This is a genomic window from Microvirga yunnanensis, assembly GCF_025460875.1.
The window spans coordinates 1-90,450 of record NZ_JAMXFI010000022.1; the positions used below are offsets into that span (position 1 = coordinate 1).

Here is a 90,450-nt window from a genome sequence, read left to right on the forward strand (position 1 = left end):
CTGGCCGGTGGAGAAGAAGGCGCTGTTGACCGCGCATTCCACGGCGACCTTCAGGTCGGCATCGTCGAGAACCACCATCGGGTTCTTGCCGCCCATCTCGAGCTGAACCTTCTTCATCGGGTCGGCCATGATGCAGGTCTGGGCCACCTTGCGGCCCGTCGGCACCGAGCCGGTGAACGAAATGGCCGACACCTTGGGGCTCTGGAGCATGGCTTCGCCCACCACCGAGCCGCGCCCCATCACCAGATTGAACACGCCCGCCGGCACGCCGGCGCGAATGATGATCTCGGAGAGAGCGTGCGCCGAGCCGGGCACGAGATCGGCCGGCTTGAACACCACGGTGTTGCCGTAGGCGAGCGCCGGGGCGATCTTCCAGGCAGGAATCGCGATGGGGAAGTTCCACGGCGTGATCAGGCCGACGACACCGACCGGCTCGCGGGTGATCTCCACATCGATGAGGGGCCGCACGGACGGCACCTTCTCACCGGCCATGCGCAGGCATTCGCCGGAGAAGAACAGGAAGATCTGAGCGGCGCGGGTGACCTCGCCGATGCCTTCCGGCAAGGTCTTGCCCTCCTCGCGTGAGAGCAGGCGGCCAAGCTCGTCCTTGCGGGCGAGGATCTCATCGCCAACGGCCTTGAGGATGTCATGACGCTGCTGGATCGAGGAGCGCGACCAGGCCGGGAAGGCATCGTACGCCGCCGCAATCGCGCGCTCGGCCTCCGCCACAGAGGCGCGGGCATACTCGCCGACCACATCGTTCGTGTTCGACGGATTGACGTTGGCTGAAGCTTCCGTCGCCGAGACCCACTCGCCCGCAATATAGTTCTTGGTCATGATCAGCCCAACTCCTAGGTCTTGTTTTTCGTGTTCTTTGATTAAGTTGCTTTGCTGTGTTCTTCGATATAGTTCCGGAGCGACTTGCCAACGCCTTCGATATGCGCCTTCAAGAGTGTGCAGGCCGCAGAGATCTTGCCGCTCGCGCAGAGGCGTACAAGTTCAGCATGCTCGATTTCGGCGCGCTCCATGCCACCTGTGAGTGAAAGCTGAAGCCGGGTGTGCCGGTCACATTCCTGAAGAAGGCCACTAACAATTGCCTGAGAGCGCGGTTGCCCGGCATGTTGGTACAACAGGTTATGAAACTCAGTGTTCAGCTCACCCCAGCGTCGTACGTGTTTAGCGCGAAGTTCTGAGCTGTACTCCTGAAGGATTTGGCTTAACCGGTCATAATCCGTTGCCGTGAGATGTTTGGCAGAGGCTTTGAGGAGCCGTGGTTCAAGTAGCGCCCGGAGCCCGAAGAGTTCTTGGACTTCCTCCATCGACAACTCTGAGACGATTGCGCCGCGATGTGGAAGGATCTTTACCAGCCCTTCGGCTTCGAGCTGCATCAGGGCCTCACGTACCGGAATGCGGCTGACACCGAACTCCGTAGCAAGTGCATCTTGGCGAAGCTGGAAGCCAGATTTGAACTCGCCATCCACGATCCTGCGCCGCAGTTCTTCTGCAACGGCCGAGGCGATTGTCCTGTGCTGAAGGGATTTTTGAGCTAGTCTGGCAGTCGTCATGGCTTTCACTGTTGTTCGTTACAGATCCCATGGAAGAACGGATCCTATAACCCTATAGCAGACTGATAACACATTAGGTTATTGCGACTTATTTTATACAATCTACACTAGGACGTTCAATGCCAGAGTGCAAGGATTGAAGCTTGGTGCTAGACAAGAGAAATTGTGCTCTGTAGAGGGGCGGATACCTTTGCTCAAGACCGACCTTACCATTCCGAATTCCCTTGCAGCCCACAGCCGAGCATACAACTGAGTCAGAGCCGGAGCAGGCGGAACCGACCTCCAGCGCGCCAGCACCTGCTGCCATCGCCAAATCGACCGATCGGCGAAGCGCCGACGACTAGAGTAACCGAGAGCATCTTGAACCCTGTCATTGCAGGTTCCGCAACCCAGGCGATTCACATACGGCCTTTTAGCGGTCGAGTGCGACTGGAAAAGCGCTCTGACATTACGACTGCTCGTCCCGAACGGAGTCCACAAAACCGGCAGACCCAGGGTAGCGGGGACCTTCTATAGAGATGCCCGCTCTGCATGGTCAGGAAGCGTAGTCCAGCTCGACCTTCTTCAAAAGCCGAAGGACACTTGGCGGGCTACTCGCGCTGGTTGGCAGGGGGCACGGCAGCGCTCCGACGGCACCTGGGCTTGGCATTAAGGTCAGTGTCGAGAAACTGGGGATCCCCTGTTCAGTGTGAACTGATCGAGATGCGGCCTGCCTAATTGGAACACTGGTTATTCTTGGGGAGCCCGCATGTTGACTTGATGGCTCACCTTGTCGCTGATGCTCGGAGGCTGTCAGTGACAAGCCAGAGAATGGGAAAGGGCGCTGAGAACCCTCACCTTTCAGCCTGCTGATGAGCCTCTTCCACGCGAATGCATGATAACCACTGCCCGTAATTCAAACGTCTTCAAAGCCCCTCAATCTGCTCCATTCCCTCGTGAATGGCTGGTCTCTCTGAATACCAAGCTTTTTCCATAAAAGCTGCTCAAACTGTGTTTATTCTCGCGCCAGTCTTATCGAGATTGCAAATTGGCTGACGACGATGTCAGATCACAAGCCAACTCAGGATGCGATTAGTCAGAGGCGCAGCGCTCAGCCACCGCAACTTGCCCGACATCATCACGGATCACATTATCGAACTGATCGCGGAGGGGCAGCTCGGCGGGAAAAACGACCTCAACGAAGCGGATCTCGGTGCCAAGCTGAATGTCAGTTGTGTCCCGCTACGGGATTCCTTGCGCATCCTTTAGGCTCAAGTCTTCGTCAACGGTACCCCAGATTGCGGCACATCCATTTCCGGAATGGGTACTAACGACATCGAGATAGCCGCGTCGCTCCGTTTCGCCGTTGAGATCACGGCTGTGAAGATCGTTCTGGCGAACGAAACCCGACTGAAAGCGCTTCGGGGCCGATTTGAGGAGTGCATCCGAGAAATGCGACGCGCTCCAGCCGTGGATGACAACCTCGCATTCTGGCGCGCAAACCTGAGGCACCACGGAGCTGTCGTGGCCAGTGCTGAAGTCGACACCCTGATGTCGATCTAGACTATCTTCTCCAAATCGGCTTTCGTCTACATCATGCGCAACACAAGATGCTGGATTACCAGTCCGTCATCGAAGAGCATGAGATCCTGACAGCTCGCTTTGCGGCGGACGAGTTCCGGAAGCTTAGGATGATTTTGAGGGCCCAATTGGGGATCAAGTACGCCCCGGATGTCCTGTCAGAAGACTCTCCGTTCAATGAGGATGGCTAACCGTCTCGAAAGAATTGAAGGCCAGCACGCTATAGCTGTCTACGCCTGCGGGTGTTGGCGTCCATGCAACCGTTCATCGTCAGGCGAGCCAGTCTGGAAGTCTTGGCTTCGCACGCCCGGTCACTGCGGCTTCCACGCATTCTGCGAAGCTTCCCAGCCTGACGTGTCGGTTGGAGAGTCCAGGCCCGTAATGAGCGTACTTGCCCGAGTTGGTCAGGACGGCGCGTGTCCGCGTCGGGAACACAGGTTCCGAGATAGAACACCAGCAGATGTCCGGAATGACCTGAATCTGGGCTTGCGTGAGACTCTCAAGGATTCCGTTCGACCGAATTTCTTCGATCACGTGGTGTCCCGCGGTGACGATCACTGCCACGTCGGGTGAACGTGGGTTCCCGTCGAGCACCTTGGTGACCGCGTCAGAAATCTCACGACATTCCTTGGCAGATGCGTGTGGACTGCCGATCGCCACCAACTGTACCTCGTCTGGACCGTCGTTGAGCTGTCGCCAAGCCTGTGCGAGATCCAGTCGGCTGATCTTCACTGTGTCCGCATTAGCGGCCGGTTCGAGAGATGCCTCAGGCGTGACACCAGCGATGTGCAGCATCGGAGAGGCTGATGTCGTTCCGAAAGCCGCGCACAAGGCTTTGAGGTCGTCCCGCGAAGGCTGCTTGTCCTCGATCCCTCGAAGCAACGGAATCCGGTCAGGCGAGGCCCTTCCTGCTACGTAGCCGATCAGAGGCCAAAATGCATCGCTAACTTCGTCCAGAGCGTCGATCTCGACGATTCGCTGGGGGCGTCGATTGTCATCGAGGTAGACACCTGCCCTTGGCGCGCGCGCCGTCAACGCGATGCAAAGGTCAAGGAAGTCGGGATGTTTCGCCGTCCTAGCGCCAATAACCGTATTTGCGAAGATCACCGCGTTCGACTCGGCCCAGGCAATTGACTGGCCGTTGGTGGGGGCGGTGGGTAGTAGGTAGGGCGAACAGGTATAGGTCGGAGCGCAGCCCATTCGGACATAAGCCTCAGCAAGTCTGGCCGCCGGCTCTCCCAAGGACTTCGGAGTCCCCTGCGTCTTCCAGTTGGCCATATCCACTGAGATGGCATTCATGGTGCTCGGCACCCGGACCCGGGCACCCATGTCCGCCATCGTCTCTGCAAAAGTGAGGTTCGCGGGACTGGCGTATATGCACCCATCGATGTGGGCCTGGGATACGTCGACCAACGTCGTGGCGCCCTGTTGGGCTGCCATCGCGACAATGATCTTCATGGCTTGCTGAGCAGCCTGGCCATCACGTCCTTCAAGGATGGCGATATCGTCGGGCGTCAGCTTCAGTTCGCCTGTCGCTGGCGGGCGCAGAATGACGTTTCCAGCATCGGTCGTGAGCTGGCTGTTCGAGATCCTGCAGTAGCGGGCACCGGAGAGCCGAGCAAATGCACCAGGTTCAAGCCGGACGATTGGCGTCAGCTTGGCGAACATCTCCGCGGCGATCAACGCGCCGAGCGTAAGGACGTCTTCCGCCTCGGAGAACACGATGGCCGCAGGGCCCCGGCCCGACAGGATGAGGTCGAGGAGCACGCCCGAGCCCGTGCACGACCCCCGGCTCGTAGGCATGAAAAGGATCTGCCCTGTCAGGTTTCGACCGCAGAGTGGGTGATGCACGTCGATGACGTTGCCCGTCGCCGGATCCACGCCGCCCCAGAAGCTGAGGGGCTCGTCAGTGGCTATGATGGAACCTTGGGCGTCGCCTGTAAGAAGTGTTCTCGAGTACGACATGGGTGTCGTCCGTTTCTGAACTGTCTCGGCGTTTGTTCAGCCGTCATTTCGCGTATCGATCCAAGCTTGCCTCTACAGGGGTCGGCTGCTGGGGAGTTGATCTTGGGTTTGCAGAACCACCCTAATGTATAAAATATTCGATATCAAGATGGAACTCGGTACTGACGGGTCGCCTAATTGCGGAACACTTTGCAAGCTTTTTCTCAACAGCTTGTCATTCGGCTCCGAACTGGCACCCCCGCGTTGATCGGGGGCAACCTCATGAGAGGATTAGTATTGTGGTCAGAACAGGAGGGTCACAATAGGCGCCGATCGTGACCCCTTCACCACTGCCATTTGTCGTGCCTATTCAATAGTTTGCACATGTTCTGGAAGGGGGCAGGAGTTTCACGCCGATTTACACCCATCTGCAGGACGGTGATGTCCGTGCTCTCCAGCACCAAGCCCCGCGCCACACGTGCGATCTCGTCAATCTGGTCCATTCCCTTTATCTCGGGGAGCTCACAGAGCGGGGACAACGGGGCTAACGCGAGGGAAGTTCAGGACACAGCAGTCAAGGCAGCCCCTTATCCGGCAACAGCCGGCATTGTCCCGATCCGGGCATAATGGCGAGCGAGAACCGCCCCCACGAGGATCTGGATCTGGTTGTAGAACACAATCGGCAGCACGATCATCCCGAAGCCTGGCGCGGCCGCGAACAGAACCTGGGCCAGTGGCAGGCCGGATGCCAGGCTCTTCTTCGAGCCACAGAACACTGCGGCGATCTCATCTCCTCGGGAGAACCCAAAGCGGCGAGCAATGAAGGCGGTGACAGCCAACACAGCGGTCAGCAGCACCAGGCACAGCACTGCGGTCAGTGCCACAGAGGTGGGTGGGAGCCGGGACCACAGGCCGTCGACCACCGACTGCGAGAATGCCGTGTAGACGATCAGCAGGATAATTCCTTGATCGAGCTGTCCGATCCGGCGCTCGTGCTTGGCCATGATTCCCGCTAACCCCGAACGGGCAATCTGGCCCGCCACGAACGGAATCAGAAGCTGGAGAACCACATCGCCGAGGGCCGTTGTGAGGTCAAAGCCACCCTCGACCGAGGTCTTGGTCATCAGCGACAGCAGCACCGGCGTCAGCAGCAGGCCGAAGACATTCGAGGCAGCCGAGCTACAGATGGCGGCCGGCACGTTGCCCTTGGCTATGGCGGTGAACGCAATGGAGGACGACACCGCCGACGGCAGCGCCGCCAGGTAAAGGAAGCCCAGCAGCAGGTCCGCCGGCATCCACGCCGAAGGTAGGACGCCGAAGGGCATGACGGCCAACGGGAAGACCACGAAGGTGATCGCGAAGATGAAGAGGTGCAGCCGCCATTGAACCAAGCCTTCGATCACCACCTCCCGCGGCAGGGCCGCGCCATGGACGAAAAACAAGAGCGCGATGCCCAGGACGCCCAAGATATCGAGGATTTCGGCGCTAGCTCCCTGAGCCGGAAGAATGCTGGCCACCGCGACGGCCGCCGTGATCAGCAGAAGAAACGGATCGATCTTGCGCATGGTCGGTTCCTGGCCGGTGACTCACAGAACCCGGAAGAGGCCGTCGATGACGATCCAAACGAAGATCGGGTACAGCGCGACCCCAAGGACGGTACCGACAAGGCGGCCCAGGCGGATCGCCGGATCGCCTACGGGCTCATCTCCGAAGAAGCGCTCAAGCACGGTGGTTCTCATCAATCGTTCCTCCCTCTCCTGCCCCGGTCGTGACTTCCACGTTCGGGCCGGATCTGCTACATACCTCCATCCGGGATTGGTCTAGCAATTGGTCTGGAGAGATGCTCAAGACGCGCTTGGCGAAGCACGACGCCACCCGACGTCTCCGCGCCCATCTGCGGCGGCAGACGTACGGTCCGCAGGATCGGCTGGAGCCGGAGCGGGTTCTGGCGCCTAAGATCGGCTGCAGCCGCGAGACGCTGCGGGCGGCGCTTGACGTGCTGGAGAAGGAAGGCCTGATCTGGCGGCATGTGGGCCAGGGCACCTTCGTCGGGCCGCGTCCGGCCCATGAGCCGATCCGCCCGTCGGTCCTGGCCGAGATGGCCTCGCCGGCTGACGTGCTCGACGCGCGACTCCTGATCGAACCGCCCATTGCGGGCGAGGCGGCAGTGCGTGCGACCCCCGACGAGATCGCCCTCCTCCGTGGCCACGCACTACGAAGCAGCGAGGCACCCGACTGGCAGGCCTACGAGCAGGCGGACGACGCCTTTCACAAAGGGATCGCCCGGATCACTGGCAACCCATTGCTGATCGCCTTTCTGGACGTGCTGTCATCGGTGCGCGGCCGCGCCCGCTGGCAGCGGCAGCACGACCTTGCCTTCCGGCGGGCCCGCAAGAAGGAGTATGCGGCGCAGCAGGGGCGCATGCATCTCGCCATCGTCGAAGCCTTCGCAGCACGGGATCCGGAGGGGGCCCGGCAGGCCATGTTCGCCCACCTGAGCGCCATCCGGGCGATCATGGTTCATGAAGGCGTTGGTTAAGTCAGGATGGTTCCCCGCGCAGGTACGACCGAACCAAGCCGGCACTTGCGCGTCTTCCCTGGAGAGCGGGATCGAACGCGATGCCGACCGGACACGGCAACAAGGCTTGGGCGGGATTTCTGATCACCAATGGGATGATTGGGGTTGTGGCCGGTCTCGCGCTGGCCACGACTCTCGTCCTTGGGAACCTCTCGGGACTGGCGGATCTGATGCGGGCCTCTATCGGCATTCCTGCTGGGTGGAGCCTGCTCGGGCTCGTGTTCGGGACGAGCTATGGGTTTCTGGCGGCCGCGACCGCTGTCATGCTGCTGCCCGGAACGGAGGTTCCCGGCAGGGGCCTTGATGCGCGGACCCGGCCGCTGTGCGGATCGCCCCGGAGCGTGCCCGTAACCCTCTCGCTCCGGGATTGCAGGATCCTCCGTTTCGCGCTGCGACGCTTGATCGAGCGGGTCGGCAATCCAACCATCGCCACGGCGGAAGCTCAGGCAGGCCTCGCACCTGACCACAGTGAGGAGAGGAGATCATGATGAAAGCTGGCGACGTGATGACGACGGGAGCCGCAACGGCCAAGCCGAGCGCGTCGCTCGCCGAGGCGGCCCGCCTCATGATCGAGCACCGCATCAGCGGCCTTCCCGTCGTGGGTGAGGACGGAAAGCTGGTCGGCATCGTGTCGGAAGGCGATTTCCTGCGGCACAAGGGAGGCGATCGCATGCGTTGGATTGAGGCCTTCCTCGACGGTGGATCCAACCTCGGCGACCTGAGCAGCCGCCGTGTCGAAGACATCATGTCGAAGGATCCCGTTTCGGCCGGCGTCGAAACGCCCCTCACCGAGATCGTCGATGCGATGGAGCGGCGCAACGTGAAGCGGATTCCGATTGTCGACAATGGCCATGTCGTCGGCATCGTGAGCCGAGCGAACCTGCTCCTGGCCCTCCTGCGCAGGGCGGACAATCCTCAAGGGACCGCACGCTAGAGCGCGGAAACCCTTCCCGGCAGGCGGGCGTCGCGGTTGCCGGCCTCCGGCGGGAACGGAGCGGCCTCAGCCGCCCGCCGGCGTTTGATCGCGGCTGATCTCCGCGTAGAGGCGGTCCACATCGGCTCGCCGGCACAGTTCCGTTCCCGCTGTCAGAACGGCGGCGGTCCCGGCGGCCATGCCCAAGGTGAAGGCCTCCTCCACCGGCCTGCCTTGGGCGAGACCGAGCGTCATCGCGCCGAGGAAGCTGTCGCCGGCGCCGACGGCGCTCTTCGGCGTGACCTTCACCCCCTCGATTCGCAGGAGCGTGTCGCCGGTTGCCAGCACGGCCCCATCGCGCCCCAGGGTCAGGGCGATGATCTCTGCGGCGCCGGCCGCGATGAGGCCCCGCAGGGCGGAGTCCTGGTCCTGGGGCGTGGGGAGCGTGCGGCCGACCAGATCCTCCAACTCGCCGAGGCTCGGCTTGATCAGGTGAAGCCCCTTGCCGGCCGCCTGCCGGAGCGCCTCGCCCGACGTGTCGAGCACGAACTTCATGCCCCGACGGACTGCAACGGTTGCGACCTGTACGTAGAAGTCGCTCGGAACACTGCGTGGGAGACTGCCGCTCGCGAGCAGGTAGTCGCCCTCGATGTCTTCGAGCGCCGCCAGGCAGGCCTGCCACTCCTCCCGCGTCACGCTCGGTCCTCCGGGAACGAAGCGGAACTCCAGCCCTGACGAGGTCTCGTGGACGGTATGGCTGATGCGGGTGTGGCCGCCGATGGGAATCCGTCGGCTCTCGATGCCGGAGGCCCGGACCAACTCGTCGAGGATCGGGCCCGTGATGCCGCCGGATAGGTAGATCGCGAGCGCCGATCCTCCCAATTCCTCGATCACTCGTGCCGCATTGATGCCGCCGCCGCCGGGATCATAGCGCTCGGCCCAGGTCCGAATCTTGCGGATGGGCCGGACCTGCTCGGCTTCCTCGGCTCCGTCGATGGCAGGGTTGAGGGTCAGCGTCACAATCCGTTTCATTCTTCCTCCCTCGAGCTCTCAGAGACTCCGCAGTCGCAGTCGTCGGTAGAGGTGGGCACTACAAGGTCGCCCGGCTACGCCTATCACGGACGCAGAGCGGCCATAGGGAAGACGTCAGTCGCGGCGCTCGAACAGAATGTCCTGGGCGCCTTCCCAGAGGGTCTTCGTGCCGAGGGCAAGGAGATGTTCCTGCCCCTTGCTGATCGTCAGGAAATGATTGCCCGCGAGCTGGCCCATCTTGCTTGCGAAACGGACCCCGCCATAGGCCAGAAGCAGTTCGGTTTCGCTGTAGCCGCCGGGGTAGAGGACAAACTGACCGGGTGCCGGATAGCTGGTCGCGTTCTCGAAGGCGAGGCCGAAGTCGGTGCTGCCGAGAGGGATCCAACAGGCCTCCCCGCTCCAGCGCACGTGGATGATCCGCTGCTTGTAGGGCAGCAGGCTCAGGAACCGTTCGCAGGTCTTCGGCGCGGCTTCCTGCTCAAGCCTTGCTTCGAAATCGAACGGTCCGGCCTTGATGTGGATGAGCGGCATCGGTGCGTCTCCGTCAGGATGTTGCGAGAGCAAGGTCGCAGGCCCTACTCCTCCGCTCCTTCAATATCCCTCCAATCCCGGGCACAGACGCCGTTCCGAGTATGGGGCTGTCAAAGAGGTGCCCCGAGGATTGAAGCAAACCACGCTGCGGGTTTCGGAGTTAGAGGAATCCATCTTGCTGGGAACATCATGCCCGAGCCGAACATCAGCACACCCGAACCCGTCAAGGGAGCGTCCGACCATCGGACGAAAGCTGTGCCGCGCGGATCCGTCCAGCCGCTGATTGGCCCTCATGTGCAAGTTGGCGTGGGTGTCGTGCTGATCGCCATCGCAGGATACGTCGACGCCATCGGCTACATCGAACTCGGCGGCCTGTTTGCCTCGTTCATGAGTGGCGCCAGCATTTCGCTCGGGGTTGGCATCAGCGAGGGTCACTGGGACGCCGTGTACAAGGGGGCTGTTCTGATCGCCGTCTTTCTCGCCGGCACGACGACGGCAACCATCCTGGCGGATGTCACGGGGATTTGGGCGTTGCCGGCCGTGCTGCTGCTGGAAGGGAGTTGTCTTGCCGGCACGGCTGTTCTGGCCGGGACCGGATGGGGTGCCGCCGTCGCCATTCTTCCCGTCGTGGCAGCCATGGGCGTTCAGAATACGGTCTTGCGCCCCGTCGACGGCGTGCGCCTGGGCGTGACCTTCATGACCGGAACCCTCGTCAGCCTCGGTCAGGGCCTCGGCAAGTCCCTTCTCGGACGGGGCGGGCTCCGGGGCTGGTCGCCGCATGCCCTGCTGTGGTGTGCCTTTTCCGCTGGCGCCGCAGCGGGGGCCTCCCTCTACGTTGCCTTCGGCTTCATGGCGGTGTCGGGGGCAGCCGCTCTGGTCGCGGCTATCGCAGGGCTTCTTGCGGCCATGGTGCTCCCCAGAAGACGCAATTTTCCGTCAGGCGAGGCAGATAAATCGACGTAGGAGTGCCGGGGCGAGGCGTCACCATCGGAGCGCCCTCGCCTGCTCCGCTGGCGACCGCTCAGTCCCCCTCGATGATGCTCCTGATCCGGGCCGCCAATGCCTCGACCGCGAACGGCTTGGTCACAACCTCCATACCCGGTTTCAGGAAGCCGCTCACCAACGCCGCGTTCTCGGCATATCCGGTGATGAACAGCACCTTCAGGCCGGGGCGGGCGTCCCGTGCTTCGTCGGCGAGATCACGCCCGTTAATCCCGGGCAGGCCCAAGTCCGTGACCAGCAGGTCGATGCGTCCCTGCTGGGATCGCAGGACACTGAGGCCCGTTGGCCCATCCACGGCGGCCAGCGTCCGGTAGCCGAGGTCCTGGAGCACCTCGATGATCAGATCCCGGATCACCGGCTCGTCCTCGACGATCAGCACGGTCTCCCCGGCCCCGGCCCGCGGCGCCGCGGCAAGGGTTGTGTCCGGAACCTCCACAATGGCGGCGCCATGGTATCGCGGCAGGTAGATTCTGATCGTCGTACCCTGGCCGACCTCCGACTCGATCTTCAGGTGCCCCTCGCTCTGCTGGGCAAAGCCGTACACCATCGGCAGCCCCAGCCCGGTCCCTTGCCCTTCGGGCTTGGTGGTGAAGAACGGCTCGAACACATGGGCGATCACGTCCGGCGGCATGCCGGTTCCGGTGTCGGCGACGGAAACCGCCACGTACTGCCCTAGGGTGATCCCGAGCCGCTCCGCCTCGGAGGCGTCCGCCAGGTCCGCGTTCGCGGTCTCGATTGTCAGCCGGCCGCCATCGGGCATGGCGTCCCGGGCATTGATGGCGAGGTTGAGGATCGCGGTTTCGAGCTGGTTGGCATCGCACCGGGTCGTCCAGAGCCCATCCGCCCTGACCATCTCCAGGGCATGGAGCGGGCCGAGGGTCCGGCGCAGCAGATCCTCCATCGACCCAACGAGTTCGTTGGCATCGACCGGCTTCGGGTCGAGCGGCTGGCGGCGCGAGAACGCGAGCAGGCGGTGGGTCAGCGCCGCAGCGCGCCGGGCGGAGTCCATCGCCGCATTCGCATAGCGCCCGACCGTCTCCATGCGGCCCTGGCCGATGCGGGTCTGCATCAGGTCGAGCGCTCCGATGATCCCGGTGAGCAGGTTGTTGAAGTCGTGGGCGATGCCGCCGGTGAGCTGGCCTACCGCCTCCATCTTCTGCGCCTGGCGCAGGGCATCCTCGGCTTGGCGCAGGGCCTCAGCCTGGGCCGCCTCGGCCCGCTTGCGGTCACAGATGTCGCGGTAGAAGGCGGCGCTGCCGCCCGGGACCGGATAGATCCGCAGCGCCAGCCAAAGATCCTGCCCGCCTGCGTCGTCCACGTAGCGATGCTCGAGCTCGACCGGCACGCGTTCGCTCATCACGCGGCGGTAGGCGGCCTCGACCGGAGTGCCAACCACGGCAGGGAAGACCTCCCAGTGGGTGCGCCCGAGGATCTCGCGGGCGGGGCGGCCGTCGAGCCGCAACCCTTCGGCGTTGATCTCGGTGATGCGGAAGTCCTGGTCGAGGATGACGAAGCCCTCGCTCATGGCCGCCAGCACGCTGGTGTAGCGGGCGTTGCTCGCCGCGAGAGCGGCCTGGGCCTGATGCGTTTCGGTGACGTCATGGCCCTGGACAAAGATGCCGGTTACCCGGCCGGCCTCGTCGGTCACCGGTTCGTAGATGAAGTTGAGGAACCGCACCTCCGGCATCGCGCCGGCTGAGCGGTGCAGGCGGACCGGGACATCGTGGGCCACAACCCGCTCGCCACTCGCATAGACCTGGTCGAGCCATTCGAGAAAGGCCTGGCCCGTCGCCTCTGGAAAGGCCTCCAGGGCAGTCCTGCCGACAAGCTCACGATCGCCGGACAGGCGCATATAAGCCTGGTTGGCGAACTCGAACACATGCTCGGGCCCGCTTAGGATCGCGATGAAGCCCGGCGCCTGCTCGAACAGGCGCCGCTGCCGCTCGGTCTCGGACTTAAGCCGCTGCTCGGCCATGACCTGGCCGGTGATCTCGGTGCAGAGGCAGGAGAACCCGGAGACGGCCCCGGTCTCGTCACGCACGGGTGCGTAGGAGAACGAAAAGTGCGTTTCCTCCGGGTAGCCCCGCCGCTCCAGAACAAGGGCGAGATCCTCGATATGAACCGGCTCGCCTGCATAAGCCCGTTCGATGAGCGGCAGGAGGTCGTCCCGGATCTCGGACCATGCCTCCAGGATCGGTCGGCCCAGGGCGGAGGGATGCTTTCGTGCGAGAATCTCGGCAAAGCCGTCGTTGTAGAGCAGGGTACGCTCGGGTCCCCAGACGATGTACATGGGCTGCCTGGAGCCCAACACGACTCCAACAAGCGCCCTGAGCTCTCGCGGCCATCCGGCGGGATTTCCGAGCGGCGTTGCCGACCAGTCGTGGTCCCGCATGAGGGCGCCCATCGCTCCGCCCGCGGCGAGGAAGCTCGGTGCATCGCCTTTATCCTGGCTGTGGTGCATTTCGCCCTTTCTTGCTGTTTGGTGGTTGGCGCCTCCGCCCGCCTGCCGATCCATGCCATCCATCACATGCTGACGTCTTCATTCGGCCGCCCAGGCCCTGCCAGTCAAGACCACGCTCAGGAGGGTACCCGGTCTGCGTCAGGCCGTCGATCTGGTCCCTGGAGACCCGGGACGGTTGACGGCCTCGCGATCGGTTCAGGGGAGCGGCCAGAGAATGGTCTTGCCCGGCATAGACCGGCCCCTACCGCCTGACGGGAGGGCCAGCATTCACATAGATCAACCGTATTAAGGATGGACGCCGCAGCCTGGATGGCATGGGTGTCGACCTGCGCCCAAAGGTCAGCCCATCCCCAATCCCGATTGAAACCCAGGGGCGCGGCTCCATGTTATCAGGATCATGTTCGGACCTTTGTCGCAGAAACGGTACCTGACCCGCGCCGGGAGCCTCCAAACGGGCTCATAGCCCGGCTGGGGAGGTGTGCCTCATAGGCCCCTCCCAGTCGGGCGGACATGCTCTCCCCAATCCCGTGATCAATCCAGTGCCTGCCCGCAGGCCTACGGCACCCCTGCCATTTTATCCGGCCGGGCTCGCCGTCGGCCGTGACGCGGGCGGCCATGTGAGAGTCAGATGGATCTGCGACACAATGAACTGGCCTCATTGGCCAGCGACAGCGCGCGTGCGAGCGCCCCGGACCGGAACTCCAAGGCTGAGGGCGCACGTCGACAATCCGGCGAAGAACCTCGCTCGATCGAAGTTGACGAGGACATGGCTTGGCAGCGCCGGACATGGACCATCCAGAGGGTGGGCTGGTTTGCCATGGGCGCCGTCGTCCTGACAGCTCTGTCCGGCGTCTTCGGATATGGGCCTGTGAGCTGGCGGCACACGAGCGACCCGGCTGGTTTGGTGCGGGTGGAATACGAGCGCTTTCAGCGTCAGGGCTCCGAATTCACCTTGCGAGTGGACATCGCGCCTGAGGCGATCACCGGTGACACCGTCCCGCTTCGTGTGAACGGGGGTTTTCTGGAGGCCGTCGAGGTGAAGGGTATCGTGCCTGGACCCCAGGAGGCCAGGAGTGCTGGATCAGACGTCGAGTACGTCGTCCCGGTGGCGCAGGCGGGTCAGCCGGCCACAATCCGCTTCGCGCTGAAGCTGCGGGAGACCGGCTCCCACACGGCCGAGATCGGCCTCGTCGGACGCGAGCCGGCCCGCTTCACTCAGTTCGTCTATCCTTAAGCCCTGGAGCCACAGATCATGGATTCGGTGCTCAGAGCCGCCTTCATCTATTTCTTCCTGCTGATCGTGTTCCGCATCGCCGGACGGCGCACGCTGTCGGAGATGACGACGTTCGACTTCGTCCTCCTGCTGATCATCGGCGAAGCGACCGAGCCGGTGCTGCTCGGCGACGATCCGTCGGTCGTCCATGCAGCCCTCGTGATCATCACGCTGCTGTTCATCAACATCGCCATGCCGCTGATCAAGAGCCGCTCCAAGACCATGGAGAAGCTCATGGACGGCGTGCCGACAATCATCGTCGAGCATGGCCGGCTCATGCAGGAGCGCATGAGCACGGCCCGCGTGAGCCGGGACGATGTGATGGAAGCCGCGCGCCGCATGCACGGCATCGAGCGGCTGGAGCAGATCAAGTACGCCATCGTCGAGGTCAGCGGCGGCATCACCGTCGTTCCGCAAACGAACGCCTAGGTCTGGCACGGCCTGCCTGCGTCCTCTCGACCCCCTGGAAACCTGCCATGAAACCGATGTACCGGATCCTCTACCGGCCACTCCCCCGAGCTTTGCGACGACGACCCCGGACAACTGCGGAGGACGTCAGAACGGCGGTGCGATGGCACGCCGGTCTGGCGATCGGTGTCGCCCTTCTGGCGTGGGCGCTCCACTTCTACTACCGCTAGCGGAACAACAACTGGATTTCCGTGACCGGTTCCGACAAGACGCTCCGGTAACGAAAATGGCGGTGCCTGGGCGACGCCGGAGGCTCATCGCAGGCCGCTCTGCAACTCTTCGGCGCTGTTGAGCACGCTGGCGGCACCGAAATGGTGCTTCCACAGCTTCGCGCCCAGGTTGGCCGATCGGTCCAGGGACGAACCAACGGTCAGCCACTTCAGCATCGTTGGATGAAGTCCGGCGTCGAACAGCATGAAGCCGGCCGCAAGGCAGCAGGTCTCGGCCTGGATGCCGCAGACCAGGACGCGCTCGAACTTCATGGATTTGAGATAGCCGATGAGCTCGGGTGGCGGGAGATAGCCATGCTTGACGAACACCTTGTGGGTTTGGACCATCGGGTCGTCGGCGGGTGCGGGCTTCCATCCAAGCTGCCGCTCGAACGGCGTCACCGACTCGTCGTGCCTCTCGACCGTCGCCACCGAGTGCATGGTTCGAACGAGCCGGGCAATCCCTTCCACCTGCCACTCGGGCGGATGGAAGCAGGGTTGGACGTCGATCACGAGGAGTGCCTGTCTCATGAGGTGTGTTAGCGGGAATTTCGCTCCCGCGCCACCCAAAGCCTTTCGACGAGTCCGTTCCCATGACGATATGCCCGGCAACCGACAATGCCGGTTGCTGGGCATATCACGCCTTGGCCGGGTGGCGTTGCGGCTGTCAGGAAACCAGGACGTTCCGGAACTGCCACGGATCGGAGGCGTCGATGTCCTCCGGGAAGAAGCCCGGACGGTCGGTAAGCGGGGTCCAATCCGTGTAGACCCCGACGACCGGGCCGAGATAGGGCATCTGCACCTCAAGGCAGCGGCGGAAGTCGATGTCGTCGGCTTCCACGATGCCCGCATTCGGGTTTTCCAGCGCCCACACCATGCCGGCGAGCACGGCGGAGGTTACCTGAAGGCCGGTGGCGTTCTGGTAGGGCGCGAGCTTGCGGGTCTCCTCGATGGAGAGCTGCGAGCCGTACCAGTAAGCGTTCCTGGCATGGCCGTAGAGCAGCACGCCGAGTTCATCGACGCCGTCGACAATCTCGTCCTCGGTGAGGATGTGGAATGTATCCTGCGCTTGGCCGGCCTTTCCGAACATCTCGTGCAGCGAAAGCACGGCGTCGTTGGGCGGGTGGTACGCATAGTGGCAGGTCGGTCGGTACACGACCGTCTCCCCCTCACGGACCGTGAAGTAGTCGGAAATCGAGATCGCCTCGTTGTGCGTCACCAGGAAGGCGTGCTGGGCCTGAGCCGTCGGCGTCCAGGAGCGGACGCGGGTGTTGGCGCCGGGCTGGAGCAGGTAGATCGCGGCACCGCAGCCCTTGTCATGGGAGCGGCCGTTCTCCGGCATCCAGGTCTCATGTGTACCCCAACCGAGCTCGGCCGGCTGCAGGCCTTCCGACACGAAGCCCTCCACGGACCAGGTGTTCACGAACACGCCCATGGGCTTGGGCTTCTCGGCACGCTGGGTGTCACGCTCAGCGATGTGAATCCCCTTGACACCGACGCGGCTCATCAGACCTGCCCAGCCCTCGCGGGATTTTGGCACCTCGTGCTCGATCTTCATGTCATTGGCGAGATTGAGCAGGGCCTGCTTCACGAGCCAGGACACCATGCCGGGATTGGCGCCGCAGCAGTTCACTGCGGTGGGGCCGCCAGGGCTCCGGCGCCGGGCGTCGAGGATGATCTCACGCAAGGCGTAGTTGGTGCGGGCCTCGGGGCCAGCGTTTTTGTCGAAATAGAAGCCGGCCCAGGGCTCGGCCACAGTGTCGATGTAGAGGGCACCGATCTCGCGGCACAACTCCATGATGTCCCGCGAGGAGGTGTCCACCGACAGGTTCACGCAGAAGCCCTGCCCACCGCCTTCCGTCAGGAGCGGCGTGAGGATGTCGCGGTAGTTCTCGGGCGCCAGCGCCTTGTTGACGAAGGCAATGCCACGCACGTCGAGCATGCTACGGTCCTTGTCGTTGGGATCGATGACCGTGACGCGGTTCTTGTCGAACTCGAAATGCCGCTCGATCAGGGGCAGCATGCCTTTTCCGATCGAGCCAAAGCCGATCATCACGATCGGGCCGGTGATGCGACCGTGAACCGGCCAAGTGTTGTTCGTCATTTCAGATGGATCCATTCGCAATGAGTGCAGCCTCGTTGGAGGCGGCAAGAGGATTTCACCCGGGAGAGCTGTGTCTGGACGTCCGGGCATGGTTTGTTGGGATTGCAATTTCGGCAGACGCCACCGGATCCCTCGTTTAAGGCTGCTGCAGCACCGGGCGCTCTTGAATCGACCGTCAGCTCGGTCGTGGGACGCAGACGGCCACCTCGGCGACCGATGGTGCCGGACAGGCAGGAGGATCAGGTTATCTTTGGCCCCCGAGCTCGGGATGCAACGGCGTGTTGAGCTCGGGGCTAATTGCCCGCGATCAGATTCCCTGCTCGGTGCAGGCCACGACGAAAGGTTGCAAAGCTCAGCATGATGGCTGGTTCATGATTCACTTCAGCCCGAATGTCAAATGGCTGAACCTGGTCGGTGATAGATCTACCGATTGCAGAAAATCCAGACCTCGATGACGGGCGACCCGGGCGGCCGATCAGTTCCGTCCAGGAAAAGCGATTGTGACGGACGTTCTCGGTCTGGAGCAGCATAGCAGAAGCTCTCCCGGCCCAGGGTGAGTTAACGGTTCTTCGAAGTACTCGACCTCCCCGCTGATAAGGCGGCTCGTGCACGTACTGCAGACGCCGGCGCGGCAACTGAAAGGCGGCTCAAGCCCCACGGATTCCGCAAGGTCCAGGAGGGAACGTGCGTCGTCCGGCCACGGTATGGGTGCGGCAGAACCGTTGAAGCTGACGGTCACTCCGGCATGATCATCCTGCCCAACGGGCCCAAGCGTCGGAAGGGGCGGAGCCTCGCGGATGATGGTTTTGGCTGTGACCGGACGTTCATCGTCGGTGACCAGAACTGTGGCGGGCCCGAAGAACTCATAGTGAATACGGTGCTTTGGAATGCCGAGACTCCGCAGCAGAGCGTAGTTCGCCTGCATGAACCCGGTTGGGCCGCACAGGTAGATGTCATAGTCGTCCAGCGGAAGGAGTGTCTGGAGCGTTTCCCTCGTGATTAGCCCCTTGCTGTCGTACACCCGGGCGTCCTCATCCGCGTCTGTTGGCACGCGATAGCAGAAGTGGGTTGTAATCCCCGGGCGGCTCGACGCGAAGGTGAGCACCTCGTCCCGAAGAGCGTGAACCCTGCCGTTTTCGCAGGCATGAACGAAGAACACGCGTCTCTCGGTGCCATGTGCAAGCTCGTCCAGCATGCTGACCAGAGGCGTCAGGCCGACGCCCCCGCTCAGCAGGAGCACCGGCCGAGGGCTCGTGCGGTCGAGGCAGAATTCGCCACGGGGTCCATGGACCGACAGGACCGTTCCGACTTCTGCCTTGTGAAGATAGCTGGATCCTGCTCCCTCAGGAACGTCCGGCAGATGCGGCGGCGGCATCTCACGCTTGACGCTGATCCGGAGGCTTTGCGTGAGGCTGGGGCTGCTGGAGATGCTGTAATGACGAAGCAGGGTCCCGGCGCCGTCTGGGTCGGGTAGGCGCACGATGATGAACTGACCCGGGATGAACGGTCTGATCGCCGACCCGCACGCAGGCGCGAGTTCAAGCGACATGATCGTTTCGCTTTCGCGGCGTTTGGCAACGATTTTGTAATTGGAAAAGGACGTTTCTGCCGGGTCAGGAATCATCGGATCAGTCAGGTGCGGAGGAACGATCAGGCCGAGTGACCACGGAAAGCGCGCGTGCGCCCGCCGTGGCCAGGACGCTGGTGGATTTACTCAGCAGCCATGGGTTGCTCCGCCTCGGCATTGATGAGCTGATCGAGGCGCTTGCGGAAGCGCAGCGGCCCTGCATCGATCTTGAGATCGAGGTTGGGGGTCCGTTTGTTCGTCATGCCTTCGTGAACGGCGGTCAACACGGCCCGATCCTCCTCGAAAGCGCCACGCACCGACTCGGCGAACGCCCGTGACGTTTCCTCGTTGTCGGCGTCGAAGTTTCGCATCTGGAACCAGAAGTACCGCGTCCGATTCTCGTCGACCGGGGTCATGAAGTTGTACGAGTCCATCAGGAACACGTCGTCGTGCAGCGGCCCATCGGGGCCACCCGTCCCCGCCGGCGTGAAGATTGCCCTGATGATGGCGTTGCTCGGGTGTCTGACCTCATAATGCTGCTTGCGGTCGCAGTTGCCTTTGAACTTGACGAACTTGGCGTAAAAGGGGGCGACCTCGACATCCATCATCCAACGGGAGACGATCACGCCGTCATTGGTCACTTCCGTCTGGAGTGGTGTCTCCTCGCAGGCGGAGCTTCCGAACGATGACTGGTGGACCCAGGCGACATGGGACGGATCCAGAAGATTGTCAGTCATGTAGAGATAGTGGCAGTTGATGACCATGGAGTCGCCGCGGTTCACCCCCCAGGCGGGATCGCCCCAATGGTCGACCTGGAAGATTGTCGCCGGATCCGCGAGCTCCGGCCGGCCCATCCAAACCCAGAGCAAGCCGTAGCGCTCGACAATCGGGTAGCTGCGGACCCGGGCAACGTGAGGGACACGCTCCGCGCCCGGCACCCGGGTGCAGGTGCCGGTGCCATCGAAGGTGAGCCCGTGATACCCGCACTCGACCTGATCGCCTTTCAGGCGCCCCATCGAGAGCGGAAGCTTCCGGTGGGGGCAGGCATCCTCGAGCGCGACCGGCTCCCCGTTCTCCTTGCGGTAGAGAACGATCTTCTCGCCAAGCATCTCGACCTGCTGCAGAGAGCGGGTGACCTCATGATCCCAGGCGGCCACGTACCAGGAATTCTTAAGAAACATCACCGGTCATCCCTTTGCGCTGAACCCTTGCTGCATCACGGAGAATGAACGTGCGAGGACCTGTCAACAATTGCGTGTCCACTGCGATTGTTTTTAGAAAAACTAAATACTAATCTGGAGCGTATCGTGCCGGTCGGCACTCTGATCGGATTGTGGAATGGCTGACTTGCCCCCTCTTCGCGCGCTCCAGGCTTTCGAGGCTGTCGGCCGTTGCGGGAGCATGACCAAAGCGTCACGCGAGTTGAGCGTGTCTCCCGGCGCGATCAGCCAGCACATCCGGCTCCTGGAGGAAAGGCTCGGTCTCCAACTGATCGTTCGGAGCACCACCAGTCTGGCGCTGACCGACATCGGGAAGCGGTATCATAATACTATAACGAAAGGTTTCGAGGAGTTCCGCCGGGCCCAGGCCGAGATCGAACGGGCCCGCTGGTCGAGCGGGCTGGTCATCAGTGCCCTGCCTTCGCTGACCAGCAAATGGTTGGCGACCCTTATTTTTGAATGGCAGCATGATCATCCAGACCTGAGCATTCACCTCGAGGGAACTCACCTCGAACCCCGGCTGGAAGACGATTGTACGGATTTCCGCGTCACCTACGGGGATCGGGTGAGGAATTACGACAGCTCGGTCATGCTGTTCACCGACAGCGTCATTCCGGTCTGCAGCCCGAAACTGCTGGAGTCCGGCCCGCCGCTGAAGGCTCCGGCGGATCTCCTAGCCTATCCTCTTTTGAGCATCGATTGGCAACCTCAGTTCCCATCGCCGCCGACGTGGCGGGACTGGCTGCAGCAGTTCGGCATCGATTGCAGCAGCCTGCGCCATTCGTTCGTGTTCTCCCTGTCCAGCGTGGCTATCGAGGCGGCTATAGAGGGGCGCGGCTTCACCTTGGGTCAGTGTGCAATGGTTGCCGAGGATCTCCGCGTTGGACGTCTTGTCGCTCCCTTCTCCCATAAACTCCGGCTGTCCTCCCCTTACTTCCTCGCCTGGAACGGCCCCGTGTTCAGCAAGAACGGGGCTCGGGAATTTCATCGTTGGATCATCGGAAGGGCGCGGCGTCAGGAATTGCTGAATGAAATCGTCGGCCAGCCGGACCCATGATCTCTCGCGTGCCAGGTGCCTCTCGCTCTGCCTTGACCCATCCAGCCAAGCACTATGGGCGGCCACGCCCCCCTCTTCTTCGCTGAACCATTCTGGCGGTGCCGGCCTGTACCAATTCAGGATTACAATCGTCGGCGGCACTGGGGGCCAGCCCACGATCCTGCGCATGCCCTGATGACCGGGACACGTCCGTCAGCCAGAGTGCCCTCAGGGCGGGCGGTGAAGCAGACGAATGGGAGCAGGTCATGGCTAACATCGGCACGACGCGCGAGGCCGATCCTGCGGCCCTTGCGGCCGACATGGAGCTGCAACACGTGGCCGACATCGTCGAGACCTTGAATCGGACGCCGCTGCCGGTCGCATCCCGCATTCTGGCTCACCTGCCCCTCGAGCAGGCGGCGGAGATCCTCGATGAGCCACAGCTGCGTGCCTCGGCTGAGCTCGTCAAATCGCTGCCCGCCCCGAAGGCTGTGGCGCTGCTCCAAGCCCTATCGGCCGACCGCGCCGCCGCGATCCTGCGTGTCCTGGAGGCGTCGGCACGCCTGCACTGGCTGGATCAGCTTGACCCGGCGGCCAAGGCTTTGCTCGAGCAACTCCTGGCCTACCCACCGGATACGGCAGGCAGCCTGATGACGAGCGCGTTCGTGAGCGTCCCCGCAACCTTCACCGTTGAAGAAACGCTTCAGCACATCCGCGCGGTGGAGCCGACCCGCGAGACGGTCTACGCCACCTATGTTCTGGATCCTGACACCGAGAAGCTGCTGCGGGTCGCGAGCCTGCGCGAGCTGATCGCCGGCGAGCCGCAGGCCCCGATCCTCTCCGTCGCCCCCGCTCGCAGCCCGATCGTGGCCGATCCGATGATGGACCGCGAGGATGTGGCCTGCCTTATTGCCAAATACAACTTGATCGCGATCCCCGTCGTGGATGAGGCCGGCCACGTGCTCGGCATCATGACCGTCGACGACGTCATCGACGCCATGATCGCAGAGGGCACCGAGGACGTGCAGAAGCTCGGTGGCATGCAGGCCATGCCACAGCCGTACCTGGATATCGGGTTTGCCGAGATGATCCGAAAACGCGGGGGCTGGCTCATCGCTCTCTTTCTCGGTGAGATGCTGACCGCCAGCGCCATGCAGTACTATGAGGCCGACCTCGCCAGGGCTGTTGTCCTGACGTTGTTCATTCCTCTGATCATGAGCTCCGGAGGCAATTCCGGGTCACAGGCCACCTCGCTGATCATTCGCGCGCTGGCGGTCCAGGCATTGCGGCTGCCCGACTGGTGGCGCGTCGCCCTGCGCGAGTTGCCGACGGGCCTCATTCTCGGGGCGCTGCTCGGCCTCATCGGCATGGGCCGGATCGCCTTGTGGCAGGTTGCGGGCTTCTACGACTACGGCGAGCATTGGCCGCTCGTGGCGCTCACCGTCGGTGCAGCCCTGGTCGGAATCGTGACGTTTGGTTCCCTTGTCGGCTCGCTGCTCCCCTTCCTGATGCAGGCCATCAGGCTCGATCCAGCGACCTCCTCCGCTCCGTTTGTCGCGACCCTCGTCGACGTCATGGGCATCGTGATTTACTTCAGCATCGCGATTTTTATCCTGCGAGGCACGCTCCTCTAACGTAAGTCGTCCCTACCCTGGCGGCGCTGCGGGTCATCTTCGACTTCTTTCGAGCACGGCTCCGCACCGAGGAGGAACCTGAACGACCGCGAGCATCCTTTTCACTTCCTTCTCGGCACGACTGAGATTTTGCCGTCCCCTTCGATGTGGGCGGATTTTACCTCTCTAACATCGTCAATGCCTTCCTCGCGGAGGCGGGTCATAAGCTCGTCCTCCGTTAGGAACTCACGGCGCATGTTGCGCCGAAGAAGCTTGCCATCCTGGATCACTTGCAGGGGCGACGAGGAAACCAGCCGCTCGATGAAGGGCACGCGATAGCTGAGAGCATTGATGAGGTAGTTCCAGCCCATCAACGTGGCGATCATGACGATCCCGTCGGCGACGGAGCTGTATTCCCCCAAGGCGTGGGCGGCCGCCTCCGCGATCAGGAGGACGAAGATCAGGTCCATCATCGCCAGCTCGCCGCCGGCCCGTCGCGGCATCAGGCGCGTGATGACCAGGATCACGAAATACAAAACGGATCCTCGCCCAACGAGCTCCAGAAGCGGCGTGTCGGGCGCAACAATACCGAGCCAGTCCTCGGGAAGGATTTCCATAGCTTAGGGTGCGCCGGCGCACGGAGCAGGTGCGTGTCCCATGAGCAGAAGGAGAACTCCCGTGATCACCAGTGCGGGACTTTTCCGCATACCTTCTCTCCACGAAAGTCCTGCACAACCGCATGAACTGCCCCATCCAAGGGGAAGTTCCAGCGATCTTAGATAGGATCGCCGTTGCCAAAGCATGCCGGCTCATGGAGTCGAGCCGCAGGCAGATCGTCATCATCCGATCTGGTCGATGACGAGCTTGCGAATTTCCGCAGGGGTCAGCGGGTTTGGTTGCGGGGCCCACACAGGCACCGCGACCACCTTCGAATCCGTCGGCCCAAACGCCTTTGATTTCTTGGTTGAGACGATTTTTCTTTCAGTCTTCATTGTAGTCTCCAGTCCTGCTTTCAGCGTGCTTCTGTGGCTGTTGCGGATCTCAGGCGCTGAGGCCGGCCATGCGCTCGGGCTGGAAGTGCACCCGCGGCACGGTCAGCCCACGCCATCCGCCTATTGGACCCTGCCACTCGATCGACTGTCCCTCCCGCAGGCCGATGAGCGCCGCACCGATGTAGGTCAGGACCGAAACCTGGTCCGCATCCAGATCCTCCTCATCCGGATACACCAGGGTGATGCGGCGGATCTGACCGGTCACGTCGTCCTGGTATTCGACTTCCGAATGCATGGTGACGACGTCCGGCCGGATGGCCTCGGGAGCCACGATTTCCGCGCGCCCGAGTTCGTCCGTCAGCATTCCAGCGGCCTTGTAGCGTTGGCTTTGAACACCCGCGTTCGCGATCCACGACAGCCGGTCATAATCGATCGCAGAGATGGCGATGAGAGGTCGGTTCACCTGTTCCATTGTCTCCTCCAAGATATCACTGCGTCCCGCCGCACGAAGGCGGCGATTGTGTTGGTTCTTCGTGTCAGGACCGCCGGCAGATGATGACCGAGATCGGGTCGCTGGCCGGAAACGTCTCCATCAGGGCATCATCAAGCCGGCGCTCCAGGTCGTCCCGCGAGTTGTCGTGCTCGTTACCTGATTGATCGGCGGTCGTTCGGGTAGGCTCCTCTTCATCCGGCAGAAGCCTGAACTGAACATCCTCCACCACGACCTCGTGCACGGGCCCGTTCGGGCCCGTCCGGAACGGCATGCGGTCGCCTACCCGCAGACCGAGGAGGGCTGTGCCCAAGGGCGTCAAGACAGACAGTTCCGCGCCCGGCCAGAGCAGGTCCTCTGGATAGACCAGAACGTGTGACATCGGCGTGCCGCGGCCGTTGATCCGGTACGTGATCTTCGCGTTGGTCGAGACCACATCGTCAGGCAACGCGTCGGGATGGCAGAGCGACGCCCGCCGCAACTCCGACATCAGGAAGTCGTGGTGCGGTCCGCGGTGGCGGCGCTTCAGGGCGGTAGCCGAGATGAGGCGGTTGTAGTCGTCCGTCGCGATGGTGATCTGCGGCAATGGCATGTGGGTGTGCATAAGTTCCTCCTATGCAATGCCGATCAGGGCCTGAGAGCGGGCCGAATGGGAGCAAACGGCGGCGCTCGCCCGTGATCAGGCGTGTTGAATGTGAATGTTGGAAAAGTCTGTCATGACCCGAACGACGGCGGCGCAAGGCGCCCGGCCGATCTCGGGATCAGCGGCCTGCGAAGAGGCAGCCTCCATAGAGGCGAGAAATTTGACGCGACGTAATCATGACAGTTTCAATATAGATACAAAAAACTATCAGTCAATACTTTATAGGCACCATTATTTGAGTTATCAGAACTTTCGGCCATGTCGCGGGCATCGAACATAACAATATTCCTTAACTCATGCTATCACAACAATTGGTGATCATTGCTCAACTTCGTTCTGATCGATGTTCTCTTGTCGGTCCCACCCTTTAAGGGCGGTGGATACGCATGATCTTTCTAGCGCGTCCTTGATTTCTTGACGATCATTTGGCCCGCTTTCGACCAACAGACGCTATGGTCAGGTTCCCTGCCAAGTCGCGACTGTGGCGGTTCCGTTCTTGCTCTCCCCTTCTCGTCCCTGCCCCGCTCATCACCGGGTGGGCGGGACGGTGAGGATATCGACGTCGAGCGATCGCAACACTTCTTCGGCCACGCTCCCCAGGAACATTTTGGCGATACCGGATCGCCCATGCGTCCCGATCACAAGAAGGTCGGGGCTCAACCGCTTCACGGTGCTGGAAATCACCTCGAACGGAGCGCCTTCCTCAATGTGCTTGGACTGCCCGACATCGCTGAGGCCATTCGCGTCCAGGAACGTGATCAGCTCCTGGGTCGCTCGGAGCCGTTCGCCCACAACGTACTCATCGATGTTGTCCTGGCTGACCCCGGCATAGGACAGTTTACCCTTTGCCAGCGGGAAGAACGCATGGACCAGCGTGAGCCTGAGGGTCCCGAGTAATCCCAGGGTCATGCTGGTTTTGATGGCAGTTGCGGACGGCTCCGACAGGTCGACGGCCGCCAGGGCCGTTCGGTAGGGCCTCTCCACCTCGTCGTTGACCATCAGAACCGGGTGAGGTCCGCTCCGGATCACGCGCTCGATCGTCGTCCCAATGAAGACATCCCGAAGAAGCTGCTTGCGGTGCGCCCCCATAACGATCAGGTCTGCCTGAAGCGTCGTCGCCGTTCGCAGGATCCCGTCGAATGGATCGCCGGCAACCACCATCGGACGGCATCGGAGGCTCTGAAGCTCGGCCGTTGCACCGATCTGCTCGGCGAGGATGCGTTCGGCCTCGCGTGTCTCGATCGCGGCCAGATCCGGCGGCTGGTCGTCGTCGACGACATGGACGAGGGAGAGCTCGGCGCCGCAAGCCTTTGCCAGCAAGCCGGCTCGCCGCAATGCCCGGTATGATCGGGTCGAGAAATCGGTCGCTGCGAGAATTTGCATCCGCTCATCTCCTGGTCTGGAAGCGCCCGGGGAGCCTGTGGCCGGAAGAGCCGACCTCTCAAGGGAAATAGAGCCTATGGCGTCAGAGGCCAAAACAACGGAATCAGGATGCAGGCCGCAATCCACATGATCACGCTCAGGGGAACGCCGATGCGGAGGAAGTCCGTGAACTTGTAGCCGCCCGCACCGTAGACAAACGTGTTGGTCTGATACCCGATTGGCGTCGCGAAGCTGGCGCTCGCCGCAAAAACCACCGCCATGACGAATGGCCGTGGATCGACTCCGAGTTGCTCGGCCAGGGCGATTGCGATGGGCGTGACCAGGAGAGCCGTCGCGTTGTTGCTCATGAACTCTGTCAGAATCGAGGTGAACAGGTAAAGAAGGGCGAGAATGGCGACGGGGCTCAATCCGGAGGCCACGGTCGCGACTTCCCGAACCAGCACGTCCGCGGCTCCCGTCTTCTCGAATGCGATGCCGAGCCCGAGCATGCCGAAGATGAGGAAGAGGATGCGCCACTGGATGGCCTCGTACGCCTCATCGGGCCTCAGGCAGCCAAGCGCCACCACCGCGGTCGCGCCGATGAGCGCCAGCATCTCAATCGGCAAGACGTCGAACGCGCCGAGAGCCGCGACCGCCGCCACTGCACTGATGGCGACCGGAGCCTTGTCCGGGCGCAGCGGACGGTCGCTCGGCTCCGTCAGGTTGACCAGCTCTCCGCGGTCGAAGAGGCGCCGCAGGCCGTCCATCGTCCCCTCCAACAGAAGGATGTCTCCGGAGGCGAGCGTCAACTCGTCGAAGTTGCCGTGGAGCTCAGCGCCCCGACGGTGGACGGCGAGAATGTAGACGCCATACAGCCGGAGGTTCAGGTCGGCAATCGGATGGCCGATCATCCGGGAGTGAGGGCCGACGACCCCCTCCATCAGCACCCCCGGTTCCTCTCGGACCGGCTCCATGAGGTGCCGATCGCGGGCGCCGAAATTCAGCCTCCCGGTCTCGTGCAGTCCCAACAGCCCGCCGGCATGGGTTTCGAGGACGACCCGGGAGCCGGGCTCGAGGACAACTTCGTCGACGGCGTATCGGAAGGATCGATCACCCTTGACCACCTCAAGAACCCGCACAGCTTCACCGCTCCGCAGCCCAGCTTGCGCCAGGGTGCGACCGACGAGCGGGGACTCTGACGGGATGAGGACCTCCGACAGGAATAACCGCTCCGGCTGCTCAATAACGGGCGACCCGCGATCCGGCAGCAGCCACCGCCCGACGACAGCCAGGTAGGTGATGCCGAGCAAGGCCATGACGATGCCCGGCGCTGTGATCTCGAACATCGAGATCGCCGGGAGCCCATGGCTGACGGCCACGCCGCTCACCAGAAGGTTGGTCGAGCTGCCAAGCAGGGTTGTCGTGCCGCCAAAAATGCTGGCGTACGAGAGGGGGATCAGCAGCCTGGAGGGTGCCACCTGAAGCGCTCCAGCCATGAGAATGGCCACGGGGGTCAGGATCACCACGACCGGCGTATTGTTGATGAACGCGGAGATCGACACGACCACGACGCCCATCCCGATGAGCGCGAGGCGCGGCGACCGACCGGCCGCCTTGATGGCGATCCCGCCCAGCCGATCCACGACCCCCGTTCTTTCCAAGGCGGCGCTGAGGACGAACATACAACCCACCGTGATCGGGCCGCTGTTGCTGAACACGCTCAATGCCTCATCGCGGGTCAGGATGCCGGTCGCGATCAGGGCGCTGAACGCCAGCATCGCAACCACATCTGGGGCGAGGCGCTCGCGAACAAAGCCGACAAGAACCAGCGCCATCAGCATCAGAACGATGGGGATCTGAAACGACTCCCAGGGCATCTCCGCTCCTCGGTCAAGGTCGCGGCGACTCGGGCGTCAAAGCATTGCTTTGATCCAGAGCCTGAGCGGCTGGAATCTCATTAGCCTCCCGTGCTCCCGGTGTACGAGGCCGGATCGCTTGCCGGGAAGGACTGGATCGAGCCCTCGTCCACCGTCCCGTCAGGGTCGCCGATCGGAAGCGGATGGGGCTTCGGGGCGGGCGCAGCAACATGTTCCGAGCGCTCTCCCAGGAGCTGGCGCAGAACGTATTGCAGGATGCCCCCGTGGCGAACGTAGAGCACCTCTTGCGGCGTTTCGATGCGGGCGCTCACCTCGAATTCGGTCGCACTGCCGTCCTCCCGCCGTGCCCGCACGGTAAGCCGGCGCGACTGTGCAAAACCGCTCGCCACCCCGGCGGTGATCCCAGTGATGTCGAACACCTCGCGTCCGGTCAGGCCAAGGCTTTGAACCGAGGCGCCGTCCACGAATTGCAGCGGTAAGATACCCATGCCGACGAGGTTCGACCGGTGAATCCGCTCGAAGCTTTCGGCGATCACCGCGCGCACGCCCTGCAGGTATGGGCCCTTGGCGGCCCAGTCCCGGCTGGAGCCGGATCCATAATCCTTTCCGGCGAGGACAAGCAGCGGCACACCGTCCTGCAGATAACGCTGGCTTGCCTCATAGATGGTGGTGACATCGCCAGTCGGCAGATGGCTGGTGTATCCGCCTTCGGTACCGGGCGCGAGCTGGTTGCGGATGCGCACATTGGCGAAGGTGCCCCGCACCATCACCTCGTGATTACCGCGCCGCGCCCCATACGAGTTGAAGTCCCTGGGCGCGACGCCCTGCGTCATGAGATACTCTCCAGCGGGGGATTTTTCCTGGATCGTTCCGGCCGGCGAGATGTGGTCGGTGGTGATGCTGTCGCCAAACACCGCAATGACGCGCGCTCCCTTGATCTCCGGGACTGCCGCCGGGGTCTCGCGCGTCATTGCCGAGAAGAAGGGCGGGCTGCGCACGTAGGTGGAGTGTGGGTCCCAATGATAGATGTGCCCGGAGGGCGCCTCGAGCGCCCGCCATTCCTCGTCACCGGCGAAGATCTCGCGGTAGTTCTCGAGGTAGAGCTCCGAACCCGTCGCCTCGCGTATGGTCCGCTGGATCTCGTCCTGGCTCGGCCAGAGATCGCGCAGAAAGACGGGGGTTCCGTGCGGATCGTCCGCGAGCGGCTCGCTTTCAAGATTGATCGTGATGCGTCCGGCGAGCGCGAAGGCCACGACGAGCGGCGGGGACATCAGGTAATTCGCGCGGACCTCCGAGTGAATGCGTCCCTCGAAGTTGCGGTTTCCCGACAGCGCCGCCGCGACCACGAGTCCCCTGCGGTGGATCTCCTGGGAGATCTCCGCCGGAAGCGGCCCGGAATTGCCGATGCAGGTGGTGCAGCCGTAGCCGACGAGGTTGAAGCCCAGTCGTTCGAGATAGGGCGTGAGGCCGGCCCGCTCGTAATACGCCGTGACCACGCGCGATCCGGGTGCGAGGGTGGTCTTCACCCAGGGCCGGCGATCGAGCCCGCGTTCCACCGCGCGCTTGGCGAGAAGCCCCGCCGCCAGCATGACGGAGGGGTTCGACGTGTTGGTGCAGCTGGTGATTGCCGCGATCACGACGGAGCCGTGGTCCAGGGCTTCGGCCCCGTCTGTGGGCGGCCCGGAAGAAGGATCGTCGCTGGCCGATTCACCCCAGACGTTGAGGCGCTCGTCTGGCGAGGTGCGGGCATCCGCCCCCTTCTGCGACCGGCGTGGCTCGGGCGGGAGAAGCAATGGCAGAGAGGCCGCGAAGGCCTCCTTGACGCGGGGCAGCGGAATGCGATCCTGCGGCCGGCCAGGACCGGCGATGCTTGGTTCGACGTCGCCTAGGTCAAGCTCGAGCGTGTCGCTGAACACCGGCTCCGGCGCGTCACTGTGGTGGAACAAGCCCTGCTCCTTCATGTAGGCCTCGACAAGGGCGATCTGCGCCTCCGGGCGGCCGGTCAGGCGCAGATAGTCGAGGGTGAGGTGATCGACCGGGAAGATCGCACAGGTCGATCCGTATTCAGGTGACATGTTGCCGATCGTGGCGCGGTCCACGACGGGCACGTTCTCGATGCCCGGGCCGTAGAACTCCACGAACTTGCCGACAACGCCCTTCTTGCGCAGCATCTGCGTCACGGTGAGGACAAGATCGGTGGCGGTCACGCCCTCGCGCAAATGACCGGTGAGCTTGAACCCCACCACCTCCGGGATGAGCATGGAGACCGGCTGGCCGAGCATCGCGGCCTCGGCCTCGATACCGCCGACCCCCCAGCCGAGCACACCGAGCCCGTTCACCATCGGCGTATGCGAGTCCGTTCCCACCAGCGTGTCCGGATAGGCCAGCGGGAGCGTACGGCTGTTTCCACGGTCGTTTGAGCCCTCTTCCGCCCCGAAGACCACACGGGCGAGGTATTCGATGTTGACCTGGTGGCAGATGCCACTGTTGGGCGGCGCGACGCGGAACTTCTCGAAGGCTTGCTGGCCCCATTTGAGGAAGGCATAGCGCTCGCCGTTGCGGCGGTAGTCGAGCCGCTGGTTGATCCGCATGGCCTCCGGAACCCCGAAGGCGTCGGCCTGGATCGAATGGTCGATCACCAGTTCCACCGGCTGCAGCGGATTGATTTTGGACGGATCGCCACCGAGCCGGACCATGGCGTCGCGCATCGCCGCGAGATCGACGATTGCGGGAACCCCCGTGAAATCCTGCAGCAGAACGCGGGCGGGCTGAAACGCGATCTCGGTGCGGTCGGTCGAACCCGGTTTCCACCCCGCAAGCGCCTCGATGTCGTCCCGGGTCACCGAGGAGCCGTTCTCGTTCCTGAGCAGGTTCTCGAGCAGGATCCGAAGGGAGTAAGGCAGGCGCTGGATATCGATCCCATGCTGTTGTAACGCGTCGAGGCGGTGGATCGCATAGGTGAGATCTCCCACCTTCAATTCTGACGCGGCTCCGAAGCTGTCCATGTGGCCCTCCGATCCATCCGGCCGCCTGCCATCTTCGCCGCAGCCGATCGCAAGCGTTTTGAGCTTTGGATCAGTTTTTCGTCACTCTCCAGATCGTATTCGACAGGTCGTCAGCGACGATCAGGGCGCCGCGGGGATCCACCGTCACCCCGACCGGCCGTCCCCGCGTGTTGCCGTCGTTGACCAGGAACCCGGACACGAAGTCGATCGGTTCTCCGGCGGGTTTCCCGTCGCGGAACGGCACGAAGATGACCCGGTAGCCGACCGGCACGCTGCGGTTCCAGCTGCCGTGCTCGCCCACAAACACCCCGTCGGCGAAGTCCGCGCCCATGGCCGGGTTCGAGAAGGACACGCCGAGCGCCGCCACATGCGATCCCAAGCCATAATCGGGGTGGATCGCGGCGGCGACCTTCTCCGGATCCTGCGGCTGGGCCCGCGGGTCGACGTTCTGACCCCAATAGCTGTAGGGCCACCCGTAGAAGGCGCCCTCCCGCACGGAGGTGAGATAGTCCGGCACGAGATTGGGGCCGATCTCGTCCCGCTCGTTCACCACGGCCCAAAGCTGGCCCGTGCCCGGCTGGATGGTCAGCGCCGTGGGGTTGCGAAGGCCGGTCGCGTAGGGCTTGTGGGCTCCCGTCTGGGCATCGATTTGCCAGACCATCGCCCTGTCCTCCTCGGCGTCCATCCCGCGCTCGGTGATGTTGCTGTTGGAGCCGATGCCCACATAGAGGAAGCGCCCGTCGCTACTGGCGGTCATCGCCTTCGTCCAGTGGTGGTTGATCACCGCAGGCAGGTCCGTGACCTTCGTCGGCGGGCCGCTCGCCTGGGCTTGGCCGTCGCGGTAGTCAAAGCGCACCAGTGCATCCTGATTGGCCACATAGATGGCGCCGTTGACGAGCGCGAGGCCATAGGGCGCGTTGAGATTGTCAGCGAAGACGCCCTGCATCTCGTAGGTGCCGTCGCCATCGGCGTCACGCAGCAGGGTCAGCCGGTTGCCGCCCTTGACCGAGCTCTTGCCGAGGCTCTTGATGAAGCCTGCGATCAGGTCCTTGGGGCGCAGGGTCGGCGCATAGCCGCCGGATCCTTCAGCCACCAGGATGTCGCCATTGGGCAGGACCAGGGTCTGGCGCGGGATCTTAAGGTCCGTGGCGATCGCTTGGATCTTGTAGCCCTGGGGCACCTTCGGGAGATCATTGCCCCAATTGGCCGGCCGTGGGATCTTCATGGAGGGCAACAGGCCACGCTGCGGCTCGGGCAGGTTCGGGTCGGGGCCATATTGCACCGGCTCGGGCTCGCCGTTGCAGGCGGAGAGGGCCACTGCCAGGGTGCCGATCATGAGGGCTGAGCGGATCATTTCGCCTCTCCTGCGCCAAAGCCAGAATAGCCGATCCAGGCGGCCACGAGGGCCAGGAGCGTCGCGATCACCGAAAGATAAAGGCTCTCTGGCATGGTCGCCCAAGCGTCCTTCGCGTGGACGAGGGCGTTGACGAAGCCGAGCACCCACATGGCCAGCAGCACGACGAAATAGACGAGCAACCGCCCCTTGCGGGCCGGTCCCCGGCGAAACAGGTTGATCAGCGCCCAAAGCAGGGCGAAGCCACCACCAACGAGTCCGCCGGCAATGAGCCAGGACGAGAAGTTGGCCCACTGCACATGGAAGGTCGACCGGTAAGCGAGATCGCTAAGCAGTGCGCCCATGAACAAGGGGAGCGGAAAGGCGAGAAGGATGGCGTGAAGGGGGTGAAGTGGCCTCAAAACCCCTGGACTGGATAGGGCAACCACAGCGTCTCCTCTCGTTCCAGAACCATCGGTGATCGGCATCGGGCGAAGGGGCCGATCGATCAATGCATCAGCGGTCGGTAAGTTTCGGACACAACCCAGTACCTGATCGAATAATATTACATCACCTCTCTGCTCTAGTGGTGGGTATCCACGATCCTCGGCAGCGTGTTGAACTGATGGAACGGCGGCGGCGAGGACAGGGTCCATTCCAGCGTTGTCGCGCCCTCGCCCCAAGGGTTATCCGCCGCCCGTTCCTTGCGCCGGAAGGCGTCAATCACGCCATATAGGAACACAAACAGGCCTATGAAGAAGATGTAGGCCCCGATCGAGGACACCAGGTTCCAGCCCGCGAAGGCATCCGGATAATCCGCGTAGCGGCGCGGCATGCCCGAGAGGCCGAGGAAATGCTGCGGGAAGAACAGCACGTTGGCGCCGATGAACGCGATCCAGAAGTGCAGCTTGCCGACCTGCTCCGAGTACACATAGCCGGTAATCTTCGGGAACCAGTAGTAGATGCCGGCGAAGATCCCAAAGACTGCGCCGAGCGAGAGCACGTAGTGGAAGTGGGCCACCACGTAGTAGGTGTCATGCATGTAGCGGTCGACGGGAGCATTCGCCAGCACGACGCCGGTGACGCCGCCGACCGTGAACACGAAGATGAAGCCGATCGCCCACTGCATGGCTGCCGTGAACCGGATGGAGCCACCCCACATGGTGGCGATCCAGGAAAACACCTTCACGCCCGTGGGCACCGCGATGACCATGGTGGCGAACACGAAATAGGCCTGCGTCTGCAGCGACAGGCCGACCGTGTACATGTGGTGGGCCCAGACCACGCTCCCGACCACGCCGATGGCCGCCATGGCGTAGGCCATGCCGAGATAGCCGAAGATCGGCTTCTTCGAGAACGTCGAGACGATGTGGCTGATGATGCCGAAGGCCGGCAGGACCATGATGTATACTTCGGGGTGGCCGAAGAACCAGAACAGGTGCTGGTAGAGCACCGGATCGCCACCGCCCGACGGCTCGAAGAAGGTCGTGCCGAAGTTGCGGTCGGTCAGCAGCATCGTGATCGCGCCCGCAAGCACGGGAAGGGTGATCAGGAGCAGGAAGGCGGTGACCAGCATGGACCAGGCAAACAGCGGCATCTTGTGCAGCGTCATGCCCGGGGCCCGCATGTTGAGGATCGTCGTGATGAAGTTGATCGCACCCAGGATCGAGGAGGCGCCGGCAAGGTGCAGGGCCAGGATGCCGAAGTCGAAGGCCGGGCCGGGATGGCCGATGGTCGAGAGCGGCGGATAGGCTGTCCAGCCGCCGCCGAAGCCGAGTGAGCCCGGAGCACCTTCGGAGAACAGGGACAGAATCATCAGGCAGAAGGCCGCGACGATGAGCCAGAACGAGATATTGTTGAGGCGCGGGAAGGCCATGTCGGGGGCCCCGATCATCAGCGGCACGAACCAGTTGCCGAAACCACCGATCAAGGTCGGCATGATGACGAAGAACACCATGATCAGGCCGTGGCCGGTCACGAAGACGTTGTAGGCCTGCGGATTGGAGAAGAACTGCAGGCCCGGCTCCTGCAGCTCCAGGCGCATTCCGATGGACAGAAGGCCGCCGACGATGCCGGCCGTGAAGCCGAACATCAGGTAGAGGCTGCCGATGTCCTTGTGGTTCGTGGAGTAGAACCACCGGCGCCAGAATGAAGGAACGTCGTGGCTCTCCGCATGATCTGCGAGCGGGTGAACTCTGTCGGGCATGAAGAGGCACTCTCGAAACATGACCACGTTCCAGCACCCGGATCGTTCTCGCAAACGAATTATCTTGCCGAATAAGTGCAACAATTTTGTTGGGTGCCGGATCACCTCGGGATTGCTGTTCAGCCGATAAACCATTCCTTGAGGATGCAGAAATTCCGCTCGGAACATTCAAAAGAATTCGTTTGCCACATAGGCTCGTTGGGACGAGCTTTGCTGATGTTGTCGAAGGGACCAAGTCGCATCTTAGGCCCACCGGCTGGTCCACCCTCGCGCTTGGAGGGCGTCGCGACAACGGGAGGTTGGCCATGCGAACCTACAACCTGTTCTGCCGCGCGGATCGGGATGAGCTCATCTGCGCTGTTCCGGAAGATCGACCGGTGCCATCGTTTATCATCGGTCCGCCATGGGAGTTCGTCGGACGGGTCAACGAGAGTGCCATCGGCCCCTTGAGCTTCAACCACGAAGCGGCGGAAGAAAGTGTTCAGTGGAACGGCTTCTATCTCTTCCAACTCGTCAACGCGGCAAACCTTCACCTGAAGGGCCGCCGAGGCACTGCGGCAGCGGCTGCCGAAGGCTCTCCCGCCAGCGACAAGGATTCTCGCCGAAAGGCGCCGGTGCACCCGTCCGAGATCCGACTTACCCCCGTTCAGGTGAAACTGGAGCTTGAGATCGGAACACCTCATGGCCAGGCATCGCCCCTGTCCATCTTGGTCGACGACGCCGACTCCCGTTTCGCGAGGAAATGACCATGACCGCCACACTATACCCGCAGCCGTCTCCTGAGGCAGCCCGCAAACGCCGGGATCTCGCGCCCCATGTCCAGGCCGAGTTCGAGGCCTTCGGACGCCAGGTGTTCGCGGATGGTGCTCTGGATGCCAAGACAAAGCAGTTGATTGCCGTCGCTGTCGCACACGTCACCCAATGTCCCTACTGCATCGTGGGGCACACCAAGGCGGCCCAGCGGGCGGGCGCGACCGCGCAGGAGCTGATGGAGGCGGTCTGGGTTGCCGCGGAGATGCGGGCCGGAGGGGCCTACGCCCATGCCGCCATCATGATCGCCGAGTTGTCAGAAGATCTGTAGGCCAGACCCGGCGCGACACCCCATGATGGGTTATCGGGCACGAGGCAATCGGGCGCTCGTCGATCACAGTTCAAGACAGTCATTGGTCTGGGGCTTCGTAAACCGTACAGGTGGCCGGTGATGGCGACCGCCCATTTTGATCGGCGCGTGGAGCATCACGATGAGCACAAAGGTTCCGGACGACAATGTCCGGCTGAAGCGGGCTTACGAGCCGCCTGCTGCCGATGACGGCATTCGCATTCTCGTTGACCGACTCTGGCCCCGCGCGGTGTCCAAGCAAGCCCTTGCTCTCGACGAATGGATGAAGGACATCGCACCCAGCAGCGAGCTGCGCCGCTGGTTTGGGCACGACCCTGGCCGATGGAACGAGTTCTGCCGCCGGTACGCCGCCGAGGTGCATGAACACCAAGATCTGCTGGAAGAGTTGCGAGCCCGGGCTCGCAAGGGCCGGATCACTCTCGTGTTTTCCGCCCGCGACGAGAGGCACAACGACGCGGTCGCCCTCAGGAGCCTTATTCTGCATGGCCAAGCAGGCCGAGAAACAACCAAGGAGCAAAAAAAGTGATTTGAAGTGGCAAAGCTATTCGTTTGTCACATACCCTGTCCAAGCGTACCCTTCTCTCATCTGCTGCTAGCGCCGACGGCCGGCATCCCTTCACAAGCCCCTCGTCAGCGCTCACCCAGAGGAGGCAGGGATGCTCACCGCCGCGGATGTCATGACGCCTGGGGTCATCACAGTCAGTCCCAAGACCTCAATCCACGAGATCGCCAAGTTGCTCTGCGACCATCATATCAGCGGGGTCCCGGTGGTGGAGGACGAGGGGCGGCTGCTCGGCATCGTCAGCGAAGGCGATCTGATCGGGCATGCCCAATTGGCCGGTGAACGGCGCCGGTCCTGGTGGCACACGTTTCTCAATGGCCCCACGGTGCTGGCTCAGCACTACGCCAAATCACACGGTCGAACAGCCAGCGACGTCATGACGACTGACGTGGTCACGGTCCTGGAGACCACGTCAGTCGCCGACACGGCCCGCACTCTGGAGCAACATCGGATCAAGCGCGTTCCCGTGTTGCGGGATGGGAGGCTCGTCGGCATCGTGACCAGAAGCAACCTGCTTCGGGTGCTGGCAACAACCGACGTGTCGAAGCCGATGAACGTTGCCGACCGTATCATTCGGGAGCGGCTGAACGAGGAGCTCGGAGACCAGCCCTGGGCGCATCTCCTGGCGAAAAACATCGTCGTCGAGAATGGCGTCGTTCACCTGTTCGGAATCGTCCAGTCGGACGAGGAACGACATGCGCTCCGCCTGGCTGCGGAGAACCAATCCGGAGTGAAGGCTGTCGAGGATCACCTCTCGAGTGTACCGCCCGCCTCCTACGTCTTCTGAGCGCGCGAAGGTTTGTCCTACCCCGCTGCTCGACACAATCGGGTTCGTCCCAAGGGCTTCCGTGCGGCGGGAACCTTTTGATGGACCCGCCGTCCAATGCGTTGCGTAACCCGCGCCGTCAGCCGCACCCATGGAGGATTTCATGCTCGCCCGCTTTGCCGCCGTCGCTCTCACCGCTGTATTTGCCATGCCGGCCACGGCCGCCGATCAGGTCGAAAAGGCTCCGCCAAGCGGCGCCTATAAAAAGGTCAGCGACCTCGTGAAGCTGCCTGAGTTCCTGCCGGGCCTCGGCCAGCTCTATGTCGATCCGAAGACACTGCCGGCCGGGCCGTTCCTGGCTTACGACCGCGAGGGACGGCTCGTCAGCACAGTCTACATGCTTCCCATCGAAGATCTCACCAACAAGGACAAGCGCTTCGACGATCTCGCAGCACCCGGCGGAAAGGTCGATCATGTGGACGTCTACTTCAACGCCGGGCATCCGGGCGTCGAGAAGCCTCATGCTCACGTCGTCCTGTGGCACGTGCCCAAGGTCGACGAGACACGGGTGGCCGGAAAGTGACCATCTCGCGCAGAACCATCCTGCGGATCGGCGGGGGTGTCCTCGCCGGTCTGGCGCTGCCCCGGCTCCTGCTCGCTGCAGATGCAGTCGAGATCCGGATGAAGGGCAATGCGGACGGCTCGCATGTCTGGTTCGATCCGATGGGCCTGCGCATCGAGCCGGGTCAGACGGTTCGCTGGATCAATCTCGATCCCGGCAACTCCCACACGGCCACGGCCTATCACCCGAAAATCTTCGAGCGCCCGCTGCGCATCCCTGAAGGGGCGGAACCCTGGAACTCGGACTACCTGCTGCCGAACGAGAGCTTCTCGGTCACACTCACGCAAGAGGGCGTCTACGACTTCTACTGCGTCCCGCATGAGCATGCCGGCATGGTCGGACGCATCGTCGTCGGTCAGCCCGGGCGGCCTCCAGCTGCCAGCGTGTCGGCGCAGGCGGCGGGCGGGGAGCCCATCCCTGACATCGCGCTCCAAGCCTTCCCTCCCGTCGACGAGATCATGCGCCGCGGCATCGTCAGGCGCACGTAAGGGCTGATCCAGCACCGACGGGAACCTTCCGGGCTCCCGCCCATCCAATGACCAGCCACTGAGGTCCTGCCAGACATACACGAGGGCACCATGATCCGCTCGGTAGCCTACGCGAAGGCGGTTTTCGCCGGCATGGCGGGAGCCATCGCTTGGGAGATCGCTGCCCGGCTGCTGATCTGGGCAGGCGTACCGTTCTTTGACCTTGTCATGACGCTCGGGACTTTGGTCCTCCCCAATGCGCCGGCATGGGAAGCCTGGCTGGCCGGTATGACGATTCACCTGCTCGTCGGCGCGATCTGGGCTGTGTTCTACGCCTACTTCTTCTGGTCCGTTCTGCCGCTGCGCCCTGCCCTGCAGGGCCTGGTGTTCGCCTTCGTGCCCATGCCGCTGGCGATCTTCATCATGCATCCGCAGTTCGACCTCATGCACCCGCTCGTCCAAAGCGGCCAGTTCTCTTCGTCCGGGCTGTTCGGGCTGAGCGGCGGCGTGCACGAACCGCTCTCCATCGCTGTCGGCCACCTGATCTGGGGCACGGTGCTGGGCCTGCTCTACACCCGGCCAGTTGGCTTTCCGGCGAACCGGCCGCCACTCCTGGTCCGCCAGCTTGGCAAATCGCGTCCGTCCTCCAATGTGGCTCCGGAGATGGCTGATCACCGGTTCATGTTCGCGACCGGCATCGAGTGCAGCTATCCCACCCTTGAGGGCGGGCGCTGGCGCATGGACCAGATGGCGGCTTGCGGCCATTACCGCCACTGGCGCACCGACCTGCAGCTCGTGCGGGACCTCGGCCTGGGATACTTACGTTACGGCCCTCCCCTCCACCTCATCCATCGTGGCCCCGGGCAATATGACTGGGCTTTCGTGGACGACGTCTCGGCCGAGATGCAGCGGATCGGCATCGTTCCGATCATGGATCTGTGCCACTTCGGCCTGCCCGACTGGCTGCAGAACTTCCAGAACCCCGAGGTGCCGCAGGCGCTCGCCGACTACGCTCGGGCGTTCGCCCGGCGCTATCCGTGGGTGCAGTTCTACACGCCCGTCAACGAGATGTATGTGTGCGCCAAACTCAGCACGTTGGATGGCCTCTGGAACGAGCAATGCCGGGACGAGCGCGCCTTTGTCACCGCCGTCCGCCACCTCGCCAAGGCCAACGTCCTGATGATGCAGGCGATTGCAGAAGAACGCCCCGATGCCGTGTTCGTCAACAGCGAGAGCGGCGAGTTCTATCAGCCGTGCTGCCCCGATCCCGAGATCCGCCGCATCGCCGCCTTCGAGAACGAACGACGCTTTCTGCCGTTGGATCTCCTCTACGCCCGTCCGGTGCACGAGAACACACGCGCCTATCTCCTCCAGCACGGCATGCCGTCTGAGGAGTATGCGTGGTTCATGCAGCAGGACGTGCGCCAGCGGGCCATTCTCGGTGTCGACTACTACGAATGGAACGAGAAGCTCATCGACAGCACGGGGCAGGCGCAGGCGTTGGGTGAGCTGTTCGGGTGGTATGCCGTCGCCGGCCAGTACTACGAGCGCTACCGGCGCCCGATGATGCACACCGAGACCAACCGCATGGACGCACGAGACGGGCCGCGCTGGCTCTGGCGCCAGTGGCACAACGTGCAGCTCATCCGTCAGGCTGGCGTGCCGGTCGTCGGCTTCACCTGGTACTCGCTCACGGATCAGGTCGACTGGGACATCGCCCTGCGGGAGCCGCTCGGCAACGTCAACCCGGTCGGCCTGTTCGACCTCAACCGCGACCCACGGATGGTCGGCCTTGCTTACCAGCACCTCGTATGCCTCTTTGGCGCCGATCTCGCCAGGGCCCCAACCATCGGGACCGTGCTGGAAGAGGCCGCGGACGCCGCAACTTGGGAGGCAAGAAGAATCCATGCTTAGGATGCTCCAAGCCCATGGCCTCGATGCCGGCCCGACGCAGCGACCACTCCTGACCGGCGCTATCGCAGGCGTGACGGCGACTGTTCCAGCGTTAGCGGTCCTCGCCGGGTTCCAGGCACTCGACGCGCCTGCTCGGGCAGCCGGCACATCGGTGTTCGCGGCCGCTCTCGCCTACGTTGCCCTGATGCTCCTCGGCGGGATCCTGTACGGTTGGCTGTTCCAGCGCGCTGCCAACGACCTGCGGGGCGGCTGGCTCTTCGGCCTGGCGTTTGGCTTTGTGCTCTGGATGCTCGGGCCGATACCGCTGCTGCAATGGCTGCCCGACCGACCCATCCTGCAGGGCTACCCCGCTGCGGGGTTGCTGTTGGCCCAATTGCTTTGGGGTTTGGTAATGGGTGTGGTGTTCCCACCCATCCACCGGCATCTCCGTGCGAGCTTGGAGAGCCAATCAGGCTCCGCATCAAAACGCACGGGACCGGAGGCGGTGGCTCAATCTCAGATGCTTCGCCCGCTGCCGTCATCGAAGGGCTCATCACCGTGAACGGACGCTCCAGCCCAGCAGGCCGTTCCAAGTACCGGACCATCATGCTGTGCAGTGTTGTTCCTGACGAGCCGCCGGTTCGGGAACCTTTGTCAGCAGGCCCCATCAAATGGGCAGCAACAGGAGCCCAGTCATGCAAACGCTAGCGGTCGCGGCAACAGGATCGGACGGGATCGATGATCTGGCGCTGGTGGAACAAGCCCGCAATCGGCATGGGGCCGCGGTCCGGCTCATCATAAAGAGGCACAATCGGCAGCTCTACCGCGTGGCCCGCAGCGTACTCAACGACGATGCCGAGGCGGAGGACGTGGTGCAGGAGGCCTATGGTCATGCCTTCACTCATCCTGCGACGCCGTCCGATCAAAGGAACCACTTTGAAACTTCCCGCTGAATGAGAAGAGCGCCATGAGAGCCGAGAACACCGTACGAGACCGCAATCCCCAGAGCACGGCGCAGATCGCCGGACACCCGCTGCACCCGATGCTGATCCCGTTCCCCGTCGCGTTCTTAGTGTCTACCCTGGTGTGTGACCTGCTTTTCTGGAACGCGGGCAACAGCGCCTGGAGCACGGCCTCGCTCTATCTCTTGGGCGCCGCGCTCGTCATGGCAGCCCTCGCGGCCGTTGCCGGCCTGACCGATTTCCTCGGCGACCGGCGGATCCGCAGCCTGTCGGCGGCCTGGCACCACATGGTGGGCAACGTGATCGTGGTCCTTCTCTCCTTGTGGAACTGGTACCGCCGCTACGAGGCCGGCGATGCCGCCGTGCTGCCGACCGGGCTTCTCATCTCGCTCGTCGTCGTTCTCCTCCTGCTCTACACAGGTTGGCGCGGGTGGGAGATGGTCTACCGTCACCGGGTCGCCGTCTCGGATCAAGGAACCTGATCCGAATGCTCACATCGCCGTGCTGCCAGCTGACGGCCGCCGAGGTGCCGGCCATGCAGTCCGCGAGTAATGACACGCGGCGGCCTCGAACTGCTGGCGACCTATGCAAATGAGGTGCGATCCCTCGTCCTCTATAGATGAACAAGGGCAGCACCGCTCGAGCTGGCAACATTGGATTGCGGTCCGCTCAGACCTCTTCCGCGATAGCCACCAATAATACTGCTTCAAAGTGGCAAACAAATTCGTTTGTCACCTGAAGTGAACAGGTCGATGGTGATCATCCGGTACAATGCGCAGCTGTCGTAGACCACGTTGGGTCGATTGACACCCGCGCCGGACTTCGCCGAGGGCAGGAAGAGCCTGCCTAACGAAAGTTAATCTGATGAGCGGCGCCAATTTTCTTACAGGTGCCTGCACGCTGATAACCGAGTGCATGCTCGCGCTTTGGGTGTACGCCCGAGAGTTCGGGAGATCGATCATGGGAACTTATAGCGTGGTTGACCAAGTGAAAACCAAGCCCGCAAGCTCCAGTAATCCGGATCTTGCCCAAGGTGTTGCATTCAACGATCTGGAAGACGGTGGCATGCTCGCAGGTCACGTCGGGGGCAAGGCTGTTCTGCTGGCGCGGCGTGGCGATGAGGTGTTCGCGATAGGCGCTGCCTGCACACATTACGGAGCTCCCCTCAAGGACGGCTTGCTCGTTGGCAACACGGTCCGCTGCCCTTGGCATCATGCTGCGTTCTGCTTGCGTAACGGCGAGACCTTACGCGCCCCTGCCTTGAAGCCTGTCTCCTGTTGGCGGGTCGAACGGCAACACGGCGTCGTTTATGTTAGGGAGGAGCTCGAACGGGCTACGGGAACTCCAACCCCCGTTAGGTCCGACATGCCGGAATCTGTCGTGATCGTGGGCGGCGGTGCGGCGGGCAATGCGGCCGCGGAAATGCTCCGGCGTGAGGGCTATTCTGGCCGCCTCACAATGCTGAGTGCCGATGAGTCAGTTCCTTGTGACCGGCCCAGCCTGTCGAAGGGCTTTCTCGCCGGCACCGCGTCGGATGCATCTAATCTCTTGCGATCATTGGAGTTCTATGAACATCGCGGTATCGATCTGAAGCTGAATGCGCGCGTTGCCCTAATTGATCGGAGTGCGAGCGTTGTGCATCTCGTGGACGGCAGCAGCTATCCGTATGACGCACTGCTCCTCGCCACCGGTGCCGAGCCAGTGCGCCTTGATGTGCCGGGCGTCGACTTTCCCCACGTGCATTATCTGCGGACATTGGCCGACAGCCGCGCCCTCGTCGCCAGGGCTCACAGCTCACGGCAGGCCGTGGTGATCGGCGCAAGCTTTATTGGGTTGGAGGTAGCAGCATCGCTTCGCGCACGCGGTGTCGAGGTCCATGTGGTCGCGCCGGACAGCATCCCTATGGAACGTGTGCTCGGAGCTGAGGTCGGCACCTTCGTACGCAGGTTGCATGAGGGCCACGGAGTGGCCTTCCACCTCAAGACGACGGTGAGGTCCATCGACGAGCAATGCGTCACGTTGGCCAGCGGAGCAAGGCTCAATGCCGATCTCGTCGTGGTGGGAATCGGTGTCAGACCGGTCCTCGCCCTGGCGGAGAAGGCAGGACTCGCTATCGATCGGGGCGTCACGGTAGATGCGTACCTGCAAACGAGCGCACCAGGAATTTTCGCAGCCGGCGATATCGCGCGCTGGCCGGATCGGCTCACGGGGGAGAACATTCGCGTCGAGCATTGGGTTGTGGCCGAACGCCAGGGTCAGACCGCTGCGCGCAACATTCTCGGACAGCGTGAACGCTTCGACTGCGTTCCGTTCTTTTGGACTGAACAGTATGACTTCAGTCTCGGCTACGTTGGTCATGCCGAACGATGGGACAGGGTGGACGTCGAGGGTCAGCTTGCCGCGAGGGACTGCACGATCACGTATCGACGCGGCAACGAGAAATTGGCGATGGCGGTCGTTCACCGGGACCTCGAAGGGGTACAGGCGGAGGTCGAGTTTGAGCGAGTGATGGCTGAGCGAAGATAGCGAGAGTCTAATCTTACATCTGCCAGATTCGGGGAACGACTATATTCAGGAGCCACAATGAGCAATCCAGATCAGACCGCTCTTGATACCGTAAGGCAGCTGGAGCAAGTCCGCCTTCAGGCCATCCGCACCAATGACGCCGATGCCATGGGGCTGATACTGGATGACAAGTTCATTTATATCAGCAACAGGGGAAAGATCTTTGATAAACAATCCTATCTTACTGCTGTTCGCTCTCATGATCTAACTTACTCAACCGATCTTGACCTCACAGAAACCGATTGCCGAGTAGACGGCGACTTGGTGATCCTCGTTGGGCTGATGCGTGGACACGCTCGCATCGGTCTGGAGCAGGACGTGTTTCTTCACAGGAATATGCGTGTTTGGCGAGAGCGTGGCCATGAATGGAGATTGCTAGTCTGGCAGTCATCGGAACTGGTGCACGGGTAAATCGAAATGCGAACCCGGCCACAGACGTAGGCAGTATCGTGGTCAAAGGCATAAGGGGTTGCAAGAAAAACAGTCAAGGACCTCCGCTCGCCGGTACAGTCTCTACGGGCGGAGACTGAAGGAATGCCGTAGCAGACCATCACTGCTCTACTCAGCGTGCACTGCGAAGCTCACATCGTATGTTGAAAAGCTTTTGCAGCGCGAATGATCACGGATGGACATTGGATCTCAGTTCATGGGAACGGGCAAGGCCTCTGCGGGAACAATCAACTTGGCTCTGACCGAGGCAGTTCCGGGGGCGCTGGCTCGCTCAGAATCGATTAGGAAAGTCCCCGCGTTGGTTGTGGCGCGGCCCGCCGAGTGTGACTTTAGGGTGCCCCATGACTTACGTGGTAACTGATAACTGCATTAAGTGTAAGTACATGGATTGCGTCGAGGTCTGCCCTGTTGACTGTTTCTATGAGGGCGAGAATATGCTTGTCATTCACCCCGGTGAGTGCATCGACTGCGGTGTGTGCGAGCCCGAATGCCCGGCTGAAGCTATTGTAGCTGACACACAACCCGGACTGGAGAGCTGGCTCAACCTGAACGCAAAATATGCGGCCGCATGGCCGAACGTTACGATCAAGCGCGCACCTCCGAGCGATGCCGAAGCCCTTGATGGAATTTCCAACAAGCTAGAGAAGTATTTCTCACCGGATCCCGGCCAAGGCGACTAACCAGCTCCCAGAGCGACTCAAAAGTCGCGATCTGGCTCTCGAACGGAAAACGTCAAGGACACCGGGCGAAGCGCGGTTGAGCAACCCGTGGGGACGCAATAAGGTCTAAGCTGGCCATCCAGCAGTGCCGGGTATGGGGCTGGGCCCCAACGCTGACCGGTAGGACTGACACAATCTGGCTGCGGGGTAGGCCTTGCGAAGCACCAGCGTCGATACTGTGTCATGGGGAGGGACATGGCAGGTGCTTTTCGTCCAAGTGCTGCAGGTAATAACGGTGTCGTTCAGCAAACCGAGGCAGCATCCACAGGCGTGATCCTGGGGGCGTTCTACCGCCGCATGCGTGAAGGATTGGAGAGGTCATGAGGAGCAGAGGCTCCGGCTGAGGTGAGGGCTGGGGGCCGGAGTAAGCGATAACAATAACCCAATCCGTGCAGGTCTCGCAGTGTCACCATTCGGCAAAACTTCCATCAGGATGGCGCCAGACAGGGTTGCGCCAGCGGTGGCCCTCGGCGGCACGCTCGCGCACGTAATCCTCGTTGACTTCGATTCCGAGGCCTGGGCCGTCAGGGATGTTCACGTAACCGTCCTCGTAGCGGAACACCTCGGGCTTGGTGAGATAGTCGAGCAGGTCGTTGCCCTGGTTGTAGTGGATGCCGAGCGACTGCTCCTGGATCGCGGCGTTGTGGCATACGGCATCCAGCTGCAGATTGGCCGCGAGGGCAATCGGGCCCAGCGGACAGTGCAATGCCAGCGCCACGTCATGCGCCTCGGCCATTGCAGCGATCTTGCGTGTTTCGGTAATCCCACCTGCGTGGGACGGATCGGGCTGGATGATGTCCACGTGACCGGTAGCCAGGATTGGCTTGAAATCCCAGCGCGAATAGAGCCGCTCGCCCAGTGCAATCGGAATGGTAGTCGCAGCCGCAATCTCGGCAAGCGCCTCGGCATTCTCGCTCAGCACCGGCTCCTCGATGAACATGGGCTTGAGCGGCTCCAGCTCACGGATCAATGTCTTGGCCATCGAACGGTAGACGCGGCCGTGGAAATCCACCCCGATGCCCATATCAGGACCGACCGCATCGCGCACGGCGGCCACGTGGCCGACTGCGGCTGAGATCCGCGCATGGCTGTCGATCCAGTCGAGCTCGGTCGTTCCATTCATCTTCACTGCGCTGAACCCCAGTGCGGCCCGCTCCTTGGCGGCCGCGGCGGTGTCCGCGGGCCGGTCACCGCCGATCCAGGAGTAAACCCGCATCCGCCGGCGAACCGGACCGCCAAGAAGCTTGTGGACTGGCTGGCCCAAGGCCTTGCCCTTGATGTCCCACAATGCCTGGTCAATGCCGGCGATGGCGCTCATATGCACGCCACCGCCGCGGTAAAAGCCGCCTCGATACAGCACGGTCCAGTGATCCTCGATAGGTGAAGGGTCTTTGCCGACAAGGTAGTCAGTCAACTCCTCCACCATCGCCGCCACGGTGCGTGCCCGGCCTTCCAGCACCGGCTCTCCCCAGCCGCTGATCCCCGCATCCGTGTCGATCTTCAGGAACAACCACCGTGGTGGAACAAGGAAAGTGGTGAGGCCGGTGATCTTCATCGATTCACCTCGACGAGCCGTATGACCTGTGAGAACGCCTGATACGGTAGCAACTCACCCCGTAATAATGTCTTCCAAAGCATCTTCGCGTCTGTTCAGGCTGCGGCACGCAGCAGAAAGTCATTCTTTGCCCGCTCAAAGGCTCCCGACCTCCCTTTGGCAGTGAGGGCGAACCCTGTTGGTTCCCAACCCGTAGCAGACCGTGCTGTGCGCCTACATACGTCTGACATGTCTCGCTGCGAGATAGCTCAACGCCTTCGCCGTCAGAGGATATCGAACAACCTCGCGGTCGCTCTGCCCAGCCACAAGGTATCCCTTCTGGAGAAGCTCTGTCTCCTCGTCACGAGGATCACAGGTGCGACCATGCTGGTCCATATAGGGGCGGACAAAAAGCATCCCTGCCGGTCCAGCCATTGACAGCAACTCCCCAGCCCTCTCGTTCAAGTCATCACCGCTCATGTCAGAGTTCCTAGCTGTATCAGTGAGCCATCAGCATCGGGTACTCCGATGCTGTCAGCATCTCCAAGGTGGCTCCTCCGAACACCCGCTCCCGCAGCCGGGCATGACCATAGCCTCCCATAACGATCAGATCCGCAGAGACACGATGTGCCTCGTCCGCGATAACCTGGCTGATACGCCGGTTCCGGCTCTCGGCACAAACGACCCCGACGTTGGTACTGTACCGAGCAAGATACCCCCTGACCCAGAATGCGGGATCGGGGTCGGGCTTGGGATCGACGACAAGAACAACCGTGCGAGTGGCCTTTTCGATGAAGCTCAGGCTTTCGCGCATGGCGCGTGCCGCGGTATGGCTGTCGTTCCAGGCGACGAGAACGGTTTGAGCCGCGCCCCGTGGGGAATACCTGGGCGGAAGCAGCAGAAGGGCACGTCCGCTGCCGAAAAGCACGGCTTCGGCGAGACGCCCCCAGGTCGACCCACCGGATTCCGGATAAGGACGCGTGGTGACGAAAAGATCGGTGCATCGCGCCTGCCTTTCGACGGCCGAGACCATGTTGTCGACCGTCTCGTCGATCCGACGGAGCTCACTTCTCTCAGCAATTCTGGCGAGCCGCTCGGCAAGCCGCCCGCAGATGGCGTCCCCCTCCTGCTGTGCCTGGTTTTGCCATTCCGAGAGCATCTGCATCATTGCAGCACCTCCATCCACCGGCGTCGTAACGGCAAGGTCAGGCAGACGGTTGGTGAAGATCGCGGTCAAGTGGGCGGCCCATGTGGAGGCAATGATCTCTGCGTATGCCAGCCGGATCTCATCCTCTGCGCTTCCATCGAGATGAACCATGATGTCCTTGATCATCAGCCGCTTCCTCGCTTGTCCGGACCGATACATGTGACACGATTGTTCGGTACCTGCTCCGGACGCCCCGGTCGGATAGGATGTTTTCCGAGATTTCCCGGGTGGGACCAATCACAAACCTCAGGAGCACACGTGGCGGGCACCGCCTGCGCTATGGCGGATCACGCCATCTCGACCGTAATCAGGAAGTGAGACGGCTTCCTGGATTGAAAAAGACAGGCAGCACGGCCATGAGGCCCAAGATCTATTCACGAGAGGGCCAGGTTTATTGACTTGATCGATCAGGCTCATCTCGCGGCGGTTGGCTCCTTGTTGGTCGATCATAGGTTGGCTCCTTCTCGCCGCGTTTTCTGCGTCGAGCGCTTGATGAGGGAGCTCCTCCTTCATTATCCCATCTCGCAAGGGCGATATCTCGACTGGTTCGGTGATCGTCCATCACAGCCTCCAGGCCTGCTGTTTTGTCAGCAACCCACCTCGGATTCTATTGCTCGCCCCAGCACTGGGACGATGCCAGCAGCCTATCAGGCTGCAAGGATGAACCAGAGAATGAACGCGAAGGCACTGCCGCTAAGGGCCAGGTGCATCCAGACTTCGTGGTCGGGTGTGGTCCTTAACATGACCGCACGGGCTCTCCGGATTGTTCGCATGATGCTTCTCCTCATCCCGCGCCTGACTTGTACACCGGCCGGAATATGGCCAGGGTCAGGCTTACAAGCGTCAAGTCCGAGGAAGTGTGCGCCCATCATGCTCGAGCGCCAAATGAATTGATTTGGCCTTTGAAAGCAATCTTATTGTTAGCTACGTTGCTGCCAGCAAAGCCATGAGACCCAAGCTGACGAGCTGAATTCTTGCAGTGATTTCGCAAGATTATTCGTTTTCCTGGCTTGAGCTGACGACTTACCCTGGCTCCAGGAGTTCCTGCGGCACCGATCTCGTGATTGGCAGGGTTGCCACCGTTGCTGCAGGGCAGCTTGGAGGCCATCATGAAATACCAACCCATCAGTGAAGTGCGGAGCGCGTCCGAGGTTCGGTCAACCCCGCCGCTGCCGATGACGCGTGATGAACGGATCAAACGTTGGGCCATGCTGCTGGAGGCAAACCCCGACCGGCAGATCCATACCTTATCGGAGATTGAAACGAAAGACGGGCGCCAACACGACATCCTGCGGGCGGACAACTCGGCGCTGACCGTCGCATTCGAAGATCCCGTCCTGCGGTCCGAAGGCCTGAAAAGCGACAGCCTCGCCGACGCGATCACCTTCTTCGGCCTCTGGGAGTGCGACGCTCATTACGTGCTGTGTTCATGCCTCAACGGACAAACCATGACTGCAGGCGCCGTGGCGTCGAAAGTGCGTGGGCTGGCGGGCCAGAGGGCATCGCTCGTCGCAACCTGCATGATCGTTGGCGCATTGATAGCATTTCCCGTCGCGGTTGCCTTGCTCTGAGGTCGCGTGCGTATCGCAGATGGCAGCCAACCCAGAGCACCTGGGGCAACTCTTCCGGAATGAGACCGGCACTCAGGCCATGGGCTGCCTTGTCGGTTTCGGAGAGGTTTAGTGGTATGATCAAGTTTCGGGGCGCCACCTTCCACCTTCTATCCCCATCAGACGATCCGCGCCGTCTGGCCTGGGCTCGCGTTGCGAACCACAAGTTTGCTGGCCTCGCGCAGCCACAGCACCGAACTCGCAACCGCCGCACAGAGCAACCAGTCACAAGGCTCAGGCTTGCCGTCGAGAACGCCTCCTGCAGGAAAAGTATGGAGACAACGGCTCCGTGCAGCATGAGCGACAGCCCGACGCCTGCCCAGTGCCACCCCTTCGCCCGGGCGCGGCGGCAGCTTCGTGATCCCGGATCGGCGTTCCAGGCGAGACTGCCCGCGCGGCCCGATCACAGTTTCTCTGCCGTGACGCAGCCCTCACGACAGGCTCCATGAACCGGCACGAGCCTGTTGCCATCAGGTCTATGTGACACGCTCAAGGTCCGAATGGTAACTCTAAAGCACGCCTTGTCATAGGACAACCGAATATAATTGACATTTGAGTGCAATTTTATTGTTATATTCTCTATGGACATTGAACTCGCCCGAACGTTCCTTGAGATCGTTTCGACTGGAAGTTTCATTCGTGCGTCCGAGAGGCTGAACGTCAGCCAGACCACGGTCAGCGCGCGGGTTCGCAATCTGGAACAGCAGCTTGGGCGGCAGCTTTTCGTTCGCCATAAAGGCGGAGCCTCGCTGACCCCAGCAGGCGAGCAGTTCCTGCGCCATGCGCCGATGTTCGTTCAGTTGTGGCAACGTACACTTCATCAGGTTGCGGTGCCGCCCGGCCGCCGGGCAGTATTGACCGTCGGCAGCGAGGTCAGCCTTTGGCAGCCGCTCCTGCTGGACTGGGTTCAGTGGATACGCCGTTCAATGCCTGACATCAGTCTTCATGTGCATGTGGACGTTCCGCAGGACCTGATCAACCAGGTTGCGTCCGGACTTGTCGACGTTGCCATCATGTATGCGCCCCAGCAGCGGCCCGGACTGAGAATCGATCTTCTGCGGGAGGAGAAGCTGGTGCTCCTCACAACTAGCCCTGATGGACGCCTCCAGGACGGAACGGACTATGTGTACATGGATTGGGGACCGGACTTCGTGCTTCACCACGGCATGAACTTTCCCGATGTCGTGCCGGATGTCTTTATCGATCTCGGCCCGCTCGCCCTTAACTATGTTCTTGCGGTCGGCGGATCCGGTTATTTCAGGATGAGCGCGGTTGAGCCCTATATCGCATCCGGGCGGCTGCACTTGGTCCGTGACGCGCCCCAATTTTCTTATCCAATCTATGCGGTGCATTCCGCCACTGCGGATATGTCTGTGGTGAGCCCCGCCTTGGGGGGCCTGCACACGATTTCAGGCATGAAAGCCGGGTGAAGCAGCAGGGTCTTTCGCGCCTTTGAAATCTTGGTTCTCCGCTCGCTGATCAGGAATAGGGTATCATCAGGGGCAAGTTCGGCTGCAAGCTAAACGAACTCCACCTGCCGAAGCGGCTCGTCAGGTGCATCAGCCCTTCAGAGGTGCCCCCCTGCGAACGATCAAACGAACCTGGGACGTGGTCCGGGAGGAAAGACCGTTCCGGTTACAGATCTCCTCCGGTGCTGAGGTGGCATTCCACCCGGTCCGCCCCACATGATCTTGGCAGCAAAGGAGGCCTGAATGGACCTGACCGGACTGGTTGTCGATGCCATTCTTTCTGCCGCCGCGGATGCGGTCGTGGCAACCGACCGCGAAGGGATCATCCGGGTGTGGAACCCCGGGGCCGAACGGATCTTCGGCTACCACGCCGGTGAGGCGCTGGGTCAATCGCTGGATCTCATCATCCCGGAGCGCTTGCGTGCACGCCACTGGGAGGGCTTCCGGCACGTCATAGCAACCGGTGAGAGCCATTACGGCGCGGGCGACCTCCTGTCGGTACCGGGTATCCGCAAGGACGGCCAACGGATCTCGCTGGAGTTCACCATCGTGCCGCTTAAGGATGGGCGGGGAGCAATGTGGGGCCTGGCTGCTGTTATGCGGGACGTGACCAGTCGCTTCGAGGAAATCAGGGGCCTGAAGAACAAATTAGCGGAGGCAACCGCACCGCCAAGCCCGCATTGACCCGGCAATGGCAAACCCGTTCTACACCATCGGGCATTCCACCCGCACCATTCCGGAGTTCGTCGACCTCCTGCGCGAGGCGAAAGTCGGGCTTGTGGTGGATGTCCGGACCGTTCCGCGCTCCCGGACGAACCCGCAGTTCAACCGTGACGCCCTGCCCGGGAGCCTTGCGGAGTACCAGATTGGGTACGAGCACATCGCCGAACTCGGCGGCCTGCGCGGCAGGCAGCGCCAGACCGAGCCGTCCCCTAACAGCTTCTGGGAGAACACGAGCTTCCGGAACTATGCCGACTACGCCCTGACGGACCGGTTCCGGGAGGGGCTCGACCGCCTGACCGCCCTCGGCAGCGAGAACATCACGGCGATCATGTGTGCCGAGGCGGTGTGGTGGCGCTGCCACCGCCGGATCATCGCCGATTATCTGCTCGCCTCGGGCCATGCGGTGTTCCACATCCTCGGATCTGGCAAGATCGGACCGGCGTCGATAACACCCGCGGCCCGGCTAACGCCTGACGGGATTATCTACGCGGAACTGCCGGAGCCATCGTGTGCTGTCTGAGCAGTGTCCCGCCACATCTCGTAAAGATCGCCCTCCTCCGGACGGACGGGCACATAGACGATCCTGAGCGACTGCCGGTCCAGCGGCTTTGCCAGTTCGGCGTAAATGGCCGTTGTCGACAAGCCGTAGGGCTCGCCGTCCTCGTCGGAGTAGGCGTAGGTCACTTCGCGGATGCCCGTCAGATACATGGCCGAAAGGCACATCGGACAGGGATGACCGCTGGCATAGACCACACAGCCATCGAGGTGCGGGCTGCCGAGCGCCCGGCTCGCGGCGCGGATCGCCTGGAGTTCGGCATGGGTGGTCGGGTCATGCGTCATGTGAATCTCGTTGACACCCGTGGCGATAACGGCGCCGTCCCTTACGAGAACCGCACCGAATGGCCGTCCGCCCCTGCGGACATTCTCGCGGGCCAGATCGATGGCCTCACAAAGAAAGTGCTCGGCTGTGGACATGTCGCTCCTCCTCGCTGTCGATGGACAGGATGACCCTTGTTGGATTCCTGATGTCTCTATCCTACCTCTTGGGGAAGCTTGGACCATAGCTGGAGGCGCTCGTGAACCTGACTGAATCCCACTGGACCTATGAGGCCGTCCAAACGCTGATTGCCCTGATCAGGGAAGGTGCGCCCGCCCCGGTGATCAGCCTCAAGCTGAAGCGGCCGATCACCGAGGTCCGGGCTAAGATCAACGACCTGGGGCTTACTCCCCCCGCGGACGCCTGAGCGGGCCTGGCGCAGCGTGGACCGGAACATTCAGCCTCGCCTTCTCGGCGGGCGTGAGGTGCCGGGCCGCCCCTCTTGGCAGATCCCCTAACCGCACGCCGCCCACATTGATGCGGACCAGGCGAAGCACGTTCGCCCCGACCGCACCGAGCAGGCGCCGGATCTGGCGGTTCCGGCCCTCGCCGAGAACGACCTCAAGCCATGCAGTGCGTGTACCGGTCCGGAGGACACGGGCCGACCTCGCCACAAGACGCTCACCGTCCAGCACCATGCCGGCCTCCAATCGCTCCAACATGGCCTCATTCGGCACGCGGTCGATCTGGACGTGGTAGACCTTCTCGACGTTTGACGCGGGATCGAGCACACGCTGTGCCCACCGTGTATCGTTGGTCAGGAGCAACAGGCCTTCGCTTGCCTTGTCGAGCCGACCTACGGGAACAACGAACGGCAGATCGAGCCCTTCGAGGCAGTCATAGACCGTGGCCCGCTCCTGCGGATCGTCGCGGGTCGTGACCAGGCCGCGCGGCTTGTTGAGCATCAGGTAAACCTTGCGTTCGGCCACAATCCGTTCGCCGTCGACGGCGACGCGGGCGCGTGCGGGATCGACGCGGGTCGTCGGATCACGAACGATCATTCCGTCAACACGGACGCGTCCTTCTGCGATGAGGGCTTCGGCCTGCGTGCGGGAGCAGAATCCGAGCTTCGACAGGGCGCGTGGAAGGCTGACCACGGCATCGGTCTGACGCCGCGGACCACCCGCACCCCGCCATTGGGGCGGTGGTTTCATGATGATGTCGATCCGGACGTCAGCTCGTGAAGAACTGCTGCGTGCCGTGTGCCTCAATGGCGCCCGCAAGCCGCGAGAGCGCATGCACGTAGGCAGCGCTGCGTAGCGTGATGCCTTTGTCCTGGGCGAGCGCCCAGATGGCATTCCCTTCCCGCTCCATCATCGTCTTCAGCCGGGCATGCACGTCCTCGACCGGCCAGTAATAGCCCTGCCGGTTCTGCACCCACTCAAAGTACGACACGGTGACGCCGCCTGCGTTCGCCAGAATATCCGGCAGAACGACGATGTTCTTGGTGGCCAGGATTGCGTCGGCCTCGGGCGTGACCGGGCCATTGGCGAGTTCAAGAACGACACGAGCCTTGACACCGGCAGCATTCCCCTCGTGGATCATGTCCTCCAAGGCCGCCGGAACGAGCAGCTCGCAGTCGACCGCAACGAGCTCGTCGGCAGGCAGGAGGGAAACGCCCTCCGAACCTGCGAGGCTCGTGACGCTCCCCTGCCCCTTGGCAGCGACGAGCTTGCTGATGTCGAGACCCGACGGACAGTGGATTGCACCCTTCGAGTCGGAGACCGCCACAATGACGTATCCGTCGGCTGCCAGCAGCCTTGCGATATGCTGGCCGGCATTGCCGAAGCCCTGGATCGCCACTCGTGATCCCGGTTCCAGTCCGAGCTGCCGGGCCAACCGTTGGACGAGATAGTAGCCGCCACGAGCCGTCGCATCGTCACGCCCGAGCGAGCCGCCAAGCGCGATGGGCTTGCCCGTGATCACGGCTGGCGTCGCTTCGCCCACGATGGAGGCGTACTCGTCGGCCATCCAACCCATGATCATGGAATTGGTGTAGACATCGGGCGCCGGGATGTCCCGATCGGGCCCGATAATCTTCGAGAAGGCCTGCACGTAGGCACGCGATAGGCGCTCCAGCTCGGCCTTCGACAGGGTGTGGGGATCGACCTGCACAGCGCCCTTGCCGCCGCCATACGGCAGGTTCATCACGGCACATTTGAAGGTCATCCAGAAGGCCAGCGTCTCCACCTCCTCCATCGTCGAGTCCGGATGGAAGCGAATGCCACCCTTGGTCGGGCCGCGGGTGTCGTCATAGCGGCAGCGCCAGGCCATGAAGGATTTTCGGGAGCCGTCATCCATGCGGATCATCAGACGGACCTTCGTGGTCTCACGCGGGTATTTCAGTTTTTCGAGAACGTCCGCGTCGAGGTCGAGGTGCCGGGCTGCTTCGTCAAGGCGGGTCAGGGCCTGGTCCAGCATGGAGGCTGCTTGCAATTAATCTCGCTCCTGTATACTGTTGCAAAATCGGCAGGGTGCCGCTGGGGCGTCTTAATGGCGGCTTCCGCTCTGGAGTGCAACACCTTGGCGGAGGCTGCGTCGATGCAGAACAGCCGGAGCCCCGCCGTCTTCGCCAGCCGCCTACGCCCCTCGCACGGCGCCTGTATCGTCCACAGGCTTGCATTCGCAGGCAACAGGGCTATCTTGTAGGTGTCATGATTAAGCTCGTGAAAAATCTTCGCTTTCTGGCGCACGCGGGCTGCCTCAAAGCAGGCAGGTAGCCCCGGGATCCGGCGTGACCGCTCAGGTCGCCGGCGCTCCGGGGTCATGAACTCTCCGTCTCATCATCATTGAGCCACTGCATGTGCCACCCGGCCCGTGTCGGTCTCTTATGGCTGCCAGTCACCCTGCCGGAGGGCGTTCGCCCTTGGGAGGACATCTGGCTCAAGGAGGTTTTCCATGAACGCGCAGCACGATCTTCCCTCGATCATCCTCGCGACCAACGACTACAATCGCCTGCTGTTTACCGCGATGATCCGGCAGAAGCACAGCCGCCGGACGCCTGACTTTCTGCTCACCGAACTGCGTCGGGCAGAGATTTGCCACCCGGCGGCACTGCCGGACGACGTCGTCTCCACGAACTGCCGCGTGATCTATCGCATTGACGACGAACTGCGGTCGCGGGCGCATCTGCTCGTTCATCCCGACGACCTGATCTGGCCTGGCGCCGAAATCTCTGTCGCAACGCCGCTCGGGACCGCCCTTCTGGGTCTGCGGGTCGGTGATCGCATGTCGTTCCAGGACGACGATGGCGAGCCCCACGAGGTGTTCGTGGAGGGCATCGGCCTTCGGTTCCTGGACGATGGTCCGCTGGTCACCCGCACCCCTGGCGGCATTGCCTGGGCTTGAGGCCCATGGAGAACATCATGATCAAACAAGAGTGTTTCCCACCTGTGACGATCTCGGTGGGCGATTACGATCGTCTCGCGTTTCTCGCCTCGTTCGGTTTGAGCTTCGAGCAGGACCGCCCCGCAGCGGCGATGCTGGCCAACGAGTTGATCCGGGCGACGATCCTGACACCCGGTGACATTCCGCCGTCGATCGCCACGATGCACTCGCGGCTGGAGTTCCGCGATGACGTCACCTGGGACGTTCGGAGCGCCACGCTCGTCTACCCCGACGAGGACGATGGTGAGCCGGATCGGGTCTCGGTGCTGTCGCCGGAAGGTGCGGCGCTGATCGGCCTTGGCGAGGGCCAGTCGATCACGTGGCGGACACCCAAGGGATGGCGCAGCCTGACGCTCCTGCGCGTCCTCTACCAGCCGCACGGGCGCTTCGTTGAGCCATGGAGGGAACTGTCATGATGGATCAGGAGCTTATTTCCATCGGGCTCATCCTGGCCTGCTATCTGGTCTACCGAGTGGTCATCCACTCAGGAATCCGACGTCCGCATGACGATCGCAAGGTCCGGAAGTGATTGTTCGACGGCCGGTCTGGAACCACAGCACCATCGGCGGCGGGACGGCCCCAGGTCATCCGGGGCCGTCACCTCGGAACAGCGGCCGGCGATCGTGGCGAACGGGTGACGCCGGCTTGCATCATCGCATCGGCAGGTGTGCGGCAGGAGGATGAGGTGACCAGAGCGCGTTTGGGCGATCTGCCCAACAGGAGCATGATCGGAGCCCAGCGGGAGCCAGTGCCCTGCCGTCCTCGTGTCCCAGATCCCGCGATGGAACGCCTGATGCGCTGGGTGGCCTGGGGGCTCGTGCTGCTCGGTACAGCCGCGGGCCTATGGGACCACTGGCCCAGCTGAGCGGATGCAAAGCCTGATGCACGGGGTCAAACACTCCGGCTGTCCTCGGTTCTCGGGGGCGTTGGGGATACCGGCTCAATGGGTTGTGCGTGAGTCCGCCGCGTTCGCCACCAGGCACGGGCGGCTGCCTTCAGATCATGCCAGTTGAGAAAGAATGGCCAGTTCAGCCGGGGCTCATCATCGCTGCCGAGGTGGAGACCTACCACTCTCGGCAGTCCTGATCCGTCGATCTCTCGCACAATCAGGTCGATGCCGCCGAGGCCGACCCTGTCGCCGATCTCGACATGGCCGGCCAGTCTGCGCCGGATGAACTCGCCGACCGGCATATCCGGATCTCGCGGCAGCGGCATGTCATAACTCCGTGCGACAAGCCCGATGGGCTGCTGCGGATCGAGTGTGAACTGCCCGAAGAACAACGGGTCCTCGGCCGGGATGGGAACCGGGCTCGCAAACAGCCGGTCGAGCAGCGGCATCAGGCGCGGGGCCGCAAAGATGCAGACATAGTCGCCGGACTGAATCCGCCCCGCATCGTGAAGGCGCATGGAGTTTCCATCCCGGATGATCAGCGAGGGACGTGCCCACCGGGGCAGGCGCTGGCCCTGGGCGACCGGGCTGTCCGGAACAATGTGGTAGACCGCCAGCTCGTGCCGCGCCGTGCCCGGCAGCTCCAACTGGATCTTCTCCAAGGGCCCGAGGGCGGGCGGGACCACGACCCCAAGGCGCCGGGCAACGGGACTGAGGGTCCACCCCTGCAGGGCCAGCGATGTCAGCACCACGAGAAACGTGACGTTGAAGAAGGCCTGCCCATTCGGAAGTCCTCCGATGATCGGCAGAAGCGCCAGCAGGATCGACACCGCCCCACGCAGGCCGACCCAGCCGATAAAGGCGATCTCCTGCTGGCGCAGGCGGAAGGGCAGAAGGCACAGCCACACCGCCACCGGGCGGGCAAAGAACATCAGGACAATCGCAATGCCGATCCCGGGCACCACGGCTTGCGGGAACTGCGACGGGGTCGCGAACAGGCCAAGCAGCAGGAACATGATGATCTGGCAGAGCCAGGTGAGCCCGTCCATGAACCGCCGCAGCGCGGCCATGCCCCGCGCCGGCGCGTTGCCGGCAATCAGGCCGGCGACATAGACGGCGAGGAAGCCGCTGCCGCCCACCAGCCCGGTGGCGGCAAAGGTCAGAAGGGCAGCCCCGATGGTGACCACCGCATAGAGGCCTGCCTCCAGCTTGAGCCTGTTGATCCCAGCCGCCATGACGAGGCCGCCGCCGGCGCCAAGTAACAATCCAAGGCCCATCTGCTCGCCCACCTGCCAGGCGAACTCCCATGACAGCCCGGCTGCGCCATTGCTCGCCACCAGTAGGTTGACCAGAGCCGTCGTGAGCAGGATGGCGATGGGATCGTTCGAGCTCGACTCGACCTCCAAGATCGACCTAACGCGGTCCCGGATGGTGACGCCGCCGACTCGCAGAAGAAAGAACACGGCGGCGGCATCGGTCGAGCCGATGATCGACCCAAGCAGGAAGCCTTCGAGGTACGAGAGACCAAACAGGACATGGGCGGCAACGCCGACGAGGGTGGCCGTGGCGACGACACCCACAGTCGCGAGTAGGAGCGCGGGCGCAGCGGCGCTGCGCAGGGACTTGAGCCGGGTGTTGAAGCCGCTGTCGAACAGGATCACCGCAAGCGCCAAGCTCCCGATGAAGTATGCGACCGAGGCGTCGCTGAACTGGAGACCTCCGGGCCCGTCCTCGCCGGCCAGGAGGCCGATGACAAGGAAGACGAGGAGCAGCGGCGCGCCAACCCGGAACGCGACAAGGCTGGTGATCGCCGAGATCACGATCAGCCCGGCCCCGACCAGGATCGCCAGAAACATCGCATCGAACATCAGGGGCCGGACCTCTCGTTCCTATCGGGAGAACCCGACATCAGGCCGGGCAGTGGCGACAAAACGATGGCGCGTCAGGCGTCCTCCGCCGTCAAACGCAGAATGGCATCGCGGACACCATCCAGGCTCGGGGACGCGGCCACCAGGACTTTTTGGAAACCGGCTGGCCGGAGCGCCTCCGCCACCTTGCGGCTGATTGCGATGGCCGTCATGCGACTGCTGGCCTCCACGAGGCCCGCTGCGATGATCAGGCTGCAGAACACGGCCGCCGTTCGGGCGGACAGAAACATGGCGGCGTCGAACCTATCGTGGGCGATCTCCCGCATGACTCCTGCGTTCATGCGCTCGACCGCGACCGCGCGGTAAACCACCACCCGGTCGACCGTGAAACCGGCGGGGGCGAGGCCCGCTCCGAGGTCGAGGCTGATGTCGAAGCCGCTGAGGTGGAGAAACCGTCCGGCACCTGGTTCGGCGTGCCGCCGGACAAAAGCGATCAGGCTCACCGCCGTTCCGCCCGCGACCTGCACGTTCGAAAAGCCCGCGGCCTGGAGCGGCTCCGCCGTCGCCGGCCCGACGGCAAAGGTGGGAAGATCCCGACGAACACCGGGCACCCGGAGGAGCTCCCGCGAGGCGTTGGCGGAGGTGACCAGGAGCGCCGCCTTGCCCGCCAGGACGCCCGGATCCCAAGGGACCGGGACAATCCTCAGCAGCGGTTCGCCAAGCCATTCAATGCCATGGGCAGAGAGAACCGCCCCAAGCTCCTCGGCTTGCCCCACTGGGCGCGTGAGCAGAACCCGCATCAGGTCCACCTGGTGGCGGCGCCATCCGGCGGCACGGTTCTGACGGGTACGAAGGCTCCGGTCACCCGTGGCCCAACCGCTTCGACCTCGACGCACGCATCCGGCGGCCCATTGGAGCCAATTACGGGTATCCGGTGGCCAGCCCGCAGCCCGAGGAGCGATAACCCTACCGGGGTCAGGACCGACAGCTCGGCTGGCGGCCACATGCGGTCGTCCGGGTGGATCAGCATGCGCTTGTCCGGCGCCTCCTCCCCGGCCATCCGGTAGGTCACGAACGTGTCCAGCGTCACGACGTCGTCCGGGAGTTCGCCCGCAGGGCACACAGTGGCCCGGTGCAGTTCCTGCAGGAGCGATGCAGCGAGCGGATGGCCTTGCTCAGCCAGTTCCTGTGCCGTCCGCATCAGGCGGCTATGATCATTGGCCGGCACCGTGATCGGGGGAAGATTCAGGACGTTATTCATTGCGTGCCTCCTTCGTCAGCCAACTCGCATTCTGGGCGTCGAAGTTCAGTTCGCTCGCCGGGGGCCCGTCGGCAGGAAGCGGGCGGCCTGGCGGCAGGATGGCTGTGGCGGCGATCTCCACGACAGCAGCCGGCTCGACCAGTCCTGTCACCTCCACCAGCACCATTGCCGGATAATGGCGGCCCATGACCTCGCGGTAGACCAGACCGAGTTCCCGCAGCGTCGCCCGGTAGTGATCGATGTCGAGCACGTACCAGGTCATCTGGGCGATGTGCTCAGGCGCCCCACCCGCCTCGGCCAAGACTGTGCGGAGATTCCGCAGCGCCTGACGGGCCTGAGGAACCAGCCCAAAGGTCGTCACCCTTCCGGCATTGTCGGTGGCGATTTGCCCGCCGATGAACACGAAGGTGCCCGTGCCGGCCATCGCATGCGCATAGCCGCGTGGACTCGGCCACTTGGGCGGATTGATCTCGCGGAGTGGGGTCACCATAGGCGGTGGAACAATAGTCATGGTGTGCTCCTGTCGGACTCCGCAGCAAGGGCGGAGCCATAATGATCCAAAACGAACGCTGGTGAGGGTCCCCGGGGCGGCGCCAGATCGGCAGCCGCCCGCGGGGCTCACGTTCCTGTTTGCAGGAACCCCACCGACATCGGATCGTCACTCCGGGAGGACGGCTCAAACGAAGGGGCAAGGGTGAACGCCGCCCGGTGCACCTCCGGCGTGTAGTAGCGCGTCCGGCCTTGCAACGGGCCAAACCGCTCCCGCAGGACCTTGCAGGGTGGACGCAAGGCATCGCGGGACTCACCGGCCGCGACGAGCGCCAGCATGCCGCCGGCATAGGTCGGGACCGGTGCCAGGTAGGGCCGAACTCCGGCAAAGGACCCTGCTAACCGACCGCACACATTCTCCAGCTCCCTTGGCTGGAAGAACGGAGCCCCACTCTGGACGGCAATCATCCCACCAGGCCGAAGGCGGGTTCGGCAGGCCCTGTAGAAGGCCGCCGTAAACAACGCCTCCCCCGGTCCGATCGGGTCCGTCGAGTCGATGATGATGACGTCGAACTTCTCCCGCGTTTCCGCGATGTAGCGTGTTCCGTCCATCACCAGCACGGTTGCCCTCGGATCATCGAAGGCTCCGCCCGACACCTCAGGAAGGTAACGACGCGACAGGTCGATCACCTCGCCGTCGAGTTCGACCAGCGTGGCGCTCTTGACCGGGTGCTTCAGGACCTCCCTCAGGGTGCCGCCATCGCCACCGCCGATGATCAGCACGTTCCGCGGGGAACCGTGCGCCATCAGCGGAACGTGGGCGATCATCTCGTGGTAGATGTGGTTATCACGCTCCGTCAGCTGCACGACGCCATCGAGCGCCAGCACCTTGCCAAAGATCGCGTTCTCGAAGATCAGGACGTCCTGAAACTCGGTCCGCCAATGGTAAAGCACCTTCTCGATGGAGAGCGTCTGGGCGTAGTGATCATACAGTCTCTCCTGAAACCACGTCATAGGATCACTCCCCGCTTATGCTCGGCGAGCGTCACTATCCCAGGCAGGAACACGCCCTTCAAAACCTCGATGGCTTTGTGAGGCTGCGCGTTCCCACACATGAACACATCAACGGCCGCGTACGAGATCTCGGGCCAGGTGTGGATCGAGATGTGGCTCTCGGCCAGAACCGCCACGCCGGAGATGCCGCCGTTTGGCGAGAAGTGGTGGAGGTCGACGTTCAACAACGTCGCGCCGGCGCGGTCTGCCGCATCCCGCAACGCCTGCTCGACGACAGGCAGGTCGTCCAGGTTCGAGGCGTGCCAGAGATCGACGATCAGGTGCGTTCCGGCAAAAAGAAGCCCATCACGCTGAATAAAATGGTCGAGGCGACTGTCATCAGCCGGCGCATTGGCGGCGGTGGGTACGATCGCGAGGGGTGTCGTCCGATGAGCATGACACGTGCGGCCCTCAAAACCGTGCGCCGGCGGGCGCAAGTCAGGGGTAGCAATCACGGTGAGGCGGTTGGTTTTTTCCATTCAGTTCTCCGCTGGCAGGAATTCTGCCGGTTACAAGACAAAGGTGGACCACGCGACCGGGGGCCGCGTGGGACATCGTTCGGGTGGCGTGCACGGGGCATGTGCGTTTAGGCGGGCTGGAGCTCCGCGGCGGCTGGTTCGCGGACCTGCAGCACCGTCAGTCGCTTCGTGTTCCCGGTGCGGGTGGTCCAATCGATCGACTTGCCAACGGGGAGCCCAATCAGCGCCGTCCCAATGGGCGTGAGCACCGAGATGCGCCCCTTCGAAATGTCGGCCTCGTTCGGGTAGACGAGGGTCACCGTCTGCACCCGCCCGGTCACGTCGTCGCGAAAATCGACCTCGCAGCCCATGCAAACGGTGTCGGCGGGATGGCGGCCTGCGGCAAGGACATGCGCACGGTCGAGTTCATCGGCGAGTTCGGCTGCGACCTCGGGCATGGTGTGGGCCGCCGCGTTGGCAAGCATCGAGAGCTTCTCGTGATCGTGTGCCGTCAGGGTGATGCGGGGCTTGGCCCCACCGCTGGTTCTCTTCGTCATGTCTGGTCTCCTGTTCTGTTGGGCACGAGGGCAGGGTTCAGGCTGCCGACGGGCCGGGATCATTGTCGTCGTCGTGTGTTGGTGGCTCTGAAACCCGCTCCGTCGTCGGGCGCCGCCGCGGCATCAGCCGCACAACCTTTCCGTCCGGCTGCTCCGCATCCTGTGACGCAGGTTTCAATGGCGGTTCGTTCGGGGACTGCTGCACGGCACGGCCTCCTCTACTTTCAGCGTGGTTCTGAGCGAGGGCTGACCTGAGGATCCCCGCCAGAAATTCGGCTGTGGGACGTTCGGACTCAGTACGCGCTCCATTCATCCGCAGTCCGCTGTGTCGACCTGCAAGATAAGGGTCATGGCTCTCCGCCAGGCGGAGTGTGCGTTTGAAGATGTTGATAAGCATACCGCGGCCCCGGATGCGTCAGCAGCCGGCCTCACAAGATGTCTGAAAGTTTAGAGATCCTGGAGCGCCCCGAGCTCGGAGCGCGCACGCGCGTTGAGCTCGGGGCTACTTGCCCGCGATGAGGTTGCCTGCCCGGTGCAGACCACGACGATAGTGTGCGATGCTTAACATAATACGTCTAAGGTGGTGCACATTGCTCCGTTTGTCAAATCGCCCGCCCGCGGTGTGGCGGAATGTCCGGACTCGGGTTCGTCATCGGGCTCACGCCAGGCGTCACTTGTCAGCACCGTGTAAAGTGCCTCGGCGTCATCGGCCGACCTGAGGCATTCGGCCACCTCGGGGTTCCGCAAGCGCCGCACCACGCAGGCCAGCGCCCGCAAATGCGTTGAGGCATCGCCGTCGGGGCTCAGAAGAAGGAATGCTAGATCCGACAACAGACCATCGGCCGCGTCAAAGTCTTGGGCTGGCCACAGGCGGGCAAAAATGCCCAAAGGTTGCTTGAGCCCTGGGATCATGGCGTGCGGGATCGCAACACCCCGGCCAAAACCAAAAGTCGAGTGCTCGCCACGATTAGCGACCGCCTGCTGCACCGCGCAAGGATTGAGGCATGCTTCCGCGGCTTCAACGTGACTCATCTGGGTGATCACGTGCTTTGCATCGCGGGATCGTAGACTCGAAATAATGCGTGTGGGCGTGATCAGAGACGCCATCGTAATAGGTGCCATCGCCATTGTCGGCCGTATAAGCCTCAGGCCGCCTCGTGCTTTCGAAAAACAGGATGTGGTTGCGATGACCCGGACGGCGCATTGAAGCCGTCACGGGCTTAAGTGCCCGTTTGAAGGAGGCCTGCTCGGTAGAGCAATCGCTGCAAGATCGTCCGTGCATTCATGACATGACATCAACGCGGACCTGAAAGGTAAGTTCAAGATGGCGCTGATGGCTATCCTTAAGAGCGTCCTGCAAAGGCGGACCAAGGCCTGGAAACGGCGGCTTTCTTGAATTGTTGCCGTTCCAGCCTATGTTGAGGTTACGATGTCGAGGCTCGCGAATCCTTTCCATTCGATCGTTGGAACGGCCCACCTCCCCTCAGGCTCCTGAGCCCGGGTGCAAGGCACGCGTTCTGCGCCGGGGGTCTCGTCCATCATCAACCCTACGCCAAGCCAAGCGTCAGGCGGCCCACTGAGGTCTATCTGGCTACCAATCCCTTTGGGCGGGAGATCCGCCTGAAGTTGATGTCGATTTCGGGAGAAGAAAGTGTCTGTGTCAGAAGCATCCGTCATCATTTCCATGGCCGATCCATGCCCGACTTCGACGGATTGCCTCAGCGGGCATGCGGATCCGGAGGGCGCCACCATCAGCGCGGTGGCTGGAGGCGGAGCTCGATCGGGCAACGGTCGTTAGTCCCTTAAACCTTCCGGGAAACGTCATCTCCATGCATTCGGTCTTTGATTTCCAGGACGGGATCACAGATCAGATCCGACGGGCTACCCTCGTCTACCCGGGCGAAGAAGATCAGGGGATCGGCAGGATCTCCGTCTTGTCGCCTCTCGGCTCTGCGCTGATCGGCTTAGCCGAAGGGCAGTCGATGCAATGGCGTGGGGCAACCGGTGAATGGTGGGCGCTGCGGGTCATCCGAGTGAACGGTGCCCCTGAAGCACGCGAGGAGGACACCGCGGCTGAGCCCTGACCGGCTTTCATAGCCCCTTGGGTTATTCGCCTGCACAAAGGGCCGGAGGAAACTCCGGCCCTTCCTTGTTGGTACGCGACGGTTTATGGTTACGCGGTGGCTCCTGCCCGGACTTCCTCGCGGACGGCACCGTCGAGACGACGCTTCCTCCGTCTAAGTTGCACCGCGACCTTTTCAAGCGCCAGGTCGAAGGCCCGATAGCAATCGGGTGCTGACGCCTCACCGATCATCATCCGAAAGTTGCCGACCTGGATATTGATCGTACAGCAATATGATTGACCCTCGCGACGGAAGCCGACGCTTGCGTGCTTCAACTCCTGGAAGTACGTCTCAGTCGTCGTGAGCAGCCTCTCTTGAACATGTTGAGGCAGCGCATCTCCAAGATCGATCTGAAACCCGTTGATCCGGATTGGGGAGCTGCGATTTTTGCTCATCATTGGTCTGTCTCCTTTCGATGGATCACGATTGTGGAATTCGGGCGACCGGCCGCTCACGGGGGTGGGCCACCAATGGCCACCAGCTCTCAGTGGGGTGCTCACCGCACTCGGCGCTGATCCCATAGGCACACCAGGGACACCGTGCGGCGGCCCGCGGCAGAGTGCGCTTGCATGTTTTGCAGACAGTTCGGCGATCATGACGATGCATGATGGAAGTCCTCGACATTGGGCTGCGACAACGGACTATCGGCTTTGTTGCGATTCGAACGTGTGGGTCGCCGCGACATAGACCGCCAGGATCAGCGAGAGCGAGGCGGAAAGGCCCAAGACGCTCACTGTTGCCGCGAAGCCGAGCGTCTCGCCGAGTGTCTCCCAGAACACGAGTTGTGCGATCGTCAGCGTGACGATCGCTGCCAAGATGGCCATGGACATGATTTCACCGTTCGGCCGCTCCAACGAGCGCGCCGTTGCTGACCGTTTGCTTGTGGTTGCACGTGAATTCGTCCGCGGGCGGATCAATCCGCGATGCAGCTGAAAGCATCTATTGATGGACGAATTCTGATTTCGAGCACTTATCCCCGGACGACGTGACGTCCGGGGCTCAGGCTCCCGTCTTCAGGCGGCCTGCACGCAAAGTCGAAATGGTGCGGAATGTGTTCATGACACAACTAAGGTCGGCTACAGGGTCGCCAATGTCAAGTTGACCGGCTGCGTCGGAAAGCATCATTTGACAAAACAGCCGGACAACCTAAGTTGATCCTGTCATGATGTGGCTCTCAGCATATGTCCGTGGCCTCTGCTACGCCGGAACTCTGATCGCAGGACACTAACCCCGTGTCCGGCCGTTTGGGCGCGTGGATCCGGGGCTCCTGAGGCTTTCCAAACAATTCGATCGAAAATCTCCGACGGCTGATCGGCGCCCGCTTTATGGGCCTGCTCCGCAGCACGGCATCGGCGGCGACGGAAAGCCAACTTGTTTGATGACTGGAAACTCACGATGGGCCAGCTGAGTGAGATGAGCAAAGAATCCAAAAAGAAATCCTTGAGCTATCGGGTCTCGACGCCCGAGGAGCGAGCCAAGCGTCAGGCCGAAGTCAACAAGCGCTGCGAGTACATCATGATGCTGAAGGCGCAAGGCTTGAACTACGCCACCATTGCTTGCCGGCTGGGCCTGAGCCCCAGCCAGGTCAGCAAGATCGCCCGGGACTACGTCCACCGGATTCGCCCCTGAGGGGTTCTTCTCCCGGATCTCTCAAAACACATCTGCAGCAGCCACCGACTGCCATATTGGAAAGGAGAGCGTTGTGTCGGTTTCCTCACATCGACTGTCGTTCAATCACAACCACCCGATCATGCCGCCGGATGCCGAGGAGTTGGCCCGGGATCTGTTCGAGCGTGCCCGCCCCAACGACTCATTCGACGACCTCAAGCGGCGAGCTGCGTTCAATCGGCAGGATGCCGGCCGGCTCAGGCATTGGATCAGAGCCGCACAGGCGATCGCGGCGGAGAGGCGTCTGCGCCAACCCTGACGACGCCCGGGCTGTCGCTCTTCGTGTGACGGGCCATGCCGAGCCTGGACTTGGAGCGCTCCTGATCCGGGAGACCTCATGATTATTTTAGGACTAACCGAGATGACAGTTTTTACTTAGAATATCTCCGTGTTCGCGCTCCAGAGACCGCGATGTGGCCGCAGGTTCTTGAAACCCGCAAATCTCTACTTATGTTAAACTCATGATGACTAAATTGCGCCAGTTTTCTCACTCTCGCACGGGGTGCCTCCAAGCAGGCCACTGAACCCCGAAGGCCGGCCTGCCCGCATCCGGCGGCCCGCCCTTCGGGGAATGACGTTTCCTGAATAACCTCGAACACCCTGCCCCGTCCCAAGGGGCCATCGCGACTTGCGCCCGGTCAGGACCGTCCTGAGCCCCGCATGCCGCGCCACGCGAAGGAGAAGACATGAACGCACGATCTCATCGGACCCCTGAGCCGCTAACGCCTCATCTGCTGCTGCCCCTCGACCGCTCCCCTACCCCGAACGGTACTGACCCCATTACGCTCTGGCCATGGCGTTTGAGACGGGAGGCTATCCGCAGCCCGCATCAGGGAGCCAATCGCAGCGGTAAAATGCACGAGGCTCGACATCCGGCCGCCGCACCCGACGACACGTCCCAAACCAACGGCAGTTCGACGCAGCCCATGACCGTTGCCGATGTTATGACGCGTGACGTGGTCTGCGTCTCGACGGCAACCCCAGTCAGCGAGGTCGCCAATATCTTGGCCGGCAAGAGGATCAGTGCGGTGCCGGTGGTTGGCGTCGATGGCCGTCTTGTGGGTATCGTGAGCGAAAGTGACCTGATTCGCCGAGCCGAGATCGGGACCGAGCGCCGGCGCTCCTGGTGGCGCAAGGTCTTCACCGATATCGAGGCGGAGGCTGCCGACTACGTCCGGGCTCACGGCCGTAAGGCGCAGCACGTCATGAAACCACGTGTTGTCACGGCCACCGAGCAGATGACCCTCGCGGACGTTGCTGACCTGATGGAGAAGCATCGCCTCAAGCGGCTTCCCGTCGTCCGACGGGATATCCTCGTCGGCATCGTCAGCCGCAGCGATCTGATCAAAGCCCTGGCCCGCCACCGCCCCCGCCTGTTCGCGGAACCGCACACGGATGACGCCATCCTGCGGGACCTGATGAACCGTGTGAAGGCAGTGACGCCGTCCCACCAGCTCATCAACGCCTCGGTGCATCGGGGCAACGCGGACATTGCCGGGCTGGTGGACTCGGCGGCCGAACGCGAGGCGATCCTGGTCGCCGTCGAGAACACGCCCGGGATCCGCTCAATTCAGGACCGGATGATCCTAAGGCCCCGCTCCGTTTCCTAAGCCGGGAGGACAATCCGATGACGCGCCTTCGCGCCATCCTCATGGCTGCCATCCTGTTTGGCGGCGTATCCCTAGTGCTCGGGGGCCTTGGGGCAATGACAATCGAGTCCGGGAGGGATCTCGGCATCTACGGCATTGCGGTCCTCGGCTTTGCCGCATGGATGTCCTGGGACACGTATCAGGGCTGCCGGGACGAGCAAGGCGCCCCGAGTCCCCGGAGATCTTTGCCCTGAGGGTCGCAGCCCCTGCCTCGTGGTCGCGCACAATGCTTGCCCTGCATGGGCACAACCAATGGAGAAGACGATGAAACGTACTGAAACTCGGACAACTCATAGCAGTCCCGCCCTGAGCACCAGGCTGGTTGAGAGAAGGCCGATGCATGACGAGGTGATGGACACGCCCACTGACAACCTGGCGGATCTCGACAGGAGGCTCGACCTCGCGCTGGAGGAGACCTTTCCTGCGAGTGACCCGGTGTCGGTGATGTGCTGTTGACAGCACGGCCTTCCTACAGCTTCGCCGCGGCACGGCCCGCTCTTCAGCCGTGATCCGCCAAGCGATTGTGCGTCACGGGCTTCGCGGAGGCCTGAGCCTCTGACTGCCCCTGACGCCCTTCTGTTTGTCAGGCGGTGATGCGAGCCTGGTTGATCTCCATTTGGCGCTGGCCGATTAAGGTGAACACTTCGCGAGCGATGTAGCGCTTGAGACACCGGATCACCTCGAGCTTGGAATGGCCCTCAGCCATGCGCTTGGCCATGTAGGCCTTGGTTCGCGGGTCGGTCCGGAGCCTGCCGATAGCAATGATGTGCAGGGCACTGTTGGCGGCTCGGTCGCCCCCTCGATTGAGGCGATGGCGCGTCGTCTTGCCGGACGAGGCCGGAACCGGGCTGACGCCGCAAAGCGCGGCAAAGCCGGCCTCAGAGTGTAAGCGCTTCGGATTGTCGCCGGCTGTGAGGAGCAGCTGGGCCGCCCCTGCGTGACCAATCGAGTTCCGGGCCACGAGGTTGGGGGCGAGTTCATCGACGATGGCACCGATCATAGCATCCAGGTCAGCAATCTCATCGTGCAGTTCAAGGTATCGGCGACCCAACGACTTGAGACTGATCCTGTAGGCGGAGATGACGTTGCGATAGTCTGTCAGATCCGGCCGCCAGGCCGCCAAGGTCCTGACGAGTTGCATGCGGGTCATCTTGCGCAAGATGTCCCGAAGATCATCGGGTGCGCAGATGATCGTGTTGTGGATCATCTGCAGCGCGACACGGCGGGCAGCGACCGCTGTCTTTCGGCAGGCTTTGAGGACCCGGAGGGACTCGATCATCCCGTCACGGGTTTTGGGCGTGACGGTGCGCTTGCCGGCAAAGGCCGCATGCGCGGCGTTCTGAGCATCGAGATCATCGTTCTTTCCACGCTTGCGCCGGTCCTGTTTGTCCGGGGTCGTCACCTCGAGAACCTCGACACCGGCGTTCTGCATGGAGCGCAGCAGCCCGGCGCCATAGGTGCCTGTGGCCTCAACGCCGATGCACCGGAGCTGTCCGAAGGACCGCATCCAGGCGAGAATCTGCCGATAGCCTTGGCGTGTTGTTGCAAAGCACTGGGTCCCGAGAACACGGTCGTGTTCGTTGACAACAGCGGCGACATGAAGATCTTTATGCGTGTCGACGCCACCAACGACGAGACGCGGTGCAACCTCCTGAACTTCCATACCGGCTCTCCTAGGCAGACCTTGGACCGACGGTTTACCGAGACCGGGTGCCTGGACAGGACAGTAACGCGACAGGAAGTCAGGCCCTTCTTGGGTCACATGCATCGGTGAGGCGAACCTCACCGCAAGGCTCCCGGGCGGCCGACAGGTCCGGGGAAAGACACGGATCTGGTCGATCAGAGTGTGGGTCAGGCCACGCCGGGACACCTTGCGGCACCAGCCACTCTAAACGGTCTATCGCTGTGAGGGTCAGGCCGCCCAGGAACACTGGTCAGGTCATACTTACTGTCCCCGACCGGTGACCCTTTGACCCTATGGAGGAGCCGATGAAACTCGACAGAACAAACACCCCTGTCACCGTCCAGAGCTCGACGGTGGAGCTGGGCGAGGCCCTTCCTGCCTATGTCCGGACCGGCGTTCAACGGGTGGCAGGCAAGTACTTCGGCCAGCTTAGCGGCGCGGCTGTGTACTTTAGCCGCTAAGGGGCCTCCTACAGGTGCACGGTGAACATGCAGATGGGAGCCCTCAGCATCGTGACGGGCGAGGCGGTTGCCCCTGATTGCTACAAGGCATTTGACGCGGCCTTGGGGAAGGCGGCCAAGCAGCTCCGGCGTCTGAAGCGCGCCTTGCGGGACGATAAGCCAATTGGACCGGACAAGGGCGCCCTTTTGCGCAAGTGGATGTATGGGACTAGGGCCGGCGCAGGCAGAGTAGGATAGTCTCAAACGAGAGGTGGCAGCGCTTAGATAGATCGATAGGACGGTCTCTCCGTTAGCAACTGTGCTCCAAACCGCCAGGGTCCTCACAACAGGGCATGAATGAATGAGCCCCGGCCATTCGGTGGCCGGGGCTCGTTCTATTATACGACCTCCATGGCGGTGCCCTTCATCGTGACAGAGATCATGAGCTTTTTGGTCATGGGTGAACACTCGGCCACGCCGACGCCGCTCCTGGCGCAGCAGGCCGCCGTTTCAACCTACCTGGGTGGGAACCCGCCGGGCCCGGTCGTTGGCCCATATCCGTAGACGATCATCACGAACAGAAGCGCCGCCAAGACGAAAACCAGCCCCATGAAGATGGTGACCATTGCGACCCTGGTCGTGCCGCTGTCCTGTTCCATGCGATGTCTCCTGAGACGGGGCAGCCCGATAACGCGTGAAGGTCCTCGGAAGTCGCATCCAGGGGAGCTCGCAATGTGGTTCCCCTGCAAATAAGTGTTACAGAGTTTCAGCTACGGTGGCGATGATCACAGCAGCGGAGACACGGATGTTGAAGGGAAGACATTGCGATCGTACAATCATCCTGCTCTCTGTCCGGTGGTACCTGGCTTACAATCTGAGCCTGCTGAACCTTGAGGAGATGATGACGGAGGCCGGCATCAGGGTCGATCACGCGGCCATTCACAGATGGATCGTGCGCTATTCGCCTGAACTTCCGAACCGCTTCAACTCACGCAAGTGAGCCGCCACTGCCAAGCGGCAAGTCGACGAGACTTACATCAAAGTCCGAGGCCAATGGAAATTTCTCTATCGAGCCATCGACAGCAATGGCGACACTGTCGAATTCTAGTTCAGTGCTCGGCGAAACCTCACTGCGGCCAAGGGGTTTCTTCGTAAAGCACTTGAGCGGCATGGCTCGAGCCGAGCGGATCGTGATCGACGGCAGCCAGACCAACCGAGAAGCGATCATGTTGTGTGACGCTGCAGATCAGCTTCAGGACCGGTCGAGGCGCGAGTTGAACCCGGTCCGGATCCGGCAAAGTTCCTGCCTGAATAATTGCATCGAACAGGATCACCACGCCATCAAGAGGCGAGCACGGGCAATACTGGGCTTCAAGTCGATGGCCACTGCCCGTGTGATCCTCGGTGGGATTGAGATGGAGCACATGATGCGCAAGCACCAGGCGGAGTTTGCCTGCCATCAGCAGCTGTCACGCGCTGAGCAGTTCGATCTGCTCGCCGCATAAGATTATCACGCAGTAAATGTTTCTTTCTCATCCCTGCTTCGCATTTGTGATAGAGCCATGTTATGTGACCCCGATGATGTCTTAACGCGGGCTGTGTTCTTCTCTTCTGAATGGTCAGGGCAATCGCGTTAATTGACATTCTCCGATAGCGACGGCCGCTAGTTTGGCCCAGCAAAGGCACAAGTCGTCCGTTCCGGGCCCCCTTGAAGTTTCCTAAGTGGCCGGGCGTACCTTATGCCCTTTCGAACAACACAGATTCTGACTGTGCGACACGTGCCTGGAAAACGTCAGCAGTGCTGATCCAGAAGGTACTCTTTAGCCTGGTTCACCCGAGCGGCGAGATAGGTGGATCCTCCCTGGTCTGGATGAAGCTTTTTCATCAAGGATCGATGCGCCTGCCTGATCGCATCGGGGCTCGCGCCAGGCCGAAGTCCCAGGATCTGGTAGGCTTCTCCCTCCGTCATGGCTCCTGAACGCGTTGGCTCTCCAGTCCGCGCCTGCTCTTTGCGAATATCATCGCGCCAGAGAGGAAATCGTCTGTCGAGATAGGCCTCCAGCAGACGGCTGCCATCTGGATCGCTGGCGCGACACTCCGACAGGAGATGCAGCAGGCTGGTCTCATCGAGAGAGGCCAGGCGCTGTCCCGCAAAGGCGCCAGCCAGCGCGGTGCCATCCATCCCGCCCGTGTCGTGATCGAGCTCCATCTCGATCAGAGCGGAGCGGACCCGCGAGATGCTGCCCGGGGTTCTTCGCGATGTTCCGCCACATCCCGGAATCCTGAAATTGCTCCAGCCGAGGAGCCACAGGCCAAGACCCCCTAGGAGAAACGCGATGTCGATCCGGCCACGCAGGCCGAGGAGCGCAGCGATGCCGAGCGCCAGGATGCCTCCGGTCACTTTAAGCACTTTTGCGAGAGCAGCTGTGTTGGCTTGCGAAACGTTGGTGACGAACCACCAAAAGATAGTGACAGCTGCGATGCCATAGAGCAGCGTCATGGCTTCATTCCGGTCATCGCGGTGAGAAGACCGCGTGCCTGTTCGCTGCTAGGCGCAAGTCTGGTGAGGCCTTCGACGCCGCTCGTTGCATAGGCGGCGGCGGCACGCAGAAGTTCGGCGAGGGCCTGCGGCGCCTTGCTGTCGAATCTGGAATAGGCTCCGCCGGTCAGACGGGCGATTTCCTTAAAAGCCAGTGCCGCTTCGGGATCGTGCCCCTCGTGGAACATGAATGCCTTGGTTCCAAGAAGACCAAGTTCGCCGGCAACGGCGCAGAGATCGTCGATCGGCTCCTCCATCGCGTCTCCAACATAGACGAGCACTTTCAGCGGCGAATGGCTGGCCTCGCTTCGGACATGGCGCAGGACGCGTCCGATCTGGGTCTGGCCACCGCGGCAATCGATCTTCGTCATGAGATCCATCAAGGCGCGTGGATCGGCAACCCAGCGGGAGGAGCGACATTCGTTGAAGCCTCGGAAGTACACGAGCTGGACCGACAAGCCGCCGGAATGGCTCGCCGCGGCGAACATTTCGCCCTGAACCCGGCAGGCGAGATCCCAGGTCGGCTGCCGACTCATGGTAGCATCGAGGGCAAAGACGAGGCGTGCTCGGGGTGTGCCGCCGACCCCAGGTCCAAGTCTCTTTGCCTCGTTCAGAAACCTGTCGATCCCAGAGCTGTGAGTGCCAGCGACAGGCAAAGATCCGTTGCGGTCCCTCGTCTCTTTCATCGTCTTCCCTCAGGCTATAATTGTAGGACCATACAAGACGCCTGAAAGGTTAACGCGGTACGGATCGTTTTGGTTGAGGGTGTAGCTCTTCTCTCGGAGAATTGTCTTCTTCATGACGATGAGGCCGACCTTGGTATTCGAGTGGCCGCAACAGCCTCACGCCTTCCTTCAGTGCAAGAAACCTGCCGCTATCTAGCAAAAAAATTCGTTTGTTCCCCTCGTCTACTTGCGTCAATCTTGTCTTCCGAGATCAGAAAGAAACCACGAGTGTCTCTCCGTTCAGTTGCTGGTGCGGCTGGTGGATCTCGCCCAGCGTCCTCAACTTATGACTGGCCTCGCGGAGAGAGCAAGGAGCGAGCGCAAACCTCGTCCGCTGTCAGGCGCGCCGCCATGGTGCGATCGTTCGTTGCGACATTAGCGCGGTGGATCTGGGGTGCGCCCATTGTCCAAGGAGAGATGAAGGGCAGAGCCTACGTCAAGGCGTCGTTCCGGACCGATGTGCACATGGGCCGGTCATCAAGTGCTAGTGGGAATAGCTGCCAGTAAGCCAGGAAGCACCGGAGGAAGGTGGATGGACCAATGAGAGGCCCTCTGGTGATTGGCACGGTGATCGTTGCTTCCATCGCTGTACTAAGCTTGGTTGGTGATGTCCTGGTCGACTGGGCTTGGTTCTCAGCCCTGGGCTACGTTGATGTCTTCGGGACGATTCTCGTCAGCAAGCTCCTGCTCTTTTTCATTGTCTTTGCAGCAACCACTGCCTTCCTCTGGCTGAACGGGACCGTGGCCGCTCGTATCGCACTGTCGCGAGACATTATCCAATCCACACAGGTCGAGTGGAGGACCGTGGGCAGCCAGAAGGTGCCAGGGGTGTCGAGTCTCAGGGGTCGGTATCCCTCGCTCCTCATCGTGGGAGGCGCCGGTCTTTTTGGAGGCTTGCTGGCCCTTATGGAAATGGGCAACTGGGACGTGCTTTTGCGCTGTCTCTATCAGGTACCATATGGCCAGAGCGATCCAGAGTATGGCAAGGACATCAGCTTTTTTCTCTTCTCTCTGCCGGCTTATATTGCTCTCAAGAACTGGATGCTGCTGACAGTCATCCTGAGCGCTCTCCTTGCAGGAGGAGTGTATTGGGCCCAGGGTGAGATCAAGTTTGACAGCCACCCATGGTCCGTATCCCCGAAAGCCAACGCTCACGGCTCAGTCTTACTGGGCGTCCTCTTTGCCATAGAGGCGTGGTCCTTCTATCTCGATCGATATCTGCTGCTTTACCGCGACAATGGCGTGGTGGTGGGAGCGAGCTACGCGGACATCCAGGTTGAGCTGCCAATCCTCTGGCTGTTGATGATCCTTGCCGTGATTGGAGCTTGCTTGTCCTGGTCGAACCTCTGGGTCCGCGCTTACACGCTCCCGGTTGCCGCAGTGGCGCTGGTGCTAGGGAGCTCCTTCCTGCTGGCAGACGTGCTCCCGGTAGTCTTCCGCTACATAATCGTGAAGCCGAACGAGCTGGCGCTGGAAAAACCATATATTCAGCGAAACATCACCCTGACGCAGCACGCCTATGGTCTGCATCAGATCAGATCCAAGCCATTCCCCGCCGAACAGCATCTCACCTTCCAAGCGCTCCAAGCCAACCAGGCAACCATCGATAATATTCGATTATGGGACTGGCAGCCCCTGATGGAAACCTATCGCCAGCTGCAGGAGATCCGAACCTACTTCAAGTTCCACGGCGCTGATGAGGACCGTTACTGGCTTGGCGGAGCATATCAGCAGGTGACGCTCTCCGCTCGCGAGCTCGACGCCGCACTTTTGCCGCCAAACGCTCAGACATGGGTCAACCGCCATGTCCTCTTTACACACGGGAACGGCGTCGTCATGAGCGCCGCGGCTCAAAAGACCACCGAAGGGCTACCGGTCCTCTATGTTCAGGATATTCCACCCGTCGCGTCGGAGGGGCCCCCGATCCACGAGCCTCGGATTTACTACGGTGAGCTCACCGATACCTACGTTATCGTCAAAGGAAGCACCCCCGAGTTCGACTACCCGAAGGGTAAGGACAATGTCTATTACACATATGACGGCGCGGGTGGTGTTCCCATTGGCGGGAGTGGACGTCGGGCACTCTTCGCCTGGTACTTCAATGATCCAAACCTGATGCTGAGTGACTACCTGACTGTCGACAGCCGCGTCATGTTCCGCCGGAATATCCAGGAGCGCGTGAGGAGCATCGCTCCATTCCTCCGTCTGGATCACAACCCTTACTTGGTAATCAACGAAGGCCGGCTTGTCTGGATCCAAGATGCGTACACGACAAGCGATTATTTCCCCTATGCTCAACCACTGCCCCGCGCCGGCTTGAACTACATCCGGAATGCGGTCAAAGTTACGATCGATGCTTACAACGGAACGGTCGATTTCTATCTGGCGATCCCGTCCGACCCTGTCGCTGCGACGTACCGTCGTATATTCCCGGACATATTCAAGCCGCTGGAGGCTATGCCGGAGGGCTTGCGAAACCATCTCCGCTACCCGGAGGACCTGTTCTTCAGTCAAGCACAGATATACCGCACCTATCATATGGACAGCCCGGAGGTTTTCTATAACCGCGAGGATCTCTGGGACTTCCCGCGCCAGATTGCGGACGGCGACACGATCAGTATGGCGCCATACTACATGATCATGCGCTTGCCCGGGGAGCCACAGGCGGAGTTCATCCTGATGGTTCCCATGGTGCCAAGCCAGCGGGACAATATGATTGCGTGGCTTGCCGCCCGATGCGATCCACCCCATTATGGAGAACTCATCGCTTACGAGTTCCCCAAGGAGAAGCTCGTCTACGGCCCGTTTCAGATCGAGGCTCGCATCAACCAGAACACAGCGATTTCGCAGCAGCTCGCCCTATGGAATCAGCAGGGTTCGCGGGTCATTCGAGGAAACTTGCATGTGATTCCAATCGAAGACTCGATCCTGTATGTGTCGCCACTCTACCTCCGCGCAAAAACCGGGCAGATCCCGGAACTGAAGCGTGTGATCGCAGTCTATGGCGACCAAGTCGTCATGGAAGAAACGCTTCCAGAAGCCCTTGCTGTTCTCTTCAAGGGGACCGCCATGAACTCCCACGTCATGGAAACGGCAGTAGAAATCCCCTCGACGAGCCGCGATCCTCGCGCTGCGGCTGAAGCCTTCCGCCACTACAATCGAGCTCTGGAACAGCTTAAGAGCGGGGATTGGGCTGGCTTCGGTATGGAACTGGACCGGCTTGGGTCTGTCCTGGGGCAACTGGCTCAAGGTGAGGGTGACCGCTAGCGCCACTTTGGCGGGGTAGGGTCGCGGTGACCTAACGATCGACAAGGGGCTCAAGGGAGGAATCCACCCGTCACACACTGCAGCAGCGTGCTAACATCCATGAGATAGGTGCCTGTCACGTAATCGCTGTCAGAAACTCCTGTCGAACGGCGGGATCGTCGCGAAACGCGCCGAGCATCCGGTTCGTAACTATTGAAACGCCATGCTTGCGGACTCCGCAGGTCGACGAGCAGGCGTGCGTCGCCTTGACAACAACCCCGACTCCATGAGGGTTGAGGACTTCAGCAATGGTATCGGCGATCTGAGCCGTCAGTCTTTCCTGCACCCAGTGCCGTCGCGCGAAAGCTTCGACAAGACGCGCAATCTTCGAGATGCCGACCACCCGATTCTGGGGGTATAGCCAACGTGCACAATGCCTTGGATGGCCGCCATATGGTGCTCGCAGCAGGACTCGAAGGGGATGTCGCGCAGGACCACGATACCGTCGTAGCCGCCGACCTCCTCAAAGGTGCGGCGGAGCAACGCGGCGGGGTCCTGCTCGTAGCCGTCAAACCACTCCGCATAGGCTCGGACCACCCGGGCAGGTGTGTCGACGAGACCTTCCCGCCCTGGATCCTCTCCAACCCACCGGATCAAGGTCCGGACCGCCTCCTCGGCTGCCTTCCGGCTCGGACGATCGCAGGCCTCGTTCCTGTCCTGTAGTTTTTCGAGGGTCGCATGCATCTTGCCTTCTCCGGGTTCGACTGTCAGCCTGTTGGATGGGAGTCATCGCAAATGGTTCCCGTTATTCGCACGTCGGCCTGACCGGTCGGGAACCTTTCGGATTCGCTCGCATCCAACCGTCATGCGCTGTCCCAGGAGACAGGTCATGCAGCGGATGGGAGGATCAGCGATGGCATCGCACGTGAAGGACTCCGTAGGTCCGGACCTGACCGAGGGAATCCGCTCCTCAAGTCTTGCCGATGGGGCGTGTCTCGAAGGCCATGTTGGCGAGGAGACAGTGCTTCTTGCACGGCGGGGAGACGCTGAGTTGGCCGTGAGTGGCAAGTGCACTCACTATGGAGCGCCGCTCGCCGACGGCATCATGGTTGGTGAAACGGTACGCTGCCCGTGGCACCACGCCTGCTTCAATCTGCGCGCGGGCGAGGCGCTCGGAGCGCCTGCCTTTGCACCGCTCGACCGGTGGAAGGTGGAACACAGGGGTGGCCGGATTTTTGTCACCGGGAAAGCTGACGCAGCGCATGAGTCCACTCTCCATCCATCGGTCGCCGATCCACGGAGTCAGATTGTCATCGTCGGGGGTGGAGCTGCCGCGTTTGCGGCCGCGGATATGTTGCGCCGCCGCGGCTTTCCGGGCAAATTGACGATGCTCAGCGCGGATGAGGCCCTACCCTGCGACAGACCCAATCTCTCCAAGGATTACCTTGCCGGCCATGCCCCGGAGGAGTGGATCCCGCTGCGAGAGCCTGAGTTCTATGCTGAGAACCGCATCGATGTCCGGCTTGGAACAGCCGTTGAGCGCATTGACCCTGGTGCTCGCACTGTCATCACAGCAAACGGCCAGCGTTTTCCCTTCGATCGCCTCCTCCTTGCCACGGGCGCGGAGCCTGTGCGGCCCTCTATCCCCGGCGCAGACCAGCCGAACGTCTTGACGCTGCGGTCGCTCGCCGACAGCCAAGCCCTGATCCGATGCGCGTAGGATGCCAGGAGCGCCGTCGTGCTTGGGGTTGGCTTTACTGGCCTTGAGGTTGCCGCCGCGTTACGCGCGCGGGGTATCGAGGTTCACATCGTCCCGGATGTCCGACCCATGAAACGGATCCTCAGGCCTGAGCTCGGCAACTTCATCCGCGAGCTCCACGAGCAGCACGGCGTGCACTTTCACCTGCAGAGCCGAGCGGCCCTCATCGAGGGAACGCAGGTTATGCTCGAGGGTGGCGCAAAGCTCCACGCCGATTTCGTCGTAGCCGGCATCGGCGTGCGGCCGCGTACCGAACTGGCAGAGGCGGCGGGCATCAGGGTCGACCACGGCATTCTGGTCAACGAGCGCCTCGAGACAAGTGTGCCGGGCATCTTCGCCGCTGGTGGTATTGCGCGGTGGCCGGACACGCGTACCGGCGAAAGTATCCGAGTTGAGCATTGGGTGGTTGCTCAGCGTCAGGGTCAGACCGCGGCTCGCAATATGCTTGGTTTCAACGAGCCGTTCTCGGCGCCACCCTTCTTCTGGAGCCGCCACTACGATGTTTCAATCCAATACGTTGGTCATGCCAGCGCTTGGGATGCAATCGAAGTGGATGGCAGCATCGTGGGCCAAGATTGTCTCGTCCGTTATCTTCGTAACGGAGAAGTGAACGCGGTTGCTTCGATCGGGCGGGATGTCGAGGCACTTCGATATGAAGCTGCCATGAAAATGAGTTGCGAGCCCCGACATTGTAGCACCGGCGCCGTGCGAGCGCATGCCTCGCCTGTAGGACAGTGACAGAGAATTGTAGCTGATCAATCGGCGTTAATGAATGTGGGGCCATGGCGACGGACACTGCAATGATCTTGCTAGCACCGCTAAATTAAATTCGTTTGAGTTTAGACAAAGCGAAGTTCACACTGTTGTCATACCGCATTCGCCTCTCTTTCTGGAGAAGAACGGGGGAAGAGAAAGATCTATCGACGCCCTAGCAGAGTGGCTTTTCAGGAGGAGCCGAGTATGGGTCTGAATCAGATTGGAAAATCCTCCGGATATAATGAGGCTTCGAGAGCGCTCGGCGCCAACCCAGTTTTTTCCCCTGCCTACGGGGGCCTGTTTAGAACAGTGCTTGTTCCAGTCGACCTGACCCACCCGGGAATGGCAGAGTTGGCCATTGAGCTTGCCACTGCCTTGGCACATGCATCAGACGGTACCGTCCATCTGATCTACGTTCTCCCGACTTTGCCACTCTCCGCGATGGGGTCTGATCTTCCACTTGCACTTGCAGATGAGGTCCAGAGGGAGGCAGAGCAGGAACTTGCGTCGCTCGCCGCCACCATTGATTTACCAGATGAATCCGTTTCGATCTCAGTCCATGCTGGATCTGTGTGCGACGAGGTTCTAAGCAGGGCTGAGAGGATTGGAGCCGATCTGATCCTTATCGGCTCACACAGGCCGAGCATGGCGTCTTATCTACTGGGGTCGAATGCAGCGACTATCGTCCGCCACTCCAAGTGTTCGGTTCTTGTGGTGCGCTGACCGCATGCGGCGGAACGGCTGGCGCATAATGGAGTTGGCATGACACCCGCTCACGAACGTGTGGAACCGACAATCACGCTCAGAGAGACCTTATGCCGGGTTGCTCTCGAAGGCTTGGCGCGAGCCGTGCTCGTTCTCGTCGCATGCATGATCATGAGTGCCGCAACCGGCTATGACCTCAGACTCAGCTTTCAGGCGGCTGTCCTTGCCTTCAGCCTCCTCGGGGCAATAGCCTTGGAGCGTGGGCTCAAGGCTGAGCGGAGCCGGACGTATGCGCAGGCTGCCAACTTCTATGCCGTCGCCCTCACGAATTACTTCATCTGCTATGCCTCGATTGTGGCTGGAGATCTTGCCGGGACTTTAGGCGGCCATTGACTGCCCCAGCTCGAGCTACTGAGTTAAGACGCGCATGCCAGACCGGCGGGGGCTGGAATGAACGGCCTTTTCGGCGCAAGGTTTATTCAGGACCCATGTGGCTTGTCTTATGATCTGTTAAGCTTAGAGTGAACCCTTAGTCTTCACCTGAGGACGAATGGCGGTAGGACCATGGTCAGTATGTAGCGAAGGCATCGAAAGTCCCCTTAGTGTCGGCTGCGAGGTTTGATGTGAGATTGTTGGAGAAAGCTCTGAATTACTTTCAAAGGCCTAGCCAGATGTCGGCAACACCTATGGCTGTGGCTGAGATCGACAGCCGGATTGGCGGCTCCCGCTCCAAACGAGCACAGATCAGAGATATTCTACGTCGATACGAGCAAGGCATCATCTCCCAGTCAGAGGCTGTCGAACAAATTTTAGGTGTGGTCCGTTGATCGTCGATTTGACTATCAGGGATGTCACGACTCCGGCAGGATCTCGGTGGCCGCGGAGTGCGGAGGAGCGTACATCTACAAGAATGCGGGTTCTCAATGCCCGCCTCTTGCAAGTTAGCGTTATTCTTGCAAGGTTGATGGCGCTACATAACTCTCATGCGCCCGCAGGCTTCACCCGTTTGTGAAAAGCATATGCTTGTTCCTCCGCGTTAGTCTTGTAAACCCCTAGGAGCGACGCAGTCTCATTTTGGCAAAGATCCTGTCCCAGGAGCATAGGGCTAACCGGTTCCTCGCCGCGCTTGCTGCCGATGATTTCGCTCTTCTTGAGCCACACCTTGAAGTCCTCATCCTGCAGCGCGGCACTGTGCTATACGAGACCGGCGATCCTATCCGCTACACGTACTTCCCGCATGATGATGCCATCGTATCCCTTGTCGATGTCATGGACGACGGGCGTGTGGCCGAAGTCGCGCTGTTTGGGCGGGAGGGGCTGATTGGCCTCCTGAGTGCCCTTATCAGCGGTGAATCTCTCGGGCGCTATGTCGTGCTGGTTTCGGGATCCGCCTCACGGATTCCGGTCGAGCAGATGCACAAGGTTCTGGTGTTACGATCCCGGCTGCGCCGGATGGTGGCGGCTTACAACGAGGCACTGCTCGCCCAGGCGTTTCATACCGTGGCCTGCAATAGTCTTCATTCGGTCGAGGCCCGGTGCTGCCGCTGGCTTCTCAACACCCATGACCGGATGGATCAGGGCACCCTGCCCCTGACTCATGAAACACTGGCCGAGATGCTCGGGGTCCAACGCTCCACGGTCAGCACCGTCCTGCGCACCCTTCAAACCACCGGCCTGATTGAGCAACGCCGAGGCGGCATCGTCGTGACCGACCGCGTGGGCCTCGAACAAGCCACCTGTGAGTGCTACCGCAAAATCCGCCTCCGCGTCGAGAAGGTTCTCCCCGGCACCTATGCCCGTCCTGATCTGGGAGGGCTGGCCGACCCCTCGAAGTCGGTGCGGCTGGAGACCTCTCTAGTCCGCCCTCGACGTTGAGGTCGCGCCAAACAGTTCGCCACTCTGAATGTAAAGGCGCAGGATGGCGGTGGAATGGTGCCGGGCTTCTGGTCCCCGGCCCAATTCTTCCAGGCCGTGTCTGTGCGAGGCTCCATCATCAAGTCATCTACCACGCAGGCAAACACCCCTTGCACTCTGCCAGCCGCAGAAATGGTTGCTGAGGCTGATTGGAGCATTGGGGAGGATTGCATTTTCAGCTTGATTATCAGGCTTACTGGGAGCCCTATGAGGTGGCAATCATTGCCCCCATTTCGGAGGCCTCTATGCCCGCGAAATTGAGCCTGAACGCGTCGCTCACGCTGGAACTCGCCGCCTTCGTCTCTGCTAAAGTTCAATCCGCCGACTACGGCAGCGCCAGCGAAGTGACCCGTGCCGCCTTGCGCCTGCTGGTCGCGCAGGATCGCCGCGCGAAGCGCCGTTCGGATGCGGAGCCTACGGACGGCTGCCATGGACACTAGAAGCTCTGTATCCGAGGCGGTTTTTCTTTACGACAGCGAGACCGGCAGACTCATGCGGACCTATGACTGGTCTCGTACCTCGCTAGGTCCGATCTCCACTTGGCCGCAAAACCTGAAAACCACGGTCAGCATTCTCCTACGCTCGCCGATCCCCATCGTCCTGCTGTGGGGACCGGACGGCATCATGATCTACAACGACGCGTATTCCATCTTCGCGGGAGGTCGCCATCCTCGCCTGTTTGGCTCCAAGGTGCGCGAGGGCTGGCCCGAGGTGGCGGACTTCACCGACAATGTGATGAAGGTGATCTTGGGAGGCGGCACACTCACCTACCGCGATAAGGCATTGACCATCTACCGCAGGGGCGTTCCTGAGCAGGTCTGGATGAATCTCGATTACAGCCCCGTGGTCGACGAGAGTGGCCAGCCCGCAGGCATGTTTGCCGTTGTCCTCGAGACCACCGACCGAGTGCTGGCAGAGCGGGCTCAGGCAGAAGCCGAGGAGCGATTGCGGGCTCTGGTCACGCAGACCGCAGGCGGGATCAGCCAGATTGATATGACCGGGCGCTATGTTCTGGCGAACCGGCCATTCTGCGAGATGGTCGGCTACACCGAGGATGAGTTGCTCGGGATGCGAATGCAGGACATCACCCATCCCGACGACCTGCTGGAAAATCTTCCGCTGTTCCAACGCATGATCGAGACGAGCACCAACTTCGGAATCGAGAAGCGTTTCGTGCGGAAGGACGGTTCGTTCGTCTGGGCCAACGCTTCCGTTGCTCCCATTCGCGATGCGGCCGGCCGGGTGGAGCAGGCCGTTGCGATCACGATCGACATCACCGGACGCAAGCGCGCCGAGGAGATCGAGCAGCGGCTCGCGGCTATTGTAGAGTCATCGGACGATGCCATCATTAGCACAGACCTCAACGGCGTCATCACAAGCTGGAATCAGGGGGCAGAACGGCTCTACGGCTACCAAGCGGAGGAGGTGATGGGGAGGCCCTTTGCGATCCTCGTCCCCGAGGACCGGCAGGACGAGGGGCAGGGCATTCTCGCACGGATCAGCCGGGGCGAGCACGTCCATCCCTTTGAGACTATTCGCCAACGCAAGGATGGCAGTCAGGTCGAGATATCGCTGACGGTATCGCCGGTCAGGAATGCGCAGGGCAAGGTCATTGGCGCATCGAGGATCGCCCGTGATATCACCGAGCGCAGGCGGGCCGAGGACCTGCAACGGGTTCTGATGCACGAACTCAACCATCGGGTGAAGAACATTCTCGCGACGGTGCAGGCCATCGCACGGCATACCTTCCGCAGCAGCCAAGGGGACAGCACAGCGCGAGAAACCTTCGATGCGCGCCTGTTCGCCTTGTCCAAGGCCCACGACCTGCTCACCCGCGCGAACTGGGGCAGTGCCGAACTGTCGGAGGTCGTTGCTGAGGTGCTTGCGCCCTACCACCGCGAGCGTTTCGAGATCGAAGGGCCGGACGTGCATTTGCCGCCGAGGATAGCCTTGGCACTGACCTTGGCGCTGCATGAGTTGGCAACCAACGCCGCCAAGTACGGCGCGCTCTCGGTTCCCACGGGCCGGGTCGCGATCACATGGTCGGTCAGGCCCGGCGATCCAGCGCACCTCACCTTCCGTTGGCAGGAGCGCGGCGGGCCGCCGGTCTCGCCGCCGACCCGGCAGGGCTTTGGCTCGCGCCTGATTGAGCGTAGCCTGGCGATGGAACTCGCGGGTGAGGTCCACATCAGCTACGATCCCGCTGGAGTCGTGTGCGACGTGAGTGCTGCTCTAGCCGACGCGAGGGGAGCGGGCGTGGGTGAAGTCGCCTGATAAGGGGGGTCGAACACCACTGCGTATGGTCCCGCCCCGGCGCAATTAGGCGGCTCCTTGCACGGCTTTCGATCTGACGAGAACCAACGCATTTTGGAATGAACGGCTTCGTTGGGCATCGCAAACTCGACGGCATAGCTGTCAACACGGCCTCCCTCAGCTGCCGGAGCAGGACCAGCGTGGGAGACAAACCAGTCAGCGCCAGTCGAACGGCAGGGGCGTCGAGGCCGATCCGGTGCGCGACTGAACGCCGATCCGATTCCCGATTATGCCTTTAGGGAGCTGGTGATGCCGCGTTCCGTCCAAGAGGGGAAGCATCAGCTTGGATCCGCTCGTCGACCAAGGCGTGCAAGTGCCAAAGATTGCGGTCGCGGATGCCATGCTCCTCCAAGTTCACTGCCGTACTGTGGAGATACTCGGCGCAAGAGCCCTAATGGTGTGAAACGGCACCGGAGTGTTGCCCCCTCGCAAGGGAGGCGCAACGCTTCGGTTCAGCGACGCAAAATGAGAATCCAGCGGGTCATCGTCGGCGCCGATGATGACCCGCTGACGCTATGAATTCGCTAGCAACATCAGGTGCGTACCGGCAGTCGGCTCAGAGGTCCGTACCCGATGCTGGTTTACAACATGATCCGCAAAGGACAGGCGAAGTATGCCCACAATCGGCAGCCGTCACTGTCCGAGCAGTTCGAGAGGCTCGCGGCCTAAGCGCGATGCCGAGCGTCTGCCCTCCTTCCGTCCCTTCCCCGAATTTGCGACACAACCCGGTTCCAGATTTCAGACACGCCCGCCTTTGGCGGGCGTTCGCTTGTCAGGCCCACACCTCCGCCCAAAGAGCTTAGGAAATACCAATCCCGTGTCACGGTTCTGACACGGCTTCGGTTCGAAATGCGGCCATGCACATGCCCCACCAACCAGCGACGGGATCAGGCGACTCGCTTCAAGGCATCGGACAAAGTCTCGATGATGGCGTCAATCTGAGAGGTCTCGATGATCAGCGGAGGCGACAGGGCAATGATGTCGCCGGTAACGCGGATCAACAGGCCTTTCTCGAAGCAGTCGACGAAGGCATCGTATGCCCTGCCTCCCGGAACTCCAGCGCGGCTTTCCAGCTCGATCCCGGCGATGAGACCGATGGTCCGGATGTCCACGACATGCGGCAGCCCCTTCAGGCCGTGGATGGCATCGTGCCAGTAGCTCTCGATCTCGGATGCCCGGATGAGCAAGCTCTCCTCGCGGTAGATGGAGAGCGTCGCCATTCCTGCAGCGCAGGCTGCCGGGTGGCCTGAATAGGTATAACCGTGAAACAGCTCGATCTGGGCTTCGGGCCCCTGCATCAGCGCGTCATGAACTTTCCGGCTGGCGAACACGGCACCCATGGGAATGGCCCCGTTGGTCAGGCCCTTGGCCGTTGTGACAAGGTCTGGGATGACGCCAAAATAGTCGACGGCGAACGGAGCGCCAAGACGCCCGAAGCCCGTGATGACTTCATCGAAGATCAGCAGGATGCCGTGGCGGTCGCAGATCGCCCTCAGGCGCTCGAGATACCCCTTCGGCGGAATGAGAACGCCGGTTGAACCTGCCACCGGCTCGACGATCACGGCAGCGATCGTCTCGGCCCCATGGAGGGCGACGAGGCGCTCGAGGTCATCGGCGAGTTCGGCGCCATGCTCAGGCTGCCCTTTCACGAAGACATTGCGAGCCGGATCATGGGTGTGCCGCAGATGATCAGCACCCGGAATCTGGGGGAATACGCGGCGGTTGTTGACGATGCCGCCGACCGAAATGCCGCCGAAGCCGACGCCGTGGTAGCCGCGCTCGCGCCCGATCAGACGGGTTCTCGTTCCCTGGCCGATGGCGCGCTGATAAGCAATGGCGATCTTCAGAGCGGTATCGACGGACTCCGACCCTGATCCGGTAAAGAACACCCGGTCGAGACCGGCACTCGGCCCGCCCGGCGCGATCTCGGCAAGACGCTCAGCGAACTCGAAGGCAATCGGATGTCCCATTTGGAACGAGGGCGCGAAATCCAATGTGGAAAGCTGCCGCCCTACCGCATCAGCGATCTCGCGACGGCCGTGACCGGCGTTCACGCACCACAAGCCTGCCGTGCCATCGAGGATCTGACGATTGTCGTCGCTCGTGTAATACATTCCTTCCGCCTTCGCGAGCAGACGGGGCGAGGCTTTGAACTGGCGGTTTGCCGTAAAGGGCATCCAGTAGCTGTCGAGCCGGAAGCTGTTGTGTCTCTGTGGGGCATTCATGACCGAGATCCTTTCGATAGCGGATCATGGCCATGAGGGCGAAACATCAACAAGTCCTTTTCTTTGTTCCATTAAGCTATTGATATCATTAGCCGCAAAGTCGTATGTTTGTCTTATTTCGAACAACCTAAACACACGGCTTGCGGTGATGAGATGGAATTCGATCTAGGCGGTCGGCTGCGCTATGTTCGGGGGCTGCATAACCTGTCCCAGCGCGAGCTCGCCAGGCGCGCGGGCATTACCAATTCGACGATCTCGTTGATTGAAGCCAACCAGACCAACCCTTCCGTCGGTGCGCTCAAACGCATCCTAGACGGCATCCCGATCGGGCTGGCGGAGTTCTTCGCTTTGGAGCCTGAGAAGCCGAAGCAGGCCTTTTACCGCTCCGATGAGCTGGTCGAAATCGGGAAGGGAAAGATCTCCTTCCGTCAGGTCGGAAACCACCTGTTCGGCCGGGCGCTCCAAATCCTCAAGGAACGGTATGAACCCGGCGCCGATACGGGCAAGGTTCCTCTGACGCATCAAGGCGAAGAAGGGGGGATCATCCTGAGCGGACGACTGGAAGTCACCGTCGACGACGAGCGGCGGATTCTTGGGCCGGGCGATGCCTATTATTTCGAAAGCTGGAGGCCGCACCGCTTTCGATGCGTCGGCCCGGTGCCTTGCGAAGTCGTGAGCGCCTGCACGCCGCCAACGTTCTAACCGGTATAGTCAGACCGACGGACCCGGGGAGCCAGAGGGCACCTGTTCATGCCGCCTGGAATCGCCACTCGTCCCGGTATCGATCGATGGCGAGATCCTTGTGGGAGACGTCCGGCGCCCGGTCGGAGATCAGGTCTGCGAGCACACGGCCTGAGCCGCAGGCCATGGTCCACCCCAGCGTGCCATGACCGGTATTCGTGTAAAGGTTTCCGTACCGGGTCGGGCCCACCACGGGCGTTCCGTCCGGCGTCATCGGCCTTAGGCCCGTCCAGAAGCTCGCTTGCCTGACATCGCCACCTTGCGGGAACAGGTCGGTGACCGAGTGCTCCAGGGTCGCCCGCCGGGGCGCCCGCAGGCGCTGGCTGAATCCGGCCAGCTCCGCCGTGCCGCCGACCCGGATCCTGTCTCCGAGGCGAGTAATCCCGACCTTGTAGGTCTCGTCCATTACCGTCGAGACGGGTGCTGCGTCCGGGTCTACTACGGGCATCGTCAAGGAGTAGCCCTTCACCGGATAGACCGGCAGGTGGATCCCTAAGGGCCTCACCAGTTGGGGCGTGTAGCTGCCCATGGCCGCCACATAGGTATCCGCCGTGAGCACCTCGCCGCCGATCACCTGAACGCCGGAGATCCGGTCGCCTTCGGTGAGCAGCTTCTGGACGGCTGTGCCATACCGGAACTTGACGCCCAACCGCTCGGCGATCGCGGCGAGACGCTGCGTGAACAGGTGGGCGTCCCCGGTCTCGTCGCCGAGGAGACGCAGGCCCCCGGCAACCCTGTCCCTGACGAGCCCGAGGGCCGGTTCGACCACGACGCATCCTGCGGGATCCAGGATCTCGTAGGGAACGCCATAGGCGTCCAGAACAGCCGTGTCCTCGCCGATCCCGTCGAGCTGCTTTTGCGTGCGGAAGAGCTGGAGCAGCCCCTTCTCCCGGTGGTCGTAGGTGACGCCCGTCTCCTGACGCAGCTCGCGCAGGCAATCCCGGCTGTACTCGGCGAGAGCAACCATCCGGCTCTTGTTGCGCCGGTAGGCTTCCTCGGTGCAGTTGGCCAGCATATGGGCAAGCCAGCCCCAGAGGCGCAGCTCGGTGCGGGGCCAGAGCACCAGCGGCCGGTGCTTCATCATCAGCCACTTCATGGCCTTGATCGGTATCCCCGGTGCGGCCCAGGGCGCGGAATAGCCGGGCGAGACCTGTCCTGCGTTGGCAAAGCTCGTCTCCATGCCGGCGGCAGGCTGGCGATCCACCACCGTCACCTCATGACCCTGCTTGGCGAGATAATAGGCGGATGTGACGCCGACGACGCCGCTGCCGAGAACGAGGACGCGCATGGTTCCTGAACCTCGAGAAGGAGTGGATTGATAGCGGAAGCGGGTGCCCAAGCCGGCGATCAGCTCGGAGCCGACCGCGCCGAAACGGCCGGCAGCCGTCGGCTGCGGGAGTGAACGAGCGACGAAAGAGAACGTCGAACGGACAAGTGGCACGGGGTCACCTCAAAGGATGACTTAAGGTGACGTAAATCGTCGCGAATATCCTGCCGAAGCGTCGCAGACTTCGCGTATTTGCCTTGCTAAGGCTTCACAAAGTTCGACCGAATCGAACTTTCTGCCGCCGACGGCGGCCCCTGTAAAATTCCGCAAGGGAAAGCCGAGGGGGACACGCGAACGATCGCTAAAGATCCGGCGGTTTGATCACAGCCCGGATCGCGAAGCTCGATTGAATGCGGGCGACGCCGGGCAGGCAGGACAGAACGTCCGCGTGAATGCGCTCATAGCTCGCCGCGTCGGGGACGGTCACGCGGAGAAGGTAGTCCGACGTTCCAGTCATCAGATAGCACTCCCGGATGTCGGGACATTGGCAGGCAGCCTTCTCGAACCGCCTGAGATACTCGTCCGTCTGCCGCTCCAAGGTGATCTGGACGATCACGACCGTCTCGGGTGCCGCAGCCCGGTCGTTGATGAGGGCCGAATATCCGCGGATCGTCCCGCTCTCCTCGAGAAGCCGCACTCGACGCAGGCACGCGGAGGGAGACAGCCCGACCTTCTCGGCCAGATCGGCGTTCGTGATGCGCCCGTCGGCCCGGAGGATGTTGATGATGCGCTGGTCTATCCCGTCCATGGCGGCTCAAAAGTCGGTAGCGTCGAACGACTGCAATGCAGCAGCGTCATCGCACAGCTCAAACGCCGGTGCAAAGCGCTTGCTCTTAAGCCGTGCTCAAACGATCGGAGCGGAAGGATGCATCGAGGCGCTGCATGAAGGTTTCCGCGCAGCACATGTGCTCGCGCATGATCCGGCTGACGGCGCGGCGATCCTTGGCGCGGAAGGCCGCCACGAGATCGCGGTGGCTTGTCACGTTGTGCTGGCCGAAAGCCTCGTGCTCGTCGTAACGGTCGCTGCGGAATTCGACGAGATCGCGCAGGAGCCCGTTGAGGAAGCGACAGATGAAGGCGAGCAGAGGATTATCGCAGCTCTCGCAGAGAATGTCGTGGAACTCGATCTCGAGCCGACGGCCCGCGACCCGGTCGCCGCTGTCGCGGGCTTCGACGCATTGCTCGATATTGGTCTCCAGCCGCTGAAGCCGATCCTCCGTCAGGCGGCCGACGACGCTCTCCGCCAGAGACACTTCGAGGCTGCGCCGGAGCACGTAGATCTGCTCGAAATCCAGTACCTGGAAATGAAGGTAGCTGCGCAGCTGCTGCATCGCCGCGTCTATGGACACGGGCTGGATCTCGGCGCCGCCGTTCGGGCCGGTCTGCATCTTCACGAGCCCCTGCACCTCAAGGGCCTTCAGAGCCTCGCGAAGAGTACCCTTCGCGCAGCCGTAATGCTGCATCAGCGTCTTCTCGTTAGGCAGCCGGTCGCCCGGCTTCAGGCCCTCCCGCGCGATCCAGCGCCGCAGGTCCTCGGCAATCTGGTCCGAGAGCTTCGTGCGCTGCATCCTTCCGCGCCCGGGGGCCGGAACGCCTACCTTGTCGTTGGTCATAGCCGAACCGCCTCAGGTCTCCACAGGATATCGTCCTGGAGAGGATATATCGGACGGGCAAGCTTTTCGAAACGGAATAACTCATAGTCCGAGCTGGTCACCCCACGGCTCGCACATTCGACAACCGCCCTCGCGATGGGCTCGAACACGGGGCGGCAATACATGCGGGATTTCAGGATCAGGTACCGGCACGCACAGGGATCGAGACCGACGCTCGTGAACACCGCAAGGTCCCACGGCTCGTGAGGCAGCTCGGTGACGAGCACCCGTGCCCGGCCGGTATCCAGCACGGCGGCCCGCCCCATGAAGCAGCGCATGCCCGTATAGGTCGGCCCACTGATCGTGTATTCCCCGTCGCCCAGGACGCGCACCACGCCTTCAAGCCGCAGCGGATCTTTGGAGATGCCGATGCGGGGCATGGCCACGCGGTTGCCGATTCCGATCTCGATCCGCGCGCCGACGCCCGCCGCCATCATGGCCGCCACGGCTTCCGGATCGCAGATCGGACCCACGATAATGTCGTCGAGCCCT

91 protein-coding genes and 3 pseudogenes are annotated in these 90,450 nt (G+C 62.1%); 46 read left to right on the forward strand and 48 right to left on the reverse strand.

Annotation, left to right across the window (positions count from 1 at the left end):
* Nucleotides 1–837 (reverse strand): aldehyde dehydrogenase family protein (locus tag NF876_RS13115; protein WP_262269240.1); only part of this gene is annotated, 837 nt, incomplete at its 3' end.
* A gap of 41 nt (nt 838–878) precedes the next feature.
* The gene (locus NF876_RS13120) at nt 879–1,565 is read right to left on the reverse strand and encodes a GntR family transcriptional regulator (protein ID WP_262269241.1); all 687 of its coding nucleotides are present in this window, start codon (nt 1,563–1,565) and stop codon (nt 879–881) included.
* A 1,104-nt stretch (nt 1,566–2,669) separates the two neighbouring features.
* Between NF876_RS13120 and NF876_RS13125 the strand changes: the two genes are divergently transcribed.
* The gene (locus NF876_RS13125) at nt 2,670–2,813 is read left to right on the forward strand and encodes a GntR family transcriptional regulator (RefSeq protein WP_262269242.1); all 144 of its coding nucleotides are present in this window, start codon (nt 2,670–2,672) and stop codon (nt 2,811–2,813) included.
* Between the two features lie 582 nt (nt 2,814–3,395).
* Here the strand turns inward: NF876_RS13125 and lhpI are convergent.
* The 3 genes from lhpI to NF876_RS13140 form a co-directional block, all read right to left on the reverse strand.
* Nucleotides 3,396–5,090: a cis-3-hydroxy-L-proline dehydratase gene (gene lhpI, locus NF876_RS13130; protein ID WP_262269243.1), complete on the reverse strand. Its 1,695-nt coding sequence runs from the start codon at nt 5,088–5,090 to the stop codon at nt 3,396–3,398.
* 323 nt (nt 5,091–5,413) lie between these two features.
* Entirely contained in the window at nt 5,414–5,572 is a 159-nt protein-coding gene (locus NF876_RS13135; protein ID WP_262269244.1) for a hypothetical protein, read from the reverse strand.
* Between the two features lie 84 nt (nt 5,573–5,656).
* The gene (locus tag NF876_RS13140) at nt 5,657–6,586 is read right to left on the reverse strand and encodes a bile acid:sodium symporter family protein (RefSeq protein ID WP_262269325.1); all 930 of its coding nucleotides are present in this window, start codon (nt 6,584–6,586) and stop codon (nt 5,657–5,659) included.
* Between NF876_RS13140 and NF876_RS13145 the strand changes: the two genes are divergently transcribed.
* The 4 genes from NF876_RS13145 to NF876_RS13160 all read left to right on the forward strand — a co-directional run bounded on the left by NF876_RS13145 (nt 6,497) and on the right by NF876_RS13160 (nt 8,581).
* Nucleotides 6,497–6,841 (forward strand): hypothetical protein, encoded by a 345-nt coding sequence (locus NF876_RS13145; protein WP_262269330.1) that lies wholly within the window; start codon nt 6,497–6,499, stop codon nt 6,839–6,841. The two genes, NF876_RS13140 and NF876_RS13145, sit on opposite strands and share 90 nt — an antisense overlap.
* Nucleotides 6,842–6,909: 68 nt before the next feature.
* Entirely contained in the window at nt 6,910–7,608 is a 699-nt protein-coding gene (locus tag NF876_RS13150; protein ID WP_262269245.1) for a FadR/GntR family transcriptional regulator, read from the forward strand.
* Between the two features lie 80 nt (nt 7,609–7,688).
* On the forward strand, nt 7,689–8,135 hold the full coding sequence (locus NF876_RS13155; RefSeq protein WP_262269246.1) for a hypothetical protein: 447 nt from the start codon (nt 7,689–7,691) through the stop codon (nt 8,133–8,135).
* Nucleotides 8,132–8,581 (forward strand): CBS domain-containing protein, encoded by a 450-nt coding sequence (locus NF876_RS13160; RefSeq protein ID WP_262269247.1) that lies wholly within the window; start codon nt 8,132–8,134, stop codon nt 8,579–8,581. Before NF876_RS13155 ends, NF876_RS13160 begins: the two co-directional genes overlap by 4 nt.
* Before the next feature lie 66 nt (nt 8,582–8,647).
* Here NF876_RS13160 and NF876_RS13165 read toward each other — a convergent pair whose 3' ends face one another.
* Both NF876_RS13165 and NF876_RS13170 read right to left on the reverse strand, forming a co-directional pair.
* Nucleotides 8,648–9,592: a 1-phosphofructokinase family hexose kinase gene (locus NF876_RS13165; RefSeq protein WP_262269248.1), complete on the reverse strand. Its 945-nt coding sequence runs from the start codon at nt 9,590–9,592 to the stop codon at nt 8,648–8,650.
* Nucleotides 9,593–9,706: 114 nt separating this feature from the next.
* Complete coding sequence (locus tag NF876_RS13170) at nt 9,707–10,123, reverse strand: DUF3830 family protein (RefSeq protein WP_262269249.1); 417 nt, start codon at nt 10,121–10,123, stop codon at nt 9,707–9,709.
* 189 nt (nt 10,124–10,312) lie between these two features.
* On the opposite strand from NF876_RS13170, the gene NF876_RS13175 reads away from it, so the two are divergent.
* Nucleotides 10,313–11,086 (forward strand): YoaK family protein, encoded by a 774-nt coding sequence (locus tag NF876_RS13175; RefSeq protein WP_262269250.1) that lies wholly within the window; start codon nt 10,313–10,315, stop codon nt 11,084–11,086.
* A 58-nt stretch (nt 11,087–11,144) separates the two neighbouring features.
* Here the strand turns inward: NF876_RS13175 and NF876_RS13180 are convergent, their stop codons facing one another.
* On the reverse strand, nt 11,145–13,586 hold the full coding sequence (locus NF876_RS13180) for a PAS domain-containing hybrid sensor histidine kinase/response regulator family protein (RefSeq protein ID WP_262269251.1): 2,442 nt from the start codon (nt 13,584–13,586) through the stop codon (nt 11,145–11,147).
* 628 nt (nt 13,587–14,214) lie between these two features.
* Here NF876_RS13180 and NF876_RS13185 point away from each other — a divergent pair.
* Nucleotides 14,215–14,820, forward strand: coding sequence for a hypothetical protein (locus NF876_RS13185; protein WP_262269252.1), 606 nt, complete (start codon nt 14,215–14,217; stop codon nt 14,818–14,820).
* Nucleotides 14,821–14,838: 18 nt separating this feature from the next.
* Nucleotides 14,839–15,288, forward strand: coding sequence for a DUF421 domain-containing protein (locus NF876_RS13190; RefSeq protein WP_262269253.1), 450 nt, complete (start codon nt 14,839–14,841; stop codon nt 15,286–15,288).
* A 293-nt stretch (nt 15,289–15,581) separates the two neighbouring features.
* Here the strand turns inward: NF876_RS13190 and NF876_RS13195 are convergent, their stop codons facing one another.
* The 4 genes from NF876_RS13195 to NF876_RS13210 form a co-directional block, all read right to left on the reverse strand.
* Nucleotides 15,582–16,067 carry an isochorismatase family protein gene (locus NF876_RS13195; RefSeq protein ID WP_262269254.1) on the reverse strand — a complete coding sequence of 162 codons (486 nt, stop codon included), beginning with the start codon at nt 16,065–16,067 and terminating at the stop codon, nt 15,582–15,584.
* Between the two features lie 136 nt (nt 16,068–16,203).
* The gene (locus tag NF876_RS13200; RefSeq protein WP_262269255.1) at nt 16,204–17,640 is read right to left on the reverse strand and encodes a homospermidine synthase; all 1,437 of its coding nucleotides are present in this window, start codon (nt 17,638–17,640) and stop codon (nt 16,204–16,206) included.
* Nucleotides 17,641–18,115: 475 nt separating this feature from the next.
* On the reverse strand, nt 18,116–19,264 hold the full coding sequence (locus NF876_RS13205; RefSeq protein WP_262269256.1) for a 2Fe-2S iron-sulfur cluster-binding protein: 1,149 nt from the start codon (nt 19,262–19,264) through the stop codon (nt 18,116–18,118).
* A gap of 86 nt (nt 19,265–19,350) precedes the next feature.
* On the reverse strand, nt 19,351–20,388 hold the full coding sequence (locus tag NF876_RS13210) for an aromatic ring-hydroxylating dioxygenase subunit alpha (protein WP_262269257.1): 1,038 nt from the start codon (nt 20,386–20,388) through the stop codon (nt 19,351–19,353).
* 157 nt (nt 20,389–20,545) lie between these two features.
* Between NF876_RS13210 and NF876_RS13215 the strand changes: the two genes are divergently transcribed.
* Both NF876_RS13215 and mgtE read left to right on the forward strand, forming a co-directional pair.
* Nucleotides 20,546–21,484 carry a LysR substrate-binding domain-containing protein gene (locus NF876_RS13215; protein ID WP_262269258.1) on the forward strand — a complete coding sequence of 313 codons (939 nt, stop codon included), beginning with the start codon at nt 20,546–20,548 and terminating at the stop codon, nt 21,482–21,484.
* A gap of 245 nt (nt 21,485–21,729) precedes the next feature.
* On the forward strand, nt 21,730–23,097 hold the full coding sequence (mgtE, locus tag NF876_RS13220) for a magnesium transporter (protein WP_373696655.1): 1,368 nt from the start codon (nt 21,730–21,732) through the stop codon (nt 23,095–23,097).
* 101 nt (nt 23,098–23,198) lie between these two features.
* On the opposite strand, the gene NF876_RS13225 is transcribed toward mgtE, so the two are convergent.
* The 10 genes from NF876_RS13225 to ctaD all read right to left on the reverse strand — a co-directional run bounded on the left by NF876_RS13225 (nt 23,199) and on the right by ctaD (nt 34,984).
* Nucleotides 23,199–23,693 carry a DUF421 domain-containing protein gene (locus NF876_RS13225; RefSeq protein ID WP_262269259.1) on the reverse strand — a complete coding sequence of 165 codons (495 nt, stop codon included), beginning with the start codon at nt 23,691–23,693 and terminating at the stop codon, nt 23,199–23,201.
* Nucleotides 23,694–23,915: 222 nt separating this feature from the next.
* On the reverse strand, nt 23,916–24,068 hold the full coding sequence (locus NF876_RS13230; protein ID WP_262269260.1) for a hypothetical protein: 153 nt from the start codon (nt 24,066–24,068) through the stop codon (nt 23,916–23,918).
* A 49-nt stretch (nt 24,069–24,117) separates the two neighbouring features.
* Nucleotides 24,118–24,540 carry a nucleoside diphosphate kinase regulator gene (gene rnk / locus NF876_RS13235; protein WP_262269261.1) on the reverse strand — a complete coding sequence of 141 codons (423 nt, stop codon included), beginning with the start codon at nt 24,538–24,540 and terminating at the stop codon, nt 24,118–24,120.
* A gap of 64 nt (nt 24,541–24,604) precedes the next feature.
* Complete coding sequence (locus tag NF876_RS13240; protein WP_262269262.1) at nt 24,605–25,162, reverse strand: GreA/GreB family elongation factor; 558 nt, start codon at nt 25,160–25,162, stop codon at nt 24,605–24,607.
* Between the two features lie 567 nt (nt 25,163–25,729).
* On the reverse strand, nt 25,730–26,584 hold the full coding sequence (locus NF876_RS13245; protein ID WP_262269263.1) for a universal stress protein: 855 nt from the start codon (nt 26,582–26,584) through the stop codon (nt 25,730–25,732).
* Between the two features lie 74 nt (nt 26,585–26,658).
* Nucleotides 26,659–28,440 carry an SLC13 family permease gene (locus tag NF876_RS13250; RefSeq protein ID WP_262269264.1) on the reverse strand — a complete coding sequence of 594 codons (1,782 nt, stop codon included), beginning with the start codon at nt 28,438–28,440 and terminating at the stop codon, nt 26,659–26,661.
* Between the two features lie 80 nt (nt 28,441–28,520).
* Nucleotides 28,521–31,445, reverse strand: coding sequence for an aconitate hydratase AcnA (acnA, locus tag NF876_RS13255; protein ID WP_262269265.1), 2,925 nt, complete (start codon nt 31,443–31,445; stop codon nt 28,521–28,523).
* 70 nt (nt 31,446–31,515) lie between these two features.
* Entirely contained in the window at nt 31,516–32,799 is a 1,284-nt protein-coding gene (locus NF876_RS13260) for a PQQ-dependent sugar dehydrogenase (RefSeq protein ID WP_262269266.1), read from the reverse strand.
* On the reverse strand, nt 32,796–33,266 hold the full coding sequence (locus NF876_RS13265) for a DUF2231 domain-containing protein (RefSeq protein ID WP_315975033.1): 471 nt from the start codon (nt 33,264–33,266) through the stop codon (nt 32,796–32,798). The genes NF876_RS13260 and NF876_RS13265 overlap by 4 nt, the downstream gene beginning before the upstream one ends.
* Before the next feature lie 95 nt (nt 33,267–33,361).
* The gene (ctaD, locus tag NF876_RS13270; RefSeq protein WP_262269268.1) at nt 33,362–34,984 is read right to left on the reverse strand and encodes a cytochrome c oxidase subunit I; all 1,623 of its coding nucleotides are present in this window, start codon (nt 34,982–34,984) and stop codon (nt 33,362–33,364) included.
* Nucleotides 34,985–35,289: 305 nt separating this feature from the next.
* Here ctaD and NF876_RS13275 point away from each other — a divergent pair, with 305 nt between their 5' ends.
* The 13 genes from NF876_RS13275 (at nt 35,290) to fdxA (ending at nt 45,071) form a co-directional block, all read left to right on the forward strand.
* Complete coding sequence (locus NF876_RS13275; protein ID WP_262269269.1) at nt 35,290–35,730, forward strand: hypothetical protein; 441 nt, start codon at nt 35,290–35,292, stop codon at nt 35,728–35,730.
* Nucleotides 35,731–35,732: 2 nt separating this feature from the next.
* The gene (locus NF876_RS13280) at nt 35,733–36,065 is read left to right on the forward strand and encodes a carboxymuconolactone decarboxylase family protein (protein WP_262269270.1); all 333 of its coding nucleotides are present in this window, start codon (nt 35,733–35,735) and stop codon (nt 36,063–36,065) included.
* Between the two features lie 160 nt (nt 36,066–36,225).
* Nucleotides 36,226–36,630, forward strand: a complete 405-nt coding sequence (locus NF876_RS13285) for a DUF488 domain-containing protein (RefSeq protein WP_262269271.1) — start codon at nt 36,226–36,228, stop codon at nt 36,628–36,630.
* 130 nt (nt 36,631–36,760) lie between these two features.
* A complete protein-coding gene (locus NF876_RS13290) occupies nt 36,761–37,453 on the forward strand; it encodes a CBS domain-containing protein (protein WP_262269272.1) in 693 nt (230 codons plus the stop codon).
* A gap of 142 nt (nt 37,454–37,595) precedes the next feature.
* A complete protein-coding gene (locus tag NF876_RS13295) occupies nt 37,596–38,015 on the forward strand; it encodes a DUF5602 domain-containing protein (RefSeq protein WP_262269273.1) in 420 nt (139 codons plus the stop codon).
* On the forward strand, nt 38,012–38,542 hold the full coding sequence (locus NF876_RS13300; RefSeq protein ID WP_262269274.1) for a plastocyanin/azurin family copper-binding protein: 531 nt from the start codon (nt 38,012–38,014) through the stop codon (nt 38,540–38,542). The genes NF876_RS13295 and NF876_RS13300 overlap by 4 nt, the downstream gene beginning before the upstream one ends.
* 90 nt (nt 38,543–38,632) lie before the next feature.
* Nucleotides 38,633–40,435 (forward strand): family 1 glycosylhydrolase, encoded by a 1,803-nt coding sequence (locus tag NF876_RS13305; protein ID WP_262269275.1) that lies wholly within the window; start codon nt 38,633–38,635, stop codon nt 40,433–40,435.
* Nucleotides 40,428–40,976 (forward strand): hypothetical protein, encoded by a 549-nt coding sequence (locus tag NF876_RS13310; protein ID WP_262269276.1) that lies wholly within the window; start codon nt 40,428–40,430, stop codon nt 40,974–40,976. Before NF876_RS13305 ends, NF876_RS13310 begins: the two co-directional genes overlap by 8 nt.
* A gap of 133 nt (nt 40,977–41,109) precedes the next feature.
* Nucleotides 41,110–41,367 (forward strand): sigma factor, encoded by a 258-nt coding sequence (locus NF876_RS13315; RefSeq protein ID WP_262269277.1) that lies wholly within the window; start codon nt 41,110–41,112, stop codon nt 41,365–41,367.
* 14 nt (nt 41,368–41,381) lie between these two features.
* Entirely contained in the window at nt 41,382–41,858 is a 477-nt protein-coding gene (locus tag NF876_RS13320) for a DUF2231 domain-containing protein (RefSeq protein WP_262269278.1), read from the forward strand.
* Nucleotides 41,859–42,336: 478 nt separating this feature from the next.
* Complete coding sequence (locus NF876_RS13325; protein WP_262269279.1) at nt 42,337–43,902, forward strand: FAD-dependent oxidoreductase; 1,566 nt, start codon at nt 42,337–42,339, stop codon at nt 43,900–43,902.
* Nucleotides 43,903–43,959: 57 nt separating this feature from the next.
* The gene (locus tag NF876_RS13330; RefSeq protein ID WP_262269280.1) at nt 43,960–44,352 is read left to right on the forward strand and encodes a nuclear transport factor 2 family protein; all 393 of its coding nucleotides are present in this window, start codon (nt 43,960–43,962) and stop codon (nt 44,350–44,352) included.
* Between the two features lie 380 nt (nt 44,353–44,732).
* Nucleotides 44,733–45,071, forward strand: a complete 339-nt coding sequence (gene fdxA / locus NF876_RS13335) for a ferredoxin FdxA (RefSeq protein WP_262269281.1) — start codon at nt 44,733–44,735, stop codon at nt 45,069–45,071.
* Between the two features lie 445 nt (nt 45,072–45,516).
* Here the strand turns inward: fdxA and dgoD are convergent, their stop codons facing one another.
* The 3 genes from dgoD to NF876_RS13350 form a co-directional block, all read right to left on the reverse strand.
* On the reverse strand, nt 45,517–46,665 hold the full coding sequence (gene dgoD, locus NF876_RS13340) for a galactonate dehydratase (protein WP_262269282.1): 1,149 nt from the start codon (nt 46,663–46,665) through the stop codon (nt 45,517–45,519).
* 213 nt (nt 46,666–46,878) lie between these two features.
* Nucleotides 46,879–47,124: a hypothetical protein gene (locus NF876_RS13345; protein WP_262269283.1), complete on the reverse strand. Its 246-nt coding sequence runs from the start codon at nt 47,122–47,124 to the stop codon at nt 46,879–46,881.
* A gap of 19 nt (nt 47,125–47,143) precedes the next feature.
* The gene (locus NF876_RS13350; RefSeq protein ID WP_262269284.1) at nt 47,144–47,977 is read right to left on the reverse strand and encodes a putative universal stress family protein; all 834 of its coding nucleotides are present in this window, start codon (nt 47,975–47,977) and stop codon (nt 47,144–47,146) included.
* 983 nt (nt 47,978–48,960) lie between these two features.
* Here NF876_RS13350 and NF876_RS13355 point away from each other — a divergent pair.
* The 4 genes from NF876_RS13355 (at nt 48,961) to NF876_RS13370 (ending at nt 52,173) form a co-directional block, all read left to right on the forward strand.
* Nucleotides 48,961–49,422, forward strand: coding sequence for a hypothetical protein (locus NF876_RS13355; RefSeq protein WP_262269285.1), 462 nt, complete (start codon nt 48,961–48,963; stop codon nt 49,420–49,422).
* 620 nt (nt 49,423–50,042) lie between these two features.
* Nucleotides 50,043–50,891: a LysR family transcriptional regulator gene (locus tag NF876_RS13360; RefSeq protein WP_262269286.1), complete on the forward strand. Its 849-nt coding sequence runs from the start codon at nt 50,043–50,045 to the stop codon at nt 50,889–50,891.
* Between the two features lie 282 nt (nt 50,892–51,173).
* Entirely contained in the window at nt 51,174–51,614 is a 441-nt protein-coding gene (locus NF876_RS13365) for a PAS domain-containing protein (protein WP_262269287.1), read from the forward strand.
* A gap of 7 nt (nt 51,615–51,621) precedes the next feature.
* Nucleotides 51,622–52,173 (forward strand): DUF488 domain-containing protein, encoded by a 552-nt coding sequence (locus NF876_RS13370; RefSeq protein ID WP_262269288.1) that lies wholly within the window; start codon nt 51,622–51,624, stop codon nt 52,171–52,173.
* Here the strand turns inward: NF876_RS13370 and NF876_RS13375 are convergent.
* Complete coding sequence (locus tag NF876_RS13375; protein WP_262269289.1) at nt 52,137–52,628, reverse strand: nucleoside deaminase; 492 nt, start codon at nt 52,626–52,628, stop codon at nt 52,137–52,139. The genes NF876_RS13370 and NF876_RS13375 overlap by 37 nt on opposite strands.
* Nucleotides 52,629–52,729: 101 nt before the next feature.
* Between NF876_RS13375 and NF876_RS13380 the strand changes: the two genes are divergently transcribed.
* Entirely contained in the window at nt 52,730–52,897 is a 168-nt protein-coding gene (locus NF876_RS13380) for a hypothetical protein (protein ID WP_262269290.1), read from the forward strand.
* Here NF876_RS13380 and NF876_RS13385 read toward each other — a convergent pair.
* Together NF876_RS13385 and NF876_RS13390 are read right to left on the reverse strand one after the other, a co-directional pair.
* The gene (locus NF876_RS13385; RefSeq protein ID WP_262269291.1) at nt 52,875–53,684 is read right to left on the reverse strand and encodes a pseudouridine synthase; all 810 of its coding nucleotides are present in this window, start codon (nt 53,682–53,684) and stop codon (nt 52,875–52,877) included. The genes NF876_RS13380 and NF876_RS13385 overlap by 23 nt on opposite strands.
* Before the next feature lie 19 nt (nt 53,685–53,703).
* The gene (locus NF876_RS13390; protein WP_373696657.1) at nt 53,704–54,951 is read right to left on the reverse strand and encodes a Glu/Leu/Phe/Val family dehydrogenase; all 1,248 of its coding nucleotides are present in this window, start codon (nt 54,949–54,951) and stop codon (nt 53,704–53,706) included.
* A 477-nt stretch (nt 54,952–55,428) separates the two neighbouring features.
* Between NF876_RS13390 and NF876_RS13395 the strand changes: the two genes are divergently transcribed.
* Both NF876_RS13395 and NF876_RS13400 read left to right on the forward strand, forming a co-directional pair.
* Nucleotides 55,429–55,878: a GreA/GreB family elongation factor gene (locus tag NF876_RS13395; protein ID WP_262269293.1), complete on the forward strand. Its 450-nt coding sequence runs from the start codon at nt 55,429–55,431 to the stop codon at nt 55,876–55,878.
* Between the two features lie 17 nt (nt 55,879–55,895).
* A complete protein-coding gene (locus NF876_RS13400; protein WP_262269294.1) occupies nt 55,896–56,333 on the forward strand; it encodes a GreA/GreB family elongation factor in 438 nt (145 codons plus the stop codon).
* 475 nt (nt 56,334–56,808) lie between these two features.
* Here NF876_RS13400 and NF876_RS13405 read toward each other — a convergent pair whose 3' ends face one another.
* The 8 genes from NF876_RS13405 to NF876_RS13440 form a co-directional block, all read right to left on the reverse strand.
* On the reverse strand, nt 56,809–58,674 hold the full coding sequence (locus tag NF876_RS13405; protein WP_262269295.1) for a potassium/proton antiporter: 1,866 nt from the start codon (nt 58,672–58,674) through the stop codon (nt 56,809–56,811).
* Nucleotides 58,675–58,748: 74 nt separating this feature from the next.
* Nucleotides 58,749–59,474, reverse strand: coding sequence for a uroporphyrinogen-III synthase (locus NF876_RS13410; RefSeq protein ID WP_262269296.1), 726 nt, complete (start codon nt 59,472–59,474; stop codon nt 58,749–58,751).
* A complete protein-coding gene (locus tag NF876_RS13415) occupies nt 59,474–59,935 on the reverse strand; it encodes a GreA/GreB family elongation factor (RefSeq protein ID WP_262269297.1) in 462 nt (153 codons plus the stop codon). The genes NF876_RS13410 and NF876_RS13415 overlap by 1 nt, the downstream gene beginning before the upstream one ends.
* Nucleotides 59,928–60,446, reverse strand: a complete 519-nt coding sequence (locus tag NF876_RS13420) for a RidA family protein (RefSeq protein ID WP_262269298.1) — start codon at nt 60,444–60,446, stop codon at nt 59,928–59,930. The genes NF876_RS13415 and NF876_RS13420 overlap by 8 nt, the downstream gene beginning before the upstream one ends.
* Nucleotides 60,447–60,553: 107 nt before the next feature.
* Entirely contained in the window at nt 60,554–61,438 is an 885-nt protein-coding gene (gene speE / locus NF876_RS13425; protein WP_262269299.1) for a polyamine aminopropyltransferase, read from the reverse strand.
* Nucleotides 61,435–61,956 (reverse strand): adenosylmethionine decarboxylase, encoded by a 522-nt coding sequence (gene speD / locus NF876_RS13430; RefSeq protein ID WP_262269300.1) that lies wholly within the window; start codon nt 61,954–61,956, stop codon nt 61,435–61,437. The genes speE and speD overlap by 4 nt, the downstream gene beginning before the upstream one ends.
* A gap of 107 nt (nt 61,957–62,063) precedes the next feature.
* Entirely contained in the window at nt 62,064–62,492 is a 429-nt protein-coding gene (gene rnk, locus NF876_RS13435) for a nucleoside diphosphate kinase regulator (RefSeq protein ID WP_262269301.1), read from the reverse strand.
* Between the two features lie 561 nt (nt 62,493–63,053).
* Nucleotides 63,054–63,620, reverse strand: coding sequence for a PTS sugar transporter subunit IIA (locus tag NF876_RS13440; RefSeq protein ID WP_315975034.1), 567 nt, complete (start codon nt 63,618–63,620; stop codon nt 63,054–63,056).
* A 599-nt stretch (nt 63,621–64,219) separates the two neighbouring features.
* Here NF876_RS13440 and NF876_RS13445 point away from each other — a divergent pair.
* Nucleotides 64,220–64,576, forward strand: coding sequence for a GreA/GreB family elongation factor (locus NF876_RS13445; RefSeq protein WP_373696656.1), 357 nt, complete (start codon nt 64,220–64,222; stop codon nt 64,574–64,576).
* An 89-nt stretch (nt 64,577–64,665) separates the two neighbouring features.
* On the opposite strand, the gene hpf is transcribed toward NF876_RS13445, so the two are convergent.
* Nucleotides 64,666–65,013 (reverse strand): ribosome hibernation-promoting factor, HPF/YfiA family, encoded by a 348-nt coding sequence (gene hpf / locus NF876_RS13450; protein ID WP_262269302.1) that lies wholly within the window; start codon nt 65,011–65,013, stop codon nt 64,666–64,668.
* A 243-nt stretch (nt 65,014–65,256) separates the two neighbouring features.
* Nucleotides 65,257–65,439 (reverse strand): hypothetical protein, encoded by a 183-nt coding sequence (locus tag NF876_RS13455; protein WP_262269303.1) that lies wholly within the window; start codon nt 65,437–65,439, stop codon nt 65,257–65,259.
* Nucleotides 65,440–65,986: 547 nt separating this feature from the next.
* Here NF876_RS13455 and NF876_RS13460 point away from each other — a divergent pair.
* From NF876_RS13460 to NF876_RS13475, 4 genes are all read left to right on the forward strand, one after another.
* Nucleotides 65,987–66,244 carry a hypothetical protein gene (locus tag NF876_RS13460; protein WP_262269304.1) on the forward strand — a complete coding sequence of 86 codons (258 nt, stop codon included), beginning with the start codon at nt 65,987–65,989 and terminating at the stop codon, nt 66,242–66,244.
* Between the two features lie 73 nt (nt 66,245–66,317).
* On the forward strand, nt 66,318–66,542 hold the full coding sequence (locus NF876_RS13465) for a hypothetical protein (protein ID WP_262269305.1): 225 nt from the start codon (nt 66,318–66,320) through the stop codon (nt 66,540–66,542).
* A 427-nt stretch (nt 66,543–66,969) separates the two neighbouring features.
* Nucleotides 66,970–67,893 carry a CBS domain-containing protein gene (locus NF876_RS13470; RefSeq protein WP_262269306.1) on the forward strand — a complete coding sequence of 308 codons (924 nt, stop codon included), beginning with the start codon at nt 66,970–66,972 and terminating at the stop codon, nt 67,891–67,893.
* Between the two features lie 17 nt (nt 67,894–67,910).
* Complete coding sequence (locus NF876_RS13475) at nt 67,911–68,126, forward strand: hypothetical protein (protein WP_262269307.1); 216 nt, start codon at nt 67,911–67,913, stop codon at nt 68,124–68,126.
* 389 nt (nt 68,127–68,515) lie between these two features.
* On the opposite strand, the gene NF876_RS13480 is transcribed toward NF876_RS13475, so the two are convergent.
* Nucleotides 68,516–69,595 (reverse strand): IS110 family RNA-guided transposase, encoded by a 1,080-nt coding sequence (locus NF876_RS13480; protein WP_262269308.1) that lies wholly within the window; start codon nt 69,593–69,595, stop codon nt 68,516–68,518.
* 326 nt (nt 69,596–69,921) lie between these two features.
* On the opposite strand from NF876_RS13480, the gene NF876_RS13485 reads away from it, so the two are divergent.
* On the forward strand, nt 69,922–70,077 hold the full coding sequence (locus NF876_RS13485) for a hypothetical protein (RefSeq protein WP_262269309.1): 156 nt from the start codon (nt 69,922–69,924) through the stop codon (nt 70,075–70,077).
* A 21-nt stretch (nt 70,078–70,098) separates the two neighbouring features.
* Nucleotides 70,099–70,314, forward strand: a complete 216-nt coding sequence (locus NF876_RS13490) for an HPF/RaiA family ribosome-associated protein (protein WP_262269310.1) — start codon at nt 70,099–70,101, stop codon at nt 70,312–70,314.
* 257 nt (nt 70,315–70,571) lie between these two features.
* On the opposite strand, the gene NF876_RS13495 is transcribed toward NF876_RS13490, so the two are convergent.
* Nucleotides 70,572–70,715 (reverse strand): hypothetical protein, encoded by a 144-nt coding sequence (locus NF876_RS13495; protein WP_262269311.1) that lies wholly within the window; start codon nt 70,713–70,715, stop codon nt 70,572–70,574.
* A 146-nt stretch (nt 70,716–70,861) separates the two neighbouring features.
* Here NF876_RS13495 and NF876_RS13500 point away from each other — a divergent pair.
* Nucleotides 70,862–71,561, forward strand: a pseudogene (locus NF876_RS13500) (IS6 family transposase).
* Nucleotides 71,562–71,848: 287 nt separating this feature from the next.
* Here the strand turns inward: NF876_RS13500 and NF876_RS13505 are convergent.
* The gene (locus tag NF876_RS13505; RefSeq protein WP_262269312.1) at nt 71,849–72,556 is read right to left on the reverse strand and encodes a DnaJ domain-containing protein; all 708 of its coding nucleotides are present in this window, start codon (nt 72,554–72,556) and stop codon (nt 71,849–71,851) included.
* Entirely contained in the window at nt 72,553–73,281 is a 729-nt protein-coding gene (locus NF876_RS13510) for a vWA domain-containing protein (RefSeq protein ID WP_262269313.1), read from the reverse strand. Before NF876_RS13510 ends, NF876_RS13505 begins: the two co-directional genes overlap by 4 nt.
* Before the next feature lie 579 nt (nt 73,282–73,860).
* Between NF876_RS13510 and NF876_RS13515 the strand changes: the two genes are divergently transcribed.
* A complete protein-coding gene (locus tag NF876_RS13515; protein ID WP_262269314.1) occupies nt 73,861–76,587 on the forward strand; it encodes a UPF0182 family membrane protein in 2,727 nt (908 codons plus the stop codon).
* 115 nt (nt 76,588–76,702) lie between these two features.
* Here NF876_RS13515 and folE read toward each other — a convergent pair.
* Nucleotides 76,703–77,310: pseudogene (gene folE / locus NF876_RS13520) on the reverse strand (GTP cyclohydrolase I FolE).
* A 169-nt stretch (nt 77,311–77,479) separates the two neighbouring features.
* On the opposite strand from folE, the pseudogene NF876_RS13525 reads away from it, so the two are divergent.
* The 6 genes and pseudogenes from NF876_RS13525 to NF876_RS13550 all read left to right on the forward strand — a co-directional run bounded on the left by NF876_RS13525 (nt 77,480) and on the right by NF876_RS13550 (nt 83,974).
* Nucleotides 77,480–79,063, forward strand: a pseudogene (locus NF876_RS13525) (FAD-dependent oxidoreductase).
* Nucleotides 79,064–79,285: 222 nt separating this feature from the next.
* The gene (locus NF876_RS13530) at nt 79,286–79,804 is read left to right on the forward strand and encodes a universal stress protein (protein WP_262269315.1); all 519 of its coding nucleotides are present in this window, start codon (nt 79,286–79,288) and stop codon (nt 79,802–79,804) included.
* A 39-nt stretch (nt 79,805–79,843) separates the two neighbouring features.
* Nucleotides 79,844–80,179 (forward strand): hypothetical protein, encoded by a 336-nt coding sequence (locus tag NF876_RS13535; RefSeq protein ID WP_262269316.1) that lies wholly within the window; start codon nt 79,844–79,846, stop codon nt 80,177–80,179.
* Between the two features lie 681 nt (nt 80,180–80,860).
* Nucleotides 80,861–81,661 carry a Crp/Fnr family transcriptional regulator gene (locus NF876_RS13540; protein WP_262269317.1) on the forward strand — a complete coding sequence of 267 codons (801 nt, stop codon included), beginning with the start codon at nt 80,861–80,863 and terminating at the stop codon, nt 81,659–81,661.
* A gap of 206 nt (nt 81,662–81,867) precedes the next feature.
* Nucleotides 81,868–82,140, forward strand: a complete 273-nt coding sequence (locus NF876_RS13545; RefSeq protein ID WP_262269318.1) for a ribbon-helix-helix domain-containing protein — start codon at nt 81,868–81,870, stop codon at nt 82,138–82,140.
* Complete coding sequence (locus tag NF876_RS13550) at nt 82,130–83,974, forward strand: PAS domain-containing HWE histidine kinase family protein (RefSeq protein WP_262269319.1); 1,845 nt, start codon at nt 82,130–82,132, stop codon at nt 83,972–83,974. The genes NF876_RS13545 and NF876_RS13550 overlap by 11 nt, the downstream gene beginning before the upstream one ends.
* A 926-nt stretch (nt 83,975–84,900) precedes the next feature.
* Here the strand turns inward: NF876_RS13550 and aptA are convergent.
* Entirely contained in the window at nt 84,901–86,238 is a 1,338-nt protein-coding gene (gene aptA / locus NF876_RS13555; RefSeq protein ID WP_262269320.1) for an omega-aminotransferase AptA, read from the reverse strand.
* A 153-nt stretch (nt 86,239–86,391) separates the two neighbouring features.
* Here aptA and NF876_RS13560 point away from each other — a divergent pair, with 153 nt between their 5' ends.
* On the forward strand, nt 86,392–86,940 hold the full coding sequence (locus tag NF876_RS13560; RefSeq protein ID WP_262269329.1) for a cupin domain-containing protein: 549 nt from the start codon (nt 86,392–86,394) through the stop codon (nt 86,938–86,940).
* 46 nt (nt 86,941–86,986) lie between these two features.
* Here the strand turns inward: NF876_RS13560 and NF876_RS13565 are convergent, their stop codons facing one another.
* The 4 genes from NF876_RS13565 to NF876_RS13580 all read right to left on the reverse strand — a co-directional run.
* Complete coding sequence (locus NF876_RS13565; RefSeq protein ID WP_262269321.1) at nt 86,987–88,267, reverse strand: D-amino acid dehydrogenase; 1,281 nt, start codon at nt 88,265–88,267, stop codon at nt 86,987–86,989.
* 340 nt (nt 88,268–88,607) lie between these two features.
* Complete coding sequence (locus NF876_RS13570) at nt 88,608–89,054, reverse strand: Lrp/AsnC family transcriptional regulator (RefSeq protein ID WP_262269322.1); 447 nt, start codon at nt 89,052–89,054, stop codon at nt 88,608–88,610.
* Between the two features lie 85 nt (nt 89,055–89,139).
* Nucleotides 89,140–89,919: a FadR/GntR family transcriptional regulator gene (locus tag NF876_RS13575; protein WP_262269323.1), complete on the reverse strand. Its 780-nt coding sequence runs from the start codon at nt 89,917–89,919 to the stop codon at nt 89,140–89,142.
* The coding region (locus tag NF876_RS13580; RefSeq protein ID WP_262269324.1) for an MlrC C-terminal domain-containing protein at nt 89,916–90,450 on the reverse strand (535 nt) is incomplete at its 5' end. The genes NF876_RS13580 and NF876_RS13575, both read right to left, overlap by 4 nt.

What these genes read in the sequence shown, in the direction of transcription:
- NF876_RS13310 (WP_262269276.1), top strand. Translation starts at nt 40,428, where the DNA reads ATGCTTAGGATGCTCCAAGCCCATGGCCTCGATGCCGGCCCGACGCAG.
- mgtE (WP_373696655.1), top strand. Translation starts at nt 21,730, where the DNA reads ATGGCTAACATCGGCACGACGCGCGAGGCCGATCCTGCGGCCCTTGCG.
- NF876_RS13480 (WP_262269308.1), bottom strand. Translation starts at nt 69,595, where the DNA reads ATGGAAGTTCAGGAGGTTGCACCGCGTCTCGTCGTTGGTGGCGTCGAC.
- speD (WP_262269300.1), bottom strand. Translation starts at nt 61,956, where the DNA reads ATGGAAAAAACCAACCGCCTCACCGTGATTGCTACCCCTGACTTGCGC.
- NF876_RS13170 (WP_262269249.1), bottom strand. Translation starts at nt 10,123, where the DNA reads ATGCCGCTCATCCACATCAAGGCCGGACCGTTCGATTTCGAAGCAAGG.
- NF876_RS13570 (WP_262269322.1), bottom strand. Translation starts at nt 89,054, where the DNA reads ATGGACGGGATAGACCAGCGCATCATCAACATCCTCCGGGCCGACGGG.
- NF876_RS13360 (WP_262269286.1), top strand. Translation starts at nt 50,043, where the DNA reads ATGGACATTGAACTCGCCCGAACGTTCCTTGAGATCGTTTCGACTGGA.
- NF876_RS13145 (WP_262269330.1), top strand. Translation starts at nt 6,497, where the DNA reads ATGGACGAAAAACAAGAGCGCGATGCCCAGGACGCCCAAGATATCGAG.
- NF876_RS13485 (WP_262269309.1), top strand. Translation starts at nt 69,922, where the DNA reads ATGAAACTCGACAGAACAAACACCCCTGTCACCGTCCAGAGCTCGACG.
- NF876_RS13210 (WP_262269257.1), bottom strand. Translation starts at nt 20,388, where the DNA reads ATGTTTCTTAAGAATTCCTGGTACGTGGCCGCCTGGGATCATGAGGTC.
- NF876_RS13180 (WP_262269251.1), bottom strand. Translation starts at nt 13,586, where the DNA reads ATGCACCACAGCCAGGATAAAGGCGATGCACCGAGCTTCCTCGCCGCG.
- NF876_RS13495 (WP_262269311.1), bottom strand. Translation starts at nt 70,715, where the DNA reads ATGGAACAGGACAGCGGCACGACCAGGGTCGCAATGGTCACCATCTTC.
- NF876_RS13385 (WP_262269291.1), bottom strand. Translation starts at nt 53,684, where the DNA reads ATGAAACCACCGCCCCAATGGCGGGGTGCGGGTGGTCCGCGGCGTCAG.
- NF876_RS13240 (WP_262269262.1), bottom strand. Translation starts at nt 25,162, where the DNA reads ATGCACACCCACATGCCATTGCCGCAGATCACCATCGCGACGGACGAC.
- NF876_RS13285 (WP_262269271.1), top strand. Translation starts at nt 36,226, where the DNA reads ATGAGCACAAAGGTTCCGGACGACAATGTCCGGCTGAAGCGGGCTTAC.
- NF876_RS13510 (WP_262269313.1), bottom strand. Translation starts at nt 73,281, where the DNA reads ATGAAAGAGACGAGGGACCGCAACGGATCTTTGCCTGTCGCTGGCACT.
- NF876_RS13290 (WP_262269272.1), top strand. Translation starts at nt 36,761, where the DNA reads ATGCTCACCGCCGCGGATGTCATGACGCCTGGGGTCATCACAGTCAGT.
- NF876_RS13190 (WP_262269253.1), top strand. Translation starts at nt 14,839, where the DNA reads ATGGATTCGGTGCTCAGAGCCGCCTTCATCTATTTCTTCCTGCTGATC.
- NF876_RS13215 (WP_262269258.1), top strand. Translation starts at nt 20,546, where the DNA reads ATGGCTGACTTGCCCCCTCTTCGCGCGCTCCAGGCTTTCGAGGCTGTC.
- NF876_RS13470 (WP_262269306.1), top strand. Translation starts at nt 66,970, where the DNA reads ATGAACGCACGATCTCATCGGACCCCTGAGCCGCTAACGCCTCATCTG.
- NF876_RS13195 (WP_262269254.1), bottom strand. Translation starts at nt 16,067, where the DNA reads ATGAGACAGGCACTCCTCGTGATCGACGTCCAACCCTGCTTCCATCCG.
- NF876_RS13320 (WP_262269278.1), top strand. Translation starts at nt 41,382, where the DNA reads ATGAGAGCCGAGAACACCGTACGAGACCGCAATCCCCAGAGCACGGCG.
- NF876_RS13350 (WP_262269284.1), bottom strand. Translation starts at nt 47,977, where the DNA reads ATGATCAAGGACATCATGGTTCATCTCGATGGAAGCGCAGAGGATGAG.
- rnk (WP_262269261.1), bottom strand. Translation starts at nt 24,540, where the DNA reads ATGGAACAGGTGAACCGACCTCTCATCGCCATCTCTGCGATCGATTAT.
- ctaD (WP_262269268.1), bottom strand. Translation starts at nt 34,984, where the DNA reads ATGCCCGACAGAGTTCACCCGCTCGCAGATCATGCGGAGAGCCACGAC.
- NF876_RS13200 (WP_262269255.1), bottom strand. Translation starts at nt 17,640, where the DNA reads ATGACGAACAACACTTGGCCGGTTCACGGTCGCATCACCGGCCCGATC.
- NF876_RS13135 (WP_262269244.1), bottom strand. Translation starts at nt 5,572, where the DNA reads ATGGACCAGATTGACGAGATCGCACGTGTGGCGCGGGGCTTGGTGCTG.
- NF876_RS13365 (WP_262269287.1), top strand. Translation starts at nt 51,174, where the DNA reads ATGGACCTGACCGGACTGGTTGTCGATGCCATTCTTTCTGCCGCCGCG.
- dgoD (WP_262269282.1), bottom strand. Translation starts at nt 46,665, where the DNA reads ATGAAGATCACCGGCCTCACCACTTTCCTTGTTCCACCACGGTGGTTG.
- NF876_RS13315 (WP_262269277.1), top strand. Translation starts at nt 41,110, where the DNA reads ATGCAAACGCTAGCGGTCGCGGCAACAGGATCGGACGGGATCGATGAT.
- NF876_RS13185 (WP_262269252.1), top strand. Translation starts at nt 14,215, where the DNA reads ATGGATCTGCGACACAATGAACTGGCCTCATTGGCCAGCGACAGCGCG.
- NF876_RS13410 (WP_262269296.1), bottom strand. Translation starts at nt 59,474, where the DNA reads ATGCGGGTTCTGCTCACGCGCCCAGTGGGGCAAGCCGAGGAGCTTGGG.
- NF876_RS13550 (WP_262269319.1), top strand. Translation starts at nt 82,130, where the DNA reads ATGGACACTAGAAGCTCTGTATCCGAGGCGGTTTTTCTTTACGACAGC.
- NF876_RS13560 (WP_262269329.1), top strand. Translation starts at nt 86,392, where the DNA reads ATGGAATTCGATCTAGGCGGTCGGCTGCGCTATGTTCGGGGGCTGCAT.
- speE (WP_262269299.1), bottom strand. Translation starts at nt 61,438, where the DNA reads ATGACGTGGTTTCAGGAGAGACTGTATGATCACTACGCCCAGACGCTC.
- NF876_RS13345 (WP_262269283.1), bottom strand. Translation starts at nt 47,124, where the DNA reads ATGAGCGGTGATGACTTGAACGAGAGGGCTGGGGAGTTGCTGTCAATG.
- NF876_RS13530 (WP_262269315.1), top strand. Translation starts at nt 79,286, where the DNA reads ATGGGTCTGAATCAGATTGGAAAATCCTCCGGATATAATGAGGCTTCG.
- NF876_RS13565 (WP_262269321.1), bottom strand. Translation starts at nt 88,267, where the DNA reads ATGCGCGTCCTCGTTCTCGGCAGCGGCGTCGTCGGCGTCACATCCGCC.
- NF876_RS13505 (WP_262269312.1), bottom strand. Translation starts at nt 72,556, where the DNA reads ATGACGCTGCTCTATGGCATCGCAGCTGTCACTATCTTTTGGTGGTTC.
- NF876_RS13415 (WP_262269297.1), bottom strand. Translation starts at nt 59,935, where the DNA reads ATGAATAACGTCCTGAATCTTCCCCCGATCACGGTGCCGGCCAATGAT.
- NF876_RS13265 (WP_315975033.1), bottom strand. Translation starts at nt 33,266, where the DNA reads ATGCCGATCACCGATGGTTCTGGAACGAGAGGAGACGCTGTGGTTGCC.
- NF876_RS13400 (WP_262269294.1), top strand. Translation starts at nt 55,896, where the DNA reads ATGATCAAACAAGAGTGTTTCCCACCTGTGACGATCTCGGTGGGCGAT.
- NF876_RS13165 (WP_262269248.1), bottom strand. Translation starts at nt 9,592, where the DNA reads ATGAAACGGATTGTGACGCTGACCCTCAACCCTGCCATCGACGGAGCC.
- NF876_RS13515 (WP_262269314.1), top strand. Translation starts at nt 73,861, where the DNA reads ATGAGAGGCCCTCTGGTGATTGGCACGGTGATCGTTGCTTCCATCGCT.
- NF876_RS13405 (WP_262269295.1), bottom strand. Translation starts at nt 58,674, where the DNA reads ATGTTCGATGCGATGTTTCTGGCGATCCTGGTCGGGGCCGGGCTGATC.
- rnk (WP_262269301.1), bottom strand. Translation starts at nt 62,492, where the DNA reads ATGACGAAGAGAACCAGCGGTGGGGCCAAGCCCCGCATCACCCTGACG.
- NF876_RS13295 (WP_262269273.1), top strand. Translation starts at nt 37,596, where the DNA reads ATGCTCGCCCGCTTTGCCGCCGTCGCTCTCACCGCTGTATTTGCCATG.
- NF876_RS13225 (WP_262269259.1), bottom strand. Translation starts at nt 23,693, where the DNA reads ATGGAAATCCTTCCCGAGGACTGGCTCGGTATTGTTGCGCCCGACACG.
- NF876_RS13155 (WP_262269246.1), top strand. Translation starts at nt 7,689, where the DNA reads ATGCCGACCGGACACGGCAACAAGGCTTGGGCGGGATTTCTGATCACC.
- NF876_RS13260 (WP_262269266.1), bottom strand. Translation starts at nt 32,799, where the DNA reads ATGATCCGCTCAGCCCTCATGATCGGCACCCTGGCAGTGGCCCTCTCC.
- NF876_RS13150 (WP_262269245.1), top strand. Translation starts at nt 6,910, where the DNA reads ATGCTCAAGACGCGCTTGGCGAAGCACGACGCCACCCGACGTCTCCGC.
- NF876_RS13175 (WP_262269250.1), top strand. Translation starts at nt 10,313, where the DNA reads ATGCCCGAGCCGAACATCAGCACACCCGAACCCGTCAAGGGAGCGTCC.
- NF876_RS13370 (WP_262269288.1), top strand. Translation starts at nt 51,622, where the DNA reads ATGGCAAACCCGTTCTACACCATCGGGCATTCCACCCGCACCATTCCG.
- fdxA (WP_262269281.1), top strand. Translation starts at nt 44,733, where the DNA reads ATGACTTACGTGGTAACTGATAACTGCATTAAGTGTAAGTACATGGAT.
- NF876_RS13245 (WP_262269263.1), bottom strand. Translation starts at nt 26,584, where the DNA reads ATGCAAATTCTCGCAGCGACCGATTTCTCGACCCGATCATACCGGGCA.
- lhpI (WP_262269243.1), bottom strand. Translation starts at nt 5,090, where the DNA reads ATGTCGTACTCGAGAACACTTCTTACAGGCGACGCCCAAGGTTCCATC.
- NF876_RS13160 (WP_262269247.1), top strand. Translation starts at nt 8,132, where the DNA reads ATGATGAAAGCTGGCGACGTGATGACGACGGGAGCCGCAACGGCCAAG.
- NF876_RS13120 (WP_262269241.1), bottom strand. Translation starts at nt 1,565, where the DNA reads ATGACGACTGCCAGACTAGCTCAAAAATCCCTTCAGCACAGGACAATC.
- NF876_RS13280 (WP_262269270.1), top strand. Translation starts at nt 35,733, where the DNA reads ATGACCGCCACACTATACCCGCAGCCGTCTCCTGAGGCAGCCCGCAAA.
- acnA (WP_262269265.1), bottom strand. Translation starts at nt 31,445, where the DNA reads ATGGACAGCTTCGGAGCCGCGTCAGAATTGAAGGTGGGAGATCTCACC.
- hpf (WP_262269302.1), bottom strand. Translation starts at nt 65,013, where the DNA reads ATGATGAGCAAAAATCGCAGCTCCCCAATCCGGATCAACGGGTTTCAG.
- NF876_RS13575 (WP_262269323.1), bottom strand. Translation starts at nt 89,919, where the DNA reads ATGACCAACGACAAGGTAGGCGTTCCGGCCCCCGGGCGCGGAAGGATG.
- NF876_RS13230 (WP_262269260.1), bottom strand. Translation starts at nt 24,068, where the DNA reads ATGAAGACTGAAAGAAAAATCGTCTCAACCAAGAAATCAAAGGCGTTT.
- NF876_RS13475 (WP_262269307.1), top strand. Translation starts at nt 67,911, where the DNA reads ATGACGCGCCTTCGCGCCATCCTCATGGCTGCCATCCTGTTTGGCGGC.
- NF876_RS13455 (WP_262269303.1), bottom strand. Translation starts at nt 65,439, where the DNA reads ATGGCCATCTTGGCAGCGATCGTCACGCTGACGATCGCACAACTCGTG.
- NF876_RS13275 (WP_262269269.1), top strand. Translation starts at nt 35,290, where the DNA reads ATGCGAACCTACAACCTGTTCTGCCGCGCGGATCGGGATGAGCTCATC.
- NF876_RS13390 (WP_373696657.1), bottom strand. Translation starts at nt 54,951, where the DNA reads ATGCTGGACCAGGCCCTGACCCGCCTTGACGAAGCAGCCCGGCACCTC.
- NF876_RS13440 (WP_315975034.1), bottom strand. Translation starts at nt 63,620, where the DNA reads ATGGCGATGGCACCTATTACGATGGCGTCTCTGATCACGCCCACACGC.
- NF876_RS13305 (WP_262269275.1), top strand. Translation starts at nt 38,633, where the DNA reads ATGATCCGCTCGGTAGCCTACGCGAAGGCGGTTTTCGCCGGCATGGCG.
- NF876_RS13445 (WP_373696656.1), top strand. Translation starts at nt 64,220, where the DNA reads ATGCGGATCCGGAGGGCGCCACCATCAGCGCGGTGGCTGGAGGCGGAG.
- NF876_RS13535 (WP_262269316.1), top strand. Translation starts at nt 79,844, where the DNA reads ATGACACCCGCTCACGAACGTGTGGAACCGACAATCACGCTCAGAGAG.
- NF876_RS13250 (WP_262269264.1), bottom strand. Translation starts at nt 28,440, where the DNA reads ATGCCCTGGGAGTCGTTTCAGATCCCCATCGTTCTGATGCTGATGGCG.
- NF876_RS13325 (WP_262269279.1), top strand. Translation starts at nt 42,337, where the DNA reads ATGGGAACTTATAGCGTGGTTGACCAAGTGAAAACCAAGCCCGCAAGC.
- NF876_RS13330 (WP_262269280.1), top strand. Translation starts at nt 43,960, where the DNA reads ATGAGCAATCCAGATCAGACCGCTCTTGATACCGTAAGGCAGCTGGAG.
- NF876_RS13205 (WP_262269256.1), bottom strand. Translation starts at nt 19,264, where the DNA reads ATGATTCCTGACCCGGCAGAAACGTCCTTTTCCAATTACAAAATCGTT.
- NF876_RS13355 (WP_262269285.1), top strand. Translation starts at nt 48,961, where the DNA reads ATGAAATACCAACCCATCAGTGAAGTGCGGAGCGCGTCCGAGGTTCGG.
- aptA (WP_262269320.1), bottom strand. Translation starts at nt 86,238, where the DNA reads ATGAATGCCCCACAGAGACACAACAGCTTCCGGCTCGACAGCTACTGG.
- NF876_RS13395 (WP_262269293.1), top strand. Translation starts at nt 55,429, where the DNA reads ATGAACGCGCAGCACGATCTTCCCTCGATCATCCTCGCGACCAACGAC.
- NF876_RS13375 (WP_262269289.1), bottom strand. Translation starts at nt 52,628, where the DNA reads ATGTCCACAGCCGAGCACTTTCTTTGTGAGGCCATCGATCTGGCCCGC.
- NF876_RS13420 (WP_262269298.1), bottom strand. Translation starts at nt 60,446, where the DNA reads ATGACTATTGTTCCACCGCCTATGGTGACCCCACTCCGCGAGATCAAT.